This window comes from Glaciecola punicea, assembly GCF_001756615.1.
GTDB lineage: Bacteria > Pseudomonadota > Gammaproteobacteria > Enterobacterales > Alteromonadaceae > Glaciecola > Glaciecola punicea.
Map to the genome: position 1 here is coordinate 1 of NZ_LZXY01000005.1, position 115,343 is coordinate 115,343.

Genomic DNA, 115,343 nt, shown 5'->3' on the forward strand with positions numbered 1-115,343 from the left:
CTTTTTTGTTGTTATACTTTATTCGTATTGACGGGCGACAATTAACCCACATCTTTAAACATGCTGTAGTCCATGATAGTGGTATCGATTATGTTTTGTGCCATGTTTATGCAGCTTCCGCACTGTGAGCCCACGCCTAATGCGTTTTTCAGTTCACGCATATTGCCGACACCTTCAGCGCGCACAATGTTTTCAATTTGTGTGTCGGTAATTCCGTGGCATAAGCATACAAACATTTATATTTCTCGTGAAAAATGCACAACAGGCTGTGCGTCTAATACTGTTACAAATGATAATAGTTTCTATTCACAACAAAGGCAAGCGTTTTTTCCATGAATTTTGTATTCGTCTGTCTATGGCTTAATCGCATCAATGTTAATAGACCTTGCGGGCGTTTCATCTTTTGTCCAGTGGCGTTTTTTTAATAGCACAGCCAACGCTGTGGTGCACTGCGCCTGCGCCGTTAACCTGTTCTAATTGTTTTTCATTTAATTAAATCATTATAAGGTCCTTTTATTTGATTTAATTTCAGTAAACTTTTACTGTAATGACAAAAGCGTCATTACAGTAACGACAAGTAAGACGTGAGTATGCTGACAAAAAGTATGCACTTTGGACAATTACGAAGACACACGTAAAGACGCTCTTTGCGCATAGTTAATATCATAAGGAACACAAGCATACATGTGGATATATCTCGTAAGACATGCGCAAACCGACGGTAACGCAAAGCGCATAGTGCAATTACCTGATACTCCTTTGTCTGTTGACGGTGAGCGCCAAGCTAAGGAATTTGCACAAGCCTATTTACACTTACCCATATCCACTATACTCAGCAGTGATTATGCACGTGCAAGGGCAACTGCGTTAGCGCTACATCGGCATGAAAAGACTGTAATGTTAAGCAGTAAGCTACTGCGTGAAAGAAATTTTGGCGATTTGCGCGGCGTGGCCTACCGCGATATTCCCAACGATATTTTTGCGTTAAATTTTAAGCCACCATCAGGGGAGTCTCATCGAGACTTTGTTGTGCGAGTGGGTTTGGCCTGGCAGAATGTGATTAATGTAGCAAAAAGTAACGAAGGCGAACTGCTGGTGATGACGCATGGTTTAGTTGTTCGCTGTATTTTAACCGAAATACTCAAACTTCCGACTGGGGTTTTAAACAGCGCCGATATTCAAAACACCTGCGTCACAAAAATAAATAAACATAATATAGCAGACGTACCATTACTATGTGATGTTTCGCATTTATCAGCACAGGCTTCTGATAAGCGCGAATAAAGTCGTTTAAGCTAAAGTTTGAAGCGTAGCCCTAAGTTTCTTCACTAAGCGGCCAGCCACCTAGTGCTTGATACCGGTTTAGCACAAAGCAAAATAGCTCCGCTGTTTTTTGTGTATCATACAGCGCACTGTGTGCTTCTGACTGTTTAAATTCAATTTTTGCCGCCTCACAGGCCTTTATCAATACTGTTTGGCCAAGGGTAAGCGCCGCCAGCGTAGTAGTATCAAACGACACAAAAGGGTGAAAGGGAGTACGCTTAATATTTTGCCTAACAATGGCGGCATTTACGAAACTTTGATCAAACGTAGCGTTGTGAGCCACGATTACACTGCGCTGGCAGTCAGCCTCTTTTTGTGCTTTACGAATATGCTGACACAAATCTTTTATTACTTCGTTTTCGGGTTTGGCACCGCGTAAGGCACAAAAGGGATCAATGCCATTAAACTCGATGGCTGCTTTTTCGATATTGGCGTCTTCAAACGGAATTACATGCTCGTGAAAGCATGTGTTGGGGCTGAATATGCCGTTTTCATCCTGCTTAAGCGTGATTGCCGCAATTTCAAGTAGGGCATCGGTCTGAGCATTAAATCCGCCCGTTTCTACATCAATTATTACGGGGAAATACCCCCTAAAACGCTGTGCTAATGCTGTCATTTTACTCACTTACAAAAGATAAAAAGATGAAAGTATACGCTATGGTTTATAGTATAGAGCTTTTTGAGTTAAACAATACCCTCCGCACTTAGCAATAATGCGCAATAATGCGCAATAACACTTAATAACACTTAATAAGGCGTAATGCTAAATTAATGATGGCTAAACCTTTTATAAAAAAAGCCTATAATTAGCAACAGTATAGTACTCTTAGGCTAGTGGCTGCTTCGCAGGATGTTAAGGCTACTCTACTTTGTCTTTATACTCACACAAATCTTTAATAAGACATGAGCCGCAGCGAGGTTTGCGAGCAATGCAGGTGTAGCGGCCATGTAAAATAAGCCAGTGATGTACATCTATTTTAAATTCAGCGGGTATCACTTTAATGAGTTTATCTTCAACTTTCTCAACTGTTTTACCCATGGCCAACTTGGTGCGATTGCTAACCCGATATATATGCGTGTCTACGGCTATGGTAGGCCAGCCAAACGCAGTATTTAATACCACATTTGCGGTTTTGCGGCCAACGCCAGGAAGCGCCTCTAAGGCCTCACGATTTGCCGGTACAATACTATTGTGCTGATGCACTAATATGCGGCAAGTTTCAATCACATTTTTGGCTTTGGCATTGAAAAGCCCAATTGTTTTTATGTATTCTTTTAGACCCTCTAGGCCTAAGGCATAAATAGCCGCAGGCGTATTGGCAAGCGGGTAAAGTTTATCAGTGGCCTTATTCACGCCCACGTCTGTCGATTGCGCAGATAAAATAACGGCAATGAGCAGTTCAAACGGGCTAGAAAAATTGAGTTCGGTGGTGGGATGTGGATTGTCGTCGCGCAGACGCGTTAGTATTTCGTATCTTTTTGTCTTATTCATATTTTATATGTCGGTTCCAGTAACGCGAGCGCGCTGTACCACCTTTTTATCTTTAACTTGGGTTCTGTCCTTAATGACTTGGTCGATAATATTTTTCGCTGCAATAATAAATCCAAGGCCTAAAAAAGCACCAGGCGGTAAAATAGCTAACAGGAAGTTGGCATCGGTTTGGTAAACCACAATGGTTAAGTCGCTAGCCCAGTTGCCCAGTAACAATTCAGCGCCCGAGAATAAGGTGCCCAAGCCTAAAATTTCACGTATAGCGCCCAGCAGGACTAAAATCAAGGTAAATCCGGTGCCCATCATTAAGCCATCGTAAGCCGCAAATTTAACCGAATGTTTAGATGCATAAGCCTCAGCTCTGCCAATAATCGCGCAGTTGGTCACAATTAAAGGAATGAATATACCTAACACCTGATATAGGCCAAAGGTAAAAGCGTGCATGAGCAGCTCTATAACGGTCACAAAAGAGGCAATAACCATCACGAAAATTGGAATGCGTATTTCGTTGGGCACAATATTTCTGACCAGCGACACCGTTATGTTTGAACCTAGCAGCACAAGGGTGGTGGCTATTCCAAGGCCTAAGGCATTTACAACCGTTCCAGACACGGCCAATAAAGGACAAAGTCCTAAAAGCTGAACTATTGCGGGATTGTTTTTCCATAAGCCTTGTAAAGTAAGCTCTTTGTATTCGTTAGTCACTAGGCATGCCCTTAGCAGACGCCACTGCAATTATTTTCGATGAGTCTGTTTTGCAGTTAGCCGGCAAGGCAAACAGTGTTTGTATGTTATTTTGGCCATAAATAGCCGCGTTTTTAATTGCCTCTACAACCGCACGCGGCGTAATGGTGGCGCCGGTAAATTGATCAAACTGGCCACCGTCTTTTTTAACGCCCCAGCGATCGTCACGCTGCTCATCATAAACAACATTGGAAAAACTTAATATCCAATCGCTCACTCTTAGCTCTATTTTGTCGCCCAGCCCCGGAGTCTCTTTGTGGTTTACCACACGCGCTGCTAACACAGTATTTTGTAAGTCTATAGCCACGACTATATCTATCGCCCCGCTGTATCCGTTGGGCGCGGTAGTTTCAATTATTAGCGCGGTATTGGCATCGCCTTGACGAGATCGATACACTCGCTGCGGCTTGTTGCCAAGTAATTCGTTAGCTTGGACCTCAATGCAGTCGGTGTGTAACTCATTGTCGTGCATAGATGGCGCAACAACTTGGTTTAAAGTAGTCAATAACTGCCTTTCTTTTGCGGCTTCTATTCGCTGCGCAGTAAAGCTAAAGGTAAGCGCAATTATACTGGTGGTGACCAAAGCAAAGCCACCCAAAATAAGCCCGTTTCTTAGCACTGTATTGTTCATTTATCACCTTGCTGCGATTTTTTTGCGGGTGAAGGCTTCGCCATATTTCTTACTTTATTTTGGTGACCATAGGTGCGTGGTTTGGTGTAGTAGTCAATTAATGGCACCGCTAAATTCATTAGCACAACGGCAAACGCGATGGCATCAGGATACCCGCCCCAAGTGCGTATAACGATAATCCAAAAGCCTATAAGTGCGCCAAAAACTATTCTGCCGCGGTTAGTAGTAGAGGCTGAAACAGGGTCAGTTGCAATAAAGAATGCCCCTACAATTAAACTGCCATTGACTAAATGAAACCAAGGTGAGGCGTGCGTACTCATATCATAAATAGACAGCACTGCGCTAACGGCCATGGCCGCAATGATCATACTTGCGGGAATGTGCCAGTTAATAACTTTCGCTTTTATGAGCACCAAGCCGCCTATTAAATACGCAAAAGAAACGGGTGCCCAGCCTACGCCCATGCTGGCATTGAATATCTTGTTGTTTAAGCCTTCTGAGATAATGTAACCTTCACTAAGCGCTGTCTTTATATGGTCAAGCGGTGTGGCCATTGTGGCGCCATCAACGGTGGCTTGAAGCTGCGCAATACTGAAGCCGGTGGCTGTGTAACCGGTAAAAATAGTATGTATGGTGTCCCAAATCCCCACGTTTTGAATCGTTAGACTTACCGGTGGCAGCCAAGCTGTCATTTGTACGGGGAATGAAATAAGCAACATCACGTAGCCAGCCATAGCGGGATTGAACAAATTAAAGCCAAGGCCTCCATACAGCTGTTTTACGATGGCAATGGAGAAAAACGTGCCGATAACAATTATCCACCAAGGTGCCAGGGGTGGAATGCTAATGGCGAGCAAAAGACCGCACAGTAATGCGCTATAATCTTTAACTGCGCGTTCGGTGTTCTTTTTGCGGATCTCTAATATCACCACTTCGGTTACCACAGCTGTCACTACCGCCAATACAAGCTGTACTAGCACACCGTAGCCAAACATATAGGTTTGCACAGCAATACCCGGAATGGCGGCATACACGACTAAGCGCATAACGGCGCCAGTGTCTCGTTGATTGTGGTGATGAGGCGAGCTAGCAACCTGCAGCTTAGTCATTTTTTGCCTCCGCTTTAGTGGCCGAGGCTGTCTCGCTAGGCGACAATTTCACTTTATTTGCGTTTACTGATGCACCGTCGTTTACGCTATCTTCGCTAGGTTGCAGTTGGGCTGATTTTTTGGCTTTAGCCCTTGCCAGCGCTGCGGCAATTTTATCTTTAGCACCGCCGTTGCTGTTTAAGGCTTTGGTTCTGGCTTGGGCGGCCAAGCGATGTTTTTCTTCTCGCGCTTGTTTTTCACTTTCTAGGCGTTGCTGCCTCGCTTCAAACCGAATACGCGCTTTTTCTGCCTGTTCTTTTTCATGTAGCTGTGCGCGAATGTCGCCTTTAGCTTGACGGTAATAGTGTACTAGCGGTATTTCACTTGGGCACACATACGCGCAGGCGCCACACTCAATACAATCAAACAAGTCATATTCTTGGGCAACATCATAGTCTTTCGCTTTACTATACCAAAACAGCTGCTGTGGTAGCAACGATACTGGACAAGCATCTGCGCAAGCTGAGCAGCGAATGCAGCCTCGTTCATCTTCAACGCTAGGCAGTTCTTTGGCAGCAGGGGCCAAAATACAGTTAGTGATTTTTACAATGGGGATTTTAGCTGATGCAAGGGTAAAGCCCATCATTGGGCCGCCCATAATGATGCGAGGATACGCTTGCTTGTTTACGTCAAAGGCGCTGTTTTCTAATAAATGGCTGACCGGCGTGCCAATTTTTGCCCATACGTTTTGTGGCTTATCAATCGCTTTACCCGTTACAGTAACCACTCGCTGGGTGAGGGCTTTGCCCTCTATGATAGCGTCGGCAACGGCGAAGCAGGTACCAACATTGTACATTACGCAGCCAATGTCTATGGGTAAGCCATCGCTGGGTACCTCGCGAGATGTAAGTACTTGAATAAGCTGTCTTTCGCCGCCTGCTGGATACTTAGTAGGCACACTAACAACGTGGTATTCACTTTGTTGCTGGCAGGCAATAGACATCGTTTCCAAGGCTTCTGGTTTATTATCCTCTATGGCAATAATGACGCGTTTGGGTTTTATTAGGTGGTGAAGAATATCGATTCCTTGCCTAATTTGCCATGCATGCTCGCGCATTAAGCGGTCGTCGGCTGAAATATAAGGTTCACACTCTATTCCGTTAATAATCAAAAATTCTACCGGTTTGATGGTATTTGATTTTATGTGGGTAGGAAACCCTGCGCCGCCAAGGCCACTTATGCCTGCATTACAAATTGCACTAATAATATCGTGTTTACTGGCTTCTTTGTATTGGCTAATGCCTTGCGTGGCAATCGCATCGTCCTTACCGTCTAATGTAATTGTTACGGTCATCTCGGGTAAGCCTGACGGGTGTGCAGCAGGATGTTCACCAATCGCGGTAATCAGGCCTGAAGACGACGCGTGCACCGGCACGGCATATGGATTTTCGCTGGCCGTGAGCGCCTGTCCTTTAAGTACTTTGTCACCTAGAGTGACTAAAAGCTCACTGTCTACGCCTATGTGCTGCTTTATAGGGACGTAAACATACTCAGGCAGCGGAAGGTTTTTTATCACCTCTTTATTTGACAATGATTTTTCTTGAGCAGGGTGAACACCACCGGGAAAATCCCAAAGGCGGCCAACCGACAGTCTTTCTAATACGGTGTCAAAGCTAGCAAACCCCTTCATAGCGATTGTCTTACGGGTATATCACCCACTTGCGTTTGGCTGAAATCCCATTTCCAGTTGCTGGTACTTTCATGCAGCGGGATCATATCAATGCAGTCTACCGGACAGGGGTCTACGCATAGATCGCAGCCTGTGCATTCGTCTATAATAACGGTGTGCATTTGTTTAGCAGCGCCTACAATGGCGTCGACTGGACATGCTTGAATACATTTAGTGCAGCCAATGCATTCGTCTTCGCGGATAAACGCGACTTTTTTTATGGCTTCGACCCCATGAGCACCGTCTAAGGGTTTTACTTCAACCCCCATAAGCTCGGCTAGATTTTTTATGGTCGACTCGCCACCTGGCGGACATTTGTTTATTTCATCACCGTTGGCGATAGCCTCAGCGTATGGGCGACAGCCCGGATAACCACATTGCCCACATTGAGTTTGCGGCAGTATGCTGTCAATTTGTTCGACTAATGGATCGCTTTGTACTTTAAAGCGAATAGACGCATAGCCTAAGCCTGCGCCCAAAATAAGCGCTATAAATGCCACTATGGCTAATGCGATTAAGGTAGCTGTCATTTAACTAGCCCTGAAAAACCCATAAAGGCTAATGACATTAAGCCTGCGGTTATCATGGCGATTGAAGCTCCTTTGAATGGCACAGGGACATCTGCCGCCGCTAAACGTTCGCGCATGGCCGCAAATAGCACCAGCACGAATGAAAAGCCTGCAGCGGCGCCAAATCCGTACACGATAGATTCAAGAAAGTTGTGTTGCTTGGTTGTGTTTAGTAAGGCTACGCCTAACACCGCGCAATTTGTCGTAATAAGCGGTAAAAATATACCTAGCAATCGGTACAAAGTGGGGCTTGTTTTTCGCACCACCATTTCAGTGAATTGGACTACAACCGCTATCACTAAAATGAAACTAAGGGTACGCAAGTAGTCAATGCCTAATGGCACTAGAATGTAAGTTTCAACCAAATAGCTTGAAAGTGATGCCAGTGTAAGCACGAAAGTAGTTGCCATTGACATGCCTATGGCCGTCTCGAGCTTTCCAGACACACCCATAAAAGGGCACAACCCTAGAAATTGCACCAAAACAAAGTTGTTAACCAGTACGGTGCCAAGCAGCAGTAAAAGTAAGTCTGTCATATCAGAAATTTACTCGCCCAGTATAAATAAAATTGATCATAGCGATTGTTTAAAGAAGTCATCGAATATCGGTAAGTAGTAGGGTTTTGTATGTTTGCGAATGACAAAACGACACTATTACTAATATTGTATGTACTAGTTTCAATTATCGCCTGTTACAAGCGATTAAACAACACAGAAAAAGTAAGGATAAGCGATTTAAATGTGATTGATGTCAAAGTGTGTGTACGAAAGCGTATTTCGCATATTTGAAGTGGCTCCCCCTCCCCGGCTCGAACGGGGGACCTGCGGATTAACAGTCCGTCGCTCTACCAACTGAGCTAAGGGGGAATCATAAACGCTTGAGTCAAAAGAAAGATTTTCGTGATAATGATTAGCGCATTTTGTGCATTAAAAGTGGCTCCCCCTCCCCGGCTCGAACGGGGGACCTGCGGATTAACAGTCCGTCGCTCTACCAACTGAGCTAAGGGGGACCTGCCTTTTAACGGATGCGGATGTTAAAGACGATTGCCTTTGCTGTCAACAAAGTTTTTCAATTATTTTTGGAATAATAGAAATTTGTACTTTTAATCTGCTAAGCCAAAATATAGACAGTGTTGCTTGATTAATCAATCTGTTTGCCAATAAAACAGAAATTGTTGAAAATTAAAACTATTCCAAAAATGGCAGTCATGCACCAAGTTTATTCTAATAAAGCATAAAAAATTGTTTGGTAACTGATTTTATGTACAGTGGTTCGAGGCGGTATAACATGTTGAAATGGTGCGCAGGGTTAGTAACAACTAACATAATTTGGCGTAAAAAGGGATACATTAAGCGCCAGCATTCAGTCACAGCCAGTTATCAACATTTTCTGTGGATAAGTCTGTTGATACTTGTGAATCAATTTAATTTTGAAATAGCAAAAGTTGTCAATATAAACTTTAATATATTTCTTATTTTTCAGTAAAGTCTATATTAAACAGTAATCTATAATTCTAATAAGATGCGGCAAAACTTTTCTGTATGTCTAATATGAAAGAAAGTGATGGCCTGTGTGTTAATTTTATTGACAAGGAATTTATTTTAAGGTCGCCATGTTATTGACGCGCTAATTTCAGCCTGTTTGGTATTTTTCTAGCATATATTGCTGTGCTTTTAGTAAGCAGCGCCTGCTCGTTTAGTGAACATTAATGGAAGGCGAAAATATTTTAAAAAGATATTGCTATTTTTACGCGAATGAATGGGGCAAACTAAAGTGTCTTTATTAATACATATAAATGTTTTGTCCATTCAAAGAAGCTCAAAATCTAAAAATGACATGTTAAAAGGCGATATTAAGTCGACTTTAATTAACATGGCAATTCCCATGATATTTGGCATGATCATGCTAATGACGTTTGGTATTGTCGATACTTTCTTCGTGAGTCTTATCGGCACTAATGAGCTTGCGGCTATCAGCTTTACGTTTCCGATAACCTTTCTCATTATTAGTTTCAACATTGGTTTGGGAATTGGGACCTCTGCTGTAATTGGTAAGTATCTTGGCAGTGGCGACGACTCAAACGCGAAAGTCTTGGCAACAGGTTCTTTGATGCTAGTATTTATACTGGTGGGCATGCTCAGCATTGCCGGTTATTTCACAATAGACTTTACCTTCACCTTACTGGGTGCAAGTGCAACGCTTTTGCCATTAATATATGATTACATGTCAATTTGGTACATCGCGGGCGTATTGTTAGCCATTCCCATGGTCGGAAACGCAGTGCTAAGAGCCTCTGGAGATACCAAAACACCAAGCATTATAATGGCCGCAGGGGGCGGAATTAACGTCGTGCTTACGCCTGTGTTAATTTTTGGATATTTGGGTTTTCCTGCGCTTGGCATAAAAGGAGCCGCGATTGCTACCTGCATTGCTTGGACGGTGTGCGTAGTGTGGATTATCTATTTTCTGGCGGTAAAACGCGAGCTGATGGAGCCTAGACTACTAAGCTGGTCTGAATTTGTGCCGGCATCCAAAGGCGTACTAACAATAGGTTTGCCTGCTGCAGGTTCAAACATGCTGACGCCTATTTCAGCCGCTATTGTAACCTCTATTGTGGCAGGTTATGGCGCGCATGCCGTGGCGGCGTGGGGCGTGGGGAATCGAATTGAATCACTTGCTAGCATTGTGGTGCTTGCTTTGTCTATGTCATTGCCGCCTCTTATTAGTCAAAATTTTGGGGCTAATCAATTTAGTCGAATACACACGGCCTATCGAATGTGTATTAAGTTTATACTGGTGTGGCAGTTTCTAATGTTTGTAATTTTGGTAATACTGGCGCCTTACATCGCCTCTGTATTTGCCGCTGAAGAAAGTGTGGCCCAGCAAATTACGCTTTTCTTACTCATTGTGCCTATTGGCTATGGTTTTCAAGGGATTATTATTTTGACTAACAGCGCGTTTAACGCAATGCATAAACCCCTAGCCGCAATGTATTTAAGTTTAATCCGCTTATTCATTTGCTACGTACCCATCACCGCACTTGGCAGTTATTTATACGGTCTCCAGGGTCTCTTTTGGGCTTGTGTGGTGGCTAATGCTCTGGCGGCTGGGGTATCGTACTATTGGTTTAATCGAGAGATAGGGCTGCAAAAGCAGGCGGACAAAGAAAATTATACAAGGGTGAATGATGTCAAAAGGCTTTAAACTTGCCGCTAAATATTCTCCAGCCGGGGATCAGCCTAAAGCAATCGCTAGTTTAGTTGAGGGCCTTGAAAGCGGCGTAGCGGGACAAGTGTTGTTAGGGGTAACAGGCTCTGGTAAAACCTTTACCATGGCCAACGTGATTAGTGGTGTACAAAGACCCACCTTAATTATGGCGCATAACAAAACCTTAGCGGCCCAGCTGTATGGCGAAATGAAAGAGTTTTTCCCAGACAACGCAGTTGAATACTTTGTGTCTTACTATGATTATTATCAGCCTGAAGCATATGTTCCTAGCACCGACACCTTCATTGAAAAAGACTCTTCTATTAATGAACATATAGAACAAATGAGGCTATCTGCTACCAAAGCGTTGATGGAGCGCAGAGACGTTATCATCATTGCGTCAGTGTCGGCTATATATGGTCTGGGCGATCCGCAAAGCTACATGAAAATGCTCTTGCATCTGCGTGTTGGCGACACGATGGACCAGCGTGATATTTTGCGCCGTTTGGCTGAGCTACAGTATAAACGCAACGATATTGCTTTTGAGCGTGGCACTTTTCGTGTGCGCGGCGATGTTATTGATATTTTCCCCGCCGACTCTGAAAAGCAGGCGGTGAGAATAGAGCTTTTTGATGAAGAGATAGAAAAACTCAGTTTGTTTGACCCCTTAACCGGCTCGGTCGACAAAAATGTAATACGCACCACTGTATTTCCTAAGACCCATTATGTGACCCCACGTGAAAAAATCGTGAAGGCGGTTGATCACATAAAAGAGGAGTTAACACAAAGAAAAGCGTATTTACTTGAACACCACAAATTGCTAGAAGAGCAGCGTCTTTCACAGCGCACTCAGTTCGATATTGAAATGATGTTAGAGCTTGGCTATTGCTCGGGCATTGAAAATTATTCACGCTATTTGTCGGGTAGAGCGCCCGGCGAGCCGCCGCCCACGCTGCTTGATTATTTTCCAGCAGACGGTCTTTTGTTTATTGACGAGTCGCACGTAACGGTGTCGCAAATTGGCGCGATGTATAAAGGTGATAGGTCGCGTAAAGAAACACTGGTTGAATATGGCTTTAGAATGCCATCTGCCCTTGACAACCGTCCGCTGCGCTTTGAAGAATTTGAACACATTTCACCCCAAACCATCTACGTGTCTGCCACTCCGGGTAATTTTGAGCTTGAAAAATGTCAGGGAGACATTGTTGAGCAGGTAGTGCGGCCAACCGGCTTACTTGATCCTCAAATAGAAGTGAGGCCGGTAGCGACGCAAGTAGATGATGTGCTCAGTGAAATACACAAGCGCGTGGCGGTGAATGAGCGAGTACTCATTACGACACTCACCAAACGAATGTCGGAAGACTTAACCGAGTATTTGAGTGAACAAGGCGTGAGAGTGCGTTATTTGCATTCTGATATCGACACCGTAGAGAGAATCGAAATAATTAGAGATCTGCGCTTAGGCAAATTTGATGTGCTAGTGGGTATAAACTTGCTAAGGGAAGGGCTGGATATGCCCGAAGTTTCTTTAGTGGCTATACTTGATGCCGACAAAGAAGGCTTTTTGCGCGCTGAAAAGTCTTTAATTCAAACTATAGGCCGCGCGGCACGTCATTTGAACGGGCGCGCCATACTTTATGGCGATAAAATTACAAAGTCTATGCGCAAGGCAATCGATGAGACCGATAGGCGACGGGCGGTGCAAGAAGCTCATAATATTGCTAACGGTATTACACCACAGCAGGTGATTAAAGCCATTACTGACATTATGGATTTAGGCGACAGTAGCGCGCATCCCGCATCGGGCAAAGTCAAGTTGATGAAGGTAACAGACAAACAGTCTGCCAATAAACGACTAAGCCTGAAAGAAATGATGGGCAAAGTGGCTGATATGGAGAAAGAAATGTTTGGTTTTGCACGAGATTTAGAGTTTGAAAAAGCGGCTTCAATGCGTGATGATGTGGAAGCCTTAAGAAAAGAAATTGTGAGATTGTCTTAACATACTCACGGAGTCGTAAATACTTAAATGCGTATACGACTTTATTGAGGGGCAACCATGTTAAGTCGCTTATAAGGATCATTCATCAAATTGCTAAGAGTATTTTACGCAGTACTTATTAAAACCTTGCCGCCTCAATGTAGAAGGTAGATTTGCGTTTTACGGCCTATTCGTACTCTAAAGGATCGGTCATGTTATTGCCTGCAAAAGCTTCTAATCTCTCTTGGCATGCACCGCATTTTCCGCAGGCTTTTTCACGCCCGTTATAGCAGGTCCACGTGTCATTGTAGTCTAAGTTTAGTGCCAAGCCGCGGGCCAATATTTCTATTTTATCGCTTTTTAAAAAAGGTGCGCGCACTTCAACCGCCTCATAATTAGCAATTTTACACACTTCATTCATGGTACTTACAAATTCAGTGCGGCAGTCTGGGTATATAGCATGATCCCCCGAATGTGCGCCAAAATATACCGCTTCTGCTTTAATTGATACTGCATAGCCGACCGCCAATGATAATAAAATCATATTACGATTGGGCACGACCGTTTGCTTCATAGAGGCTTCTTCGTAATGGCCTTGAGGTACATCAATGTTAGAGGTTAATGATGAGCCTGCAATCAACTGGTTAATACTTGATATATCAACAATTTTATGTGGAATGTTAAATTTTCGAGTAACTTTTTCAGCGTAAAGCAGCTCTTTACTGTGGCGCTGACCATAATTAAATGACACCGCATGAACTTCATACCCTTCGTGCTTTGCTAAGTGCAGTACGGTATATGAATCCATTCCGCCTGAATAGATAATAACAACTTTTTTTGTGCTCATATTTTGACTCTTTAGTTTTTTCAGTGCAGATTTTATGTCATTGATGCTAAAATCTAAATGCATAATCGTATTTATTTTAATTACAGGAAATATTAATTAATGACCACATTGTTGGTAAACGAAATATTCGAAACCATCCAGGGTGAAGGTTCATTCACCGGCACGCCCTCTATTTTTGTGCGCTTGCAAGGCTGTCCTGTAGGCTGTCCATGGTGTGATACCAAACACACTTGGGAAACACTGCCACAGCACCAGGTAAATAGCGATATTATTTTCTTGAAAGCGGGCGACTCCCCCAGTTATTTTAGTGTGCAAAGTCATGATCTTTTGCCCTTATTAGAAAAGCAAGGCTACACCGCAAAGCATATAGTAATCACCGGCGGTGAACCGTGTTTGTTCGATCTTAATGAGTTTACAACACGTGCCCACGACAAAGGCTTTAGTACTCAAATTGAAACTAGCGGCACCTATGAGGTGCAGTGCCACAGTGACACATGGGTGACGGTGTCGCCAAAAATTAATATGAAAGCAGGCATGCCCATTTTATCACAGGCAATGCAGCGCGCTAACGAGATAAAACACCCCATTGCGATGCAAAAGCACATAGACGAATTAGACGCCTTACTGCATAAAGAAAACTTGGTAAATCCCCTTAAAGAACTTAATGACAAGTCGCAAATTAAGGCCACACCGTTTCAATCACCAATGGTGTACCTTCAGCCTATAAGCCAGCAGGAGCGAGCAACCGCGCTTGCCATAAAGACCTGTATTGAGCGTAACTGGCGATTAAGCGTGCAGCTGCATAAATATATCGGAGTAGAATAACCATGTGTAAAATATGCAAAGGATTTACGCGTGTAGCAGCAATACTGAGTGTGCTTTGCTACATCGGCATCTCTTTTCAAGCCGCTTCTGCGGTATGGAATATTACTTATCCGCAATCTGAAGTAGAAAGTGATATACGCGATATTTATTCATTGGCCTTATTAGAATTAGCTCTGCAAAAAACAGGGGTGAGGTATGAGCTAACACAATCACTACAGCCAATGAAACAGCCCCGTGCCTTAAAACGCTTAGAAGAGAACCTCGATATTAACCTAATATGGTCAATGACTGACACCGTTCGGGAACAGCAGCTGCGGCCTATTCGTATCCCCATTACACGAGGCTTAATTGGTTGGCGAGTATTTTTAAGCCACCAAAATAGCCCTTTTTTAGAAGCCCCGATTAATGACATAACAGACCTACTTGAGTTTTCTCCCGTGCAGGGTATCTCCTGGCCCGACACTAAAATTCTCCAAGCTAATGGGTTTAACGTCATTACCGCCAGAGACTATATTGAAAGTACGCAATTTATAAACACCCAGCAAGCAGACTTTTTCCCGCGCTCGGTCATTGAAGTTATGCAAGAGTTAGATAATCAATACTCAGTCAACATGCAGCGGCGAAAAGACCTTGTTTTTTACTACCCTTCAGCCTTATATTTCTTTACTAACAAACAAAATATTACGCTGTCACGACTCATCGAAACGGGCCTGAATAGGGCGATAGAAGACGGCAGTTTTGAAAAGTTGTTTAATGAGCACTTTGGGGAAACTTTGGAAATATTAGATATAAAAAACGCGCTCAACTTCCGTTTAGCCAATCCATTACTGCCACCACTTACGCCTATTGACGAGGCTCGCTATTGGTATTATCCTAATCAATAGTAGGACAGTATTTGAAAGGGCATCCACTTCTGGCTGCAGAAACCCCTTTTTCTGATGTCTTTACTTTCTTACTTTTCGTTGCTAGCCTTTAAATTCCCCAGAATGCACCGATTTCATTGAGCGACCAGAAGGGTCTGCCATGGCTTTGAAACTTGCATCCCACTCCAAAGCTTCTACCGTACTACATGCAATAGATTTTCCGCCGGGTATGCACTTTGCAGCGCTTTCTTGCGGGAAAAATTGCTCAAATACCGTACGGTAGTGATAGCCTTCTTTGGTGTCGGGTGTGTTTATGGGAAACCTGAAATGTGCCGTTGCAAGCTGCTGGTCTGACACTTTCTCGCCGACATATTCACGAATGGAGTCAATCCATGAGTAGCCTACACCGTCGCCAAACTGTTCTTTTTGACGCCACAATACTTCGGGTGGCAAGTAGGTGTTGTCATCAAATGCTTTGCGCAAAATCCATTTCTCCATGCGGCCGTTTATACACATTTTGTCTTGTGGGTTAAGGCGCATTGCTACATCCAGAAAGTTTTTATCTAAGAAGGGCACACGTGCTTCAACGCCCCACGCTGAGGTTGCCTTGTTGGCCCGAGCGCAGTCAAACATGTGTAGGCGGTCTAATTTACGCACGGTTTCTTCATGTAACTCTTTGGCGTTAGGCGCTTTATGAAAATACAGGTAGCCGCCGAAAATTTCGTCGGCGCCTTCTCCTGATAAGACCATTTTTATGCCCATGGCTTTAATTTTGCGGGTGAGCAAATACATGGGTGTGGCGGCCCGTATAGTGGTGGTATCGAAGGTTTCAAGATGATAAATAACGTCACGAATGGCGTCTAGGCCTTCTTGAATAGTAAAGTGCACTTCGTGGTGCACTGTACCAATCATGTCAGCAACTTTTTTCGCCGCAATTAAATCTGGTGCGCCCTCAAGGCCTACCGCAAAGCTGTGCAGTCGTGGCCACCAAGCATCGGTTTTATCCTCGTCTTCTATGCGCTTTGCCACATAGCGAGCGGCTACTGCCGACACCAATGAAGAGTCAAGGCCACCTGATAAAAGGACAGCGTAGGGCACATCTGACATTAAGTGAGATTTTACTGCCTTTTCAAAGGCATGCTTAAGATCTACCAGATTGGTGGTGTTGTCTTTGACATTTTCATAATCCATCCAGTCGCGCACATAGTACTTAACCAGCTTTCCGTTAAGCATGTAGTGCCCAGGAGGAAATTCTTGCACGGTTTTACACACGGGTACTAACGCTTTCATTTCTGAGGCAACGTAAAAGTTACCAAATTCGTCAAAGCCCGTGTATAACGGAATAATACCCATATGATCGCGCGCTATTAAATAGTCACCACTGGCTTTGTCATATAGTATGAAAGCAAACATACCTTCAAGTTTGTCAATAAAGTCAACGCCATAACGTTTGTATAAGGGCAGAATAATTTCGCAGTCTGAGCGAGTGGTAAATTCGTAGCCTTCACAGTGGGTTTGGGCTAGCTCTTTATGGTTGTAAATCTCGCCGTTTACCGCGAGTATTTGATTGCCGTCGTCACTTAAAAGCGGTTGAGCGCCTGTGTCAACATCTACAATTGCTAAGCGTTCATGGCATAAAATTGCGTGTTCGTCTTGCCATATACCCGACCAATCAGGGCCGCGATGGCGTAATAATTTTGCTAGCTCGAGCGCTTTTGGTCTTAGCTCACCAGCGTCTGTTTTGATATCTAAGATACCGAAAATACCACACATATAAATGCTTGCCTTTTGTTAGTTATTCAAAGAAGGTGTACAAAATCTCTGCCGTTTATTGTTAGATGCTGCTTTTTTAATCTACCTAAAAAAAGCCCACTGCTACAGGCAGGAACTAGGCCAAGGCCGAAGCGCATTACATTTATTATTATTGTTTGATTATTGATAATTGATAATTATTGATAATTATTTTGTGCAACACGAATTTGCCATGATACAAGAAAATTGCAAGTGTTTATTTGTTTTATAAGCCTAATACAAAAAACTGATGGGGTAAATTAACGATTTTTAAAGTTTAGTGTGCTTTTTTTCGTTCAGCCTGGCGCTAGATCTCGTTTATCTCGAGCCTCCAAATTATTTGTGTTAGCGTTTATACATTACATTTCTCGCTGTACCTTCTTCCTGCTTTATTTGTGTAGAAAAAAATATCGCGGTTTTATTCGTTGCTATACCCTTATCAGCCACATTAAAAGTCCACAAATATTTATTATAAAGGAGTGCATCAAAGTCCTATGAATATACGTCATTCTCAAGATGAAACGAGCGAAGAAGCATCAATTAATAGCCTTAAAACCTTGTTTCTGCTCTCTGACTTAGCGCCTTTTTACACTCTGGCTTCTTATGTTAAATCATCACTTGCTCAAGAAAACAGTGTAATCGGTAGCTTAGGCAGCCCCTCACAAATGAATACTACATTAGGCAACAATGCTAACTGCTTGAATATAATAATGGCTGCGAAGCACAAAACGCCATCCATAAGCTTTGCTGATGATAAAGAGTTTGAAAACGACAGTCGTTCTTATGAACAAATAATATACGAGTCGAAGAAAGTCCCAACAAGGAAAAACTGGCATGACTTTTTTAACGGCTTGATATGGTCTCAATTTCCTACCACAAAACAATATTTTAACGAACAGCATGTCGAACAAATACAGCTAAACCAGAGCGCTAAAAAACGCAGCCCTGTGCGAGACAAGTTAACACACTTTGATGAATGCGGGCTGGTGCTGTTTACTAATTGTAAAGAGGTGAACACCCAGCTAGAGCAGCACGAATGGTTACGCTTGTTTGTTGAGAATAAGTGTAAATGGCACTCCCAAATTATTCCCGTCATATTTGGGCACGCTTTATGGGAAATGTTGTTGAACCCATTTGTTGGCTTAACCGCCAAGGTAGTCGTAATAGAGGTGACTGACAGTGTGCTGGCACAAATACAGTCAAACAAGGACAGTGCGGATCGTCATGCAGTATGCGATAACTTGTTATTTGCACACATAAGCCAACGTAATTTGATCAGCGCAAAAAGACCCTTTTTGCCAATGCCGCTGTTGGGTATACCGCAGTGGTCGCCAATAGAACAAAACGATTCTTTTTATCGCAACGACAGCTATTTTATGCCGAAACGCAGATGACGACCCAAGTGTAGACAATCATAATTCTCGTACACCTATTTTTGCTTCATTTACGTGTGGGCTCCTAACGCGGTAATGACTAATATTATCCAAAAAACGTAGCGGGGAAAAAAGCCGTGATAAATGCACGTGTTTGGCTAAAGTTAATCCATGACCTTATGCAAATATTGACCAAAGTAATAGAGAGAATAAGGTGAATGGGAATCTCAATAGCAGTCTAAATCATGGTGAGCCCATGTCAATATTCAGCAGAAAACCAAGTGACAGAGGGCCAATAAAGACGCATTTATTTGCGCGCCTGCAGTATGAAATATTTTTTCCTTTTTTTCCTTTTTGCTTATTTTGGTGGGAAGTAATTATCTTCACAAGATTTAAGCATTGTTCAGTTCTTTAGAGGCAATTTTTTATGACATGCTTTTTATCAGATTTACCCTGAATGCAGGGCTTTTTTTAGGTCCAAAGTGCAGTTTTTTAGATAATTACTCGCTAAAATGAATTGCATCACATAATATTACGTGCCGACATTCATTAGTTGTATTTTCACTTGTGCGTATTTAGTTCACGCAGTCTTCACACACCATAAGAATTTGGAAAACTTGAATGATAGTTATTAAAGAACTCGCCAAGAAGTTTACAGTAGAAAATCCGAAAAAACTCAGTGAGCAAGACAAGAAAGACCCCCGCTTAGATGGACGTTATTTTCATTCCGTCAAAAATGTGAGTTTGCGCTGTAATAAGGGTCAAGTATTAGGTTTGCTAGGTCCTAATGGTGCAGGTAAAACGACCACCTTGCGCATGCTGTCTACTGCCCTGCAGCCCAACAGTGGATCCATTATGATCGGCGATATTGACGTGGTGGCAGACCCCGTCATGGCACGTAAAAAAATAGGTTTTTTATCCGGCTCTACAGGTTTATACGGCCGCTTAACGGGGCGTGAGAACATTGAGTATTTTGGTCGCCTCAACGGTATGAATGAAGCGTCGATTAAAGCAAAGATAAACGAAATTGCTGACCAGCTCGACATGCACACTTTTTTAGATCGCCGCAGCGAGAATTTTTCTACAGGCATGAAACAAAAAACCTCAATCGCACGAGCGGTTGTGCATTCTCCCGACGTGGTGGTACTTGATGAACCCACAACAGGGCTCGATATTATGGCGGCTAAAACCGTTATAGACTTTATACGAGATTTAAAGCACAAAGGTATCCCTGTTATTTTCTCTACTCATCACTTAGATGAAGTGACCGAACTATGTGACCACATATCGGTGATTGATCACGGTTTAACCAGCTTTGACGGGCCACTTGCCGATTTTGTAGCACTTTCTCCCAATAATTTACATGAGGCCTTTATGCGCGCTCTGCACAGGAGTGAAAGCTAATGTGGTTAATTTTTAAAAAAGAAATACTAGAATTATTGCGCGATCGCAAAACCTTGTTTTTTATGATCGCTTTGCCTTTGCTGGTCTTTCCGCTTATTTTCGGTGGTATGTTTTACTTTACCGGTAAAGCAATGACGACCTCACAAACCGAAAGTTTAACGTATGCGGTAAGCGGGGCGCAATATGCACCAGAATTAATGGCTGCGCTTGAAAGCGTCGATAGCCTAGCGCGCATAGACCTTAGCGGCAATTTGAGTGATAAAGACACTGTGGCAGGTATTATCAGCCGTAATGAAGTTGACTTTGTACTGCAAATTCCCAATAACTTCAGTAATGACGTTGGCCAAAGTGGTCAGATAACGTTGAAACTAGTCTTAAATGATGCCCAGCTCAACAGCGTGCAAGTGCGTATTCAAGAAGTTACCGACAAGATTGAAAGCATGAACCAACGAAATGCCTTTGCAAACCTTGGTGTGAGCGAGTCGATTCAAGCAGCGATGCTCGACCCAATCATTGTTCAAAAGGTCAATTTAGCTGATGCACGCGAGCAAACAGGAGCTATTTTTGGCGGCCTTATCCCTTACTTTATGTTTATTTTGTGCCTGCAGGGCGCTATGCTCCCAGCGGCCGATATAGGCGCGGGCGAAAAGGAAAGAGGTACCTTAGAAACACTGCTACTGTCGCCTATTGACCGCTATAAAATTGTGTTGGCAAAATTTTTAACTATTGCAACTGCGGGCCTAACATCGGCTCTGGTAACAGTCATCAGTATGGGTATCTGGGCGCTTGTGATAAGTGTGCAAATGCCAATGGGGCCGGTGGTTGAATTTATCTCGGCCATAGATGGGTTTGACTTTTTACTGGTGTTTTTAATGCTTATTCCGGTAGTGGCCACTTTTGCGTCTCTATTATTGGCTTTGTCTATTTATGCGCGTTCATTTAAGGAGGCCCAAGGTTACATGAGCCCGCTGATGATCGTGGTTTTCCTACCTATCATTGTCACTCTTATTCCGGGCATAGAATTAAAGGGCGTATGGGCATGGATCCCGCTAACAAATGTGGCACTGGCCATTAAAGAGTTAGTCAAAGGCACTATGGACTACGTGCAGTTGATTGCTATATTTGGCTCATCGGTAATATTAGCAGGTGCCTTATTAGGTTTTTGTGTGTATTGGTTTAAGCAAGAAAAAGTATTGTTTAGATAACAAGCAAGCGGCTAAGCTTATGGCTATAGCAGCTAACCACCTTTGTCATCATTGACGTTTTTAACATGTATAGAGATTTATTATTAGCCTTATGACGCCTGAACAATCATCCTCTGCTAAGCGTTCGCCCCAGCAGCAGCTATCCAACAAGGTGAGCGATTTTTTTGCCCAAGACGGTCCGTTAGCCGGTGTACTTAGGGATTATCAGGTTCGTCAGCAGCAGCTCGATTTATCGGTTGCCATAGAACAAGCGCTTGCAAGTAAAACCGCGCTTATTGCAGAAGCAGGCACAGGCACGGGAAAAACCTTCGCTTATTTAGTGCCGGCAATTCAAAGTCAGCAAAAAGTTATTATTTCCACCGGTACAAAAAATTTGCAAGAACAACTGTTTAAGCGAGACTTACCGCTGGTGAAAGAGCTCATTAACAAACAAAAAGACACGGCATTATTAAAAGGGCGCAGCAATTATTTATGCCTTCACCGCATAAAGCTTAACGAATTGTCTACTCGGGGTATTGAACAAGAAACCCTATTAGAATATAAAATGGTGCAAAAGTGGTCTGTGGGCACTCAAACCGGCGACATGAGCGACCTTAAAGGCCTCAAAGAAGACGCTCGTGTGCTGCCTATGGTGACTTCCACTATTGACAACTGCCTTGGTAAAGACTGCTCTTACTATGATGACTGTTTTTTAGTGAAAGCGCGCCAAAAAGCCATGCAGGCCGATGTGGTGATTGTTAACCATCATCTATTTTTTGCCGATTTGGCGCTAAAAGAGCAGGGCTTTGGTGAATTGATACCCGCCGCCGACTGCATTATTTTTGATGAGGCACACTTAGTGCCTGACATTGCCAGTGAATATTTTGGCGAAAATTTCTCGACGCGGCAGCTTAACGATCAGCTAAAAGATTTAATAAAGCTGCAGAAAGTGAGTGTCAAAGACGCTAACCAGTTGTCAGAGTTTGCCGAAAAATGCCAATATGCGGTGTCGGATCTGCGCATGCAGTTTCCCAGCGACAGCGAACGCGGGAATTGGCTAGGGGCAATGAAGCGAGTACCGGTTGTTGAGCAAATTACGCAGTTGTTAAATTACCTTGGAAATTTATTGGAAGTGGGCAAAATTCATGGCGGCCGCGATAAAGATTTAGACGCCTTGCTTGAAAAGATCAGCACCAATACTGAGCGCTTGCGTTTGTTTACTATTAGCACGCACAAAGATGTGAGCTTGTGGTTTGAAACAACAAAGTACCATCTTATGCTGCACCTCACGCCCTTGAGTATCGCCAAACAATTTTCAAAGGTAATGAATGAGCGAGAAGCTAGTTGGGTGTTTACTTCGGCTACTTTAGCCATAAACGGCGAGTTTACCCACTTTCAAAAACTCATGGGACTTCAAGACGCAGACAGCCTGTGTTTTGACAGCCCCTTCGACTACCAAAAGCAAGCTATATTGTGCGTGCCACGATACTTACCTGAGCCCAGCAGCAAGAATATAAAACAAGCCTTGGTCGACACGGCGATTACCCTGATACAAGCTGCAAAAGGCAGATGCTTTATTTTATTTACCAGTCACTACATGATGCGAGAAGTATCAAGTTTGGTAAAAGAACGCATTGACAATCCGATTTATGTGCAGGGCGAACGCTCAAAATCGGCTATTTTAGAAGATTATCTCGCCAATCCCGAAAGTGCGCTCTTTGCCACAGGGGCATTTTGGGAAGGCGTTGACGTTAAAGGTGATGATTTACTCTGCGTTATGATTGATAAATTACCGTTTGCATCGCCCGATGATCCGCTGCTAAAAGCGCGACTCGATGATTGTCAAAAGCAGGGTGGATCGCCATTTTTCGACATTCAAATACCCCAAGCGGTAATCGCTCTCAAACAAGGCGCAGGCAGGCTAATTCGAGATTTTCAAGACCGAGGCGTATTGGTCATATGCGATAACCGTCTTGTAACTAAGCCTTATGCAAGTACCTTTCTTGCCAGTTTGCCCGATATGCGCAAAACACGAGATTTAAAAACGGTGCAGGCTTTTTTATCCTCAATTAGCTAACGTTAGCCACAAGCAACCTTATTAATGGCATTATAAATCGAGATTATTACATGAATATACTAGCAATTGACACAGCAACCGAAGCTTGCAGTGTAGCCTTAATGGGCAGCACGGTGAGCAGCAACCCACAAAATCCAGCGTCACAAAATCATACAGCGGACCCAGTAGACAGTATTTTTGAAATATGTCCACAGCAGCATAGTCAGAAAATACTGCCAATGATTGATACTATTTTAACGCGTAGTTCTATGTTGCCAGCTAATTTATCAGCTATTGCCTATGGCTGTGGCCCCGGCAGTTTTACTGGCGTAAGAATAGCGGCAAGCACGGTTCAAGGCTTAGCCTTTGGCGCTGATTTACCTGTGGTGCAGGTGTCTACCCTCGCCACAATGGCGCAGCAAGTTTATGCACAAACGGGCCGCACTGAACATTTAATATTGATTGATGCGCGCATGCAAGAGGTGTACATGGGCCATTTTACAATAGTAGACGGGGTTGCCAGCGCGCAGATGAAAGAAGTGGTAGTGGCGCCACAAGACGCTCTTGATTATTGGCGCAGCCTACCACCAGATATTGGTCTAGCGGGCACAGGTTTTGTGACATATGCTTCACTTTTCAGTGAAGCTCTGCAGAGCTTCACACTAGACGTGCTTTATCCTAATGCCGCCTATATGCTTTCTTTTGCGCAACAAGCACTTAAAAAGAAAACAACGATTACGGTGAACGAAATAGAACCTGTGTACGTTAGAGATACAGTAACGTGGAAAAAATTACCGCATAAAATGTAGAAACGCGCTTGTTTAATACAACTCAACTTCGCTGAGGGCATTGAACTTGGTAGTTTAAAAATAGCCAAAATCTTGTGTATTTACCCATTAAGGTGTTAATAATGAGTGCAATAAAGAGTATAAAGTTAATAATGCTTGTCGCGGCGCTTAGCGCATTGGCGGGGTGTGCAACAGTACCAAACTCTATTACCGTAGCAGAAAATACGAAGCTAATATCTTTTGACGATGTTAGCAACGACATTGCGAATATACAGCCTGATGCTGCAATTTCATTATCGAGCATTGATGGAAAAGCGCGCTGGGGTGGTAAGATTGTTTCGGTTGTGAACAAGAAAGACGTGTCTGAAATTGAAGTAGTGTTTTTCCCTGAAGATCGTCAAGGCAAACCAAAGACAGGCCTGCCTAGCACTGGCCGCTTCAAAGCAATAGTGGCTGGTTTTGTTGATCCACTAGTGTTTGAAAAAGGTCGCTTAATTACGGTGGTTGGTGACGTCAGTGAAAATGTTGAGGGCATTATAGGTGAACAGAGATATATGTATCCGACCTTAGAAGCTAAAGGCTATTACATGTGGAAAGAAACGACGGATGTAAATGTAGAAATAGATTCCTTCGCTTTTTCTCCTTTCATCTATGGTGCAGGGTTTCATCGCGGCTTTTTCAACCCATGGTACAACCCGTGGATGCTACAGCGTCAAAGAGGACGGGCGAGAATTGAGCGCTTCAACGGGCATAGTCAAGGCTCTAAAGTCAGGCGTACTAAGCCCGCATCTTCAAGTGTCATTCAAAGTAAGCCTAGAAGAACAACAAGCACACTGCAGACTCGTCAAACGGACAGAAGGCCAAAGCCACAGCAGTAGAGCGCAATATGTTGTATGAAACGCAAATAAAGTTGCCACACTTATCGCTGGCCGCGCTTGCAAACAGTGAGGTAATTGATCCGAGAAAACCAACGTTAGTGTGTCTGCATGGTTTTCTAGATAACGCCAACAGTTTTGCCACTTTAATCCCCCTTCTGAACAATTACCAATGCGTGGCCATAGACATGGCAGGCCATGGTAAATCTGAGCACAGAAGCATAGACGCTTACTATCATTTAAGTGACTATGCTTATGATGTGTATCAGTTAATAGTGACATTACAACTGCGTAATTTTGCGCTGCTTGGCCATTCTCTAGGCGCTATCGTTAGCAGTTTATATGCATCTACGAGGCCTAAGGGCTTAAGAGGGTTTATTGCGATAGAGTCGTGCGGCCCATTGACGCAAAGCGCAGACACCACAGCGGCGCAGTTAAGAGAATGCTTCATAAGCAGGGCCAAAGCCAATAAGGCTATTATACACCCAAGAAACATTGAAGCGGTTGTAAAATCGCGCTGTGCGGTGAGTGACTTGAGCCCTAAGCATGCACAGCAAATCATGATCAGAAATCTAAAAACCGATGCTGTGGGCAATTTACAATGGCGCACCGATAAGCGCTTACGCACTAACTCGGCCATGAGAATGACGGAAGAACAAGCATCTTCGGTGCTTGCCAACATAGAATGCCCACGATTATTAATATTGGGTAATCAAGGATTTGAGAAGATTAAAGCGGCAATAGCGCTGCGCGATCCAGTTTTCTTTGATGTTCCCATTAGTACTTTCGAAGGCGGTCATCATGTTCACCTCGAATCGGTAACGCCCGTAGCCAATTGTATTGATAAATACTGCGCACATTTTTTTAAGTCTTAATTCATTTATCCTAAATTAGAATCACTGTTTCTTTTTACAGACAGGTACATTAGTATTAGCGCGTTATTAACCACCAAAAAGGTGCTAAGTGGAAAAGATTTGGATAGCGCAATACGATAAAAATGTCGATGCGGAAATAAGCGACAACATCGCTCCTTCATTGTTAGACATTTTTGAAGCATCATTTGCCGAGTTTAGTACCAAAACTGCTTTTATTAACATGGGCCATCAAATTACGTTCGCTGATTTAGACGGTTTGTCGGCGCAATTTGCCGCGTATTTACAAAATTCAGGCTTACAAAAGGGCGACTCAGTTGCAGTAATGATGCCTAACTTACTGCAATATCCTGTGGCTTTATTTGGTATATTGCGTGCGGGGATGACGGTGGTTAACGTTAACCCAATGTATACCCCAAGAGAATTGCAGCATCAGCTCAGCGATGCCAAAGTAAAAACCATAATTTTGCTTGAAAATTTTGCTGACACTCTATCTAAAGTTATCAGTAACACTGAGCTTGAAAATGTGGTGTTAACGTCGGTGGGCGACATGCTCCCGGCGCCGAAGAGATGGTTAGTCAATTTTGCGGTAAAATACATTAAAAAGATGGTACCCACGTACAATCTAAAAAGTGCGATACGTTTTAATGACGCCCTTTTACAGGGTAAATCTCCCTCTTATATCAGGCCGGAAGTAGGCGCTAATGATATTGCTTTTTTGCAATATACAGGCGGAACTACAGGCGTGTCGAAAGGCGCCATGCTGTCGCATAGGAATATGGTGTCTAATTTAGAGCAGGTAGCAGGCAATCTTAAAATAGCGGTGAGTCCAGGTGCTATGGTAGTAACAGCGCTGCCGCTGTATCACATTTTTGCGCTTACCAGCAATTGTCTAACGTTTTTTAAATCGGGGAGTCCGAACTTATTAATTACCGATCCGCGCGATATGCCGGGTTTTGTCGCCGAATTAAAGAAGTATCCTTTTGCGGTTATTACCGGTGTTAACACTCTGTTTAATGGCCTCTTGAACACCCCAGGTTTTGCTGGCTTAGATTTCAGCCATTTTATGTTTGGCCTAGGCGGCGGCATGGCAGTTCAACAGCCCGTCGCGAGCAAATGGCATAGCGTAACAGGCAAAGTGTTAATTGAAGGGTACGGTTTAACAGAGTGTTCACCTATTGTATCGGTAAACCCATTCAATTTAACCGAATATAAAGGTTCCATTGGACTTCCATTGCCCTCTACCGATATCAAGTTGATAGATGATGACGGCAACCAAGTGGCCATTGGTGAGTCTGGCGAACTTTATGTTAAAGGCCCGCAGGTAATGGTAGGCTATTTAGGACGGCCTCAAGAAACAAATGACATTTTGCGGGAAGGATGGCTAGCAACAGGCGATATTGCAAAAATGGATGAGCAAGGTTTTCTGTACATTGTTGATCGTAAAAAAGATATGATATTGGTATCTGGTTTTAATGTGTTTCCCAACGAAATAGAAGAAGTTGCGGCTATGCACGAAGGTGTATTTGAAGCTGCTGCGGTAGGCATTGCGCATGACGTGTCGGGAGAAGTGGTTAAATTATTTGTCGTGAAAAAAGACCCTAATTTAAGCAAAGAAGACGTTATTAAACACTGTAAGTCACTGCTCACAGGCTATAAAGTGCCCAAAATAGTGGAATTTATAGACGGGCTACCAAAGTCCAATGTGGGTAAAATACTGCGTCGTGAACTACGCGATAAGATCAGCGAATAGGGTTTTTAGAAGCTTATGTTAATCTTTCGATAGGCCTTATAATAACTAAAATAGTAACAAAATTTAATAGAATTAGAGAAAAATTGCATCCTTATAATAAAACATATGAATATTTATACGTTGATACACCTGCGCAACTTACCCAGTTATGCGCCCACTATTCTACCCAAGAAGTCCTAGCCATTGACACTGAGTTTGTGCGCACGCAAACCTTAACGCCAATATTAGGGCTTATTCAAGTGTTTGATAAGCATCAGGTTGCGCTTATTGATCCTGTTGCTATTAATGATTTATCTGAGTTTTCTTCAATTTTAACAAATCCGAATATTGTGAAAGTGGCGCATGCCTGCTCTGAAGACTTAGAAGCGCTGTGGCACCATTTACATATAATACCCACACCGCTTTTTGATACACAGTTTGCTGCGGCTATGTTAGGCCTTGGCGTATCGGTAGGCTATGCTAATTTGGTTGAGAATTTGTTTGAAATTACCGTGGACAAAGGCGAGTCTAGAACCGATTGGATCCAAAGGCCACTCAGCTCAGCCCAGTGCGCTTATGCCAGTGCCGATGTGACGCATTTAATGGCCCTGTATGAGCACATCTACAAAGAAACGCAAATTCTGCAGAAAACCGATTGGGTGCTTGATGAAATTCATCAGCTAGGCCTTAAAAAGTCAATACCGCTGCCAACTGAAATTGCGTATTACTCGCTTAAAAACAATTGGAAATTGAAAGGTAAGCAGCTAAGCGCCTTAAAGGAACTCGCTAAATGGCGTTTAGAGGTCGCTAGAAAAGAAAATATGGCCGTAAACTTTGTTATAAAAGAAATTGCACTGTTTGAGATTGCTAGCAAAGTACCTGAAACGCCACAGGCTTTATTTGACTGTCATAATTTATATTCAAAACAAGCGCGGCTTTATAAAGATGATCTGTTACGAATATGTCATGCCGCCAAAGAACAAAGTAATATACAAGCTGTGCCCAGAATACAGCGTTTGGTAGAATTTAACGGCTACAAAGCTTGCTTAAATGCGGTCAAAGACTTTGTGGACCATGTAGCCTTACAGCAAAATATACCCGCACCTGTTCTAGCCAGCAAAAAACAAATGAACCAGCTTTTAAAGTGGTGTTGGTTTGACTTTGACGAACTTGAATTACAAGGCTTCAAACCTGATATACTAACGGGGTGGCGTGGTGAGCTTTTTGCTGATTATATACAAGGTAAACAGCTACTCAATCAACATAACTTACATGTGGTAATAGCAGGTCATCATGAAATTAAGCGCAGTTTATAAGTCGCCTAAAAAAGTCGACACCTATTTGTATGTAGCAAAGCGTGACGATTTTACCCAAGTCCCTGCAGCGCTTATGGAAAAATTCGGCACGCCTTTATTCGTCATGTTGATACCCTTAAATAAGCGCGAGATCATTGCGGGTATGGATAGAAATAAGCTAGTGTTAAAACTTGAGTCAGAAGGTTTTTATTTACAGCTACCACCAAAGGTCACGAACTTATTGGAAGGGCATTTACACGGTCGTCAAATTGATAATATTCCTGATGCAAAATAACACTATTGGTAGCTCTTATGAGTAGCACAAAGCAAAAGTTTGTATATTCAAAGGACTTAATCGAGTCTGCTTTTTGGCGCGACACGCCCTTAAGTGAAATGTCGCGGCCACAGTGGGAAGCTATTTGTGATGGTTGCGCGCGCTGTTGTTTACATAAGTTTATTGATGATGAAGCACTAGAGCAAGAGTTTGCTCCCACTGATCACATAAATCAAGACGAAGAAATACTCTATACCAATATTGCTTGTTATTTGCTCAACGATAAAACCTGCGCATGTACTCAGTATGAAAAACGTGGGGAGCTTGTACCTGACTGCGTTACGCTGACTAAAGACAATCTTGCTGACGTATTTTTTATGCCGCCTTCGTGCAGTTACAGAAGACTGCAAGAGGGCAAAGGTTTGGCGCATTGGCACCCCTTGCTGAATAAGGGTAAAAAGACCAAAATGCATCAATTGGGGATTACCGTTCGCAATCGCGTGGTGAGCGAAGCTAATGTCGACATGGATAAGTTTGAAGATTATATTGTAACGTGGCCACTTGATTCTCTTGAATAGCCTTATCTTCTCATTTTATGCATTAACGTTTGAAAAAATTTAACGCGCTATTATCCGTTTCTTTTAACAAGGCCAAACCACACATTAGCAAGTAAGACAAGCGTTAAAATAGCCAGATAAACACCAAATATTATTTGCATCCAGCTCGCCATTCCTATGCCAGAAAATTGCCAGCTATTCTCATTACAATCACCTGTTGCTGCAAAAATTGCAGGAAACCATTCATGCAGAGGCAAAAGCGAGGGGAAATTAGGCACAATGTCACAGATATTGGCAAAAGGATTGCTCGCAAATATAATATCTAAATGTTCACGTGCCACCCTAATACCTTCAAAGCAGCTGTAGGCCCACACTGAATATGCTGCAAGGCGTGTATATGTATGATTGTATAACAGCGGAATAACGGCGGCCATAAGTACACCAATAACCGCCGTTCTTTGATAAATACACTTGATACACGGCAGTAAGTCCATGGCATATTGAAAGTACAATGCCGTTATTAACAAAGCAAACGCAGATATACTCAGCAGCGCCCAAGCGCGCTTTTGTTGACTAAACTCATATATCCACTGCATGGCGTTCCTCTACTGGTTATGTTGATGATTTGGCGTTATATCGCAAATACGCGTTGTATTATACTTAATTGGCGCATTATGAGCGACCGTTAATTATAAGTGTACTCAATTACCTATTTGCATTGAGCAAATGCATGCGCAAAACATAAAGCTTTTCTTGTGCCGTTCATCTGGTACAATCTGTGAATACATTTAACATTTTAGTTGTACGCATGATCTATAAGTCCCAAAGTCCAGCAGGCTTTGCTGAAGAATATATAGTAGAGTCCATATGGAGTGGCAGATTTCCTCCAGGAACGATTCTGCCTGCCGAGCGTGAGCTTTCTGAATTAATCGGGGTAACTCGCACTACCTTACGTGAAGTCCTGCAGCGCTTAGCGCGCGATGGCTGGTTGACGATTCAGCATGGCAAGCCGACGAAAATTAATAACTATTGGGAAACTTGTGGCCTAAATATTCTTGAAACATTGGCAAGACTCGACCAAGCAGGGCAACCTGAGTTACTTAATAAAATGCTGTCAGCGCGCACTAATCTAAGCGCTGTGTTTATTCGTGCGGCATTTCGTCAGTCACCAAAAATCAGTCGTGAAATCATTGAACGTTACCAGCACGTTGAGCAAGAAGGCAACGCTTTTTCTCAGCACGACTATCAAATGCATCATGATTTAGCTTTTGCATCAGACAACCCCGTCTATGTGCTTATGATGAATGGTTTTAAAGGCATTTACGCTCGTGTAGGCGGTTTTTTCTTTCATCATGAAAGTGCCCGCGACATAGCCACTAACTATTATAAGCAGCTGCTTGGGGTACTAGATGCAAATGAGCCTGATCGGGTTGTGGCGGTTGTGCGGAAATATGGCGTTGAGAGTGGAAAAATTTGGCTCAAACTGCGCGAAGATAAGCCTGAGAATTTAGTTGATTAATGTTGTTTATACATCCGTAACGAATAAACCAAACTATAAAATTCGGTGGCAAAAGCTGCCAGTCTATTATGCACGTTAGTGTAATCGTATTATTTTGAGGAACGAAAAAAAATGACAATAGCACTTGCTTCTTTAGAAGCAAAGACACCTTATCCGCACATCTTTCGTCCCTTAGACTTAGGTTTCACTCAGCTAAAAAACCGCATCGTGATGGGCTCTATGCACACCGGTCTTGAAGAGTTGCCTAACGGCCATGAACGCATGGCGGCATTTTTTGCTGAACGCGCTCGCGGCGGTGTAGGCCTCATAGTTACCGGCGGCATAGGGCCAAACGATGAAGGCGCAACACACGATGTTACGTGTAGATTAGATAGCGATGAAGCAGTAGAAAACCATAAAGTAGTCACTAAAGCGGTGCACGACGAGGGCGGTAAAATTTGTATGCAAATTTTGCACACAGGTCGTTACGCCTACAGTAAAAAGTTAGTAGCGCCATCTGCCATTCAAGCACCCATCAATCCATTTATGCCCAAAGCACTTGATGAAGAAGGTATTGCCAGACAGATCGACGACTTCGTATTTACCGCGCAGCAAGCTCAGCGCGCAGGTTATGACGGCGTCGAAATAATGGGCTCTGAAGGCTACTTTTTAAATCAGTTTATTGCCACGCGCACTAATCAGCGAAAAGACGAGTGGGGCGGTGAGTACAAAAATCGTATTAAGCTCCCCATTGAAGTGGTGCGCCGCGTGCGTGAAGCAGTGGGTGAAGAGTTTATTATTATATACCGTTTGTCTATGCTTGATTTAGTAGAGGGCGGATCAAACTATGATGAAGTGGTTGAACTCGGGCTAGCAATAGAAAAAGCCGGTGCAACCATCATAAACACGGGTATTGGTTGGCATGAGGCGCGTATCCCTACGATTGCGACCAAAGTACCAAGAGCTGCATTTACGTGGGTAACGGCTAAGTTTAGAAAAGCGTTGAATATTCCGGTAATTACCTCAAATAGAATTAACACCCCCGAAGTGGCTGAAGAAGTGCTCGCGCGCGGTGATGCCGACATGGTATCAATGGCAAGACCGTTTTTGGCAGACGCCGACTTTGTCCGTAAAGCAGAGCACAACCAAGCGAATCAAATTAATACCTGTATAGGGTGTAACCAGGCCTGTTTAGATCATGTCTTTGACGGTAAAATGACCAGTTGCTTAGTAAATCCACGAGCCTGCCATGAAACCGAACTAAATATTGTGCCAGCCACTGTGCTGAAAAATATTGCCGTTGTAGGCGCAGGGCCTGCTGGCCTTGCTGCTGCAAAAACCTGCGCCCAAAGAGGGCATAAAGTGACCTTATATGACGCTGATACTGAAATAGGCGGTCAGTTTAATATTGCCAAGCAAATACCGGGTAAAGAAGAGTTTTACGAGACTATCCGATATTTTGGCGTACAGTTGGCGCTGTTAGGTGTCGACATTGTGCTTAATACCAAAGTGGATGTCGATACTCTGCACAAAGGTGGCTTTGATGAAGTTATATTAGCCACGGGTATTATTCCGCGCCAGCTCGACATAGAAGGCATAAACCACTCTAAAGTACTGTCCTATGTAGATGTGCTAAAACATAAAAAGCCAGTGGGCAAAAAAGTCGCGGTGCTAGGCGCCGGCGGCATAGGCTTTGATACCAGCGAGTTTTTGTCGCACGCTGGGGTGTCTACTTCAACCAACATTCCTGCCTTTATGAAAGAATGGGGAATAGACATGACCTTCGAAAACAGAGGTGGGGTGGAAGGCATGCACGCGCAGCCCGAGCCATCGCCACGAGAAATCTATTTGCTACAGCGTAAAACCACAAAAGTGGGTGCTGGTTTAGGCAAAACAACTGGTTGGGCTCATCGGGCGGGCTTGATGATGAAGGGCGTGAAGCTAGTAGCCGGTGTAACATACAAACGAATTGACGATGAAGGTTTGCATATAGAAGTAAATGGTGAGTCAACAGTACTCGATGTCGACAATGTTATTATCTGCGCAGGTCAAATGCCTAAGCGAGAGTTAGTTGACGGACTAAGGTTGCCATATCACCTAATTGGCGGGGCTGACTTTGCCACCGAACTTGACGCAAAACGCGCAATTGATCAAGGTACGAGGCTTTGCGCATCACTCTAAGACATAAAATCACGCTGAGGCCTCATCGTTTCAGCGTTTTTTATACATACGCATAGTTTCACTCGCGGCATCATAGCTTAAATCAAATTGGCTTAGCACATTCATGCCTAGTAAACCGTCAAATTGGCCTAAGTTTTCACTTGGTAAAATCAACACGCTGGTGTTGGTAACTATGCGATGCCCTATGGTTATTTGTTTAACCTTGTATATAGGTGCTTCAATAAGACCGCCTGCTGTATTGACTTTAAACAGTCCTAAAAACTCCACATCACGACGCTCAATTTCATTAAACGTTTCATTACTTATGGCAGTGGTGGATGCGCCTGTATCGACTAATAATCTGGCGGGTGTATTATGTATAAGCGCGCGGGTCACAAATTGCCCCCGTTCTTGTTGCATTAAAACATCAGCTAGACGGGGATTATCTAAGGCGCTATCAACAATGTTGTCTGACAAACTAACGGCTTCATCTGTGCGGCTGGTTTGATTCAAGCGCGCGTTAACGTTTTGTCGCAGCCTAATGGCGCGAATATCGGTAGACTCAAAACTCGCCAGCACGTCTTCCATTAACGTCAACTGAGACTGCATGCCGTAGGCTCCTGCTAAGGCCATCAAATACTGCCTATTTCGTGGCGCAACTTGTACCAAAGGTTCTAAAAATTGGGCCAATAAATTCCATGCGCCGTCACCGCTAAACTGCTGAATAACGCGCGTGGTATTAACGGCAATAAGCTTTTCTATATCGCTGTGCTGTTTAGGCGTTAACGGCTTTGTTAAAAGTGCATGGTAGTGAACAAGTGCAACATTGAGGGGCTTGTTGTGATAATACGCCTGTGCTTCAAGGAGCATAGCGGCAGTGTCTTGCGGGTAAATGCGCAAATAGGCGCTTACTGCAAATTCAAGCTGCTGAAATTCTTGTGCTTCTGCCATTGATTTAAGCCACTGTAAATAGGTACTTTGAGAACGCATCCGTTCATCGGCAGTAGCAAGTGATTTTGTAAGCTTTGGGTTTCTCTGGGAGGCACTGCGGATAGAATCTTGTGAATATTGCTGCCATGCGTGAGAAGGCTCATCTGACGCTGAATTTTCAAGGCTGTTGATGCCGGTGACAAGAGCGTCTTTATGTGTCGCCCAATTGTAAATGAACCAAAAATTAGCGCCCAAGGATATGGACAATAATACACTTAGCCATTTTATTAACTGCATATCATGTTCCTTAGCTCAAGCGATATTAGAGTTTAATTGAGTTTTCGTGTAATGTGTACTTGTGTACTTCATACAGTTACGGCCGCATTTCCATAAATATTTTGAAAAATTTCGGGCATCTTTTTTGGCATACCTGTTCGCAAACTCACGCAAACAAAGTGAGTCTTTGCACTAAAAATAGTCCTGCCACTGACAGCATTAATATACTGGAATTGACGACTTAGTCGAAGTTTTTTATCACAATTCAGGATCCATGTTGCACACATGAGTTTGTCTCCCACATGAGACGCTAGATGATAATTAAGTTCATGCTGAGTAATAGCCATGGCGCGGTCAAGCTGTTGATAGTCTGTAAAGCATAGTCCTAGCGATGCAGAATGCTCCCACGCAAGCTTTTCTAGGCGTGTTAAATAGGCAATGTTATTGGTGTGCTGGTAATGATCGATATGTGTGCTCTGTATTTCCCATTCGCATACGAATGGCTTGGGGTGTAGCCAATTAAGCGTATGAAGATGTTCTTTGTAAAGTGTATTTTGTTTTATCATTTAAGTGTCAGCAAATAAAAGGTAACTTTTACATGTTGTTTATAATAGCATCGGCTATAATGCATGCGTTAATTTTCACCTAAAAAATTAAGCAGTACCCGCAAATGATCGAAATATGCGAAATAAGAGATTACCAGTATAGAGACTATGTCAGCAAATTTGCCTATAAAAAATCAACATCTTGCCAAGAGCGACATTGATTTACAGAGTCTGTTCTGCCAGTGTTTCGAGCAGCAGTTCAACACTCGTTTGCGAGGCAATGCGATTGAGCCTCTTTACAGCCCTAGTAGCGCCAAGCAAGCCCAACATGTAATATTTTATCGTGATGACTATTTTTCCAGTGCACTGCATGAAATAGCACACTGGTGTATTGCGGGAGACAAAAGACGTTTGCAAACTGACTACGGCTATTGGTATGCGCCAGATGGCAGAAGCGCGCAGCAGCAAAAGACGTTTGCATTAGCTGAGCAAAAACCACAGGCACTTGAGTGGGCTTTTTCAATTGCATGTAATATTCCATTTAGGGTGAGTATAGACAATTTAGCCGCGCAAGACACCGGCCTCGAGGATGTGCTGGTTAAGCTACGAGCGCAAGAGGAGCAATTTACACTGGCAGTAAATACACAGCTTAAGCAGTATATTGAAAGGGGATTTCCCACGCGCGCGCAACTTTTTTTGTCGCGTTTACATACTTTCTACTCAACTCAGTCCTTTTTTGCAAACGACGAACGCTTGATAATGATGCCATTGTCCGCAGATAGTACTATATGAATCGCATTGCTGATGCTTATATTTACCTACAAATAGGATCTTGCCACATGAAAACTGTGCATACTGTGTTACTAATTACTCAAGCCAACACACCCATTTATATGCGAAATAGTCGTAATAAGGCCGCTTCTACATGAGTGCGCCACGTTTAAGCAGGCGCTTTAAATTAGGCCTCATCATTAATCCATTTGCCGGCATTGGTGGAGCTTTAGCCTTAAAAGGCAGCGACGGCAGTGAAGTCAGAAAAACAGCCTTAGATAATGGCGGTGAACAATTAGCCATGCAAAAAGCGGCGATTGCGCTATCTCATTGTGTTGCGCTTAGAGATCAGTTAACAATAGTCACCGGCAGCGGAGATATGGGAGAAAACACTGCCCGCGATTTGAGCTTTGACTACGTTGTGTGTCATTATAATAACGGCCAAACCGAATCGAACGATACTCAAATATTAGCCACAAAGCTGCTAGCTGAAAACGTTGATTTAATCCTTTTTGCGGGCGGCGACGGTACTGCACGTAACATATGCAGTGTGGTTGGTATGCGCTTGCCTGTTTTAGGTATACCCGCGGGCTGCAAAATTCACAGCGGGGTATATGCCATTACGCCAAAATCGGCGGGCATTGTTTTGCAAAAAGTCATTAAAGGTGAGTTACTGTCGCTTCACAGCGGCGAAGTAAGAGATATCGACGAAGCCTTATTCAGGCAAGGCAAAGTGATGTCAAAGCACTACGGGGAAATGAAAGTGCCCAGCGAGCTCAGCTATATTCAAGCCGTAAAGATGGGCGGGAAAGAGTCGGATGAACTACTGTTAGACGCCATTAGTGACTACCTTATAGAAATAATGCAAGACGAACCCGACACGCTTTTCGTTATGGGCTCGGGCAGTACCGTTGACGCCATTATGCAGCAAGCTAGTTTGCCAAACACGCTGTTAGGTGTCGATGTTGTTAAAAATCTTGAAGTTGTTGCTAAAGACCTAAGCGCGCGTGAGCTGTTGTCTATTACCGCCGATAAGAAGACTAAATTGGTAGCCACTATTATTGGCGGGCAAGGCCATATTCTTGGGCGCGGTAACCAGCAGCTATCCCCTGCATTTATTAAACAAATTGGTAAAAGCAATATTATGCTCGTAGCGACTAAAGCCAAACTACATTTATTGGGCGATAAAGGCTTAATTTCAGATTCCTCAGACGCGGCCCTAGATCTTGAGCTTGCGGGTCCTATTTCAGTCATTACGGGATATAGAGATGAGGTGCTGTATTTTATTCGGGATTAATAATTTCGGGATTTGCAGCCATTATCACCATTCACAAGATTAGGAGGTATTAGTGTTGGGCAGTACACACGAACAAGTCATTGTTAACTTTACGGAGTATTTAGACCAAACTGAGGCATTACTCGACGCTTATATAGATTCTGGCAGTGATCATGAGCTTTTTATTGCCAGCTATATCCACGGTCATTATTCGGTAATAGCAGCTAACCTAGTACATGCTGTGCACTGTTCACAAAATCAAAATGCACGCTTAGCCCAGTGGCAAAAACAAACGCAACATATGCTTATGCAATCTATTGACGACGCTATTGCCAATAACGAACTCGCTGTTTGTGACGCGAAAGACGTGATCAAAATGCGCGATAGTCTGTTTGTAAACAACATAAATTAACGCACATTCCCTCTCTATAAAATAAATCATCTAAGCTGAACTCATTTTTGTTTAGCCTGAAAGTATTTTTTGTTCTTTCAGGCTAAGCCTATGAAAAATGTCATCAACGTTATTGGGTCTATACTGCGTCGTGTGCTGTGTGTGTTCATCATTATTAGCTTAGCGGGCTGCGCCAATATGCTGGCGCCGCAAGGCCCCGCGCTTCAGTCTACACAAATTACTACCTTAGGCAATTAAGAGCTCTTTACCTTTAGACTGGCGCAAGAACACTTCGTTAATATGCGGCCCAATCCACAAAAATGCGTTGCCTTGGCTGAATAAGCATTGCCAATTGATGCGCAGGGCCAAAGACTAATGTTTGAACAAACTTTGTAAAACACCACCGTGCTAGGCAAGCAAATGGCCGAGTATGTCAGCTATTGTGTGCAATAATATTGGTATGACCTAAGCTTGCCATGGCTCTCGCCTTATGAGTGAACGCACAATGAATCTGTTTGGGTTGAGTGTATCGAGCAGCGGTTTTGTCAGCGGCATGGGTTCTTCTAGCATTTGGCTGACTAAAACCTCTGCCATAAGCGGCGCTGTAGTAAGTCCTCTAGATCCTAAGCCGGTCATAATAAAAACATTTTTTTCATGACTTGGTACCTGATACTGATGCAAGGGCAGGGCTTTATACAAGTCTGCTAATTCAGTAAATTGCAAGCTATCAGGCATTGCGCCTACTACCGGCAAATGATCAGGCGTTGAGCATCTTATGGCAGCTCGTGAATAGTTGTTCGGGTTGAGCTGTGCTTGGCCTAGTGCTTTTTGCCACGCTTTGTGCTGTATGCTTTGTATATGCATATTAAAGTTGATATCGGTTTCTTGCGCGCGCACATCACACCTAGTATCCTCTTTTATATAGGTGGAGCCTAAGGCATGAAAACCATCGCTAGCGGGTGTAAAATAACCCTTGTGACACAGCAGAGTCTTAAGCTGCGCCATTACATTGTCGGGTTGCGAAAGCTGGCTATTTGAGACCATTTCAACTTGTCCGCGCGTTAGCCTAAGAGGAATAACATGTTTTGTTAAAGCCTTACTGCCGCTGCCCATTGCCAGTACTAAAGCTTGCGTATAACACTCTTTGACGGACCTTTGCTCGTTTGTTTTTAGCGCTAACTGAATGCTGCCGTCACCTATACATTTATAATTGATCAACTGTGAGTTATTTTGCAGTGTAAGCAAGCCACTCGCCTTAGCTTGCTCAAGGCAGGCGTTCACTACACTAGGCGGCTTTATCCAACCCGCTTTTACAATGTGCAAGCACGAGTAGGGCATCGGTATATTCGCAATCTCGCTTGCTTGCTTTGCATCAACTAAATGTGCTAATTCGCGCGGCCAAAAAGCGGCGCTATCTAACTTATTTAAGCGTGTGCGTGTGTTGTCATTAAACGCAATTTGTAAAGCGCCGCACCAATCATGGCTAAAGGGCTGTAAAGTATGCAGGGACTTATAAAATTCACTGGCATATAAAAAGCTATGCATTTGAATTTGACTCGCAGCATTATGCTGTGCGTTTAACTGCGGGTAAAAGCCGCCGATAGGATTACCCGAGGCGAAATCACTTGGTAATTCGCCCTGCCACAACAAAGTGACACGCTTGCCGCGCTGCGTTAGCTTCAAGGCCATAATTGCGCCGGCTAAACCATTACCCACAATGGTAACGTCATTACTTTGCTTTGCTAAATTCAAGCTTGGACGGCCGAAATAGGGGGCTTGATGTTGATCTAGCTTACCCTGTTGTTGAGATAGCTCTGGCGTTTGCAGGTGACTGCGTGTTTCGTTCGAATTTGCATTTGACGTTTTATTTAAATTTTGATGTGAATTACCAGAGTAAACGCCTAACAGCATTTCTCTCTTTCGTTCAAAGCCTTTTTGTTTATGTACCGAGAACCCCGCTATTTGCAAACCGCGTTTAACTTCGCTTGCCGCGGTAAAGGTGGCAAAGCTGCAGCCTATTTTACTCAAGCTTGCCATTTGCTCATAAAGTGCTGGCGTCCACATACTGCTGTTTTTACTCGGTGTAAAACCATCTAAAAACCACGCGTCAACCACGCCGTTTGGACTTTTTTGAATCTGTGCCAATGAGTCAGTGGCATCTCCATAGTGCAAGTCGAGTGTTATGTTTGCACTAAGATCTGTTTTGTTAATCGAAAAGTTTCGGCGGTGTATTCCAGCAACCGATATTGGATATTGCGCAAGCCATAAGTCACATAAGTCTAAATAGCCGCTTTGGCCATTTGAAGCGCTTAGCGTTTCATCAGCGCAGACATCGCCTAAAATGTTATCTTGTTTCCACTGCTGCATAATGTCTGCAGCATCTTTTTTAGATAGCGGATGCTTTTCTGTTGATATAAAAATAAGTGTTTCTAGAATATGGTTTGGGTGTACTTGACGAAAATGCTGAAAATGTTGGGAAACTCTGAAAAAGTTTAAACCGGTCCCAAAACCTGTTTCAGCAATACAAAAATGAGGATCGCTATGCTGTGACCATCTGCTGAGTAAATCATTGCCGCCTATAAAAACGTAGTCTGTTTCTTGCGCCCCGTTTTCCCCTGAAAAGTAAACGTCGTTGTAGCGTCGTGAAGCGGGCGTGTTGTTTTCATTAACGTAGACACTTGCTGGCGTTATCATTGTTGCTGTTTTATCATTTGTCACGATTTGAAAGACCATCATCTAGTGTATTTACGCTATTTTGGATGAAATGCGCGCAACAGTGCTATTTATGAAAACCTTAACACACAAAATATCTGTTAAAGGCTGTGAACTTATGACACATTATACATGAAAGAGCAGACCAGTTTTCAGTCTAAACTAGGTAGTATGTGCACAGCGCTCAGCAAGGGTGACGAACGTGGCTTTTGAGTACTTGGCTTAATGCAGTGCGCTAGCATAATAACAACATTGGTTTGATATAAACACTGTTTTGCAAACAACAATAAATAATTAAAAAGGTGACAAATGAAACGAGCCGTAATCACTGGTTTAGGCATAGTATCAAGCATTGGTAATAATGCAGAAGAAGTAAGAGAGTCGTTACGCCACGGCAAGTCGGGTATTACTTTTTCTCAACAGTTTGCTGACGCAGGTTTACGCAGCCACGTATGGGGCGATGTTAAAATTGACCTTAAAGAGAAAATAGACCGCAAAGTACTGCGTTTCATGGGTGACGCTGCAAGTTATGCGTACTTATCGATGCAGCAGGCAATAGCCGACGCGGGCTTAAGTGAAGAGCAATATTCAAATGAAGACGTCGGTATAATTGCGGGTTCGGGCGGGGCTAGCTCTGAAAATCAAGTTAATTCAGCCGACATTATGCGCAATAAAGGGGTGAAGCGAGTTGGGCCTTATATGGTAACGCGGTGTATGGGTAGCACTGTTTCTGCTTGCTTAGCCACACCGTTTAAGATTAAAGGTGTCAATTACTCAATATCCTCAGCCTGCGCCACCAGTGCACACTGTATAGGCAATGCTCTTGAAATGATTCAGCTTGGCAAGCAAAAAATGGTGTTTGCCGGCGGTGGAGAAGAGTTACATTGGGCGCTTTCAGGCCAGTTTGACGCCATGGGAGCTTTATCAACGAAGTATAACGACACGCCTGAACTAGCGTCACGCACTTACGATGCTAATCGCGATGGCTTTGTAAGCGCTGGCGGTGGCGGTATGGTAGTAGTTGAAGAGTTAGAACATGCCTTAGCACGAGGCGCTAAAATATATGCTGAAATAGTAGGCTATGGCGCCACTTCCGACGGCTACGACATGGTTGCGCCAAGCGGCGAAGGCGCTATTAGATGTATGCGCCAAGCACTAAAGGATGTTGCAGAGCCTTTAGATTATCTCAATACTCACGGCACATCCACGCCGGTGGGTGATGTAAAAGAACTCGAAGCTATTCAAGCCTTGTTTGGTGACAATTGCCCTGCTATTAGTGCAACAAAATCACTAACGGGACATTCACTCGGCGCTGCAGGCGTGCATGAGGCGATTTTTTCTTTGCTCATGATGGAAGGCGACTTTATTTGTCCATCAATTAACATTGATAATTTAGATGAAGCAGCCAGGGGTCTCAACATTATCACCAAGCCTACGCAGGCCCATTTAAATGTAGTTATGTCCAACAGTTTTGGCTTTGGCGGCACTAATGCAAGTTTGGTCTTTAAACGTTATAGTGTTTAATGATTTTAACAAGTGTGCCGTAAAGTAAAGGGTTGGCATTTGCCAACCCTTTGTGAATAAACGAGGGAACAATGTTATGAAAATTCAATCACAGGTGAGCGCAGATGAATGGCAAACCCGTGTCGATCTAGCTGCCTGCTACAGGATGGTCGCGCATTACGGTTGGGATGACCTGATTTTTACGCATATATCGGCAAGGGTGCCAGGGCCTGAACACCATTTTTTAATTAACCCCTACGGGTTATTATTTGAAGAAGTAAGTGCATCAAGCTTAGTGAAGGTTGATTTACAAGGCAATAAAGTAATGCCAAGCGAGCATGATATTAACCCTGCTGGTTTCACTATTCATAGCGCTATACACGAAGCTAGAGCAGACGCTAATTGTGTAATGCATTTGCATACCAACGAAGGTGTAGCGATATCTTCACTTGAAACAGGCTTGGGGCCATATAGCCAGCAGTCGCTGTTTGTCTTAGCGTCTTTGAGCTATCATGACTATGAGGGCGTTGCCTTAAACCATGAAGAAAAGACTAGGTTGGTCACTGATCTGGGCAACACTAATTTCATGATATTGCGTAATCACGGTTTACTTACCTGTGCGCCTAGTATTGCTGATACTTTTTTAGGCATGTTCATTTTGCAGCGAGCTTGTGAAATACAGCTTATGGCTCAGGCCACAGGCGAACCATTAATCTTTGTGAGTGCAAACATCGTGGCCGGCATGCAGTCGCAAGCGTCTGAGGTAACAAAAGCAGCAGGAGGTAAACTAGCATGGCCGGGCATATTACGAAAACTTGATCGAATGTGCCCTAACTATAAAAATTAAATTCGCTTTCGTGCAATTTAGACAATGATAATGATTTTTAAAAAGCTAAGGTGGATAAGCATCAAATGCCTATACAAATACTTGCCGATAGTGCAATGCCTTACTGGCAGGAATTTTTTCTTGAAGTAGGAGAGGTCAAGACCTTCAAAGCTGGCGAACTATCAGCTGAAATTCTAGCCTTGCCTTCGTCTGCGCAACTAAGAGCATATTTGCCTTGTGTAGAATGCTTATTAGTGCGTTCTACCACACAGGTCAATCAAGCACTGCTTGCGTTAATGCCTAATCTACAGTTCGTGGCGACGGCCACGGCAGGCTACGATCATTTTGATATTGAGGCACTACATGCAGGAGATATTGCGTGGTATGCGGCCGGTGGATGCAACGCTCAAGCCGTCGCGCAATATGTGGTGTGCGCTGCGCTGCAATTAGCAGTTGATGATCGCTTTTTACTGAAGGACAAAAGAGTAGCAATAGTGGGTCACGGTAATGTTGGTAGCCGTGTCGCTAATGCTTTGCATGCGCTTGGTGCGCAGGTGATTATTTATGATCCGCCTCAGCTAACTAAGGCGCAAAATACCACAGACTTACGGAGCAGTGGTTCTTTAAATTCACCTTGCTACGTTTCTTTTAGTGAGGTATTAAAAGCGGATGTTATCTGCATACATGCTCCGCTGAATAGTCACCCCGAGCATCCATCAAGACATTTGTTTGATGCTGATGCACTTAGCCAACTCACAGGCTCGCAATATTTGATAAATGCAGGAAGGGGCGAGATAATCGACAATCAAGCTTTGCTTAGCTACTTTGAAAATGCAGTAAAATCTGAAAAAGTGAAGCTTAATGTGGTGCTTGATGTGTGGGAAAATGAACCTACAATAACCACCGACCTAGTTGGCCATTTGCGCATAGCAAGTGCGCACATAGCAGGGCACACCCTAGAAGGCAAAGCAAACGGTACGTTCATGTTGTATCAACAGTTGTGCCATCGCTACAACATAGCGCAAAAGGTAAAACTTAGCGCAATGTTACCGCCTGATAACACGTCACTACCAAAGCATTTGCAAAATGAACTGCACTTAAATGAGATGTTCGATGGTGAAAGCGCCCAGCGTTTACTCAAAAATATTTGCCATTTAGTCTATGATATACAAAATGATGATAGAGTTTTTCGTGCTCACATGGCACAATTCAATACGTTTGCTAAATTACGGCAAGAATATCCAATTCGTAGAGAATTCAGTGCGTTAAGACTGAATGTCAAGAATACTAAAACCAGCCAAATGCTGCGAGGAATTGGCTTTGTCATTTCCAACGACGGTACAACATGACACTTAATAAAACAGGATAAAAACATGTCTCAAGCTTTTAATGTTGCTATACTCGGTGCAACAGGCCTAGTGGGCCAAGCAATAATGGATATACTGGCGCAGAGAAACTTTCCAGTAGATACTCTTTTTCCTTTAGCGAGCGAGCGTTCAGCTGGTGGCGAAGTAGAATTTAACGGCAAAACATTGACCGTCCTTAACGCTGATGAGTTTGATTGGTCACAGGTTCAAATTGCTTTTTTCTCAGCTGGCGGATCTGTGTCTGCAAAATATGCTCCTATCGCAGCTGGAGCGGGTTGTGTGGTTATCGACAATACCTCTCACTTTAGATACGAGCCAGACATTCCTCTTGTAGTACCTGAAGTGAATGCCCATGCTATAGCCGACTTCAGAAACAGAAATATAATTGCCAATCCGAATTGTTCTACCATTCAGATGGTAGTGGCGTTAAAGCCAATTTATGATGCTGTGGGGATTGATCGCATAAACGTGTGTACCTATCAGTCAGTGTCGGGCGCGGGTAAAAGTGCCATGGAGGGTTTAGCCAGACAAACAGCTGAACTGCTAAACGCAAAGCCTGTCACTGGAGAAGAGTTTTCACGACAAATCGCGTTTAACGTAATCCCACAAATTGATGAATTTATGGATAATGATTACACCAAAGAAGAAATGAAAATGGTATGGGAGACGCGTAAAATATTAGGTGATGACAATATTTTGGTAAACGCAACTGCGGTCCGAGTACCGGTTTTTTATGGTCACGGGGAGGCGATACATATTGAAACCCAGCAGCAAATAGACGCTGAGCACGTTAAGTCTTTATTAGCGGATGCGCCGGGTGTCACTCTTTATACCGACACAGCCGCCTTTCCTACTCAAGTAAGCAGTGCTAGTGGCAACGATGGCGTGCATGTAGGCAGGGTAAGAGACGATATATCTCATTCACACGGCATAAATATGTGGGTTGTGTCAGATAATATTCGAAAAGGTGCAGCCACTAACAGTATACAAATTGCTGAAGTATTAATAAGAGATTATTTGTAAGTCAAGCAGTAATTCGGTCGATAAACTTACGCTATACAACATTTTTAACGAGGTAATGGCAATTTGATATACGCGGACAATATTCAAAGCTTAAGCAAAAAAAACGTCATTAACGTTCAAGTATATATACTTTGCTTTGTGTTTTTGTTTGCAATAGCAAATGCGTTTATCAGTGGTGCTAGTGCTCAAACTAATCAAGTGCAGGACTCTCAGATACAGGGAGACCAAGACAATACGCAAGTATACTCGGGTGTAGTCTTTGGCCCTGTAGGTCAAAACGATACTTTATGGCGAATTGCTAGCCGCTATAAGCAGGACTCTCCTTTTTCGGTCTTTCAGACTATGCTCGCCATATTCGAGCTAAATCAGCAGGCTTTTGAAAATGGTAACTTTAATACTATGGTCAATGGTGCCACTTTGCGTCTTCCCAGTGATCTCTACATTGCCCGAATTGATCCACAGCGCGCAAGAGCAAAAGCCACTTCTGACGATAGAGCATTAGGCCCAAGATCCTCTGCTAACAGCAGACAAGCGCCTAGTACAGATGTTAAATCTGAAATCCTACCGCTCAATCAAGAGAATTTGTTTATAACATCATTGCAGTTACAATCTCAACTCGATGGTTTACGTCAGCAGCAGCAACGACAATTTGATCAACTCAAAAGGCAAGTTAGCACCTCTATCAGTGCGGTAGAATTACTGCTTGAGGAAAATAAGAAGCTAAGTAATCAGCTATTACAGTTAGATGAGAACAACCAAGCGTTGACGCAAAAAGTTGAATCAGAACTACAAAACCAAATAAACCAACAGCTTGAGCAATTAAGCCTATTAGCTACTCAAGTAACAGACGCAGAAAACAGAAGGATAGATCAGGAATCTGAGTCTATATTAAGCGTCCTTTCGTCACCGCTTGCGCTGATTATTATATTGTCTGTGGTGACACTGCTACTAATAGCTGGATTTGGCTTATTCTTGCTGCGAAAGCCCTCTCAAGCGGGCCAAAAAGGTGATGCAAAACCGGCGCAAGGCATTGTCAATGAAGATTTAGTCATAGGTGAGATTGACGATGAACTAGACAAAGACTCAAAAGATTTGATGGCGACATCGTCCAAAGAAGATACTTTTCCAGAAGACGATATTTTGTCTGATGCCATGGAAGATGACGACGTTTTAAATGCACTTCCAGATGTCGATATGGAAGACGTGCTAAATGACTTAGATGATCTGCTAGTACCGGATTCGCCATCACAAATATTTGACACTGAGTCTAAGAATGATAAAGGCAGTTCACAAGCTGTTCAGCTCGACAGCCAGAACTTTTTTGATGAGAATATTGAAAAATTGGGTCTGTCTGAGTCTCAAACGATTAGCCGTGATAACACGGCTAAAGATGCAGAAGACCCTAGCGACGAGCCTTACGCCTTACTTGGCTCCATCGGTGAGGATACTTTCGTTAGCAGGCGCCAGATCGATGACACGGTATCACAAGACTCAAATGAATCCTCAGATGAGTCATTGGATGTGAGTAATGCCGACAGTGACATGTTTGACACTGCACAAGAAAATGTTCAGGTCTCGAAACTTGCTGAAGAACTTTTAAATGATTTAGAAAATGATAATGATGACGGTCCTTTAAGCGGTGTCATCGACGATATTGATAAAACTACAGACAGCAACAGCAGCCTCAAAGAAAATCATATTAGTGATGAAAAAGCCAGCGTTTTAGCTCAGGCAAAATCAAACCCAACCCTCGATGCTAACGAGTTGCTAGACGACATCCCACGCTTTACCAGCGACATGTCATTCAACGATGGTAAAGTTGAAGACTTTATTGAAGAAGTAGTGGAGCCAGTAATAGTCAGCAAAAATTCTGAACAGTCCATACAGACTGAACAAGAAGATACGTCTGCATTATCTGAAATTAGAGACACTGATGATATCGGTTATAGTGGGATCAACAAGTCTGAAAATGAAAATGATAAATCTGATGCAAACAATCAAAAATCTATGGGTGCTAATCAAAACGATGAGGATGATCGCGACGATGGAACAGATGAAGGTCTATCCGCAGGATTTAAAGACCTACACAACTGTTTAGATGAAGGAGACAATGAAACCTGCAAGACGATAGGTGAACGAAAGAATATTGAAGTTGATTTAGCCGCGATGGCGCTAGATGATGAGTTTTATTCGCTAGACGAACGAAGCTTAACAGATGACGAGCTTGTTCAAGGTTTAGATGATGCCAACTTCGATAAAATGTTAGACGATTTAGCCAATGAGTCAGCGCAAGGTTCCGATAATAAAAACACAAGCCGATTAAGAAATGATCCGCTATCTACAGCCATCTTAGATATAGATGCATTAGCAAATGATGAGTCTATTGACCCTAGATCCAAGGGCGCTGCTAGTGAACTAGCCACTAAAGAAAAGAGCGTTGACTTAGACCTATCAAGTAAAAGCTTTGTAGACGTAGATGACCTAATTGAAGAGAGTGATGCTGCGGCTTTAATGAGTGATAGCGATAAAAGGCTGGATTTAAATAGCTCATTAGGCAGACTTAATACCAAGCAAAATGATGAATTTAATATACCTGATATAGGCATAGAGTCAGATCAGGCTAGTAACTTAGATTTGGCCCAAGTGTATATGGATATGGAAGACTTCGAAGCGGCGCAAGAACTATTAGATGAAGTAATTCGTTTGGGCACTATGGATCAGCAAGAAGAAGCAAAAGCCTTACTAGTGAATCTTAACAAGTAAGACTTTGTTGCTGATGAACCTATACTTTGTTTACCTAATTAGGCATCTAAGGGCGTAGAAAATTCTTCTGACTCCTCAAAATCACCTGTCATTGACGATAACTTACCATCTACAAATTTTAAAATAAGTTCTTTACGCACGTCTTCACCGCGTTTGCTCATTCCCCTTTTCATGTTGTAGATGTAGTACCAAGTGTCAGACGAAAAACTATCTTCGACTATTGCGTTGCCCAGAACAAACTCAACCTGTTCTTTGGTCATTTCAATTCGTAATCTATCAACGTCTTTTTGGTCAAGGAAATTGCCCTGTGGAACATCAATACGGAATATCCAGTCTGAACACGCCGTAGTGAACAAGGTGGTGACTAAGATGATGATAATGTAAGCTGATTTCATATTATACCTATTATAAATTTGCGCAGGCATCCTACCCTACCTGCGTATGACCATTCAAGCGGTAAATGGTTCGAATTTAAAATAGTCCTCACATTTTAAGCAAATCTTTCGCATTTGCAATGGCAGTATCGGTAAGTTCATCGCCTGCAAGCAATCTAGCGATTTCGTTAATACGCTCTTCTTTGCTTAACTTAAGCAAGGTGGTTTCGGTTGTTTTACCGTCAGTTACTTTGCTGACAAATAGCTGGTTATGAGCTTGTGCTGCTACTTGTGGCAGATGAGTAACGCACATTACCTGCGCCTTTTCGCCTAAACGTCTTAGTAACCTTCCAACAAGTGACGCGGTCGGTCCACTTATGCCTGTGTCTACTTCATCAAACACCATTGTGGGAATAAGAGTGTCTTTGGCACTGATAACCTGCAGCGCTAGTCCAATGCGCGACAGCTCACCGCCTGATACAACTTTATCCATGAGATCTGAAGCTTGACCCGGATTAACGGACAAGTATATTTGTACAATATCGTTGCCTAGGGCAGTTGGTGTTGGTTCAAGCTCCTGTTTTACTCTAACGTCAACGCTTGCGTGAGGCAGGTTCATTTCACGAATAGACTGTTGTATTTCAGTCGATAACAGCTTAGCCGCTTTAGTGCGAGAAGCAGAAAGTTTTTTACTGGCGGCTAAATAATGTTGATAGTTGGTCTGCACTTCATCTGTTAGCACCGTTAAGCTATCCTCTTGTGCCATCAATGATTGATATTCTTGTGCAAGCGCTAAATGTGTCTCGTAAAGTGCCTCTGGTCTTACCTGATGCTTTCTGGCTAAATCCATGGCGCTACTATATCTAGTTTCAATATAGGCAAGTTGTTCGGGATCTGCTTCAATTCGCTCTTGGTAATGCTCAAGTTCATTGCACGCATCTTCAGCTTGAATAAGTGCGTTTTGTAAACTCTCGATTATACCGTTAACGCCCTCATCAAAATGAGCAACGTTGTTAAGTGATTTAATGCTCTTTTGTAGCAATGATAAAGCATTGGCGTCATCACTCGTTTTTAAGGTGTGAACTGCAAACTCAGTATTATCGATAAGCTCTTGGGTGTTACTTAACTTTTTAAAGTCGTTTTCAAGGGTAGCAAATTCATCTTCTGCAATACTAAATTCGTCCAGCTCTTTAACTTGATAGCTGAGCAGTTGACAACGATCGAGCCTTTGCTGTTGCTGCGCTTCTAGCTGCTTTAGCTGCTTATAGGTGTGACTATAAGTTTTGTGGCTTTGTGCGACCTGAAGCAATATAGACGAATGCTGTGCATATTGGTCAAGCACCTTGCGCTGAAATTCAGGTTTTAAAAATTGATAATGCGCATGCTGGGAGTGAATAAAAGCCAGTTTACTGCCAAGTGCTTTAAGCTGACTTAAATTAACCGGAATGCCGTTTACAAAAGCTTTTGAACGCCCTTCTGGGCTAATTACGCGGCGAATAAAACACTCGTCAAGGTTGTCGTCTTGCTGGAGTTCGTGCTCGCTTAAAAATTCACGTGCACTTTTGACTTTTGCAATATCGAAATGCGCGACAACTTCAGCCTTGTCGGCGCCATCTCTTACCATGTTGGATTCTGCACGCTCCCCCAGGCATAAACCAAGTGCGTCAAGCGCGATAGATTTACCGGCACCCGTTTCTCCTGTGATAGCGGTTAAACCTAAACCTAGCGTTAACTCGACCTTTTTAACAATAGCTAAATTTTTAATGGCAATGTGTACTAGCATAGCGTTATCAGCCTATAGAATGTAAACAAGATAGCAAAATAAGATAGTTCAAGCCTAAATTTGAACAACTCTTAAACTACTGATAATATATACAGTAGTTGCGCATCTGTAAAGATCAGTTTTGTACTAAAACAGCTTGCTTCCCCAATTTAATTTAGTGCGCAGCACATTGAAATAAGAATATTCTGGAGGATGAACTAAACTCAATAAATTAGGGCTTTTCTTTATATGTACCTCATCACCTGGTGCTAAACTGATAACAAGGTGAGAGTCACAGCTTATTTGGACGTTGTCGGAATTTTTATGAGAGACTTTCAAAGTAAGTGGTGAATTCGCATCAACCACGATGGGTCTGCTTGTTAAACTATGCGGAAACATAGGCACTAAGGTTATAGCGTCTAATTGAGGTACTAAAATTGGACCACCACCGGAAAGAGAATAGGCAGTAGAGCCGGTAGGCGTGGCGATAATTAAACCATCTGAACGCTGACTAAACACAAAATCTTGGCCTACATAAAGTTCAAACTCCATCATGTGAGCCACTTTGCTATGGTGCAATACTATTTCGTTTACTGCGACATGCGTACTAATCAATTTGTTTTTACTGCGCACTTGCGCTTCAAGTAAAAAGCGTTCCTCGCGATGCAGTTCGTTGGCAAATATTCTGTCAAGCTGGCGCGAAATATCTTCGGGGTTAATATCGGTCAAAAAACCAAGATTTCCACGATTCACGCCCACCACATCTATAGGGTGACCTGCTAATACTCTAGCAGCGCCTAACATGTAGCCATCGCCACCCACCACAATGGCTAATTCAGCCTGTTTGCCAATTTCCTCCATGGAGCACACGGTTAGAGACTTATCATCAATGGAGTCGGTAATACGTGTTTCGATTAATATATTACAGCCACGTTGTGTTAACTCTTTTACTAATACCGTTAAGCTGGCATGAGTCCCAGAGTGACTAGGTTTTCCTATTAATCCAACGGTTTTGTAATGCATATAATTAGTTAGCCTAAATCCTTCGTGCCACAAAGGTATACGTAAGGCTATTGCTGTTGCAAGTACAATTTGCAGAATTTACTAAAGATTGGAAAAGTGTATGCAAATCTGCTGTACAAAGGACGCTGCCTATTTTGTCTAAAAAACCACAATAAAATAACCTTTAATAGCTTGAAGCACTAAATTCTGTCCCCATACTACCCAATACAATGCATTGTATGTGATGTTAATCACTTACCTGACTAATTAAACGAAAGTGGAGCACCCAATGACGCACGAAAATGCTTCTAACAAAGAGACGCAACAGCCCCAAAATGAAGCGGATAGTTCATCGCAGCCAGAAGCTTCAGAACCTTTGGAGGGAACAGTTGTTGGCCCTGAATCTGACGAAGTGCTAGAAGAGCAAGGTTTTGATTGGAAAATATACGCTAATGAGCTTGAGCTAAAATTGGCGGCGGCTGAAGCTAAAATTGAAGATCAAAAAGACAGCGTACTGCGCTCTATCGCCAATAGTGAAAACGCTAGACGCCGTGCTGACCAAGAGGTTGACAAAGCCCGAAAATTTGCGCTTGAAAAGTTTGCTGGTGAGCTACTGGCAGTGGTTGACAACTTAGAGCGCGCTACACAAGCAGCCGATGCTGAAAATGAATCTGTAAAACCGCTTTTAGAAGGCATTGCCTTAACGCACAAATTGTTCATGTCTACATTTGAAAAATTCGGCATAGAACTAATTGATCCACAAGGTGAGATATTTAACCCAGAGCAGCATCAAGCAATGTCGTTGCAAGAAAACGAAGAGTTTAGCCCCAACACGGTTATGGCTGTCATGCAAAAAGGCTATTCGTTGAAAGGAAGACTGCTTAGACCGGCAATGGTGATGGTATCTCGCGGTGGAACTACCAAAGCGGATACACAAGTTTAATATTTTGATAAATACAGGGGCTTAACAATAATATTAGGCCATAAAAGATCAAAATAAATAAAAATTATTGATTCACCTATTGAAAATAGGGTTACTAGCCCCACTTTATAATCATCGAAAGTGAGGCATTTAAAAAGAATTTTGGAGATATAAAAATGGGTAAAATTATTGGTATAGACCTCGGTACAACTAACTCATGCTTAGCGGTACTTGACGGCAAAACGGCAAAAGTAATCGAAAATGGTGAAGGCGAACGCACTACACCGTCGGTTATTGCTTATACACAAGACGGTGAGATATTAGTAGGCCAACCGGCAAAACGCCAGGCTGTCACAAACCCTACTAATACTTTATACGCTATTAAGCGTCTAATCGGCCGTAGATTTGAAGACAAAGAAGTACAGCGTGACATCGGTATAATGCCATATAAAATAGTCAAGGCTGACAATGGCGACGCATGGGTAGAGGCGAATGGCGAGAAAATGGCGCCTCCGCAAATATCTGCTGAAGTCTTGAAAAAGATGAAAAAGACCGCCGAAGACTATTTAGGTGAAGAAGTAACGGGTGCAGTTATTACTGTACCAGCTTACTTTAACGATTCTCAGCGTCAAGCCACTAAAGACGCAGGCCGAATTGCTGGCTTAGAAGTGAAGCGTATTATTAATGAACCGACCGCTGCAGCGCTTGCTTACGGCATGGATAAAAATAAAGGCAATAATACTATCGCGGTATATGACCTTGGCGGCGGTACCTTCGATATTTCAATCATTGAAATAGACGTAGTAGACGGCGAGCACACCTTTGAAGTACTTTCTACAAATGGTGATACGCATTTAGGCGGAGAAGATTTTGATAGCCGCATGATTAACTACTTGGTAGATGAATTTAAGAAAGATCAAGGGTTTGATTTACGTAAAGATCCGTTGGCGATGCAGCGCCTTAAAGAAGCCGGTGAAAAAGCGAAAATTGAGTTATCTTCAGCTCAACAAACGGAAGTTAACTTACCGTATATTACCGCTGATGCATCAGGCCCCAAGCACTTAGTGATTAAGGTCACTCGTGCAAAACTTGAATCGTTGGTTGAAGACTTAGTCAAGCAGTCGCTAGGACCACTTAAGCAAGCATTAACTGATGCTGACCTTAGTGTCGGTGAAATTAATGACATTATTTTAGTGGGTGGCCAAACGCGCATGCCACTAGTGCAAAAATATGTCACTGAATTTTTCGGTAAAGAGCCCCGCAAAGACGTAAACCCTGATGAAGCAGTTGCAGTAGGCGCAGCCATTCAAGGCGGTGTATTAGCAGGCGAAGTTACAGATGTATTGTTATTAGATGTAACGCCTTTGTCACTTGGTATTGAAACTATGGGCGGCGTAATGACCGCGCTTATTGAGAAAAATACGACTATTCCAACGAAGAAAGGCCAAACTTTCTCTACGGCTGAAGACAACCAGTCAGCGGTAACGGTTCATGTATTACAAGGTGAGCGTAAGCAAGCTCAAGGCAACAAGTCCTTAGGCCAGTTCAACTTAGAAGGTATCCGTCCAGCATCGCGCGGCGCCCCTCAAATTGAAGTGACCTTTGATATTGATGCAAATGGTATTTTACATGTGTCTGCAAAAGATAAAGACACCGGTAAAGAGCAGAAGATTACGATTAAATCATCTTCTGGCCTGAGTGAAGACGAAATTAATCAAATGGTGCAAGACGCTGAAGCAAATAAAGACGCCGACGCTAAATTTGAAGAGTTAGTGCAAGCGCGTAACCAAGCAGACGGCATGATCCACGGCACGCGCACTCAGGTTGAAGAAGCTGGGGAAGCATTAAGCGCTGACGACAAGGCTAAAATTGAAACGGCGCTTGATGCTTTAGAGGCTGCCCGTAAAGGTGAAGATAAAGAGTCGATTGAATCCAAAACTCAGGCCTTAATTGAAGCTTCTGCGCCATTGATGGAAATTGCACAAGCAAAAGCACAGGCTGAAGGAGCACAAGCTGAAGGTTCAGAAGCGCCAAAGCAAAATGCAAAAGACGCCGGTGATGACGTAGTTGACGCTGAGTTTGAAGAAGTAAAAGACGACAAGAAGTAATGCTTGGAAGTCTAGAGAAGCTACCGTTTTTTATAGCTAAAAGTCAGTAGTGTTTATTAGGCGCAACCTTTAACGAGTGTTGCGCCTTTATTACGAAAGCAGTTTGTACTTTTACTTTGTGCAAATATGCTCCTTATCGGCACGCTAATGCGTGCACAATAAACGAATTAACAATAATTTTGGCAGTACTAGCTGCAGCATACAGTGCTTGCGGTTTTGAAATAGTAAATGCTGTCGAATATTAACAAGTTCCAATGGGTGGTTTATGTCTAAAAGAGACTATTATGAAGTGCTGGGGGTGGGCAAAAACACCGAAGCACGTGATATCAAAAAAGCCTACAAAAAGTTGGCAATGAAGTATCACCCAGATCGTACACAAGGTGATAAAGCGCTTGAAGAGAAGTTTAAAGAAATTCAAGAAGCTTATGAAATATTAACCGACGCTCAGAAACGAGCGGCCTACGATCAATACGGTCATGCCGGTGTTGATCCCAACCGCGGCGGTGGCGGTGGTGGTGGTGCTGAATTCGGTGATATTTTTGGAGATGTGTTTGGCGATATCTTCGGCGGTGGTCGCGGGGGCGGTCGCTCAAGAGCACGTCAAGGCTCCGATTTACGATATAATCTAGAAATGTCGCTAGAAGATGCGGTACGCGGTAAAGAAGTTGAAATTCGTGTACCCACCTTGGTGGAGTGCGATACTTGCGACGGCTCAGGCGCTAAAAAAGGCTCAACGCCCACTACGTGCCCTACCTGTAAAGGAAACGGTCAAGTGCAGATGCGCCAAGGCTTTTTTGCGGTGCAGCAAACGTGTCCAAGCTGTTCGGGTAAAGGAAAGATCATTTCAGATCCGTGCTCACCGTGTCGAGGACAAGGCCGAGTAGAAAAGACTAAAACCTTATCTGTTAAAGTGCCTGCAGGGGTTGATACAGGCGACCGTATACGTCTTTCATCAGAAGGTGAAGCAGGTGAAGCGGGTGCACCAGCAGGTGACTTATACGTTCAGGTAAACGTACGCGACCATGAGATTTTCACACGTGACGCAAACAACCTATTTTGTGAGGTGCCTTTAGGTTTCACTACTGCAGCATTAGGCGGCGAAATACAAGTGCCAACGCTTGACGGTAAAGTAAAGCTAAAGATTACCCCCGAAACACAAACAGGTAAAATGTTTAGACTGCGCGGTAAAGGTGTCAAATCGGTGAGAAGTGGCAGTGTTGGCGACCTGATCTGTAAGGTCGTCATTGAGACGCCTGTGAATCTTTCTTCAAAACAAAGAGACTTGCTGCAAGAGTTTGAAGTGTCAATTAATGGTCAAGCTGCTAAACACAGGCCTAAAGAGAAAGGTTTTTTTGATGGCGTAAAAAAGTTCTTTGACGATTTGACAAAATAAAAGCTCGGCTATTAATGTAGGTTATTAAAACCTCAGCACCTTGTGTTGGGGTTTTTTGTTTCTATATAGTTAAAAGTCTTCGTAAATATGTTAATTTATAAAAAGTAGTCAAACAATGCTTGGCTATTTCCTAATTAATAATAACATTTATAGGTTTACAGTAGTATTGTCAGTTAAAGTTCACAGTCGTGAGTTAGCTGTTTTGACTACGCATCATCACACTATAGGATATTTTATGAAAACATCATCGTTACTTTTATTAGCTGCAGGCTGTTCTTTGGTGCTGGGCAGTGTTTGTCTTGCACCTCAAGCATTAGCTAGCGAAGTTAGACAAGCTTCAAGTGAAAAACAAGCAGAAACAGCGGTTACTTTTAGGCAGTCATTATTGCAATTAGTGCGCAGTAATATGGGCCCTCTTGGCGCAATGGCAAAGGGCAATATTCCAATGGACGCCGAAGTAATAGGCACAAACTCAAAAAGAATAGAGTTTTTAGCTGATATGATGCACGATTATTTTTCCCTTGATACAAGCGCTTTTCCAGTAGAAACGGGTGCAAAAGACGAAATATGGCAAAATCACGCTGACTTTACTCGCAAAGTGAACGATATGGTAAGTGCGGCGGCCGACTTACAAACACTGGTCGCAAATAACCAAGAAGGCGATTTTAGAAAAGGCATTGGCGCACTAGGGGCAACGTGTAAAGCTTGTCACGACGATTACAAAAAAGATTAGTAATTACGATTAATAATAAAAAAAGGACAGTATTTATATGTACGCATATGCTGTACAAAAAGCAGGGCAAGCCTTGTCAAAAATTGAGCTTGAGTTACCACCATTAGGCGCAGACGAAGTAAAAATAAAAGTCAGCTATTGTGGAATTTGTCACTCAGACCTTTCGATGCTCAACAACGAATGGGGAGCATCGACGTTCCCACTAGTGGCGGGGCATGAAGTATCGGGAGAGGTTGTTGAAGTTGGTAGCAGTGTAAGTAAACACAAGGTGGGTGATGTCGTTGGCTTGGGCTGGCATGCAGCTTACTGTGACACTTGTCGCACCTGCGATACCGGTGATCAGAACCTATGTGCTTCAGCTCAGCCTACTATAATCGGCCGCCACGGCGGTTTTGCCGAGTTTGTACAGGCGTCACAAACAAGCGTAGTGGCCCTGCCGAAGGGGATCGATGTTAAATCAGCAGGTCCTATGTTTTGCGGTGGTATTACGGTGTTTAATCCTCTTGTACAGTTTGATATTAAACCAACAAGCAAGGTTGCAGTTATTGGTATTGGTGGTTTAGGTCATTTAGCGCTGCAGTTTTTAAACGCTTGGGGCTGTGAAGTTACTGCGTTCACCTCTAGCGAAAGCAAATTCGATGAAGCAAAATCGATGGGGGCGCATCACGTGATTAATTCAATCGATGCCAAACAGATAGAGGCCGCTAACAGCAGGTTTGACCTGATTATTTCAACCGTAAACGTAAAGTTAGATTGGAACTTGTATTTGACCACCCTAACACCAAAAGGCCGCTTGCATTTTGTGGGGGCTACCTTAGAGCCTCTTAATGTTGGTGTTTTTTCGCTGATAGGCGGACAAAAAAGTATTTCAGGTTCACCGGTAGGCAGTCCTGATACTATTAAAACGATGCTCGATTTTGCCAACCAGCATAGCATTGAGCCATTAGTTGAAGAGTTTCCTATGAGTCAGGTCAACGAAGCTATTGCTCATTTGGAATCGGGTAAGGCGCGCTATAGAATTGTGTTAAAAGCCGACTTTTAAAGCAAATCTTTACCCTTAGCCTGAATAAATATTAGTGGCATCACACTGCATTATGTGATGCCGCTAATATCATTTACTATGTAGATATTGACATAAGCTAAAACTATTGACGCCCTGCTGAATATGTCAATACATAAAAAAGTCATCAGATGGGGGCGGCGGCAGTACTTCAAGGATTAAATACATAGCGATTGCCGTTATTAATAAACTGATAAGCAAACCTGCCCAAGGAAATATCGCACTTGAGTAAGGCGATACTGCAACATCCGTGCGGCTGACTTTCTTCTTGCCCGTAATCATGGCTTTCGTTAAACCCTCCTTCAACACAATTTTGTGATATGAGATGGCGAGAATATGCAGTGCAATAAAACCGAGCAAAAGTGTAAATACGTTATGATGAAGAAAATTGGCAATATCTTGAGCGCGATTACCTAATACACCATAGTACAGTCCATCACTAAATACTTCATCGCTTATAAATAAACCGCTTAACGCCTGCGTTAAAATTAACGTGAGCAGCACAATGATTGAATATGCACCCGCTGGATTGTGCCCTAAAAATTGACTAAATGACCGCTTGTTACGCAAATATTGAAACGTGGTAATGGGGGACGTGACAAACTGGCTGAATTGTGAATAGTAGGTACCGAAAATACCCCAGCAAAGCCTAAATATGACCAGCGCTATACAGGTGTATCCTGCATAAAAATGCCACTGCATGGTATTTGGCAGTATATTATCATCTAAAATTTCGCCGCTTAAATATTGAAAAATAATAATCAAAACGAAGCCCCAATGGCAGACCCTAACAGGAATATCCCAGACCTTTTGTGTGTGCATTAGCATCCTTTAGCGAGGCAAAGTGTTTCTTAACCTCTATTGTACAAGTTATTTTCATTTTCGACAGTATACAAGGGCGATAAGTTTTTTAAAGTTGCAAGGTGTTGATGCGGTAACGCCTCGCTACTCATAAGGTATGTTAGCCCAAAGTCTTATTGCTGTGTTAAGCTTTGACTGATAATTTTTTATGCGTATCCACAAAATGTTTGCGAGCCCATAAATGTACCGCACCTGCCTATCCCAAACGAGTATCCACTTATGCTAATATTTTTCATATGCCTCACCATTCTAATATTAGGTTACAAGTTTTATAGCCCTTTTGTTGAAAAACAAGCGGGTATGGACCCAACGGCAATGACGCCGCAGAAGCGTTTTAGTGAAGGTGTAGATTATGTACCTATTCATCCTGTACGCGCATTTTTGATCCAATTTTTGAACATAGCCGGTGTAGGCCCAATTTTTGGTCCAATTTTAGGTGCTTTGTATGGCCCAATAGCCTTAGTCTGGATTGTGCTTGGTAACGTTTTAGGCGGTGCCGTTCACGACTTTTTCTCTGGCGTAATGAGCATAAAAGAAGACGGTAAAAGCCTGCCTGAAATAGCAGGCAAATACTATAACGTAGTATTTAAAGGTTTTATGCTCTTGTTCACCGCCATGCTGCTGTTTTTTGTTGGGGTGGTATTTATTATGAGTCCGGCTGGCCTACTCAGTAATCTTGATATTTTTAAAGACACTATTTTTGCCAATAATACTTTTTGGGTGCTGGTAATATTAGCCTATTACTTTTTAGCTACCATGCTGCCGATAGACAAGATTATTACTAAGCTTTACCCGCTGTTTGGTTTGTTAATGATTGTGATGACCACGCTCATTGGTGTTGCGCTATTAATAAAGGCGCCACATTTACCAGTAACAGGTGACTTATTTGCTTACTTTGAAACCGATCATGCACATGATTTTTTGAGCCCTAATTCAGACGGTTTGCCCATATGGCCGCTGCTGTTTATTACAATTACCTGTGGCGCTATCAGTGGTTTTCATTCAACTCAAGCACCGATTATTGCACGGTGCTTAACGAATGAAAAATATGTGCGGCCGGTTTATTACGGCGCTATGATGTGTGAAGGGATTGTAGCTTGTGTATGGGCTTTGGCTGGTATCGCGGCATTTCCTGAAGGCTACGACGGTTTGAAAGCAATGTTAGACCAAGGTGGTCCAGGACTAGTGGTGAACTATGTTGCTAGCAGTTACTTAGGTGTTCTTGGCGGCATAATGGCGATTATTGCCGTGGCGATTTTCCCCATTACTTCAGGCGATACTGCTTTTCGCTCGCTGCGCCTAACCATGGTTGACGCTTTTAATATTCCGCAAAGTTTACGTAACCGTATACTACTTGCTATTCCTATTTTAACCATCGCTTTTTTTATGACGAAGCTCGACTTCACCGTTATTTGGCGTTATTTTGCTTTTTCAAATATGCTGCTTTCAACCAGCGTGCTGTGGTTAGCTACTAAATACTTGTTTGACCGTGGTACTTTTCATTGGGTGGCAAGTGTACCAGCGGTTATTACTACCGCAATCACTTTGTCTTATATTGCAACGGCTAAAATTGGACTCAATTTACCAAGTGACTTATCAAAACCCATTGGTGTCGCGGTAGCAGTAGTCGTCTTTATTGGGCTTGTGTTAATACATAATAAGCATAAGGTAAAAACAAACATGTAGGCTTTTACCTTATTTTACGAAGCGAAACAAACCCGCTTTGCTAGCGTCTTTACTTTAGTGCAAAATAGCGCTAAATGTTGTGCCAAAATACTAGAAGCGATATTAAAACGTCTCTAGCTTTCTAATAGAGAGGATTAGCAGTGATAAGAGTAGGTGTGTTTGGTGCCAATGGCAGAATGGGCAGGATATTAATAGAGGCGGCTTGCCAGCATCGACAGGTAAGTCTTGGTTTTGCTAGTGTTCGTAATGGCTCTGCTTTTGAGGGGATAGATGCAGGTGAGTTGGCCGGCATACATAAGCAAAATGTGGCTGTTGCCGTCATCAACGATACGCTAGCGATTAGCGCCGATATTCTCATCGATTTCACCTTACCTGATGCTTTAGCGTATAACCTTGCATATGCATGTAAACACAACAAACCTATTGTTATTGGTACGACTGGCTTAAATAAAGCACAGCTCGCGCTAATTGATCAAGCCGCATTAAGCGTTCCCATTGTGTTTGCCGCAAATTATAGTGTAGGCGTCAATGTTATGCTAGATTTGGTAGAGACTGCGGCGGCCGTAATGGGTGACCAAGCCGATATAGAGATTATTGAGGCGCACCACCGTTTCAAAAAAGATGCACCTTCAGGCACTGCTATGGCCATTGGTGAGCGTATCGCTAATACGCTCAATCGAGATTTAGCCACATGCGCAGTGTACGGACGTGAAGGTGATACAGGCGAGCGTACCCGCGACACAATTGGCTTTGCTACCATAAGAGCGGGCGACATAGTGGGTGAGCATACAGTGCTTTTTGCGACCTTAGGCGAGCGCCTTGAAATTACCCATAAAGCCAGTAATCGATTAACCTTTGGCAATGGTGCCATAACTGCTGCTGTTTGGATAAAGGCGCAAAAACCTGGCTTATACTCTATGCGGCAAGTATTAAATTTAGCAAAGTAGATTAGGGCGTGTTGATCTTTGCTGTAGAAGAAATAAATGGCATGAAGATAGGGTATAATCGAAAAAATGCGCGCTCATTTACCTAAAAAAACGAATGGTTAGTTTGACGTTTGACAAACACCGTTAGCAGTGATACGTTTTAAGAAAGGGATTTATACTCACGAAGTACATTAAGAAGTTATAGCGATGACGACTCAAAATGAACAAGGATTGTTCAGACCACAGGATGTGGCGAACCAATCTGTAAAATTAGATGGTGACGTAGTCATCGCACAGCCCTCAGCAGCAAGGATATTGCTACTAGCATTGGTTGCCATTAGTCTCGTATATCTAGCTAACGCGTCTTTTCATCGCAAAGAGACCTTCATGGCTTATCTACAACCTGCTTCTGGCTTAGCCAAAATTAGTGTCAAACGTGCCGGTGTGGTCAATACGCTTTACGCTAAAAATGGCGATACCGTTGTCGCCGGCGACCCAATAGCCCTTATTCATATTCCTGAACTTTTATCAGACGGTCAAAATGTCACTGCATTACTGACCAACACGCTTAATCAACAGCTGAGCTTTACCGATATTCGTGCGAATGAGGTAACTAGCCAGCATAATCAACAAACACAAACCTTAGCTCAGCGTATTTACGTTAACAAACAGTCATTCATCGAAGCGCAAGCGCAACTTACCTTACTCAATGAACGCCTCGCTATTATACAACAGGTGTCTGAGTTGACCTCCTCGTATCAAACCCAGAGGCGCCAAATAGAGCAGTTAACCACCCAGTTAAATCGAATCCCATCAAAGCATGCCCAGCAACTGGCCATGCTTAACACTGAAAAAACTAGGATAAACCAGCAATTAGCCGAGGCCAGCGCACGTGGGCAGGTATTACTGATTGTGCCCATTGCTGGAAAGGTCACTAACTTGGTGGCTGAGCCGGGAACTTCAATACCTGAACAATTGCCGCTGGCGATCATCATGCCAACAAACGATGTGCTAAAAAGCCATATTGCTGGTGCTCACTCGCGCTTTCGGTTTTGTCGAAGCAGGGCAACATACACGTATACGATTCGACGCTTTCCCCTACCAACGTTTTGGTTTGTTTGAAGGCGAAGTGACCCATGCGGCAAATTCAATATTGTTGCCGGGTGAAGTAGACATGCCAATTAGTATCCAAGAGCCTGTATACCGCGTAGAGGTGGCCTTGGGTAAGCAAGAAATCCGCGCTTATGGAAAGGAAGTCCCGTTGCAACCGGGTATGACCTTAAGCGCAGATGTCGTGCTTGAACAACACAGCTTAATAAGCTGGTTGCTTGAGCCAATTTTAAGCCTGAAAGGGCGTATATAAAACCTAAACTTAAAATAATCTCTAGGAGAGATGATATGCAAGAATTGAAGTTTGATCAAGTAGGAGATGTGAATGGTGGATTCGGACCAGGTGGCGCTATTTTGGGAGGAGCTATTGGTGGTGTTAGTAGTGCCTTAAATGGCGGAGGTTTTGGCAATATCGCAGGTGCAATAGCGTTTGGTGCTGCATCTGGCTTCTTTGGGGGTTTTGTGGGCCACACTGGCTCAAGGTTTGCCAATGCAATGTTTGGAGGAAAATCGTTTATGCTAGGTGTAGGTGCTTCTAAATTCTAGAAAATTAAAGGGGCTGAACATTTGGCCCCTTTATTAAATTGGAGAAAAAAATGTTTTTTAACGCATTTATATTACCATTGGTCGTTGTTTTGGTTCTGCCAAGGGTACTAGATAAAAGAAATAGGACGTTGACCTGCAGTGCAGTAAGCGTTATTTTTATTCTAATATTTTTACACGAATATATTTTTATGAGTGAAAACTGGCTGTTTACAACAATTGGGAAGTGTATAGCGGTATTAATACTGGGATTGACATCCTATAAGTATTGCAATTTCGATGGTACTTTTAAGGAAAAACATCTGCGAGGGAAATTATGGTAGGGCTCATAGTCATGCGTCTCGTTGGGCCGGTCGAGATCATTCGGCAAGCAATCCATATTTTTTATCGGGGTTATAACGGCGCTAGTGTTAAGTCGCTTTGTGGCGGTAACGTTTTGGATTGAATTTACCCAGGTGGGCTGATTGATTTATGTACAGAAAAGATCAACACGTTCTAGTACGATGCTAGGGTAGCAATACAAAAGACGCACTTTTGAGGCTTTGCTAGTGAATTTAGAGTGTTCCGGTTGTTTTAATCATTTATTTAAAACCTATAGACCTGAATGGTTTAGTTCGATATACTACTTAGAATTTGCCAAAGGGAAGCGATTTTACTAATTTGAAATCCTTCTAACAATAACGGCAGGTGCTAACAGTCAAGGCTTTATGTTAGTTATTGCTCGTTTTGTAGTCTCTATTTTGGCAGAGATACTAAACCATTTTTTATATCAAAATATGGTTTAACGACAGGTTTGCTTCATTCTAATGACGAACCCTAGCTATCTCTACTTTTTAGGAGATTTAAGTGGCTGTTTCTGCCCTGTTAGTACTCGCCGACGGATCCGTGTTTAAAGGAACCGCCATTGGTGCGACCGGTAGCAGCGTTGGTGAGGTTGTATTCAACACCTCAATGACCGGCTATCAAGAAATTCTTACCGACCCTTCATACGCTGAACAAATTATTACCTTAACTTATCCCCATATCGGCAACACTGGCATTAACAGTGAAGATGTTGAATCTGACCAAGTGTGGGCTAAAGGCTTAGTAATAAGAGATTTGCCATTAGTCGCCAGTAACTTTAGAAGTCAGCGAAGCTTAAGTGACTATTTACTAGCCAATAATGTAATAGGCATAGCTGATATTGACACGCGCAGGCTGACCCGCATTTTACGTGATAAAGGCGCTCAAAACGGCTGCATTTTAAGTCTTGAAAATCTTAGCGACATAGACAGCGTGATTGAAAAGGCCTTAGCACAAGCAAAAGGCTTTGCGGGTCTAAAAGGAATGGATTTAGCCAAGGTTGCTAGCTGTGAAAAGCATTATGAGTTTACACACGGCATATGGCACTTAGAAAGTGGTTACGATACCCAAATCACTAATTTACCCTATCATGTGGTTGCTTACGATTTTGGCGCTAAGCGCAACATCCTGCGCATGCTTGTTGACCGCGGCTGCCGGCTAACGGTGGTGCCCGCGCAGACATCGGCAAAAGACGTATTAGCGCTGAAGCCCGACGGAATATTTTTATCTAATGGACCCGGTGATCCGCAGCCATGCGACTATGCAATAAGCGCCATTAAAACCTTTATTGACGAACAAATCCCCATGTTCGGTATTTGTTTGGGACATCAACTCTTGGCCTTAGCCGCAGGTGCGAGCACGCAAAAAATGAAGTTTGGCCACCACGGCGCAAACCATCCGGTCAAAGATCTTGCCACAAACCGCGTTATGATCACCAGTCAAAACCATGGTTTTGCAGTAGATGAAAACAGTTTGCCTAGTACTATTAAGATTACCCATGTATCCTTGTTTGACCATTCTCTGCAGGGAATAGCGCTAACAAATGCACCAGCCATCGGTTTTCAAGGCCACCCAGAAGCAAGCCCTGGTCCGGTAGACGCCGCTGCATTATTTGACCACTTTATAGACCTGATTAAACAAGTAAAACAATAGGAAGCTTTACCATGCCAAAACGTACCGACATCAAAAGCATTTTGATTCTTGGCGCCGGTCCTATTGTAATAGGACAGGCCTGCGAATTCGATTATTCAGGCGCCCAGGCTTGCAAAGCACTACGCGAAGAAGGCTATAGAGTTATTTTGGTTAACTCCAATCCTGCCACCATAATGACCGATCCCGATATGGCCGATGCGACCTACATTGAACCCATTCAATGGGAAGTGGTGCGAAATATTATTATCAAAGAACGCCCTGACGCTATTTTACCCACGATGGGCGGACAGACGGCCCTTAATTGCGCGCTGGACTTGAATAAACACGGCGTACTAGACGAATTTAATATTGAGCTTATTGGCGCAAATGCCGACGCTATAGACAAAGCAGAAGATCGCGAACGCTTTGACAAGGCCATGAAGTCTATCAACCTTGAATGCCCGCGTGCGGAAATTGCACATAGCTTAGAGCAAGCCCAAGATGTGGTAACGCGCATCGGCTTTCCATGCATTATTCGCCCCTCTTTTACCATGGGCGGCAGCGGCGGCGGTATTGCCTATAACATGGACGAATTTAACGAAATTTGCTCCCGGGGCTTAGATTTATCTCCCACCTCAGAGCTGCTGATTGACGAGTCGCTTATTGGCTGGAAAGAATATGAAATGGAAGTGGTGCGCGATAGCGCAGACAACTGCATTATTATTTGCACTATTGAGAACTTCGACCCGATGGGCGTGCACACCGGTGACTCTATTACGGTTGCACCCGCGCAAACCTTAACCGACAAAGAATTTCAAATAATGCGCAACGCCGCTATTGCGGTGCTGCGTGAAATTGGTGTGGAAACCGGAGGTTCGAACGTGCAGTTTGGTATCGATCCTAAAACAGGCCGTATGGTCATCATAGAGATGAACCCAAGAGTGTCGCGTTCATCTGCGCTGGCCTCAAAAGCGACTGGTTTCCCGATTGCTAAAATTGCCGCTAAACTTGCCGTTGGCTTCACCCTTGACGAACTAGAAAACGATATAACGGGCGGTAAAACACCTGCCTCATTCGAGCCTGCAATAGACTATGTTGTAACCAAGATCCCGCGCTTTAATTTTGAAAAGTTTGCCGGTGCAAACGATCGCCTAACCACCCAAATGAAGTCGGTGGGTGAGGTGATGGCCATTGGCCGCAATCAGCAAGAGTCCTTGCAAAAAGCGCTGCGAGGCTTAGAAGTAGGCGCCACAGGCTTAAGCCCTATTGTGGATTTAAACGACCCCGAAGCTAGAACTAAAATAGTATATGAACTACGCGAGCCAGGCGCTGAGCGTATTTGGTATATTGGCGATGCGTTTAGAATGGGCATGTCGGTTGAAGAAGTGTTTTTATTAACTAATGTAGACCCTTGGTATTTAGTACAAATTGAAGATATTGTTACACAAGAAGCGATTATAAAAGAGCGTGGCCTAGCCGGTATGGATGAAGAGTTGATGCGCGGCCTTAAGCGCAAAGGCTTTGCTGATGCGCGTATTGCTGAACTAACTGGTATAGTCGAAGATGAAGTGCGTGCCAAACGCGTAGAAATGGGGGTGTTACCTGTTTATAAGCGTGTTGACACCTGCGCTGCAGAGTTTTCCACTTCTACCGCTTATTTGTATTCTACTTATGATGAAGAGTGCGAGGCACTGCCGTCTTCAAAACCCAAAATAATGATTCTAGGCGGTGGCCCTAACCGGATAGGTCAAGGTATTGAGTTTGACTACTGCTGTGTACACGCTGCGCTTGCACTGCGTGAAGACGGCTACGAGACCATAATGGTGAATTGTAACCCAGAAACAGTGTCAACCGATTACGATATCTCAGACAGGCTTTATTTTGAGCCTGTCACCCTTGAAGACGTATTGGAAATCTGCAGAGTTGAGAAGCCTGATGGTGTGATTGTGCAATATGGCGGTCAGACTCCTTTGAAGCTTGCGCGTGCTTTGAAAAAGAATGGGGTTAATATTATCGGTACCTCCCCCGATGCTATAGACAGAGCAGAAGATCGCGAACGGTTTCAGCAAATGGTAACCAAGTTAGGCTTGAAACAGCCGGCTAATGCGACCGTGAGTAATATGGAACAGGCGATTGAACATGCTCAAATAATTGGCTTTCCATTAGTTGTTCGGCCCTCTTATGTATTAGGCGGCCGCGCCATGGAAATTGTGTATGACCTAAAAGATTTGAAACGTTATTTAACCGAAGCAGTAAAGGTTTCTAACGACTCTCCTGTGTTGCTAGACAGATTCTTAGACGACGCCATTGAAGTTGATATAGACGCAATTTGCGACGGCACTGACGTTGTGATTGGCGGCATAATGGAGCATATTGAACAAGCGGGCGTGCACTCAGGCGATTCAGCCTGCAGTTTACCTCCTTATTCTTTATCCAAAGAAATTCAAGATGTTATGCGTACGCAAGTTGCGCAAATGGCGCTAGAGTTAGGCGTAGTGGGCTTAATGAACACACAGTTTGCTGTTAAAGACAACGAAGTATACTTAATAGAAGTTAACCCGCGCGCCGCTCGCACGGTGCCTTTTGTGTCAAAGGCAACAGGCGTACCCTTAGCTAAAATAGCCGCGCGCGTAATGGCCGGTAAGTCACTCGCCAGCCAAGGCATTACCAAAGAAACAATACCCCCATTTTTCTCGGTAAAAGAAGTGGTGTTGCCGTTTGCTAAGTTTCAGGGCGTTGATCCATTATTAGGTCCAGAAATGCGTTCTACAGGTGAGGTAATGGGAATAGGGGTGAATTTTGAAGAAGCTTACGCTAAAGCAGGACTAGGCGCGAGTTCTCCGTTACCTAAAAAGGGCAAAGTACTGGTGTCTGTGCGTAATAATGATAAACACAGGGTGCTCAATCTAGCCAAGGTTATTATTGAAAATGGCTTTAGTTTAGAAGCGACTAGCGGCACTGCGAAATTTATTAATGACGGTGGCTATGAGTGCTCGGTGGTCAATAAGTTATTAGAGGGGCGCCCTAATATTGTTGATTCTATTAAAAACGGTGCTTACACCTACATTGTAAATACCACTGAAGGTCGTCAAGCTATTACCGACTCGGTGTATATTCGAAGTGAAGCGCTGTTAAATAAAGTGGCCTATACCACCACCTTAAATGCAGCATTTGCAACGATGCAGTCAAAAACCGCTGATGCGTATAAAAATGTGAATTCTTTGCAAGAGCTACACAAACAAATCGACGCCTAAAAGCCTACCCACAATAGCCCGATTGTTTTATACTATTATGCTATTAATTATATAAATTGAACGCGTTTAGCGTTCTTTTTTTATTTCACGGTTGAATCTATAGCGTCTAATATGTGATGAGCTAGTGGTTATTGCGCCCTAGCACATATTTTGCATCGCGGTTTATCACTATATTGGCAAATCAACACATCATGATAAGAGAATAATAATGGCAACTACTTACCCAATGACACTGCAAGGCGCGCAAAAGTTGCGTGAGGAATTAAATGTACTAAAGTCTAAAACTAGACCTACGATTATTAAGTCTATTGCTGAAGCCAGAGAACACGGCGATTTAAAAGAAAATGCTGAGTATCATGCTGCACGAGATCAGCAAAGCTTTTGTGAAGGACGTATTCAAGACATTGAAGGTAAGCTGGCGGGTGCACAAATAATTGACGTGACCAAAATCGTCAATAATGGCAAAGTCATATTTGGCTCTACCGTAAAATTACTTAATGTTGGCACCGACGAAGAAATTCAATACCATATTGTGGGTGATGACGAAGCCGACTTAAAGAACAGCCGGATTTCGGTGAATTCGCCTATTGCGCGCGGGTTAATTGGTAAAGAAGTTGACGATGTTTCTGCTATTAAAACGCCCTCTGGTGTGGTTGAGTATGAAATTATCCAAGTGGATTATATTTAGCGTTCTGATGAGAAGGAGCGCTATTTAATTGTTTATATTATACTGAAAAAAGATATAGCTCCTGTGAAAAACTGATAGATTGAAATGTGTAAATTAGGCTTCACTTCTCAGCCAATTCAATACTAAAATCGGCGCATTAATTCTAATTAAGCGGAGTTCTTTGTGACCGCTGATAAATAGCGGCACCAAATCCGAACAGTGCAAGTATCCAAATAGGCCCGTTCCCGAAGCTTCGGTAGGGTGTGTCTCCTATGACTAAGCTAATGGTGTCGTTAAGCACCGCAGCTTCAAACTGCGGCAATCGGCTTTGGATATGGCCGGTGTGATCAACAATGGCAGTAACACCGTTGTTGGTGGCACGCAAAACAGGCAAGCCAAACTCCTTTGCGCGCACTTGTGCTATTTGCATATGTTGATGTGGACCGTGAGAGTTGCCAAACCAAGCGTCGTTGCTAACCGTTATAATGGCGTTAGATTTGCTGGTTAAATTGGCTGCTATTTGTGAAGGAAAAGCAATTTCAAAGCATATAGCCGGCGCAAAATAGGTGCTTCCCGCCACCAAATTAGGCTGCACGTAATCACCACGGCTAAAAGAAGACATAGGTAAGTCAAAAATAGGTGCTAAAGGCCTAAGTAAATTCTCAAAAGGCACAAACTCCCCTATGGGTAATAAATGATGTTTAGCAAAGCGCTTACTGTGGTTTGGCGCATACGCCTCGGTGTTAGTGCCACTATCTATCCCAAGTGCTACAAGCGAATTGTAGGCAATATTGGTGCGTAAATCGTAGTTAATAAGTCCCGTTATCAGGCCTGTATTTGTTTTAGTTGCTTGATTGTCTAAGGACTTTAAAAATGTCTGCACCAGTGGTTCTATTCGTGACACCGCGGCCTCAGGCCATATAATAATATCTGAGTTCCAATACGGCGATGTCATTTCCAGATATTTGTCCATAGCCAACAGGTCTTTTTCTGGCTCAAAGCGCATCGATTGCGCAATGTTTCCTTGTACCAGCGCCACGGTTTTGATTATCCCTGTTGGCGTACTGAACTGCACGCTGGTCAGGATGTAAGCGCTGACAGTAAACACAAGAACAGGAATAAGCGCATGCAGCCACTGTTTTTGTGCAATGCCAACTGCGGCGGCGGCGCTAACCAATACGATTAGCGCGCTTAAGCCTATTTCACCCACCAAGGGATAATACGCACTAAATAGGCTATTGCTTTGCGAATAACCTATTGACAGCCACGGAAAACCGGTTAACACCCAAGCGCGCAGCCATTCCATTAAAAGCCATGCAAACGGTAAACAAAGAGGCCATAGGGCAGGCTTAAAAAAACGAGACACTGCATAAAACAGCAGTGCAGGAAACAAAGCTAAATACCCGCAAAGCATCACCATTAGGCCAACTGATGCCATAAGCGGCAAGCCACCAAATTCATATATGCTGACGTGTATCCATGAAATACCTGCACCGAAATAGCCGAAGCCAAAGCACCAGGCACTTTTAAAAGGGCTTTGCGTTTTATAGGCAAGAAGATAAATGCAAATGGGTAGAACAGCAAAAACAATCAGCCATAGATTAAATGGCGCGAACGCAAAGGTAAGGCTAGCGCCTAAACAAAAAAGAAGAACGTTCACCAAGAGTGTAGACAGCCTAACTCTCCAATTCGGGTAAATACACCTTAAGTTGCAATAGGCGTCGTTTATCAGAGTTAGTGACTTCGAACTGTACGTTATCTACATTTACTTTTTCGCCTGTTTCGGGCATGTGGCCGAAGGCGCGCAGCACTACGCCACCAATAGTATCTGATTCATCGGAATTAAAAGATGATTCAAAAAACTTATTAAAATCGTCAACGGGGGTGAGGGCTTTTACAGAATAGGTTGACTTATTAAGCGGGCGGATATTGCCACTATCCGTAATTTCATCATCAAACTCATCTTCAATTTCACCCACAATGAGTTCAAGTATGTCTTCAATGGTAACCAAGCCCGAAACACCACCGTACTCGTCAACCACTATTGCCATATGGTAGCGCTGCTGCCTAAATTCTTTTAGTAACACGTCAACCCGTTTGCTTTCAGGCACAATAACTGCTTCTCTAATAACGTTTCTAAGCACAAAGTTCTTTTCGTCATTAAACGCATAGGGCAGAAGATCTTTCGCTAGCAGTATACCTTCAATGTGATCTTTGTCTTCACTAATAACCGGAAATCGTGAGTGAGCAGACTCTAATACTAAGGGTAAAAACTGATCAACCGTTTGTTCAATATCAATGGTAATCATTTGTGCCCGCGGGATCATAATTTCGCGGACTTTAATCTCGCTGACACCCATAACACCTTCGATCATTTCTTTTGTTTGAGGGTCAATGACATCTCTGAACTCGGCATTAGAAATTAAGTTTGATAACTCTTCTTTATTTTGCGGCTCCCCTTTAAAGTTGGTCATAAATTTACCTAACCAGCTTTTGTTAGAAGAACCGTTGGGTGAAGGGGGGTTGTCATCGCTCATTATTTAATTCGCATCTTATATAGTAAAGTTAAAAGTGTGTGAAGTTGGTATAGGCGACGGTTATGTTAAATGCGCAGGCCAACTGAATTCACGTTGATATCGTTATGGCTATGTTTAACTAATTTGATATGGGTCGTCAATACCTAATTTAGCTAATATTGTTATTTCGAGGCTTTCCATTTCATGTGCATCAGCATCTTGTATGTGGTCAAGGCCCATTAAATGAAGCATACCGTGTATGCACATATGCGCCCAGTGATGTTCAAGGGTTTTTTGCTGCTCAAGGGCTTCATTTGCCACTATTTGAGCACATATAACCAAGTCGCCTAAAAAAGCGCTGGGAACAAAGTCAGGTAAGTCACTCTCAAAAGACAGCACATTAGTGGGCTCATCTTTACCTCTGTATTGGGCGTTTAAAGACTGGGATTCTTCAATTGATACTATGCGAATGCTAAGTTCAGGGAGCAAGTCATTACTTTTTTGTTGCTCAAGGGCTAACGAATCATTTGCTAATGAATAGGCCAGCTTCAACCATTGGCTAATGGTGTCTTGTGTAGGCAGGCTCTTTGAAACAGTGTCAGCCAAATCGTCGGCAAACTGAACATCAATTAATAAATTATCACTCATGTCACTCTACGTCCTTGTAGGTGCTACTGACGGAATTATCTATTTGCCGTTTGATGACGTGTTATCCCTGTTAAATTGGTCTTGCTTTTCTTGTCTTTTCTTAGCTTGAAGGGCGTCTTGAACTGACTCGTAGTTTTCGTAGGCTTGCACAATTCTTGCCACCACAGGATGACGTACAACGTCGGTCGCGGTGAAGAAATTGAAACTAATGTCGTCAACATCGGCAAGTACATCAATCGCTTGGCGAAGACCCGAGCGCGTGCCGCGGGGTAAATCAACTTGCGTAATATCACCCGTAATGACCGCTTTTGAATTAAAGCCAATGCGGGTTAAGAACATTTTCATTTGTTCTACTGTGGTGTTTTGTGATTCATCAAGAATAATAAAAGCATCGTTTAAGGTGCGCCCTCGCATATATGCTAATGGAGCTACTTCAATCACATTACGTTCAATTAGCTTTTCAACTTTCTCAAAACCCAGCATCTCAAATAGTGCATCGTATAGCGGCCGTAAGTAAGGGTCGACTTTTTGGGATAGATCACCCGGCAAGAAACCTAGCTTTTCACCGGCTTCAACCGCGGGTCGTGTTAGCAATATGCGTCTAATCTCTTGTCTTTCTAAGGCGTCTACCGCACAGGCTACTGCCAGATACGTTTTGCCTGTACCTGCAGGGCCTACGCCAAAGGTAATATCATGGGTAAGCACGTTGTTTACATATTTAGATTGATTTGGGTTGCGAGGTTTAACAATGCCGCGCTTTGTTTTTATACTTATTTCTTTAGCGTGAGTATCTGCCTCAGCGTGCTCTAGGCATTTTGCTTCTTGAATCGCTAAATGAACTTGTTTAGGTTCTAAAACAGGTACACTACCACGCACTGGCTGCGTTTCTATATATAGTAGCTTCAGTAATTCACTTGCGCCGTTAGCCTGCTGAGGTTCACCGTGCACACTAAACTCGTTATTACGGTAGATAATCTCTACCCCTAAACGACGCTCTATTTGCTTTAGATTTTCATCGAACGGGCCACAAAGGCTAGATAAACGTTTAGTGTCTTGTGGATCTAGTATCACTTTATTGCTGACTATTTTACTCAAGTAGTTTCCCTATCTTCGTTTTTTCAAAGTGTGTGTTGGCACATTATAAAATCGCTATTTTCGCTTACGCAGGCATTATTTGAATAACGCCAAGCTGGTTAGGCGTAGGCTTTTTGGCCAAAATGCTTTGTGGAGATACGGCAACGCGCAGGCCCATATCGGCTTCACGACGGATCACGTCGCCGCGCAGTGAGTTGCTATAAACCGATGTAACAGTAACATCAACGAACTCACCAATCATGTCGGGCGTACCTACAAAGTTAACTACGCGATTGTTCTCAGTTCGACCGGTTAGCTCCTTGGGATCTTTCTTCGAAGGTCCTTCAACTAGCAATCGCTGCTGGGTATCTAGCATATTGCGCGCAATTTGCTGGGCGTTTTGATTGATACGCTGCTGGAGTATTTGTAATCTTTTCTTTTTCTCGCTTTCGGGCACGTCGTCTACCGCATCTGCTGCGGGTGTGCCGGGTCTGGCGCTGTAAATAAAGCTAAAGCTCATGTCGTAACCCACAAAATTAATAAGGTCCATGGTGGCTTCAAAGTCTTCATTCGTTTCACCCGGAAAGCCTATAATAAAGTCAGAAGACATAGCCAAATTTGGGCGTACTTTCTTTAATTTGCGAATAATCGACTTATATTCAATAGCGGTGTGGCCGCGTTTCATCAGGTTCAAAATACGGTCGCAGCCCGACTGTACGGGTAAGTGTAAGTGGTCAACTAATTCAGGAATATGCGCGTAAGCTTGAATAATATCGTCTGTAAATTCAACGGGGTGAGAGGTGGTGTAGCGAATTCTGTCGATGCCATCTATGCTGGCAACGAGCTCTAGCAGTTCAGCAAAACGACACACCTCGCCGTCAAAATGATCACCTCTAAAGGCGTTCACGTTTTGGCCTAATAAATTGACCTCACGCACGCCTTGGGCTGCTAATTGCGCAATTTCGAGCAAAACGTCGTCCACAGGCCGGCTAACTTCTTCGCCGCGTGTATAGGGTACCACACAAAAACTGCAGTATTTTGAGCAACCTTCCATAATAGACACGAACGCGGTAGGTCCGTCGGCGCGCGGCTCTGGCAAACGGTCAAACTTTTCAATTTCGGGAAAGCTAACGTCGACCACTGAGCGTTCGCCGCCTTTTATTTGGCCAATCATTTCGGGCAAGCGATGCAGTGTTTGCGGCCCAAAAACGATATCGACAAATGGCGCGCGTTTACGAATTTCGTCGCCTTCTTGCGACGCCACACATCCGCCAACGCCAATGATCAGCTCTGGTTTGTCTTTCTTGAGATTTTTCCAGCGACCCAACTGATGAAACACCTTCTCTTGTGCTTTTTCACGAATAGAACAAGTGTTGAGTAAAATAAGGTCGGCGTCAGCGGCTTCTTCCGCCATTGTATAACCGTGAGTTACGTCTAAAAGGTGCGCCATTTTTTCCGAGTCGTACTCGTTCATTTGGCAACCCCAGGTTTTTATAAATAATTTTTTGCTCATTTCACTTCATCAAATTTTGGTTAGTGGGTAGATGTGCCGATAACGTAGCACCTAAATTATTCTGCCACATTATTACTATACGCAGTGGCGTCAATAAAGACTTTAATAATACTCGATAGTATTTTTTACCACCGTTCAAATTGGCCGATATGTTACCTGTAATTTAGGCACAAGGCTAGTGCTAAAGGGTATAGGAAAGGTCGTGTGAATTAATTCTTTCACTAAATGTAAGGTGTTGTTTACTATATCTATTTTATCAATGAGACAATATTTACCTATAGAAGTAGATAAACTTCATAATCGCGCTGTGGATTATGAAGTTTTATCAGCGGTAAGTAGTAACTTACTCGTCCCTTATTTGAGTAATTCAATATCCGTAGGTGTTCACTATCCGTTCTAAACCCCTTCTTTACAATAGAAGTTATATTACAATTGTACGAAGATTCAATTACTGGCAGTGCTATGGCATACTCTGTACATGAAGCGAGTATGTGAATGTAGAAGTGACAATTTATGCTTGAAACAAAGTTTGACTGCTGCGTAGTTGGCGGAGGAATGGTGGGGGCTGCGTTGGCCTTAGGACTTGCAAAGCAATTTCATAAGGTTGCTTTAATAGAAAAGAAGCCCTTAGCGGGATTTGATAAAGCACAGGCCCCTGATATCCGTGTATCTGCCCTTAATATGCACTCTATCAACTTGCTTAAGTCCTTAGGCGCCTGGCAGCATGTGCAAAAAATGCGTTATCGGGCTTACGATACCCTGAGCGTATGGGATGGTGAAAGTAGCCGCAAGCACTTGTTCGATAAAAGTCAAACAACGCAGTTTAAAGCTTCTGAGATTGATCGCGAGTTGCTTGGCTATTTTGTTGAAAATAGACTGCTTCAGCTTGCCCTATACGACGAGATAAAAGCCAACTGGACGAATGAAATAACCTGCATTCATGAGCAAACCATTAGTAGTATTGATGTTGAGCAGGGTAGTCTTATCCTTAGCAGCGGCCAGCTTATTGAGGCGCGTATTTTGCTTGGTGCTGATGGCGCAAACTCGCAAATTCGTCAATCTGCTGGTATTCCCACAAGCGGTTGGCAGTATGCACAAAAAGCTAACGCTGTGCTGATTAAAACCAAAGAAAAAGTGCCAGATGAAACATGGCAAGCATTTTATGCCACGGGTCCGCGTGCTCTTTTACCGATGCATGACCATTATGCCTGCCTAATTTGGTATCACAACGCTACAAAAAGTAAATGGATCCAGAAGGCGTCTAAAGAGGATTTGAAAGCCGCTGTCATTAATGATTTTCCTGATGTGTTGGGTGAGTTTGAGATTGTAAAAGTAGCTGGGTTTCCCATTACGCGAATGCATGCCCATCGTTACGGGCAAGGCAAGGCTATTATTGTTGGCGACGCCGCACACACTATCAACCCTTTAGCTGGGCAAGGCGTTAATTTAGGCTTTAAAGATGTAGACGCTCTCTTAAGCATTATTCAGCACGAGGGCTTAGATAAGCCGAAAAGACTAATTGCGCTATACGAAAACAAGCGCCGCGTACCTAATTTGCTGATGATGTCGCTAATGGACGTGATTTATCATGGTTTTTCAAACACTTTCATGCCCATGCAAATTGCGCGCGAGATTGGTCTTAAAGTGGCTGATAAAGCGGGTCCACTTAAAAAAATGGCGCTAAAGTATGCGATGGGCTTGGTCTAACAGTAAAGTAATGTGTGTAGACAATGGCCTGTTTGTCTATGCTTTGTGTACTTACTCTATATTGGTCATTTTTGAAACTATATTAAAGAGGAGTTTATGTCAGTTTTTGCTATTTTAGGGGTCTTATTACTAACCTTAGTCATCTTGATCCCACTGTTGGAAAAGTTTGGCAAACCTATGAGTGATGAACATACAGCAAAGATCTCTCGTTGGATATTCCCGCTTTTACTCGTGGCGATACTGGCCGGTCTGTTGACGACATTTTTATAGCGCGCTCAACAGCAGCCCACTAAACGAAAATATTGCCAACAAAGCCTTCGAACGCATTTATTTGCTATGTCTTCGACTGCCAAATTTCCTTCTCTTCTAGTTCTCCCTGAATCAAGCAGTCATCTTGCGCAAAGGTAATTTTCTTATTCAGCTTGCGTTTCTCACGATAGTCATTGGTTACCGCCACAATAGTGGGCGTTAAAATAAATATGGCAATAATGTTAACTAAGGTCATCATACCTAAGGCCATATCTGCCATTGCCCACACCATGGGCAAAGAGGCGACCGAACCCCATAAAATCATGAGTAAGTAGCCGGTAGTATAAAAGCCTCGGCCAAACTTATTATCGAGCTTAAACATGTGCAGGTTACTTTCGCCGTAGGCATAGTTAGCCACCACCGAGGTGAACGCGAATAGGCAGATAGCGGCTGCTACAAAGTCGCCTCCTACGCCGCCTAAGTGCGCTTCCATTGCGGTTTGCGTGAGCCTTATTCCTTCCATTTCACCAATACCTGTTTGTGTGCCAAGTAAAATAATGAAGGCGGTGCAGGTACACAGCACCATGGTGTCAATAAACACGCCAAGCATTTGAACGTAGCCCTGTGAAGCAGGGTGGTTAGGCTCGGGTGATGCAGCTGCGGCGGCATGAGGAACACTGCCTGATCCGGCTTCGTTTGAATAAAGGCCACGCTGAATACCGTTTTTAATGGCAGCTGCTAATGCGCCTGCCCCAGCCTCTTGAAGGCCAAAGGCGCTGGTAATAATGTCGTATAATACGCCCGGCAGTAATTGAATATTAATAATTGTTATTACTAAGGCAACGGTAACGTAGGTAAGGCCCATAAACGGTACCACGTACTCGGCAAAGCGTGCAATGGCTCTTAGTCCGCCTACCACTATTAAAGCGGCTAACACCACAATACCCAAGCCAGAATAAATAGTATCTAGCTCATAGGTATTGTTAAGTGCATCGGCAATGGTGTTTGCCTGCACGGCGCTAAATACGAAGCCGTAGCCAAAGAATAAACACAGCGCAAACAACCATGCAAAGGCTTTATTTTGAATGCCTTGCTGAATATAATAGGCTGGACCACCGCGGAATTGCCCTCTGGAATCTTTAATTTTATAAACTTGTCCAAGCACACTTTCCGCATAGCCTGTGGCCATTCCCAGCAGAGCAATGACCCACATCCAAAAAATAGCACCCGCACCGCCTAATGATATTGCTACCGCTACGCCCGCTAAGTTACCTGTGCCAACGCGCGCTGACAAGCTTGTACACAGCGCCTGAAAAGAACTGATACCGGCGTCGTCCGATTTTGTGCTTTTGCGCATAAGCGAAAACATATGCTTGAAATCAAGTATTTGAATAAACTTTAAACGCCAGCTAAACCAGCTGCCTGCGATCACTAATAGAAATATTAGAATGCCGTAGGTGGTCTGGTCGCCCCAGAGCCAATAATTGGCGATGCCTACTACATAGGTAGCGGCGTTTTGAACAGGAGTTAGAATATCTTGAAGTAGCCAGGTGATAATGTCATTCATAGGGGAAAAGGTTAATTACTGTTTCTACAACTTGTGTGTATTGTGCAAGATTTTTAGTCGTTTAACCACGTCAAATCAAAAAACAATAAAAAAAAGTGCTTATGAGAAACATGATATCGATAATGAAGGCATATGCTGAGCTTTAAAGGCATAAATAAAAAGCGCCGACTGCTAAATATCGACGCTTTATATATGGCTGGGGTAGCAGGACTCGAACCTACGAATGACGGGATCAAAACCCGTTGCCTTACCAACTTGGCTATACCCCAAAAAAGCTAGCCTTGGAGGCTATCTTTATTGGAAAAAAATGGCTGGGGTAGCAGGACTCGAACCTACGAATGACGGGATCAAAACCCGTTGCCTTACCAACTTGGCTATACCCCAGCAATGGTGCGGAAGGAGAGACTTGAACTCTCACGCCGTGAAGCACTGGAACCTAAATCCAGCGTGTCTACCAATTCCACCACTCCCGCACGGAGTTACTCAGGCAAAGTAAAATGGTGGCTACGGCGGGACTCGAACCTGCGACCCCATCATTATGAGTGATGTGCTCTAACCAGCTGAGCTACGTAGCCTGTATTCACTGTGCTTCTAAGTGGCGCGTATTATGCTTAGTTGAACACAAAGCGTCAACCGTTTTTTGTCAAAAATATATCAAAAAAGGATGGTTGACTATAATCTAAGCAGCAACGTCCCTATTTACAACTTTTACGCAACTCTTCGGCTAAATATAAAGTAGATAACAGTTATACATTAAAACGAAAATGAATTACGTCACCGTCTTTTACGACATACTCTTTACCTTCTAAACGCCATTTACCAGCTTCCTTCGCGCCAGACTCACCTCTGTTTCCAACATAGTCGTTAAAGGCAACAATTTCTGCACGAATAAAGCCTTTTTCAAAGTCAGTATGTATTTTACCCGCCGCTTGAGGCGCTGTAGAGCCCTCGGGAAAAGTCCACGCGCGGACTTCTTTAACCCCAGCTGTAAAATAGGTTTGTAGATTGAGCAAATCATAGCCTGCACGAATAACTCGGTTTAAACCAGGCTCTGTTAAGCCGAGCTCATCCATAAATTCTTGTTTTTCTTCTTCGTCAAGCTCAGCAATGTCTGATTCTACAGCGGCGCAAATACTCACTACTACCGCATTTTCTTTTTTGGCAATCGCTGTTACTTGGTCAAGATAAGGATTGTTTTCAAAGCCTTCTTCATTCACGTTGGCAATATACATGGTTGGCTTAAGGGTCAAAAAGTTCATGTAAGATATTGCTGCACGTTCTTCTTTGCTTAATTCAAGCGCTCTTAATAAGCCGCCATCGTTTAGGTGCGGCGTTATTTTCTCAAGTACTTTTAGCTCAAATTTAGCCTCGCTGTCACCACTTTTGGCGCGCTTACCTACTCGTAAAATAGCTTTTTCAGTGGTTTCTAAATCGGCAAGGCCCAACTCGGTATTAATAACGTCAATATCTTCTTGTGGATTCACTTTTCCGGCAACATGAACAATGTTGTCGTCATCAAAGCATCGTACTACATGACCTATAGCATCGGTTTCGCGTATGTTGGCTAAAAACTTATTGCCTAAACCTTCTCCTTTAGATGCACCTGCGACTAAACCGGCTATATCCACAAACTCCATAGTGGTAGGAATAACACGCTTGGGATTAACAATTTCTGCAAGCTGATCTAAGCGTGTATCGGGCACCGGCACTACGCCTGTGTTTGGCTCTATTGTGCAAAAGGGAAAGTTTGCTGCTTCTATTCCTGCTTTTGTTAATGCATTAAATAGGGTCGATTTACCGACGTTTGGCAAACCTACTATGCCACATTTGAAACCCATAATTACCTCTGTTTATTGTGTGTGAACTGCCTAAACACTTAAGCGCTAAGGTTATAGCGCTTTAAAGCTGTGCAGCCGGTGTTGTGCTTTTGTTAGGTTTTGTTCATATAAAATTGGGATACAGCGCATTGCTTCATCAATGGCATCTTCAATGCGGGCGTATTCTTCAGGTGGCGCTTTTGACAATACATAGCCTGTTACTTTACTCGCATGGCCCGGGTGGCCTATGCCAATGCGCAAGCGCAAAAATTCTCGCTGATTCCCCATGCTGCTAACAATGTCCTTTATGCCGTTTTGGCTAGAGCTTCCGCCGCGCTTGAATTTGGCAATGCCGGGGTCAAAATCCAATTCGTCGTAGGCGACTAATATTTCATCAATGTCAATTTTATAGAACTGACAAACAGCAGCAACAGACTTGCCGCTTAAATTCATAAACGTAGTGGGAATAAGAAGACGGACGTCTTCATCGGCAATAATGCCGCGTCCCGAAAAACCAAAAAACTTAGGGTCGAGTTTTAGGTTTATAGCAAACCTTGACGCTAAGCTTTCTAAAAATTGTGCACCGGCGTTGTGCCGTGTTTGATGGTATTGTGGGCCTGGATTACCTAGGCCCACAATTAGCCGTATAGCGGACACCAATTAATCCTTGGCGTCTCCTGCTGCGTTTGGAGCATTAGGGGCAACTGGTGCGCCTTCCTCTTCGTCATCAGCAACTGCAGCGCCTCTAGCTTGTTTAATACTAACAACCGCTAAATCGTGCTCTTCGCCTCTTGTTAATTCAACAGACTCGACGCCTTTTGGGAAGGTAACATCAGATAAGTGAAGTGTCTCATCTAGCTTAACGTTAGCTACGTCTATCTCAATGAACTCAGGCAGATCTTTTGGTAAGCAGGTTATTTCTATTTCATTCATGTGGTGCTCAGCGTGGCCGCCTTCAAGTTTAATAGAGTCTGCTTTGTCTTCATTCATAAAATGAATAGGTACGTTTGTAGTAAGTAACTCACCAGCAACGATACGAATAAAATCAATGTGCGTTACTTTTGGCTTAAATGGGTGGCGCTGCATATCTTTAACCAACGCTTCTTCTTTCTTACCGTCTATATTGATAGTCAGCACGTGTGAGTAGAAGGCTTCAAAATCTTGCGCTTGATTCACTTTGTTGTGATCAAGCGAAAGTGATACTGGCTCTTTGCCGGCACCGTAAATAATAGCGGGTACTTTTCCAGCGTGACGTAGGCGGCGGCTCGCACCTTTCCCTAAGTCAGTGCGCACGGTAGCATCCAGAGTAAATATTGCATCAGACATTATATGTCTCCAAGGTTTGTATTATTACGATTGCGTAAATAATACGATTAAGTGAGTAGCTTTTTGCGACCAAAAACTACGTGATATACAGTTGTTGTGTTCGTTAACGACAGTGCAGTATCTTATTGATAATAATGTCTATGTAAACGTATAAAAACACCTTAAAATATATATGCCGCTTGTTCGAAAACGGCGGCATATTTTAGCACTTATATTGCATAGCTTACAATCTGAAATTGTCTAAAAGCAGTTTATATTTACATGCTCTGATTTATATCGCTTACTTTTGAGTCGTCAATGATTTTTATCTCGAGTACTTTAACTAAGGTGCCAAACTGCTGTGTGGTCATTCTATCGGTTATGGGCTGCACCTTCATCTCAACAATTAAGCCATTTTTACGATGCTCTTCTTTCAAGCCAGAAGGCATATATTTTTTGCCATCATTAGCAATGAAACTGTAAAACCCGCCTTCAAAGCTTTGATACCGAATTTGACCGGTAAGAATCATTGTTTTGTCTTCTTTTAATTGCGGATCTACCGTTTTCACCACTGCCATTTGAGATTGATAAATGGGGCTTTGAGCTGTGCTTGCTGTGCTTTTTTCTGTAATCTTGTTACTGCCGCAGGCCGATACACTCACCATCATTATTGCGGCAACGAAGTATTTTGGTAAATTAACATGATTTTGTGTCAATACGTTTAACATTTGTTGTTCTGTACTTTATGTAAAGTGACGCGGCTAAAGCTGAGGTGTGTCAAAGTCAGTAGTTTGTATAAAAGGCGATCAGACATTATTTCCCTCAATATTTGGCAAGGATAGTGGCCTTTAGTTCCCTCATACCCGTTGCAGCAACATAAAAAAGGCCTACCAAAAGATAAGCCTCAACTATTAAATATGCAAGTGTAATTTAATATTCAAACATGGCCGATATAGACTCTTCGTTGCTAATACGACGGATAGTTTCTGCTAGCATCTCAGATAAGCTCAACTGCTTCACTTTTTTGATTTTTTTCATTTCAGCGGAAAGCGGAATACTGTCTGTTACAATAATTTCATCAATTAATGAGTCTTCTAGGTTTCTCGCGGCATTACCAGAAAATATTGCATGCGTGGCGTAAGCATATACGCGTTTTGCGCCGTGGGCTTTTAAAGCCTCGGCTGCTTTTGCTAAGGTGCCACCGGTGTCAATCATGTCATCTACAATGATGCAGTCTCGGTTTCGCACATCACCAATAATATTCATTACTTGCGCAACGTTTGCTTTTGGACGGCGTTTGTCGATAATCGCCAAATCGGTGTCGTTGAGTAGCTTTGCTGTGGCTCTTGCTCTAACCACGCCGCCAATATCGGGTGATACTACCACGGGCGAGTCAAAATCTCGTTGGAACATGTCATCAAGCAATATGGGGGTACCAAACGCGTTGTCTACAGGCACATCAAAGAAACCTTGAATTTGCTCTGCGTGTAAATCGACGGTGAGAACCCGATCTACGCCCACGTTAGACAAAAAGTCGGCGACTACCTTAGCGGTAATGGGCACTCTGGCAGAACGCACGCGGCGGTCTTGTCGAGCGTATCCAAAGTAAGGGATAACCGCAGTAATACGACCTGCAGATGCGCGCCTAAAGGCGTCAATCATAACGATAAGTTCCATTAGATTGTCGTTGGTAGGAGCACAGGTTGATTGGATAATAAAAACGTCGGAACCGCGTACGTTTTCATGGATTTCTACGCTGATTTCACCGTCACTAAAGCGACCGCAAGTAAGATTTCCTAATTTTGTGTACAAACGTTCGGCGACTTTCTGGGCAAGTTCAGGAATGGCATTTCCTGTGAAGAGCTTCATATCAGGCACAAGTTATTCCTCGGTGCGTATTAACTATATTGGCTGGGATGGCAGAGATTGAACCTTTTAATGGCGGGATCAAAAGACGCTGCTTTACCAACTTGGCAGTACCCCAAATGCATGTTCAGGGGCAGTGATACTTTACGATTACGTACATTGTGCAAGCTTTACATGCAGTGGAGATACATCAAGGCCTTTAGCAACGAACGCTGTGACCCTATCAGGTAAATACTGCATGACGTCTTTTGCTCGTTCTAATGTAGTAAATTTGGCAAAAACACTGGCACCTGTGCCCGTCATTCTCGACGGTGCGTAGTGTAGCAATCTGTTGAGTAAATTTGCAACCTCAGGTTGCAAATTACAGACTAATTTCTCACAATCATTTCGTGTTAATGCAAATTTATACTCATTAATATCTAGTTTATGAGAATTTCTGGGTAAATCAGGATGCGTAAAAATTGCCTGCGTAGAAATATGCGCATCGGGTGTCGCGATTAAATAGTAAGCGGGTTCAATATGAGTATTACTTAGTTTATCGCCAATGCCATGGGCAAATGCACTGTGACCATTAACGAAAACGGGTACGTCTGCACCCAACGACTTGCCCAGCAAGAGCAGCTCGCTTTGACGTAAATTGCACTGCCACAAGTAATTTAACGCCACCAACACAGTGGCTGCGTTAGACGAACCACCGCCTAATCCAGCGCCCATTGGAATTTTTTTACGTACATAAATATTAGCGCCTAAAGATGGATTTGACCGATAAGGCAGCAGCAAACAAGCCGCTTTATAAATTAAATTATCTTGTGTTTTTACGCCGTCAATATTATCGCTAAGTGTGACGTTGGATAATGCGTTAAGCTCTATGCCTATTTTGTCGCCGTAATCGAGCAGTTGAAACAGCGTCTGTAGCTCATGATAGCCATTCTCATGACGGCCACAAATATGCAAAAATAGATTAATTTTTGCGGGGCTGGGCCACCATTCAAGCGTAGGTTTTATTGCGGGGCTTACTGGCTCCATTCACTAATTCTCATTTTAATGGTGGCTTGGTTACCTGAGTTGTACATATTTATTTGTGTGGGTAATTGGTATTGAATGTTGTTTATGGTCACATTAGCATAGCTTGTATAGTCAATTGTCCATTGGTCGCAGCGAGATTTTTCGCTGCCTTCATTGGCGCAAACTGGTTTTATTTGCTTGATGAGTCCATTCTCATAGCGCGTAATTTGCTGGGTGTTTTGCGCCATCACTACCGTTGTATACGAATCGTTAGCTGTGAGCTTATTATTTAAGCGTCCGCCTGGTGAAGCTGCACCTTTTACCCAAGTGCTTAACTGCTCCAAGGGGACCTGCCATCCCGTTGTTTGATAAATTAGCGCGGACGGCGAAGGGTCTTGATAAGTTTTGCCATCGGCTTGCAGTATGGCCAGTTGTCCGTCAAACGACAGCGACGCGACATTAATGCCTAGAACACTGCTTAGATCAAACTGCATGCTACGATTATTTTGCTGCCAGTTCATGTAAGCACTTTTTCGCTGGGAAGGGCTTATAAATGCAATTTTACCTTTTAATTTCCACTGCTGAAGCTGCGCTAAATTATTATTTAAATTAATCACGGCTTGGCTTTCTAAAGCCGGTTTGCCTGAACAAGCTGCTAAGCAACATACTACCAAAACACAGGCAAGGCGTTTTATATGACGATCTTTCAATAAGCCGCCTATTACTGTCCGTTTTCTTGAACAAAGTGTGCTTAAAAAAAGATTGCTCAAACAAGTATCTCTAAAAAGTTTATAAATTGAAGCGCTATGTTGCCCAAAGCTAAGCTGTAAATGTGGGCGATTAACGCACTTATAACAAGACATGTATGAAACTTCATGTTAATTCGTTTTTGAACACTCAAGTTGATACTAATCTACGCTTAAACATACGGCAATATCATGTTTTTTTCTAACCTTAATTTGTATTTCTTTAAATCTAAGCCACTTTTGACTACAATGCGCTGTCAATGAATAACCTTACTAGAAATCATAATACATGAGTTTTATCGCCATTGGCATAAATCACCAAACCGCGCCTGTTAACATACGTGAAAAGGTGGCATTTACGCCCACGACACTTGCAGGTGCGCTAAAAGATTATGCACAGCGAAAAAAAAATGCTGAGCTGGTTATCTTATCGACTTGCAATAGAACCGAGATATTTGCCAATAGTGAGCAAATAAGCCCTGCGGATTTGTCGACGTGGTTAGCCGAAATTCATCAGTTAGACTTAAGTGAATTAGGGCAATACTTGTACACTTACGAAAATGCGCCAGCCATAAGACACCTGATGCAGGTAGCCTGTGGCTTAGACTCTCTTATTTTGGGTGAGCCGCAAATACTGGGGCAGGTAAAACAAGCGTTTTCGGAAGCAAAACACGTTGGCACAGTGAACGGTCACTTTGAAAAAATTTTCCAAAATACCTTTGCCGTAGCCAAAAAAGTCCGCACCCAGACCGACATTGGGGCGAACGCTGTGTCTGTAGCCTACGCAGCAGTGCAGCTTGCGAAACAAATATTTTCAGACTTATCCAATAGTCATGTCATGCTAATAGGCGCGGGGGAAACTATAGAGCTTGTGGCCAAACACTTAGCCCAGTTTGACTTAAAAAAGATAACCGTTGCAAATCGCACGCTAGCCAACGCGCAAGCACTGGCCGACGCCTTACAAACTGAGTCCGAAGCCATTACCATTAGTGAGATCCCAGGCCGCCTAGCAAAAGCTGACATTGTGATCAGTTCTACTGCTAGTCCTTTACCAATACTAGGCCAAGGCGCAGTGACTAGCGCACTAAAAGAACGCAAATACAAACCCATGCTAATGATCGATTTAGCCGTGCCGCGCGATATTGAAGAGCAGGTAAGCGAGATAGATGATGTATACTTATACACGGTTGACGATTTACAGCATATTGTGCAGCAAAATGTAGCGAACCGCGAGCAAGCGGCCAGTCAAGCCAATGAAATTATTCAAAACAGTGTGTTAGAACTGCTGCTTTGGATAAAACAGCACAAAAAAATTGATTTAATAAAAACCTATAGAGATAAATCCGAAGCTACCCGCCAAGCACTAGCAGAAAAAGCGCTGGCAAAACTTGCGCAAGGTGAAGCGCCCGAAAAAATATTACAAGAATTCAGCTATAAGCTATCTCAAGCAATGATGCATAGTCCTACAAAAGCGATGCAAAAAGCCATTGTTGATCCTAAAACAGGCGCGCTAGATTTGCTTGAAGATATATTTGGCCGAGATAATAAGTAGGCGTAGCTGATGAAATGAAGATTGCGTGAACACACACTGTTTTTTGTAACAGTGTTACTACATTCACATGGCGGTGCTTTTACTAAGAGAGCTAGCCGCACTAAGGAAATACATGAAAGACTCGGTAATACAAAAATTAGAATCGTTGGTTGAACGCTTTGAAGAGGTTCAAGCACTCTTGGGCGATCCAAGTATCATCGGCAACCAAGATAAATTTAGAGGATTGTCAAAAGAATACTCACAGTTAGAAGAAGTAGTTAAGCAGTTTGGCGAATTTCAAGGCGCACAACGTGATATAGCCTCTGCGCTTGAAATGATCCAAGAAGAAGATGCGGAAATGCGCGAAATGGCGCAGGAAGAGCTTAAAAACGCAAAGAAGAACAGCGAGCAAATAGAAACAGATTTACAAATACTACTGTTGCCACGCGATCCTGACGACGACAACGACTGCTTTTTAGAAATAAGAGCTGGCGCGGGCGGCGACGAAGCGGCAATTTTTGCCGGTGACATGTTCAGAATGTATTCTCGCTACGCTGAAACGCAAGGCTGGCGCTTAGAAGTGATGAGTGCGAGTGAAGGCGATCACGGCGGATATAAAGAAATAATCGCGCAAATTAGCGGCAACGGCCCCTACGGTATATTAAAATTCGAGTCTGGCGGACATCGCGTGCAGCGGGTTCCTGACACAGAATCTCAGGGCCGCATTCACACCTCGGCTTGTACCGTTGCCGTATTGCCGGTAGTGCCTGAATCTCAAGCCATTGAAATTAACCCTTCCGATTTACGAGTAGATACTTATCGCGCCTCGGGTGCGGGTGGGCAGCACGTTAACAAAACCGACTCGGCCATACGTCTTACGCACATCCCTTCGGGTGTGGTGGTAGAGTGTCAAGATGAGCGTTCACAGCATAAAAACCGCGCTAGAGCAATGTCGGTATTGCAAGCAAGACTTAACAATATCGAAAAAGAAAAGCGTGACGCTGAAGAAGCCAGTACTCGCAAGTCACTCGTTGGCAGTGGCGATCGTTCAGAGCGTATTCGTACTTATAACTTCCCCCAAGGGCGTGTTTCTGATCATCGTATCAACCTTACCTTGTATAAGCTAGATGACGTAATAGCCGGTGACTTAGGGGCACTGTTAGGCCCTATTAGACAAGAGCATCAGGCCGATTTATTAGCAGCGCTAGCGAGTGATTAATACCTTGTTGCGCGCAGTGATCGTGAAGGGCAATTTGGATTGAAAGTCGGATTCAATGCTGAATTAAAGGCCACTGCACGTACTATTCATGGAGCGTGCTAAACCATGCATAAATGCGAAAATATAGATGAGATTAGCATTTCAGGTTTGCTGGATTGGGCAAAACATCTTATTCAAGCGCAACATGATCTAATGTTTCAAGCGCCACCGCTTGAGGCTAGGTTATTGTTTACTTTTGCCACGAAGGAAAACCACACATGGCAGATAACATATGGCAACCAAGCGGCTACTCAGCATTTGAGTAAGGAGCAAATAGCGCTTTATGTAAAGGTGGTAAATCAAAGACTCTGTGGCACCCCCATTGCGTTTATTTTGGGTACACAAGAATTTTGGTCACTCACTTTAAAGGTATCAAAATGCACCTTAATTCCGCGTCAAGACACTGAAATCTTAGTTGAAACGGCGCTGTCTTTGCCACTTCCTTACAGTGCTTGTGCGCTCGATTTAGGCACAGGCACGGGCGCAATTGCGCTTGCACTAGCGAAAGAGCGAAAGCAGTGGCAAGTACTTGGTATCGATAAAGTAGCGCAGGCCGTTGAACTTGCCCGCGAAAACGCTTTGTTGAATAATGTGCAGGCTGTTTTTTTGCAAAGCGATTGGTTTAGTGCGCTTGATACTCACGAAGGACGCAAAACCTTTGACATTATTGTGACGAACCCCCCCTATGTGGAAGAAGATAGCAACTGTGTTGCGCAAGGTGATTTGCGTTTTGAGCCCTTAAGCGCCTTAGTTTCTGGCAAAGACGGTCTAGACGATATTAGGCACATTATTCGCCAAGCCAAGCCATACTTAAATGAGGACGGTTATTTATTGATTGAGCATGGCGCAGGGCAATACAAAAATGTGCAGTCATTACTTAAACATGCAGGTTTTGTTGATATAAGGTCGGTGGCAGATATTAACCAAATTCAGCGAATTACGCTGGGTAAATCGATCATAACGACATCTTAGTATGTAAATGACCCACAAGCGTAAATAAATAGGGACAATTGCAAGTAACGAGTAATATCGACGGTTTATCATCTAAATACGACAAGCAGCCAAAATAACCAAGCGCCACAATTTTTTAAATAAAAAAGAGAACTAACTATGTATACAATAATAAAACACCTGCACCTGACTATTATAGTGCTGACCTTCGTATTTTTTTTGATTAACTTGGTGTTAACCATGAAAAACTCTGAACTCGTCAGAAATAAATTTTTGAAAATTAGCCCGCATATTTTGTATACCTTGTTTGTGCTTACCTTCATTTACCTAAGCTACACAAATCCCTTAGAACTCTATCCCTTTGTTAACGGCTGGGCATCTTCAAAACTAGCTGGCTTTGTATTTTATGTGCTATCTATTACCTTGGCGCTGAAGTGGGCGAAAAACAATATGTGGCGTGTTGCCGGCGCTATTAGTGCAGTATTTTGGCTAGTGGTCACTGCACGCTTAGGCTTTGCCGATCACATAAAAGTGAAAGGCATCAGTGAAAATGTAAGCACATATTTGCCGTTGTTAGGTGATACGCTGCGCGCGATTGTATAAGTCTATCGCTTGTTCATGAGTGCGTGTTCAAGACACGAGTTTTCATGATCAGGCTACCAACATTTCTATATGAAAAGGGAGCGTTATGCGTCCAATTGAACAAGTAAAGGTAGGCAATTTAACGGTGGCTAACAATAAGCCATTTGTGCTTTTTGGCGGCATGAATGTGCTTGAGTCAGAAGATCTTGCTATGAAAATCGCCGAAACCTACAAAGAAGTCACTACCAAGCTGGGTATTCCTTACGTGTTTAAAGCCTCGTTTGACAAAGCAAACCGTTCGTCGGTTAATGCCTACCGAGGCCCCGGAATGGAAGAGGGCATGCGAATATTTGAGCGTATTAAAAAAGAATTCGACGTGCCCATCATTACTGATGTGCACGAGCCTGCTCAAGCGGCGCCGGTAGCTGAGGTAGTTGATGTTATTCAGCTTCCGGCTTTTCTAGCGCGCCAAACCGACTTAGTCGTAGCCATGGCCAAAACAGGCGCTGTTATCAATGTAAAAAAACCCCAGTTCTTAGCGCCCCACGAAATGGCGCACATTATCAATAAATTCGATGAAGCCGGTAATCAAAATATCATACTGTGCGAACGCGGCAGCTGTTATGGCTACAATAACCTAGTGGTAGACATGTTGGGAATGGACCTTATGAAACCGATGGCGCCAGTCATTTTCGATGCCACACACGCACTGCAAATGCCCGGCAAAAGGAGCGACTCCGCAGGCGGCAGACGCCAGCAGGCCGCGCAGCTAGCTAAAAGCGGCATGGCCTTGGGCATTGCCGGTCTGTTTATTGAGTCACACCCCGACCCCGACAATGCGAAATGTGACGGACCGTGCGCGTTGCCGCTTAGCCAATTAAGCGCATATTTGACACAAATCAAAGCGGTGGATGATTTAGTGAAGTCGTTTGACGACTTGCATATAGATTAAAGCTAAGCACAATAGCTAAGCTTTTGTGCATTAATCTTAGTGATAGTTTCATTTACTAAAAGTCATCATTGTATTTATAGCATTCACTTTATCAGACAATGAAACGGTTTCCATAACCCAAACTAATGGGCAATAAAAAAAGCTAAGTAATTTCTCACTTAGCTTTTTGTAAACGAGCTACCATATTAAGGTTTGAACAAACGCAGATTAAATCTTGCTTAGTAACGCATTTAGCGTTGCGCTTGGGCGCATTGCTTGTGCTGCTAGGGCGTCGTCGGCAAAGTAGTAGCCGTTAACATCCATTGTCTTTCCTTGCGCGCTGTTGAGCTCGTTTACAATAAGCGACTCATTTTCTTGCATAGCTTTTGCAACTGACGCAAATTGCATCTGCAGCTGAGCGTCGACGCTTTGCTTAGCAAGTGCTTGAGCCCAGTAAAGGCCGAGGTAAAAGTGAGAGCCTCTGTTATCAAGCTCGTTTACGCGCCGTGAAGGTGACTTGTTCTCTTGCAAAAACATTGCGGTGGCTTCATCAAGCGTGTCAGCCAATACTTTAGCTTTTGGATTACCGGTGCTAACACTTAAATGCTCAAGGGAAGCAGCAAGGGCTAAAAATTCACCCAAAGAATCCCAACGTAAGTGATTTTCTTTTTCAAACTGCTGAACGTGTTTAGGCGCAGAACCGCCTGCGCCGGTTTCAAACAAACCACCGCCGTTCATAAGCGGTACAATTGAGAGCATTTTTGCACTGGTGCCTAACTCTAAAATTGGGAAGAGGTCGGTTAGGTAGTCACGCAATACGTTACCGGTCACCGAAATAGTATCTTCACCTTTAGCGCAGCGAGCGAGCGTATACTCAGTGGCTTCTACGGGGGCCATTATTTGAATATCTAAGCCTTCAGTGTCGTGGTCTTTTAAGTAGGTATTCACCTTTTTAATCATTTGTGCATCGTGAGCACGGTTTTCATCTAGCCAAAAGACGGCAGGGGTGTCTGAAGCGCGAGCGCGTGTTACGGCTAATTTAACCCAGTCTTGAATAGGCGCATCTTTAGCTTGACACATTCTCCATATATCGCCTTGTTCAACAGTGTGCTGCAATAATGTGACACCTGCACTGTTAATTACGCGCATGGTTCCAGGCGCAGACATTATGAAGGTTTTGTCGTGTGAGCCGTATTCTTCTGCTTTTTGCGCCATCAGGCCAACGTTAGGGACGGTGCCCATTGTGGTGGGATCAAACGCGCCATTCTTCTTACAAAACTCAATAACCGAGGAAAATACGCCGGCGTAGTTACGATCGGGGATCATAAATTTGGTGTCTTTTTGATGACCGTCAGGCCCCCACATTTGCCCCGAAGCTCTTATAGCCGCAGGCATAGAGGCGTCAATAATAACGTCGCTTGGCACGTGCAGGTTAGTAATGCCGCGATCAGAATCAACCATGGCCATGTCGGGACGTGTTGCGTATACCGCTTGAATGTCGGCTTCAATTTCAGCTTTTTTGTCGGCAGGCAGTTTCGCAATTTTTGCATAAACATCACCCAAGCCGTTTCTTACATCTACCCCAAGTTCGGCAAATGTGCTGGCGTGTTTAGCAAATACATCTTTATAGAATACTTCAACTGCTTGACCGAATATAACCGGGTCAGACACTTTCATCATGGTGGCTTTCATATGAAGAGAGAGCAAAACGTCCTGTTCTTTGGCTAAATTGATTTCTCTTTCAAAAAAGCTGTTTAGCGCTGCGCTGCTCATTAACGAGGCATCAATGATTTCTTTGTCGATTAATGACACTTTTTCTCTTAACACAGAGACTAGGTTGTTTGCATCAATAAATTCAATGCGCACATCTTGCGCGTCACCTATGGTGGTGGAAAGTTCGCTGCCGTAAAAGTCGCCGCTGTCCATATGTGATACATGTGATTTAGAGTCTGTAGACCAGGCGCCCATTGAATGCGGGTTAGTGCGAGCATATTGCTTTACTGAGCTTGGCGCACGCCGATCTGAGTTACCTTCGCGCAAAACAGGGTTTACCGCAGAGCCAAGTACTTTCGCATAGCTTGCCTGTATTGCTTTTTCTTCGTCGGTGTTGGCTTTTTCTGGAAAATCAGGTAAAGCATAGCCCTTGGCCTGAAGCTCTTTTATAGCGGCTTGAAGCTGTGGCACCGAGGCACTAATGTTGGGTAATTTAATGATGTTCGCCTGCGGCGTTTTGGCAAGTTCGCCAAGCTCGGCTAAATCGTCGCCTATGCGCTGTTCTTCTTTCAAATAACTAGGGAAACTCGCAATGATACGACCCGCTAATGAAATGTCGCGTGTCTCAATACCAATCTCGGATGAAGCGGTAAATGCTTTTATGATGGGCAACAGCGACTGTGTTGCTAAAGCGGGCGCTTCGTCGGTAATGGTATATATGATTTTGGATGGTTCAGTAGTCATTAAAAGTCCTGTAGTTGATTGAATATTAGCGTTCATTTTGCTGTTCACACTTATTCGCGACATATTATCGCGATAAATAGGGCTGTCTGTATTACTTGTCGCGCAATGACACAATATGAAGCGCGTAAAGTGGGGCGATATTTTATACGAAAACACAGCGTTTTTACAGTCCGCAATGACAATAGAAATATCTTTTAAATAAAACTAGGCCGTTTAAGCACTTCTTCAGATTTTAGGAAAATTTATTATCTACTTTATTGCATAAGAGATTAGTTTCAATATTAAAGATTTGTGTTTATTTATTGGCAAGTATGAACAAGCCTCACGGCGAGCCCGGGGATGCTAAGCTACTTAAGTCGTATAGCCAAAGCTATTGCGTACTTATATGATATTAGACTATTCTAGGTGAATGCAGTAATTTACATATTTGCTTATGCGCTTGCCAATATACGCCTCTCAAATATCACTATGCATGATGCGTACACACCACAGTAACAACTGAACTAGAGTTAGATGCTGATTTTTTTACAGCATTTATTTATGCTTTTACTCAAACAAGGAACCACTTCATATGTCAGATAATAAACAAAAAATTATTTATACTCATACCGATGAAGCGCCATTGTTAGCGACCGCCTCGCTATTACCGATTATTCGCAAGTTTACCGCTGCGGCGGATATAGAAGTAGCGCTTAGCGATATATCAGTGGCAGCCCGCGTGCTTGCAGAATTTCCTGAATACTTGAGTCAAGACCAACAAGTGCCTGATAACCTAGCCGAACTTGGGCGACTAACCCAAGAGTCCTCCACCAATATTATTAAACTACCCAATATCAGTGCTTCTGTTGGGCAGCTAAAAGCCTGTATAAAAGAGCTACAGCAAAAAGGCTTTGCTATTCCTAACTTTCCTGACGATCCTAAAACGGATGAAGAAAAAGCACTGCGCAATCGTTACGGTAAAAGCTTAGGCAGTTCGGTAAACCCCGTGTTGCGCGAAGGTAATTCTGATCGTCGTGCACCAAACGCGGTGAAAAACTTTGCGCGTAAGCACCCACATTCTATGGGCGAATGGAAGCAATGGTCGCGTACTCATGTTTCACACATGCATAAAGGCGATTTCTACGACGGTGAACAATCTATCACGCTAGACCAAGCACGCACCGTTCGCATGGAACTACTTGGGGACAATGGCAATACCACCGTATTAAAATCTGAGCTTTTTTTGCAAGACAAAGAAGTTATTGATTTAATGTTCATGAGTAAAAAGGCACTCTGTGATTTTTACGAAGAAGAAATGGAAGACTGCCGAGAGTCAGGTGTTTTGTTTTCGCTGCATGTTAAAGCGACTATGATGAAAGTGTCTCACCCAATTGTGTTCGGCCACGCGGTTAAAATCTATTATAAAGATGCATTTGAAAAACACGGCGCATTTTTTGACGAACTAGGTATTAACGTGAATAACGGCATGGCCAGTTTGTATGAAAAAATAGCTGATTTGCCGGCGAGTAAACGTGAAGAAATTGAGCGTGACCTGCACGCTTGCCAAGAAAATCGGCCGCGCCTAGCCATGGTCGATTCTGCCAAAGGTATTACTAACTTCCATTCACCAAGCGATGTTATTGTTGATGCCTCTATGCCTGCAATGATCCGCTCAGGCGGTAAAATGTGGGGCGCCGATGGTAAGAATTATGACTGTAAAGCGGTAATGCCTGAATCTACTTTTGCGCGTATTTATCAAGAAATGATAAATTTTTGTAAGTGGCATGGTAATTTTGACCCAATGACCATGGGCACTGTCCCTAACGTTGGTTTAATGGCTCAAAAAGCCGAAGAATACGGTTCACACGACAAAACATTTGAATCGTCTGATGCCGGTATTGCCCGTGTTGTTGACGTGAAAAGCGGTGAAGTACTGTTAGAGCAGCGCGTTGAAAAAGGCGATATTTGGCGTATTTGCCAAACCAAAGACCTGCCTATTCAGGACTGGGTGAAGCTGGCAGTAAACCGTGCGCGCGACGCGAAAACTCCGGTTGTATTTTGGCTTGACCCGTATAGACCGCATGAAAATGAGCTAATCAAAAAAGTAAGAAGCTATCTTAAGGATCACGACACAAGCGGGCTTGATATTCAAATTATGTCCCAAGTTCGGGCAATGCGCTATACACTTGAGCGGGTGGCGCGAGGCCTTGACACTATTTCGGCAACGGGCAATATTTTACGTGATTATTTAACCGACCTATTCCCCATTTTAGAGTTAGGCACCAGTGCAAAAATGCTCTCGGTAGTGCCGCTAATGAAAGGCGGCGGCTTGTTTGAAACAGGTGCCGGTGGTTCAGCCCCTAAGCATGTGCAGCAGTTGCTAGAAGAGAATCATTTGCGTTGGGATTCACTGGGTGAATTTTTAGCACTGGCCGTTTCTATCAAAGACTTGGGTCAAAAGCATAACAATACAAAAGCTAAAATTTTAGCGCAGACACTCGATACTGCCACTGAACGCTTACTGGATAATGATAAATCACCGTCGCGCAAAGTGGGTGAAATTGACAACCGAGGCAGTCATTTTTACCTAAGTTTGTTCTGGGCAGACGAATTAGCGAAGCAAGTTGAAGACGCCGACCTAGCTGCACATTTCAAACTATTGCATACGCAATTAAGCGATAATGAACATATTATAATGCAAGAGTTAAATGACGTGCAGGGTAAGTCTGTAGATGTAGGCGGATACTTCTTAGTTGACCCTGAACTGTGTAGCAAAATAATGCGCCCTAGCGGCATATTTAACAGCATAATCGATAAAACTAGCTAGCATTCTAGGCTTGTAAATAGCCGTTTGAGCCCAGGATACCTTGTTTGACCAATGTATCTTGGACCTTCAAAGGGTAAACATTCTGCACGCCCAAACCCTTCAAATCTTGTTTGTCTACTGGGCCATAATAAAACTCTATTGCGTTATCGTATTTGCTGAATAAGCCATAGATAGCTTGCCAAGTCAGCGGGGCTGTTTTGCTAGGTTTTGCGCTGTGCTTGGTGAGTCTAGTATCGCTTGGCATATGTAGCCACTGTTAAGCAACTCATCAAACTGACAGTTTACCCTTGCTGCTGGTTATCTTGCGCGAGTAGTTCATCTACAAGTCTTACTGCATCGCCAATGTAGTTTGCTGGAGTCATTTTTTTCATTGACTGCTTAGCCTCCTCGGGCAGATCTAATTGGTCAATAAAATGCGCCATTGCGTTGGCGTCTACTTTTTTACCCCGGGTAAGCTCTTTTAGCTTCTCATAAGGTTTTTCTATCCCGTAGCGGCGCATTACGGTTTGAATAGGTTCTGCTAAAAGCTCCCAGTTGTTATCAAGCTCTGCGGCTAAACTAGCCTCGTTCACTTTTAACTTGCTAATGCCTTTTAAGGTGGATTGATACGCGATAATCGCATAGCCAAACCCTACGCCTAAGTTGCGCAGTACCGTTGAGTCGGTTAAGTCACGTTGCCACCTGCTAATGGGCAACTTGGCCGCAAGGTGAGCAAATATGGCATTGGCTAAACCCAAGTTGCCTTCAGAGTTTTCAAAATCGATGGGGTTCACTTTATGCGGCATAGTGGACGAACCAATTTCGCCTGCAATGGTGCGCTGTTTGAAGTGACCTAAGGCAATATAACCCCATATATCGCGGTCAAAATCAATGAGTATGGTGTTGAACCTTGCAAATGCGTCGTATAGCTCGGCAATGTAATCATGCGGTTCAATTTGGGTGGTAAATGGGTTATGAGTCAAGCCTAATGACCTTACAAACTCTGCGCTTAATTCATGCCAGTCGATATCTGGATAGGCGCTTAAATGCGCATTGTAATTTCCTACGGCGCCATTTAGCTTGCCTAACATAGGTACTGCTTTTATTTGTGCATATTGACGTTCTAGGCGCACTGCAACGTTCGCCATTTCTTTGCCCATCGTGGTGGGAGAGGCGGGTTGTCCGTGGGTTCTGGCCATCATGGGAATGCTGCGATATTCCTTTGCTAAGGTTTTTAGCGCGTTTATCAGTTCAAGGCAATAGGGCAGCACCACATCAGCTAAGCCGCTTTTCAGCATAAGCGCATGTGACAAGTTATTAATATCTTCCGAGGTACATGCAAAGTGAATAAACTCGTTGATAGCATTCAGTTCTGCAAGGCTACTTACTTGCTCTTTTAAAAAATACTCAACGGCTTTGACGTCGTGATTAGTGGTACTTTCAATATCTTTTATTCGCTGTGCATGGTGTGGTGAAAAATTATCCACAATATCATTTAGTAAGGCATTTGCGCTTTGTGAGAAAGCTGGTACTTCGCTAATGGCGCCGCACTTAGAAAGTGCTTGTAGCCAGCGAACTTCTACTGTCACTCTGTGTTTAATGAGGCCAAATTCACTGAAGTAGGGTCTCAATGCTTGGCTTTTACTGCCGTATCGGCCGTCAACGGGGGAAAGTGCTGAAAGTGCAGATAAATCCATTTTATTACCTATTTATGTAAATGTTGCTGTGATGAAACTGGTGTGAATATGCCTAAATAAAATGCCGACCATTACGCTGCGAAAACAGCTGTATTGTTGCTTATATCGCTGACTACATTGCTCTAACTGCGCTTTGTGCACTTTCTAAAAGCGCTTTTCTATTTAATAAAATATGTCGGCGCTTTCCACCTAACTGACGCCACAGTACAGCCGCTCTCACGCCGGCTAACAGAAGGGCTCTTATCTTTTTTTGATTATTCTCAACGCTTAAATATTGAGGATTACCCGCTATTTGAATTTTAGGCGCAAGCGAGCTTACGACATCGGTGTAAATAGAGGCTAAATTGGTGATGATTTGATAATTTTCAAAATCGACATGATCAAGCTGACGTTGCACATGAGATACTCTCTGGCTCAGGTCATCCATGGCCTTTGTCTGACGGCTCAGTTTACGTTCTAAACTCAAAATAGAGGCAATATAGCGAGTTAGTTCTGCGTCTTTGAGTTTATTATTAGAGTCTATTTGTTTTACCAGCGTGGTAAAGCCTAATCGTAAATTTGGCAATGCGCCAAATACTTGCTGGGTATTGTCAGGAGAAGTAACTAAAATACTCGACAAACTGGCTTCTACCGCGCTCTTGTCGGCTTCGCCTTTACGCGCAATGCTTTGCACTAAACTCGCGCTTTGGCAAACTCCCGCAAGGGCTAATTGTTGCTCTTCAAATTGTGTAGTCATATAGGATTAGGCGCGCTTTAGTTGTTCTTGGTTTTTGTCATCTGTTTTGAAGTAGCCATCAATAATGCCGCCTCCTAAACACACATCGTTTTTATAAAATACAGCAGACTGACCTGGCGTAACCGCCTTTTGTGGTGTCGCAAACATGACCTTCGCGGTGCCATCGCCATTTGGAATATACTCGCAGGGAATATCGCTTTGCCGATACCTAGTTTTTACCGTTATGTGCATGGCTTTGCTAGGCTGCACTTGTTCTACAAAGTGCAGTTGTGTGGCAATCAGGCCATTTGAATATAAGCTTTCATGATCACTGCCTTGCGCCACAATAAGCACATTGCGGGAAATATCTTTTTCAACTACGTACCATGGCTCTTCACCGTGCTCTTTTTTGCCCCCAATCAGTAGCCCTTTACGCTGGCCTAGCGTGTGATACATGAGGCCGTTGTGCTTACCAATCTCTTCACCGTCGATGGTTTCAATAAGGCCGGGGGTTGCGGGTAAATACTGTGACAAAAAGTCGTTGAATTTACGCTCACCTATAAAACATATGCCGGTGCTGTCTTTTTTATTGTGGGTCAGTAAGTCGTGTTTTTTGGCTATTTCTCTTACTTCTGGTTTAGGTAAGTGTCCAATAGGAAATAAGGTTTTGGCAATATGTTCGTGGCTTAATGTGTATAGAAAATAGCTTTGGTCTTTATTGTCGTCAGCGCCGCGTACCATTTGCCATTTGTCGTCTACAAGTCTGCGCTGGGTATAGTGGCCGGTAGCAATATAGTCAGCGCCTAAATCTTCAGCGGCAAATTCTAAAAAGGCTTTGAATTTAATTTCTTTATTACACATTATATCGGGATTGGGGGTTCTGCCTGCTTTATATTCTTCTAAAAAATATTCAAACACGCGGTCCCAATATTCAGCCGCAAAATTAATGGTATGTAAATAAATGCCAAGCTTGTCGGCTACTGCCTGTGCATCGGCTAAGTCTTGGGCGGCGGCGCAGTATTCTTCATTGTCATCTTCTTCCCAATTTTTCATAAACAAACCTTCTACTATGAAGCCTTGCTGCTGCAATAATAAGGCAGATACCGACGAGTCGACCCCGCCAGACATGCCGACAATTACTTTAGTTTCACCAGCAGGTTTTGATAAATGATGATTGATTTTTTGCATAATTTACGAGTATAAGCTCAATGGTAGATTAGACGGTGTTAGCCGATAAAACGACATAGCTGTATGTAGCTTTAGGCAATACGTAGTTATCACACAAGTATAGCAAATCTCTTACCTTTAGCCATCCCCTGAAATTGTTAAATACTCACCGTTGTCAACTCCGTCTAAAGTCCACTTTCCTATGGCGTAGCGAATTAGCCGTAGCGTTGGGTGTCCAATGTGAGCTGTCATTCGTCTTACCTGCCGGTTTCTGCCTTCACTAATGGTGATTGATAGCCATGCTGTAGGAATGTGCTTGCGTTGTCGAATAGGTGGATTTCGATCCCAGATATTTGGTGCACGCATAATGTTGATTTTTGCTGGTGCCGTTATACCATCTTTTAGCTGCACACCTTTCGCTAAGCGATGTATATCTTCCTTGCTAGGGACCCCTTCTACTTGTGCCCAGTACGTTTTATTGGTTTTATGCTTGGGTGACGTGATTTTATTAGCAAGTGCGCCGTCATTTGTGAGCAATAATAAGCCTTCGCTGTCAAAGTCAAGCCGGCCTGCGGCGTATATGTTAGGTATATCAATAAAATCTTTAAGGGTGGCTCGGTCATTTTCGTCGGTAAATTGACACAGCACGTTAAAAGGTTTGTTGAATAGAACCGTTGTAAAAGATTTACAGTCAGCTGCTATTTTGCTGCGTGCAGGATGATTACTCTTTTCGCGCGAGGATGCTTTTTGAGGCGCGGTCGCTGACATTTTGTAAAAAGGCTTTTTGCTCTTTTGCTCAGGGTTCATTAGATTAATATAACATAATTAAGTAGACTATATTCTATATATAGCGACCATAAAAAAAGCAGGGTTAAACTTGCTTTTCAAAGTAAGCTATCACTTTGCATAAGGTAAGAGTCTTGCTGGACTTGTAAGCTATCTTATTCCACAGTTCAAGCTCAGATGTACACAGATGGGTGAGGCTAACTCTTATTCGTTATCTCTCAGGCTCTTGGTCGCTATCGGGCAAGCCAATGTTTTCAGCGTGCAAACCTTTAGGACCTTCTTGTACTTCATAGCTAACTTCCTGTCCGGCTTTCAGTGATCGATAACCGTCCATCTGAATAGTTGAATAATGCGCAAAGATATCGTCTCCTCCATCTTCTGGGACTATAAAGCCGAAACCCTTCGCATTATTGAACCACTTTACTTTACCAACTGCCATCGTCGTACTTCCTATTCCTTGAAATATTTACTGTTCGTCTCCATAACCATTCTAGCTAAGAAGAATGAGTGATAAAGTGATGTATGGTACGCAACTAAGTTATCACTTATAAACTAGAGTAGTAATTTAAAGCGGATTTTGTCAAGTAAATATCGAGCTTATCATTGAATAAACTCATAAGAATCCAAATGAATAGCTAAATCTGAATAAATAACTAAATCTGTGGTCCTAAGCTACAGTTTTCTATTATAAGTAATTATGAGTAAAGATATTATAAATATAGAGCGTGAGAAGCAGCTCGACAAGCAACGCCAGAAAACATCGCCTCCACCAATGTACAAAGTCATGCTAAATAACGATGACTATACGCCAATGGATTTTGTTGTGGAAATACTAGCGACCTTTTTTGCTATGGACATCGAAAAAGCAAATCAGATAATGTTAACCATACATTATCAAGGAAAAGCAGTCTGTGGCATATACAGTGCAGAGATTGCAGAAACGAAAGTCATGCAAGTGAATCAATATGCTCGAAAACATCAACATCCATTGATGTGCTCGATGGAACCAGCGCAATAGGGGTACATATGTTAAATAAAGATTTAGAGCAAACGCTTAACGAAGCATTTGTTTTTGCGCGCCAACAACGTCACGAGTTTATGACGGTAGAACATCTTCTACTGTTGCTACTTGACAATGTCGCGGCGAGCGAGGCCTTAAAGGCTTGTGGTGCGAAAATAGATTTATTACGCACAGAGCTGAGCGTCTTTGTAAATGAAACCACGCCCTTGTTAGGCGAAAACGACGCTGCTGATCGCGAAACACAGCCGACATTAGGCTTTCAGCGCGTTTTACAACGGGCAGTGTTTCATGTTCAATCTTCGGGTAAGGGCGAAGTTACAGGTGCGAACGTGCTCGTAGCCATTTTTAGTGAGCAAGAATCGCAGGCTGTCTACATACTTAAAAAAGCCGACGTGACTCGATTAGACGTAGTTAACTTCATTTCTCACGGTGTGAGTAAAAACCCAGATGAAGATACGCCTTCTCAAAAAATGAATGAAGAGGCGGGTAGCGAGAGCGAAGAGAATCAATCAATGCTGTCAAAATATGCAAGCAATCTGAACATTGCCGCTAAAGAAGGCAAGATTGATCCTCTCATTGGCCGAGATATGGAAGTTGAACGCAGTATTCAAATTTTGTGCAGACGCCGAAAAAACAATCCTTTACTAGTGGGTGAAGCAGGTGTTGGTAAAACAGCCATTGCAGAAGGACTAGCGTTTAGGATAGTAAACGACGATGTGCCTGAGGTTATTGCTCAAAGCACTATTTATTCACTAGACTTAGGTGCGCTGTTGGCAGGTACTAAATACCGCGGTGATTTCGAGAAACGTCTTAAGGGTATTTTAAACGAGCTAAGTAAAGACCGTGATGCCATTTTGTTTATCGATGAAATTCACACTATTATTGGAGCGGGTGCAGCCTCTGGCGGTGTTATGGACGCCTCGAACTTACTCAAGCCGAAATTAAGTAGTGGTGAGTTGCGCTGCATGGGTTCTACCACTTACAAAGAATATCAAGGCATTTTTGAAAAAGACAGAGCACTTGCTAGACGATTCCAAAAAATTGATGTGGCAGAGCCTAGTGTTAGCGACACCACTAAAATATTAATGGGGCTTAAGTCACGTTATGAAGAGCATCATAGTGTGCGCTTTACGCAAAAAGCGTTGCAAGCGGCCGCAGAACTATCTGCGAAATATATTAATGAGCGTAAATTGCCAGATAAAGCAATAGATGTAATTGACGAAGCGGGTGCTAGCCAGCGTTTGTTGCCACCATCGAAGCGTAAAAAGACCATTAATGTGTCAGACATAGAGCTGATAATATCTAAAATAGCGCGCATACCTGAAAAATCAGTGTCGGCATCAGATAAGTCGGTACTTAAGAACTTAAGTCGTAATTTGAAGATGGTGGTGTTTGGTCAAGACGAAGCCATTGAGCAAATGTCCTCCGCCATTCAACTATCGCGCTCTGGTTTAGGCAATGAAACAAAACCAATTGGTAACTTTCTATTTGCAGGTCCAACAGGTGTAGGTAAAACCGAAGTGACGCAGCAGTTGGCCAAAATAATGGGGGTTGAGCTAGTGCGCTTTGATATGTCAGAGTATATGGAGCGTCATGCTGTTAGCCGCTTAATAGGCGCGCCTCCTGGTTATGTTGGTTATGAGCAAGGCGGAATGCTAACTGACGCGGTTATTAAAAACCCATACTGTGTGGTGTTGTTAGACGAAATGGAGAAAGCGCACAGCGATATTTACAATATACTGCTACAGGTGATGGACCATGGCACACTAACCGACAACAATGGCCGTAAGGTAGATTTTAGAAATGTTGTGCTGGTAATGACCACTAATGCCGGTGTACAGGCCACAGTACGCAAGTCTATGGGCTTCAAGCAGCAGGACCACAGCAGTGATGCAATGGTTGAAATAAACAAAACGTTTACGCCTGAGTTTAGAAACCGACTTGATAGTATTGTGTGGTTTAATCACTTAGATGAACAAGTCATTATGCAGGTTGTTGACAAGTTTATTATTGAACTCCAAGCGCAGTTAGACGCTAAAGGCGTTTCCTTAGAAGTGACTGACCAAGCACGCGAGTATATGGCTGAGAAAGGTTATGATAAATCGATGGGTGCAAGACCTATGGCGCGTTTAATTCAAGAAGAGTTAAAGCGTGAACTGGCATCGCAGCTTCTGTTTGGTACTCTAGCTAACGGTGGTGAAGTTGAAGTAGGACTTAAAGATAAAAAGTTGACTTTTACCTATAATAAGGTCGAAAGCGCTAAGAGTGAAGAAGTGTAAACAATTTGAAGGCTAAAACAAAAAACGCTGTCAATATGACAGCGTTTTTTTTGAGTAATTTGTAGGCCTTGATGACCACTAAGCCTAATCCACCTAATTAGCCCTACTGGCTACGCATTTACGTATTAGCGAGCACGATATATTATGCGGCCTTTGCTAAGGTCGTAAGGCGTCATTTCGACGGTTACCTTGTCACCGGTAAGTATACGGATGTAGTTTTTGCGCATCTTTCCAGAGATGTGCGCAGTAACGACGTGTCCATTTTCTAACTCTACGCGAAACATGGTGTTAGGAAGTGTGTCTTGCACGGTACCTTCCATTTCAATACAATCTTCTTTTGCCATCTAAGTGGGTAACCTCGGTTTATTATAAATAATGTTGCTAGTGATATGCTTAAGTAGTTTTGCTATGTGTTCATAATCCGTTCACACACTTTGCCTATATACCGAGGTATATCAATGGCGCAAAATACAGACGCGCGAACGATACGCGAAAAACGGGTAATAGTAAAGATAATCCTGTTATAGTTATTATCTAAAATAAGCATTAAACGAGCATCAGGATTGCTGTAAAGTTCCATGCCTATTCACTTATGGGGTATTTACTATCGTATTTAAGCCACTTATTTTGCTGGTGACGTTCATGGGGATAGAACTTGTTCTTGTAATTCATTTTATTGCATTCGTCTATTTGATAGCCAAGATATAAGTACTGCAACTCAAGTTCTTGACACAGCTTTATTTGCTGTAAAATAAAATAGGTGCCTAGCGATTGCTTGCCCATGTTAGGGTCAAAAAAAGTATATAGAGCTGATAAACCCGACGTTAACTTGTCGGTAACCGCCACCCCTACCAATTTGCCGTCTATTCTACCTTCTATAAAAATAGGAGATTGCCAATGGCAGTGGACAAAACTGCGATACTGCTCATAAGAAGGAGGGAACATTGCACCATCTTTATGGGCAATATTAATATATTTTTCATACAGTGAATAATAATCGTCACGTTCACCCTCGAGAACTTTTATTACTACATTTTTGTTTTTGTTTACCACGCGTTTTTGGCTTCTACTGGCCGTAAAATCTGCTACTGGTACTCTTAGCGATTCGCACGCAGTGCATGTTTTGCAATTGGGTCTATATAGCTGCTCGCCACTGCGCCTGAATCCAGCTTGTATCAGCAGCGGATAATTGTGGTAAAGATCGGTGGGATCTTCCATACAAACAAGCAGCTGTTCCTGTCTATTGGCAATATAACTGCATTCAAAAGATTGGGTTACACCAAACTTCATATTAATAACTTCACCGTTAGAAACTCACTTTATATATGTATTTTGTGCTGATTACGATCGCCACTATCATAACCTTAAGGATTGAACTTGCCAACAGTCTACAGTTTGTTGATGCTGGCATAATAAATCTATAAATTCACTGCGGTCAATAGCGACACAGCCAAGCTTTTCTAAATGCGGATTAACTAATTGGCAGTCTATTATAAGCAAATTATGCATCTTCATATGCGTACAAAGTGCTAAAAAAGCTGCTTTGCTAGCATCTGTTTGCAAATGAAACATTGACTCACCGCAAAAAATACCGCTTACCACTACACCATATAATCCGCCTACCAGCTCACCGCTGCCGTTTGTTATTTCAACAGAATGGGCATAACCCTTTTGATGCAGTGCTTTGTAGGCATTTAGCATGTCTGGGCTTATCCAGGTGTTGCTTGAAATAGAATCTTCAGACGCTTGAATATTATTAAGATCGTGGCGCTGTACGCTTGAGCAATGCTCAATAACGTCATTAAAGCGCGTGTTTAAACTCGCGGTATAGCGATGTTTACGTATGCTTTTACGTAAGCTTTTATTGGCTTTAAAATGTTCTGTTCGAATAATTGCTCGTGGTGAAGGCGACCACCATAAAATCGGCTCATGTGCATTATACCAAGGAAAGATTCCTCGTTTGTATGCAGCAATTAACCTAGCCGGCGATAAGTCACCACCAAAGGCAAGCAGACCGTTGGGCTCATCAAGCGCAAACTCTAACGCTGGAAAAGAAAGCGTATGGTTGAGCTTAAATAACGCTATCATACGCTTAATTTCAAAGCACTTGCGCCTTGTGGTTTATTTTTCAAGCGCGTCCAAGTATTTCTCAGCGTCAAGCGCGGCCATACAGCCTGTACCAGCGGACGTTATGGCCTGACGGTATATATGATCACTTACATCACCTGCGGCAAATACGCCGGGTACGCTGGTTTGTGTTGCGTTACCGTGTAAACCACTGTTAACAATTATGTAGCCGCCTTTCATGTCTAATTCGCCTGTAAAAATGTCGGTGTTAGGTGAATGCCCAATGGCTATAAACACGCCCATTGCGTCAATATTGGTCACATCGCTGTTTTGTGTATCTTTAATGATAACGCCAGTTACACCGGCATTATCACCCACAATTTCTTCTAAAGTTTTATTCAAATGTAAGGTTACGTTGCCGTTTTTTACTTTTTCGAGTAAGCGCGCTATGAGTATTTTTTCACTGCGGAAGGTTTCGCGTCTGTGAATGACGTGTACTTCACTGGCTATGTTAGATAGATACAAGGCTTCTTCAACCGCCGTATTACCGCCGCCTACCACCACTACCTTTTGATTGCGATAGAAAAAGCCGTCGCAGGTTGCACAAGCACTTACGCCACGACCCATGAAGGCTTCTTCGCTGGGCAAGCCTAAATATTTTGCTGATGCACCTGTGCAAATAATAAGTGCATCGCAGGTATACTCGGCGTTTTCGCCAATAAGCCTGTATGGACGCTTGCTCAAGTCTGTTTTAACGATGTGATCGTAAATAAATTCAGTATCGAATTTTTCGGCGTGTTTTTGCATACGTATCATTAAATCAGGACCGGTTAAATCGTCAGGGTCTCCTGGCCAGTTTTCTACTTCGGTGGTAGTGGTTAACTGTCCGCCTTGCTGACTGCCGGTGATTAATACGGGTTTAAGGTTAGCGCGCGCTGCGTAAACCGCAGCGGTGTATCCGGCTGGACCTGAGCCCAAAATAAGTAGGGGCACGTGTCTGATTATAGCCATTTATCTCTCCAATGTGTGTCACTCTAATACGAGTTTTTATATGCGGGCGATGACGATTATTTCAATGCGGTTTGTTATTCCTAATTCTACTATATTACGCAATTAATGTGTTTTTTAATTGGGCTGTTTGCATTTAATCGCTACGTTTATGGATGAGTCAGGCCCCCACACATATGACTGTGTCAATGATAGATTGCAGCGTTAAATGAAGGTCTAGTCTGTCAAATAGTATTATTTACACATTAGCAAGCATTAATTTTTTTTGTTTATCGTAAAGCCTTGCTTTTATGCTAATATTAATTTTGTGGATTTCCAACGATATTGGCTTTTTAGCGATGAAAAAAATGGTTACATATTTAAAATCGGGCCAAGAGTACATGCGTATTTGGCCTATGCAAAAACAGCTTTATGCGTTATTCCCTGACTGCAGAATTATTGCCGCTACCAAGTTTGGTATGAAGGTGATGCCAGCAATTGCGGTTATTGTTGTCGCCATGCAGCTTCAATACTTGGGCTTAGAGGCATTGGTACAGGCGATCACTTTGGGTATTTTCTTTTTGAGCTTACCTCTTCAAGGTATTTTGTGGTTAGGCCACAGAAGCGAGCAGGTTTTACCTCCTCAAATAAGCAATTGGTACAAAGATCTTTATGCCAAAATGCAGCAGCAGGGCTGTCAACTTCAGCGTCAAAGCGCAAAGCCTACGTTCAAAGAACTCGCCGTGTTGCTTCGCACCGCGTTTAAAGAGCTTGATAAAGCGTTCACTAAAAACTTGTTCTAGTGTAATTGTGTTAAAACGGTTTTGCACTTTCTGCACACATATGATTGTTTTCCTCTTACTACTTTGTTGTGCCTAATAAGCGATAGCGGTATTACCTTGCATACACATTTATAGATTACTTCGCGCATAGCCACGGCGCTTACATCTAGTGTATGCGTCACTTTAGGCGGCACGTCAAATATCTCCAGCATGATTTTTTGCCACTGTAGACCGTGAGGTTTTGCGGTTAATCCGTATAGCTGATAAACCATAATATGGGCTAACTCGTGCGCAATAGTATGCGATATAAAATAGTTTGTGTTTTGCGCATATAGAATTGGATTGATTTTTATAATATTTTTTTGAAGGAGGGCACTTGCTGCTATTTTACCTCTTTGCGTAAACATCAAGCTTGGCTGTGTAAATAAGTCTGCAGTATGGCGCACAGCGATTTTCTTTACAGCAGTATTAAATAGCTCGTTTAGTCTAGCCTGTGCGGTGTGTTGTAAGGTAATTGCTAGCATTTTTTAGATAACAGACTTTAGGTAAAAAAGAATAGTCAGTACTTATTAAAAAAAGAGCCTGTAAAATAGGCTCTTTTCAAGTTTTATTTAGAGGCGTATTTATTCAACCATCGTACATTCGATACAAATCGCATATGTAGCCATTGGGTCGTTTAATTTGCTCATAAACGCAGTTTGCGCTTCGACTTGTTTGGCTAACTGCATCAGTGGACTTGGCTTATAATTAATCTTTAAACCCGACATAAGGGCGCTGGCATTATTCAGCAAATTAGCCCACATTTTTTCGTCATCGCTTAGCTCGCGTTGAAGATAAATTTGTGAAAAGTCTTCCAGTTCAGCCAGTTGAGCAGCATATGCTACGGCTTCTTCAAGACCGCCAAGCTCATCAACCAGGCCAAGCTCGAGTGCTTGAGTGCCTAACCATACGCGGCCTTGCGCAACATTGTCGACCTCTTCAAGGGTCATACCGCGTTCTTGTGCTACGAGTGTAATAAAGCGCTCATATCCACGTTCTATGTTCATTTGTAGTAATGCTTTATAACCTTCAGCCAAGGGACGGTTAACCGACATACCAACAAGTTCGTTAGTTGAGACTCCATCGCTATTCACGCCTAAGTAGTTGAAGGAGTTTTCAAATGTGGCGAGTAGTCCAAAAATGCCAATTGAGCCCGTAATCGTGCTAGGTTCGGCAAATATTCTATTTGCACTTACTGAAATCCAGTATCCGCCTGATGCAGCCACGCTGCTCATAGAGGCTACAACTGGTTTACCGGCGGCTTTCAATAACTCAACTTCTTGGCGAATTACCTCAGATGCAAAAGCGCTACCCCCGCCCGAGTCTACCTGCAGTACAACCGCTTTAACACTGTCGTTGTTGCGCGCTTTACGCAGCAACTGTGCTGTGCTATCGCCGCCTATAGCACCAGGGTCTTGTTTGCCGTCCATAATATTGCCTTTTGCAACAATCACTGCGACTTTGTCACCGCCGCTGTGATTAGACCTAGGAAAAGCAGGTTTAAGTAGCTTTGAATATGCCTTGTAGCTCACTTGATTAAACGTTTCGCCCTCTTTAGCTGCGCCTAATAGCTCGACTAACTCACTGCGAAACTGTGCCCGTGTTCTCAATCCATCGACCCAATTGTTAGCCAGTGCATATTGTGCAAAGTCACCGTTGACGGCGCTAAATTTGGTCAGTAATTCATCAAATGTTTCATCAAAGTTTTGCTCGTCAAAGCCGCGTGAGGCCGCAACATCTGCCTTGAACATGCTCCACATTTCATTTAACCATGCCTCGTTTGCAAGCTTTGCTTCAGGCGACATAGTGTTGCGCAAATAAGGTTCAACCGCAGACTTGAATTTACCTACTTTAAAAACGTGAGTCGACACTTTAAGTTTTTCTAAAGCTTCAGCGAAGTAGGTTCCGTAACGTGTATAGCCTTCCATTAGCAAAGCTCCCATTGGGTGCACGTATACATTGTCTGCATGACTAGCTAAATAATACTGCGCCCGTCCAAAGTAGTCACCAATGGCATAAATAGGTTTGCCTGAGGTTTTAAAAGCCTGCAAAGCCTCACCTACTTGCTTAAGCTTGTCCATGCCGCCGCCGCCAAAACCATCAAGATCTAACACAATAGCGCCAATACGTTCATCTTTAGCTGCATTTTCAATCACGTTGATAAGGTCTCGAAGTAGAATCTCTTGCTCGTCTTGACCTTGTCCCGTTATTTGTGAAATGAACAATTCAGCTGGATCTACCCATGTTTTTTGAATCACTAGATTGCCAGAAAGATTCAACATAAGCGCACTATTTTTGGCGACCACCGGTTTTTGTGAACCGGAGGTAGAAATACCCACTACTATCGCAATAATGATAATTAAAAACAAAATATTCAACAGCAAGCGGCGGCCGAAGTTAAGTCCATTCCAAATCCCTACAAACAACGACTTGGTGAAACTACTTTTTCCTGACATTAACGTTACCTTTTATTTTCTTTAGATGTGTAGTCTACTAAAAACAGGGAATAGATACACAATGTTAATTTGTAATAAGTTGTTATTACTTGTATGAATTAGATGCCATTACACCTAATTTTTATGTTGCTAGTATTTTTTATTTTTTTAAACTCAAGGGTGCTTTATCATTGGGACTTGTGTTCATGGGATGGAGCCACACTTTTAAGACATATGCTATTATACTATGATCGTTGTTAGCCAAAGTCATCAACAAAGCCGCTTTATGCTTATAATACCGCACTTTAGGCCGATGTTTTCGCATTATATTTTGCAACGCTCGTGCCATTGTATACCCACACTTTTTTTGTACTGATCATGGCTTATCGGCATTCTATGTAAAGTTTGTTGTCATGTTTTACTTTGACTGATGTCCTGATCGTAGAATCTATTTTAAAAAAATTTTCGTATAGGTTTTACCGCCGTTGTATTAAATATACAATCAAACGATAATATTAGCGTTGAATGTTTATTGTTAGCGTTTTACGCTTACAACGACAGCAACGATCATCCTTCTAGATTTTCAAGGACAGCTTATGCAAGCACTAGAACTGTTACTTAACAGAACTTCACAGCCTCGACTTCAAGCACCCGCACCAAGCGGTGAAGCCCTTAATAATATTTTACAAGCCGGGCTGTGTGCGCCTGATCACAAATTATTGTCGCCATGGCGCTTTATTGTGTGCGCTGACGAAGGCTTGCGTAAATTGGGCAGTATTTTTGAACAAGCGGCGATAAAGAAAAATTCAAGCCCCGAGTCTATCGAGCGCGCACCTGCTTTGCCGATGCGTGCGCCCATGGTAATCGTGGCAATTTGCAACTATACGCAAGATGAAAGCGTGCCAAGAGTAGAGCAGATTGCCTCCACTGCTTGCGCTGTTCAAGCGATGCAGATGGCTGCTATAGCGCAAGGCTTTCAGGGTATTTGGCGTACAGGTTGGTACGCACAAAACCACGATGTTAAAGTCGCAATGGATTGCAAACAAGAAGATGAAATTTTAGGCTTCTTATATTTAGGCACTACACCGTTAAAAGCAATGCCGCGTAAACCACGAGACACGGCTAAGTTTGTTGAGACATGGACTTAGATTAGTCGTCGTTCTATTCCCGGGCTTTGAAACAATATAGGTGTTTAAGCACTCTCAATTTTAAAAACCAGCCCAGCATATTTTTCTAAGCGTTCGATTAGCGCATTTCCTAGTGCAGAGGCGCTGGTGTAAAACCCTCCTGCTAGGCCGTCTTGAAGTTGCCCAAGGCAAATTGCGCTTTCGCTAATCATGCGTGAGGTTGAGCCATATCCAGGATCTAAATAACCAGCAACGCTTGCGCTGTAAGTTTCACCATTTTCATGGTCACCTATAAATAAAATATCATAGAAGCCATTTTCTCGCTCATCGGCGCTTGGTCCTTCACCTGGTTTAGGACCATCTTTACCGCCTAGTGATTTATCATTTGCAACATGATTAGCAATCGCTTCACCTTTATCACCGGATCCTGTTAGCATCATTTCATCGTACTTAAACATTTTACCATAGGCATAGTCGAGTAAATAGTTTGAGCGATGCACGTTTTTGGTGTTAATAGCGGCCATAATAAAAGGCGCTGCCCATGACTGCAGTGACTCATCAAAATAAGGTTTATCGCCGCGCGGCTGCTCTACTAATACTTCAGACGTGGCTAAAGAGTAGGGATTAATCAGCGCCTGCATTATGCTTTTATCTTGCTTAGCGGCCACAATAGTAGCTTTTAAACTTGCTGCTGTGCCGCCCGAAAATGTCCCCTGCATTTTTCTAACGCGGCCTTTGACGTAGTTTAAGGTGCTGCCGGCAACTTGTTCTACATGGCCTTGAAGGTGGTACACACCTAGGTCAAATGGGACTGAATCGAAGCCACAAGAAAACACAATAACAGCGCCTGTTTCTTTTGCAGCGCTTTGATATTTAGCAATCATCTGATGCATCCAAGCAGGTTCGCCGCACAAATCGACGTAGCCGGTGCCGGCATCTACACATGCTTTTAATAGTTTTTCACCATATATTTGATAAGGTCCAACGGTGGTTAAAACGACTTTCGTTCGTTTAACCAAAGACTGCATGCTTTGTTCATTATTGCTGTCTGCGATAATGAGGTCTATGTCTTTGCTTATGTGCATTTCGTCTCGCACACTTTCAAGTTTTTCTTGGCTGCGCCCCGCCATTGCCCACTTTATTTCATTGTTTTTATTTATGCTGTAGGTCTTTTGCAAATATTGTGCGACTAAGCGCCCGGTAAAGCCGGTGCTGCCAAAAACAATTATGTCGTATTGAGGATGTTCACTCATTGTATTTTCCTTAAGGTAATGTGTAAATTAAGCGCTACATAAAAGGTACACGAACACGCTATAAAAAAGATAATTACTTTATTTGATACATGCATATCAACCATTGATCAACATTCGTAGCTAAGGCATATTTTGAATATTTCAATCCTTTTTTAGCCTGTAACGACGGCTATGACTTTACGATACGGTGACTATTTTACACACGTTAGTTGCACCAACGGTTTCCATTTGATCGCCATAGGTCAAAATAAACTTATCACCTACATTTAAAATATTATTTTCTCTCAAGACTTCCACCACTTCGCGGGTTAAAAAACCAGGTAGGCAGTCTGTAGAATCAAAATAAATCGGCGTGACGCCGCGATATAAAGACATCACATTTAGAATGCGAATATGACGAGACATGGCAATAATGGGTAGGCCTGTGGTAAGTCTCGACATGAGCTTTGGCGTAGTGCCGCTTTCGGTTAAGCCAACAATGGCTTTAATACTGGGCAAGTGGTTTGCCGCATACACTGCCGACATTGCCAATGTTTCACTTACATCCTGAAAGTTTTCAGCCATCCTATGCTTTGATATTTTTACGCTTGAGTGAGTCTCAGCGCCTAAACACACTCGTGCCATGGCGGCAACGGTTTCTACGGGGAATTTGCCTGCGGCGGTTTCAGCCGATAGCATTACCGCATCGGTACCGTCTAAAACTGCGTTTGCTACATCCATAACTTCAGCCCTTGTGGGCATTGGGCTTTCAATCATCGATTCCATCATTTGTGTCGCGGTAATCACTATTTTATTAAGCTGACGAGAACGTGAAATTAGTTTTTTCTGTACCCCAACTAGCTCAGCGTCACCAATTTCAACGCCTAAGTCACCGCGAGCAACCATCACCGCGTCTGAAGCGCTGATGATATCGTCAATCGCTTCGTCGGACGCAACTGTTTCAGCCCGCTCAACCTTTGCGCATATTTTAGCAAAGCAGCCAGCAGCTTCTGCCAAGCTTCGAGCGTAGTCAAGGTCTGCGCCTGAACGTGGAAATGAAATCGCTAAATAGTCGACATCCATCAACGCTGCGGTTTTTATATCTTCTTTGTCTTTTTCGGTAAGCGCTTGCGCTGACAGTCCGCCGCCGAGTCTGTTAATACCTTTGTTATTTGACAGCTTGCCGGGCACTGTAACTTCGGTGTGGACTTTTCGACCATCAATCGAGATGACTTTAAGCTGAATACGGCCGTCGTCGAGCAATAAGATATCGTCTTTTTTTACATCATCAGGAAGGGCCTTATAATCTATACCAACGGAGGTTTCGGTGCCGTCAAATTTGCCGAGTTCAGCATCTAATACAAATTTTTGGCCCATCATCAATACCACGGAGTCATTTATAAAGCGTGACACGCGTATTTTGGGACCTTGTAAATCACCTAATATTCCCACATAAACGCCTAATTTTTTAGCTACCTCGCGAACCCGCTTCGCGCGCTCTATATGATCTTGCGCGCTGCCGTGAGAAAAGTTCATGCGCACAACGTTAGCCCCAGCTTTCACTATGGCTTCTATCATTTGACTTGAGTCGGTTGCGGGTCCTAACGTAGCCAATATTTTTGTTCTTCTAGACATTGCTTTTGCTCTACTAGACATTGCTTTTGCTCTCTTTTAATATGATTTAATGTGATTTAATGGAGACAAATTGTATTACGTATCTTTTTACAGCACTTTGCAGCTTGCCTTTTCTACAGGTTATCTTTCACGTATCTAGAACTTCGCAAAGTGTCTTTTAGGCGTTTCAGATTTTCTCTAAATTTATTGCCTCTGCGCAAAGTAAACCCTGTGGCTAGCACGTCAATTAGCGTCAACTGTGCTATTCGCGAGGCCATCGGCATATACAGATCAGTGTCTTCTGGCACTTCTAAAGATAAAACATAGTTACATTCTTTGGCTAAGGGTGTGTCGGCGCTGGTAATACCGATAACCATGGCGTCGTTTGCGCGCGCTATTTGCGCTACATCGACCAAACTTTTTGTGCGCCCGGTATGCGAAATAAAAATTACTACGTCGCCTTCTGTACTATTCATACAGCTCATTCGCTGCATTAGAATGTCTTCAAAATAAACAACTGGCACATTGAAGCGAAAAAACTTATTGACGGCGTCATGGGCAACCGAAGAAGATGCGCCGAGCCCAAAAAAAGAAATCTTTTTGGCTTGGGTGAGCAAATCAACCACCCGGTTTACCATTGCAATATCTATTGACTGGCGCGCTACTTCAAGCGATGCCATAGTAGATTCAAAAATTTTATTGGTGTATTCCGCAGGGCCGTCAAATTCATCTACGTGCCTATTTACATAAGGTGTGCCGTTTGCGAGACTTTGCGCTAAGTGCAGTTTAAAGTCGGGATAGCCCTTGGTATCTAAGCGTCTGCAAAAGCGATTCACGGTAGGCTCACTTACATTGGACAACTTCGCTAAAGTCGCAATGCTAGAATGAATAGCCGACTGTGGGTTAGCTAAAATAACTTCTGCTACTTTTTTCTCAGACTTACTGAACTCAGACATATCACTTGATATTTTTTCTAGTACATTCATCATTTTGCTACATGTAATAAATGGATAATGAGCGCTATGATAAAGCTAATTTTTGCTTTTGTCATATTTGTTGTAATTTTTTGACGAAAATACTGAAAGTTTACAGAAGTGCTAACATCCAGTTAGGTTGTTATTTGGCTAGTTAACACTATTTAAAAATCCTGCGATAAATATTCAAAATATTGATAAACATGAGTTTTATTTATTTTTTTTTGTGGGTATTTGCCTGTTTTATGCGGTGGTATAGGCAAATGTCATTGACGCCTAAATAACGAAATTAATTTGTAATTTTACTACATTTGTAGTTTACTACACCTACAATTACTAATTATGATGGCGTTGTTACATCTTTCACAGCGCTTACCTTATTTGAGGCGAACAATGGTTGTAGAAAAAAAGTACGAACCGATAGACTTTGTCTTGTTTGGTACGCTAGGCGACCTAGCGAGGCGTAAGCTTCTGCCTTCTTTATATCAATTAGACAAAGCAAACTTACTGCATGCAGGCACCACCATAACGGGCGTGGCTAGGCAGACATTGTCTAACACAAAGTTTGTTAAAACAGTGCGTGAAAACATCGTCAAATTTTTAGGCGAAGAAATATGCGAAGACACGTGGAAGCGTTTTGCAAAAAGGCTCGACTTCGCCATGATTAATATGGTGAATCACGAAGATTATAAAAAATTGTGCGAGCACGTCGATTCGCAAAGATTGATGGTATGTTATTTTGCTACACCACCGTCTTTGTTTGGTGATATTTGTAAAGGAATGGATGCAGCCGGTATTATTGACGAAACGGTACGCGTGGTGCTGGAAAAACCCATTGGGCATGACTTTAAATCGTCTGAGGTTATCAATGATCAAGTGGCTGAGTTTTTTAAAGAGCGTCAAATTTATCGAATTGATCACTACCTAGGCAAAGAAACCGTTCTTAATCTAATTGCACTGCGATTTGCTAACTCTATTTTCGCCACGAACTGGGATCATAACTGTATCGATCATGTTCAAATTAGTGTCTCAGAGTCGGTCGGAATTGAAGGCCGTTGGGGTTATTTTGACAGCGCAGGTCAAATGCGCGATATGGTGCAAAACCATTTACTACAAATCCTGTCGCTTATTGCGATGGAGCCACCTACCACCCTAGACGCAGACAGTATTCGTGACGAAAAACTAAAAGTATTGAAAGCGCTGCGCACAATAGATGCAAGTAACGTTGCTCAAAAAACCGTACGCGGTCAGTACGGCTTAGGCTTTGTTGCTGGTAAAGAAGTGCCAGGGTATTTAGAAGAGCCCGATGCCATTGAAACAAGTAAAACCGAAACGTTCGTGGCCATTAAGGCTGAAATAGACAACTGGCGCTGGTCTGGTGTGCCGTTCTATTTACGCACTGGTAAACGTCTGCCGGCCAAAGTAAGCGAAATCGTCATTTATTTTAAGCGTCAGCCGCATAATTTATTCAGCGATAGTTTTGCCTCATTACCTGCCAATAAACTGGTAATTAGGCTGCAGCCCGAAGAAGGCGTTGAGGTCACGGTGATGAATAAAGTGCCGGGCTTAACTAGTTCAGGATCGATGGACTTGCAAAAAAGCAAGCTTGATTTGAGTTTTTCAGAAGAGTTTGGCGATCGCAGAATTGCCGACGCCTACGAAAAGCTTTTGCTCGAGGTAATGATAGGCAATCAAGCATTATTTGTAAGACGCGATGAAGTAGAGCAGGCATGGAAATGGGTCGACTCTATTATGACAGCCTGGAACAAGACCAATGAACCGCCAGAACCATATCAGGCTGGAACGTGGGGGCCTGTTTCTTCTATCGCTTTACTAGCGCGTGAAGAACGTAACTGGTATGAAAGTAAAATCAAGAGAAAGAAGTAAGACTATTTATGGCACTGATATTAAATGAATTTGACTCAGCACATGATTTAACGAAAGCATTTGCTAAAAGAATCATTGAGGCGCTAGCTAAGGCCATTGTTGAAAAAGGCAGA

At 43.1% G+C, this 115,343-nt stretch carries 102 protein-coding genes and 6 tRNA genes (1 of these 108 running past the window's edge); 54 read left to right on the forward strand and 54 right to left on the reverse strand.

Annotated elements, in window-relative coordinates; all coding sequences use genetic code 11:
* Positions 1-41: 41 nt before the first annotated feature.
* Complete coding sequence (locus tag BAE46_RS07655; RefSeq protein ID WP_006003114.1) at positions 42-236, reverse strand: bacterioferritin-associated ferredoxin; 195 nt, start codon at positions 234-236, stop codon at positions 42-44.
* Between the two features lie 448 nt (positions 237-684).
* On the opposite strand from BAE46_RS07655, the gene BAE46_RS07660 reads away from it, so the two are divergent.
* Positions 685-1,284 (forward strand): histidine phosphatase family protein, encoded by a 600-nt coding sequence (locus tag BAE46_RS07660; RefSeq protein ID WP_006003120.1) that lies wholly within the window; start codon positions 685-687, stop codon positions 1,282-1,284.
* Between the two features lie 31 nt (positions 1,285-1,315).
* Here the strand turns inward: BAE46_RS07660 and rnt are convergent, their stop codons facing one another.
* From rnt to BAE46_RS07710, 10 genes are all read right to left on the reverse strand, one after another.
* Entirely contained in the window at positions 1,316-1,939 is a 624-nt protein-coding gene (rnt, locus tag BAE46_RS07665) for a ribonuclease T (protein ID WP_070112264.1), read from the reverse strand.
* Positions 1,940-2,182: 243 nt separating this feature from the next.
* The gene (gene nth, locus BAE46_RS07670; protein ID WP_070112266.1) at positions 2,183-2,815 is read right to left on the reverse strand and encodes an endonuclease III; all 633 of its coding nucleotides are present in this window, start codon (positions 2,813-2,815) and stop codon (positions 2,183-2,185) included.
* 3 nt (positions 2,816-2,818) lie between these two features.
* Entirely contained in the window at positions 2,819-3,520 is a 702-nt protein-coding gene (locus tag BAE46_RS07675; RefSeq protein WP_070112268.1) for an electron transport complex subunit E, read from the reverse strand.
* Positions 3,513-4,190, reverse strand: a complete 678-nt coding sequence (gene rsxG, locus BAE46_RS07680; protein ID WP_006003126.1) for an electron transport complex subunit RsxG — start codon at positions 4,188-4,190, stop codon at positions 3,513-3,515. Before rsxG ends, BAE46_RS07675 begins: the two co-directional genes overlap by 8 nt.
* Positions 4,187-5,299 (reverse strand): electron transport complex subunit RsxD, encoded by a 1,113-nt coding sequence (gene rsxD, locus BAE46_RS07685; RefSeq protein WP_070112269.1) that lies wholly within the window; start codon positions 5,297-5,299, stop codon positions 4,187-4,189. The genes rsxG and rsxD overlap by 4 nt, the downstream gene beginning before the upstream one ends.
* Positions 5,292-6,968, reverse strand: coding sequence for an electron transport complex subunit RsxC (gene rsxC / locus BAE46_RS07690; protein ID WP_070112271.1), 1,677 nt, complete (start codon positions 6,966-6,968; stop codon positions 5,292-5,294). Before rsxC ends, rsxD begins: the two co-directional genes overlap by 8 nt.
* The gene (gene rsxB, locus BAE46_RS07695; RefSeq protein ID WP_070112272.1) at positions 6,965-7,537 is read right to left on the reverse strand and encodes an electron transport complex subunit RsxB; all 573 of its coding nucleotides are present in this window, start codon (positions 7,535-7,537) and stop codon (positions 6,965-6,967) included. The genes rsxC and rsxB overlap by 4 nt, the downstream gene beginning before the upstream one ends.
* Positions 7,534-8,112 (reverse strand): electron transport complex subunit RsxA, encoded by a 579-nt coding sequence (gene rsxA / locus BAE46_RS07700; protein ID WP_070112274.1) that lies wholly within the window; start codon positions 8,110-8,112, stop codon positions 7,534-7,536. The genes rsxB and rsxA overlap by 4 nt, the downstream gene beginning before the upstream one ends.
* A 254-nt stretch (positions 8,113-8,366) precedes the next feature.
* Positions 8,367-8,442: transfer RNA gene (locus BAE46_RS07705), tRNA-Asn, on the reverse strand.
* A 67-nt stretch (positions 8,443-8,509) separates the two neighbouring features.
* Positions 8,510-8,585: transfer RNA gene (locus BAE46_RS07710), tRNA-Asn, on the reverse strand.
* Between the two features lie 791 nt (positions 8,586-9,376).
* Between BAE46_RS07710 and BAE46_RS07720 the strand changes: the two genes are divergently transcribed.
* Complete coding sequence (locus tag BAE46_RS07720) at positions 9,377-10,780, forward strand: MATE family efflux transporter (RefSeq protein WP_483299609.1); 1,404 nt, start codon at positions 9,377-9,379, stop codon at positions 10,778-10,780.
* On the forward strand, positions 10,764-12,782 hold the full coding sequence (uvrB, locus tag BAE46_RS07725) for an excinuclease ABC subunit UvrB (protein WP_070112357.1): 2,019 nt from the start codon (positions 10,764-10,766) through the stop codon (positions 12,780-12,782). Before BAE46_RS07720 ends, uvrB begins: the two co-directional genes overlap by 17 nt.
* A gap of 166 nt (positions 12,783-12,948) precedes the next feature.
* Here uvrB and queC read toward each other — a convergent pair whose 3' ends face one another.
* Complete coding sequence (gene queC, locus BAE46_RS07730; protein WP_141567197.1) at positions 12,949-13,671, reverse strand: 7-cyano-7-deazaguanine synthase QueC; 723 nt, start codon at positions 13,669-13,671, stop codon at positions 12,949-12,951.
* 36 nt (positions 13,672-13,707) lie between these two features.
* Here queC and queE point away from each other — a divergent pair, with 36 nt between their 5' ends.
* Both queE and BAE46_RS07740 read left to right on the forward strand, forming a co-directional pair.
* The gene (gene queE, locus BAE46_RS07735; protein ID WP_006003141.1) at positions 13,708-14,433 is read left to right on the forward strand and encodes a 7-carboxy-7-deazaguanine synthase QueE; all 726 of its coding nucleotides are present in this window, start codon (positions 13,708-13,710) and stop codon (positions 14,431-14,433) included.
* 2 nt (positions 14,434-14,435) lie between these two features.
* On the forward strand, positions 14,436-15,317 hold the full coding sequence (locus BAE46_RS07740; protein ID WP_006003143.1) for a hypothetical protein: 882 nt from the start codon (positions 14,436-14,438) through the stop codon (positions 15,315-15,317).
* Positions 15,318-15,398: 81 nt separating this feature from the next.
* Here the strand turns inward: BAE46_RS07740 and asnB are convergent, their stop codons facing one another.
* Positions 15,399-17,069, reverse strand: a complete 1,671-nt coding sequence (asnB, locus tag BAE46_RS07745) for an asparagine synthase B (protein ID WP_006003144.1) — start codon at positions 17,067-17,069, stop codon at positions 15,399-15,401.
* Positions 17,070-17,581: 512 nt separating this feature from the next.
* Between asnB and BAE46_RS07750 the strand changes: the two genes are divergently transcribed.
* The 11 genes from BAE46_RS07750 (at position 17,582) to BAE46_RS07800 (ending at position 29,518) form a co-directional block, all read left to right on the forward strand.
* On the forward strand, positions 17,582-18,481 hold the full coding sequence (locus tag BAE46_RS07750) for a DUF3025 domain-containing protein (RefSeq protein ID WP_070112278.1): 900 nt from the start codon (positions 17,582-17,584) through the stop codon (positions 18,479-18,481).
* A gap of 600 nt (positions 18,482-19,081) precedes the next feature.
* The gene (locus BAE46_RS07755) at positions 19,082-19,864 is read left to right on the forward strand and encodes an ABC transporter ATP-binding protein (protein ID WP_006003151.1); all 783 of its coding nucleotides are present in this window, start codon (positions 19,082-19,084) and stop codon (positions 19,862-19,864) included.
* Positions 19,864-21,069, forward strand: coding sequence for an ABC transporter permease (locus BAE46_RS07760; RefSeq protein ID WP_006003153.1), 1,206 nt, complete (start codon positions 19,864-19,866; stop codon positions 21,067-21,069). Before BAE46_RS07755 ends, BAE46_RS07760 begins: the two co-directional genes overlap by 1 nt.
* A gap of 91 nt (positions 21,070-21,160) precedes the next feature.
* Positions 21,161-23,125, forward strand: a complete 1,965-nt coding sequence (gene yoaA / locus BAE46_RS07765) for a DNA repair helicase YoaA (RefSeq protein ID WP_006003155.1) — start codon at positions 21,161-21,163, stop codon at positions 23,123-23,125.
* 50 nt (positions 23,126-23,175) lie between these two features.
* The gene (gene tsaB, locus BAE46_RS07770) at positions 23,176-23,913 is read left to right on the forward strand and encodes a tRNA (adenosine(37)-N6)-threonylcarbamoyltransferase complex dimerization subunit type 1 TsaB (protein WP_006003156.1); all 738 of its coding nucleotides are present in this window, start codon (positions 23,176-23,178) and stop codon (positions 23,911-23,913) included.
* 101 nt (positions 23,914-24,014) lie between these two features.
* Positions 24,015-24,770: a Slp family lipoprotein gene (locus BAE46_RS07775; protein ID WP_006003158.1), complete on the forward strand. Its 756-nt coding sequence runs from the start codon at positions 24,015-24,017 to the stop codon at positions 24,768-24,770.
* A gap of 8 nt (positions 24,771-24,778) precedes the next feature.
* Entirely contained in the window at positions 24,779-25,642 is an 864-nt protein-coding gene (locus BAE46_RS07780; RefSeq protein WP_070112280.1) for an alpha/beta hydrolase, read from the forward strand.
* Positions 25,643-25,730: 88 nt separating this feature from the next.
* Positions 25,731-27,392, forward strand: a complete 1,662-nt coding sequence (locus BAE46_RS07785) for an AMP-binding protein (protein WP_070112282.1) — start codon at positions 25,731-25,733, stop codon at positions 27,390-27,392.
* Positions 27,393-27,475: 83 nt separating this feature from the next.
* On the forward strand, positions 27,476-28,687 hold the full coding sequence (gene rnd, locus BAE46_RS07790; RefSeq protein ID WP_070112284.1) for a ribonuclease D: 1,212 nt from the start codon (positions 27,476-27,478) through the stop codon (positions 28,685-28,687).
* Entirely contained in the window at positions 28,665-28,961 is a 297-nt protein-coding gene (locus tag BAE46_RS07795) for a YcgL domain-containing protein (RefSeq protein WP_070112286.1), read from the forward strand. The genes rnd and BAE46_RS07795 overlap by 23 nt, the downstream gene beginning before the upstream one ends.
* Before the next feature lie 17 nt (positions 28,962-28,978).
* Positions 28,979-29,518: a YcgN family cysteine cluster protein gene (locus tag BAE46_RS07800; protein ID WP_070112287.1), complete on the forward strand. Its 540-nt coding sequence runs from the start codon at positions 28,979-28,981 to the stop codon at positions 29,516-29,518.
* A gap of 50 nt (positions 29,519-29,568) precedes the next feature.
* Here BAE46_RS07800 and dsbB read toward each other — a convergent pair whose 3' ends face one another.
* Positions 29,569-30,093, reverse strand: coding sequence for a disulfide bond formation protein DsbB (dsbB, locus tag BAE46_RS07805; protein WP_006003167.1), 525 nt, complete (start codon positions 30,091-30,093; stop codon positions 29,569-29,571).
* A gap of 212 nt (positions 30,094-30,305) precedes the next feature.
* Between dsbB and fadR the strand changes: the two genes are divergently transcribed.
* Positions 30,306-31,016, forward strand: a complete 711-nt coding sequence (gene fadR / locus BAE46_RS07810) for a fatty acid metabolism transcriptional regulator FadR (protein ID WP_040520181.1) — start codon at positions 30,306-30,308, stop codon at positions 31,014-31,016.
* A gap of 111 nt (positions 31,017-31,127) precedes the next feature.
* Positions 31,128-33,176 (forward strand): NADPH-dependent 2,4-dienoyl-CoA reductase, encoded by a 2,049-nt coding sequence (locus BAE46_RS07815; protein ID WP_006003169.1) that lies wholly within the window; start codon positions 31,128-31,130, stop codon positions 33,174-33,176.
* Between the two features lie 30 nt (positions 33,177-33,206).
* Here the strand turns inward: BAE46_RS07815 and BAE46_RS07820 are convergent, their stop codons facing one another.
* Positions 33,207-34,382, reverse strand: a complete 1,176-nt coding sequence (locus BAE46_RS07820) for a retropepsin-like aspartic protease family protein (RefSeq protein WP_070112290.1) — start codon at positions 34,380-34,382, stop codon at positions 33,207-33,209.
* 68 nt (positions 34,383-34,450) lie between these two features.
* Positions 34,451-34,927, reverse strand: coding sequence for an acyl-CoA thioesterase (locus tag BAE46_RS07825; protein ID WP_006003172.1), 477 nt, complete (start codon positions 34,925-34,927; stop codon positions 34,451-34,453).
* 147 nt (positions 34,928-35,074) lie between these two features.
* Between BAE46_RS07825 and BAE46_RS07830 the strand changes: the two genes are divergently transcribed.
* The 4 genes from BAE46_RS07830 (at position 35,075) to BAE46_RS14780 (ending at position 37,602) form a co-directional block, all read left to right on the forward strand.
* Positions 35,075-35,698, forward strand: coding sequence for an elongation factor P hydroxylase (locus BAE46_RS07830; protein WP_070112292.1), 624 nt, complete (start codon positions 35,075-35,077; stop codon positions 35,696-35,698).
* A gap of 133 nt (positions 35,699-35,831) precedes the next feature.
* Positions 35,832-36,974, forward strand: a complete 1,143-nt coding sequence (locus BAE46_RS07835) for an ATP-NAD kinase family protein (RefSeq protein ID WP_070112294.1) — start codon at positions 35,832-35,834, stop codon at positions 36,972-36,974.
* Between the two features lie 52 nt (positions 36,975-37,026).
* A complete protein-coding gene (locus tag BAE46_RS07840; protein WP_006003180.1) occupies positions 37,027-37,365 on the forward strand; it encodes a YfcL family protein in 339 nt (112 codons plus the stop codon).
* A 90-nt stretch (positions 37,366-37,455) separates the two neighbouring features.
* Positions 37,456-37,602 (forward strand): hypothetical protein, encoded by a 147-nt coding sequence (locus tag BAE46_RS14780; RefSeq protein WP_006003182.1) that lies wholly within the window; start codon positions 37,456-37,458, stop codon positions 37,600-37,602.
* A 207-nt stretch (positions 37,603-37,809) separates the two neighbouring features.
* On the opposite strand, the gene mnmC1 is transcribed toward BAE46_RS14780, so the two are convergent.
* On the reverse strand, positions 37,810-40,062 hold the full coding sequence (gene mnmC1, locus BAE46_RS07845) for an FAD-dependent 5-carboxymethylaminomethyl-2-thiouridine(34) oxidoreductase MnmC1 (RefSeq protein ID WP_171901015.1): 2,253 nt from the start codon (positions 40,060-40,062) through the stop codon (positions 37,810-37,812).
* Between the two features lie 303 nt (positions 40,063-40,365).
* Here mnmC1 and fabB point away from each other — a divergent pair, with 303 nt between their 5' ends.
* The 5 genes from fabB (at position 40,366) to BAE46_RS07870 (ending at position 47,538) form a co-directional block, all read left to right on the forward strand.
* On the forward strand, positions 40,366-41,580 hold the full coding sequence (gene fabB / locus BAE46_RS07850; protein ID WP_006003189.1) for a beta-ketoacyl-ACP synthase I: 1,215 nt from the start codon (positions 40,366-40,368) through the stop codon (positions 41,578-41,580).
* 76 nt (positions 41,581-41,656) lie between these two features.
* Positions 41,657-42,406, forward strand: a complete 750-nt coding sequence (locus BAE46_RS07855) for a class II aldolase/adducin family protein (RefSeq protein WP_006003191.1) — start codon at positions 41,657-41,659, stop codon at positions 42,404-42,406.
* A gap of 65 nt (positions 42,407-42,471) precedes the next feature.
* On the forward strand, positions 42,472-43,734 hold the full coding sequence (locus BAE46_RS07860) for a 4-phosphoerythronate dehydrogenase (protein ID WP_083256833.1): 1,263 nt from the start codon (positions 42,472-42,474) through the stop codon (positions 43,732-43,734).
* Between the two features lie 24 nt (positions 43,735-43,758).
* On the forward strand, positions 43,759-44,775 hold the full coding sequence (locus BAE46_RS07865) for an aspartate-semialdehyde dehydrogenase (protein ID WP_006003193.1): 1,017 nt from the start codon (positions 43,759-43,761) through the stop codon (positions 44,773-44,775).
* 63 nt (positions 44,776-44,838) lie between these two features.
* Complete coding sequence (locus tag BAE46_RS07870; RefSeq protein ID WP_070112296.1) at positions 44,839-47,538, forward strand: FimV/HubP family polar landmark protein; 2,700 nt, start codon at positions 44,839-44,841, stop codon at positions 47,536-47,538.
* A 38-nt stretch (positions 47,539-47,576) separates the two neighbouring features.
* On the opposite strand, the gene BAE46_RS07875 is transcribed toward BAE46_RS07870, so the two are convergent.
* The 3 genes from BAE46_RS07875 to nadK form a co-directional block, all read right to left on the reverse strand.
* Positions 47,577-47,933, reverse strand: a complete 357-nt coding sequence (locus BAE46_RS07875; protein ID WP_040520189.1) for an outer membrane protein assembly factor BamE — start codon at positions 47,931-47,933, stop codon at positions 47,577-47,579.
* An 88-nt stretch (positions 47,934-48,021) separates the two neighbouring features.
* Positions 48,022-49,695, reverse strand: a complete 1,674-nt coding sequence (gene recN / locus BAE46_RS07880) for a DNA repair protein RecN (RefSeq protein WP_070112298.1) — start codon at positions 49,693-49,695, stop codon at positions 48,022-48,024.
* A gap of 126 nt (positions 49,696-49,821) precedes the next feature.
* The gene (gene nadK, locus BAE46_RS07885; protein WP_006003197.1) at positions 49,822-50,697 is read right to left on the reverse strand and encodes an NAD(+) kinase; all 876 of its coding nucleotides are present in this window, start codon (positions 50,695-50,697) and stop codon (positions 49,822-49,824) included.
* 268 nt (positions 50,698-50,965) lie between these two features.
* On the opposite strand from nadK, the gene grpE reads away from it, so the two are divergent.
* From grpE to ahr, 5 genes are all read left to right on the forward strand, one after another.
* Positions 50,966-51,619: a nucleotide exchange factor GrpE gene (gene grpE / locus BAE46_RS07890; protein WP_070112300.1), complete on the forward strand. Its 654-nt coding sequence runs from the start codon at positions 50,966-50,968 to the stop codon at positions 51,617-51,619.
* Positions 51,620-51,774: 155 nt separating this feature from the next.
* On the forward strand, positions 51,775-53,706 hold the full coding sequence (gene dnaK / locus BAE46_RS07895; RefSeq protein ID WP_070112302.1) for a molecular chaperone DnaK: 1,932 nt from the start codon (positions 51,775-51,777) through the stop codon (positions 53,704-53,706).
* 265 nt (positions 53,707-53,971) lie between these two features.
* On the forward strand, positions 53,972-55,099 hold the full coding sequence (gene dnaJ, locus BAE46_RS07900; protein ID WP_006003200.1) for a molecular chaperone DnaJ: 1,128 nt from the start codon (positions 53,972-53,974) through the stop codon (positions 55,097-55,099).
* A 235-nt stretch (positions 55,100-55,334) separates the two neighbouring features.
* Entirely contained in the window at positions 55,335-55,832 is a 498-nt protein-coding gene (locus BAE46_RS07905; RefSeq protein WP_006003201.1) for a c-type cytochrome, read from the forward strand.
* A gap of 37 nt (positions 55,833-55,869) precedes the next feature.
* On the forward strand, positions 55,870-56,874 hold the full coding sequence (ahr, locus tag BAE46_RS07910) for an NADPH-dependent aldehyde reductase Ahr (protein ID WP_070112304.1): 1,005 nt from the start codon (positions 55,870-55,872) through the stop codon (positions 56,872-56,874).
* Positions 56,875-57,000: 126 nt separating this feature from the next.
* Here ahr and BAE46_RS07915 read toward each other — a convergent pair whose 3' ends face one another.
* Complete coding sequence (locus BAE46_RS07915) at positions 57,001-57,714, reverse strand: cytochrome b/b6 domain-containing protein (RefSeq protein WP_006003205.1); 714 nt, start codon at positions 57,712-57,714, stop codon at positions 57,001-57,003.
* A 258-nt stretch (positions 57,715-57,972) separates the two neighbouring features.
* Here BAE46_RS07915 and BAE46_RS07920 point away from each other — a divergent pair, with 258 nt between their 5' ends.
* The 8 genes from BAE46_RS07920 (at position 57,973) to greA (ending at position 67,934) form a co-directional block, all read left to right on the forward strand.
* Positions 57,973-59,439 carry a carbon starvation CstA family protein gene (locus BAE46_RS07920; protein WP_006003207.1) on the forward strand — a complete coding sequence of 489 codons (1,467 nt, stop codon included), beginning with the start codon at positions 57,973-57,975 and terminating at the stop codon, positions 59,437-59,439.
* Between the two features lie 140 nt (positions 59,440-59,579).
* A complete protein-coding gene (gene dapB, locus BAE46_RS07925) occupies positions 59,580-60,386 on the forward strand; it encodes a 4-hydroxy-tetrahydrodipicolinate reductase (protein WP_006003209.1) in 807 nt (268 codons plus the stop codon).
* Positions 60,387-60,572: 186 nt separating this feature from the next.
* A complete protein-coding gene (locus tag BAE46_RS14600; protein WP_244884996.1) occupies positions 60,573-61,487 on the forward strand; it encodes an HlyD family secretion protein in 915 nt (304 codons plus the stop codon).
* Positions 61,396-61,728 (forward strand): beta-barrel domain-containing protein, encoded by a 333-nt coding sequence (locus tag BAE46_RS15005; protein WP_238528934.1) that lies wholly within the window; start codon positions 61,396-61,398, stop codon positions 61,726-61,728. The genes BAE46_RS14600 and BAE46_RS15005 overlap by 92 nt, the downstream gene beginning before the upstream one ends.
* A gap of 35 nt (positions 61,729-61,763) precedes the next feature.
* Positions 61,764-62,021: a hypothetical protein gene (locus BAE46_RS07935; RefSeq protein WP_006003213.1), complete on the forward strand. Its 258-nt coding sequence runs from the start codon at positions 61,764-61,766 to the stop codon at positions 62,019-62,021.
* 843 nt (positions 62,022-62,864) lie between these two features.
* Positions 62,865-64,013 carry a glutamine-hydrolyzing carbamoyl-phosphate synthase small subunit gene (gene carA / locus BAE46_RS07945; RefSeq protein ID WP_070112306.1) on the forward strand — a complete coding sequence of 383 codons (1,149 nt, stop codon included), beginning with the start codon at positions 62,865-62,867 and terminating at the stop codon, positions 64,011-64,013.
* Positions 64,014-64,024: 11 nt separating this feature from the next.
* Positions 64,025-67,246 (forward strand): carbamoyl-phosphate synthase large subunit, encoded by a 3,222-nt coding sequence (gene carB / locus BAE46_RS07950; RefSeq protein WP_070112308.1) that lies wholly within the window; start codon positions 64,025-64,027, stop codon positions 67,244-67,246.
* A gap of 208 nt (positions 67,247-67,454) precedes the next feature.
* Positions 67,455-67,934, forward strand: a complete 480-nt coding sequence (gene greA / locus BAE46_RS07955; RefSeq protein WP_006003217.1) for a transcription elongation factor GreA — start codon at positions 67,455-67,457, stop codon at positions 67,932-67,934.
* 142 nt (positions 67,935-68,076) lie between these two features.
* On the opposite strand, the gene lnt is transcribed toward greA, so the two are convergent.
* From lnt to miaB, 5 genes are all read right to left on the reverse strand, one after another.
* The gene (lnt, locus tag BAE46_RS07960) at positions 68,077-69,576 is read right to left on the reverse strand and encodes an apolipoprotein N-acyltransferase (RefSeq protein WP_006003218.1); all 1,500 of its coding nucleotides are present in this window, start codon (positions 69,574-69,576) and stop codon (positions 68,077-68,079) included.
* A 13-nt stretch (positions 69,577-69,589) separates the two neighbouring features.
* Positions 69,590-70,450 (reverse strand): CNNM family magnesium/cobalt transport protein CorC, encoded by an 861-nt coding sequence (corC, locus tag BAE46_RS07965; protein WP_006003219.1) that lies wholly within the window; start codon positions 70,448-70,450, stop codon positions 69,590-69,592.
* 114 nt (positions 70,451-70,564) lie between these two features.
* Positions 70,565-71,077, reverse strand: coding sequence for an rRNA maturation RNase YbeY (gene ybeY, locus BAE46_RS07970; RefSeq protein ID WP_006003220.1), 513 nt, complete (start codon positions 71,075-71,077; stop codon positions 70,565-70,567).
* A gap of 39 nt (positions 71,078-71,116) precedes the next feature.
* Positions 71,117-72,172, reverse strand: coding sequence for a PhoH family protein (locus tag BAE46_RS07975; RefSeq protein ID WP_006003221.1), 1,056 nt, complete (start codon positions 72,170-72,172; stop codon positions 71,117-71,119).
* A gap of 64 nt (positions 72,173-72,236) precedes the next feature.
* Positions 72,237-73,664 carry a tRNA (N6-isopentenyl adenosine(37)-C2)-methylthiotransferase MiaB gene (gene miaB / locus BAE46_RS07980; protein WP_070112310.1) on the reverse strand — a complete coding sequence of 476 codons (1,428 nt, stop codon included), beginning with the start codon at positions 73,662-73,664 and terminating at the stop codon, positions 72,237-72,239.
* Positions 73,665-74,177: 513 nt separating this feature from the next.
* On the opposite strand from miaB, the gene BAE46_RS07985 reads away from it, so the two are divergent.
* On the forward strand, positions 74,178-75,371 hold the full coding sequence (locus tag BAE46_RS07985) for an FAD-dependent oxidoreductase (protein ID WP_006003223.1): 1,194 nt from the start codon (positions 74,178-74,180) through the stop codon (positions 75,369-75,371).
* A 96-nt stretch (positions 75,372-75,467) separates the two neighbouring features.
* On the forward strand, positions 75,468-75,641 hold the full coding sequence (locus BAE46_RS14785; RefSeq protein WP_006003225.1) for a hypothetical protein: 174 nt from the start codon (positions 75,468-75,470) through the stop codon (positions 75,639-75,641).
* A 64-nt stretch (positions 75,642-75,705) separates the two neighbouring features.
* Here the strand turns inward: BAE46_RS14785 and BAE46_RS07990 are convergent, their stop codons facing one another.
* From BAE46_RS07990 to lolB, 12 genes are all read right to left on the reverse strand, one after another.
* Positions 75,706-77,187 (reverse strand): alanine/glycine:cation symporter family protein, encoded by a 1,482-nt coding sequence (locus BAE46_RS07990; RefSeq protein WP_070112312.1) that lies wholly within the window; start codon positions 77,185-77,187, stop codon positions 75,706-75,708.
* A gap of 193 nt (positions 77,188-77,380) precedes the next feature.
* Positions 77,381-77,456 (reverse strand) — tRNA-Gln (locus BAE46_RS07995).
* Positions 77,457-77,495: 39 nt separating this feature from the next.
* Positions 77,496-77,571, reverse strand: a tRNA-Gln gene (locus BAE46_RS08000).
* Between the two features lie 4 nt (positions 77,572-77,575).
* Positions 77,576-77,660: transfer RNA gene (locus tag BAE46_RS08005), tRNA-Leu, on the reverse strand.
* Between the two features lie 25 nt (positions 77,661-77,685).
* Positions 77,686-77,762 (reverse strand) — tRNA-Met (locus BAE46_RS08010).
* Between the two features lie 171 nt (positions 77,763-77,933).
* Positions 77,934-79,025 carry a redox-regulated ATPase YchF gene (gene ychF / locus BAE46_RS08015; RefSeq protein ID WP_070112314.1) on the reverse strand — a complete coding sequence of 364 codons (1,092 nt, stop codon included), beginning with the start codon at positions 79,023-79,025 and terminating at the stop codon, positions 77,934-77,936.
* 51 nt (positions 79,026-79,076) lie between these two features.
* Positions 79,077-79,661, reverse strand: a complete 585-nt coding sequence (gene pth / locus BAE46_RS08020; protein WP_006003234.1) for an aminoacyl-tRNA hydrolase — start codon at positions 79,659-79,661, stop codon at positions 79,077-79,079.
* A gap of 3 nt (positions 79,662-79,664) precedes the next feature.
* A complete protein-coding gene (locus BAE46_RS08025; RefSeq protein ID WP_006003237.1) occupies positions 79,665-80,330 on the reverse strand; it encodes a 50S ribosomal protein L25/general stress protein Ctc in 666 nt (221 codons plus the stop codon).
* Between the two features lie 257 nt (positions 80,331-80,587).
* On the reverse strand, positions 80,588-81,037 hold the full coding sequence (locus BAE46_RS08030) for a hypothetical protein (RefSeq protein ID WP_006003239.1): 450 nt from the start codon (positions 81,035-81,037) through the stop codon (positions 80,588-80,590).
* Between the two features lie 202 nt (positions 81,038-81,239).
* Positions 81,240-82,187, reverse strand: a complete 948-nt coding sequence (locus tag BAE46_RS08035; RefSeq protein WP_006003241.1) for a ribose-phosphate pyrophosphokinase — start codon at positions 82,185-82,187, stop codon at positions 81,240-81,242.
* Between the two features lie 138 nt (positions 82,188-82,325).
* A complete protein-coding gene (ispE, locus tag BAE46_RS08040) occupies positions 82,326-83,201 on the reverse strand; it encodes a 4-(cytidine 5'-diphospho)-2-C-methyl-D-erythritol kinase (protein WP_006003242.1) in 876 nt (291 codons plus the stop codon).
* Entirely contained in the window at positions 83,189-83,890 is a 702-nt protein-coding gene (lolB, locus tag BAE46_RS08045; RefSeq protein ID WP_070112316.1) for a lipoprotein insertase outer membrane protein LolB, read from the reverse strand. The genes ispE and lolB overlap by 13 nt, the downstream gene beginning before the upstream one ends.
* A 325-nt stretch (positions 83,891-84,215) precedes the next feature.
* Here lolB and hemA point away from each other — a divergent pair, with 325 nt between their 5' ends.
* From hemA to kdsA, 5 genes are all read left to right on the forward strand, one after another.
* Positions 84,216-85,478 carry a glutamyl-tRNA reductase gene (gene hemA / locus BAE46_RS08050; protein WP_070112318.1) on the forward strand — a complete coding sequence of 421 codons (1,263 nt, stop codon included), beginning with the start codon at positions 84,216-84,218 and terminating at the stop codon, positions 85,476-85,478.
* A gap of 112 nt (positions 85,479-85,590) precedes the next feature.
* Positions 85,591-86,676, forward strand: a complete 1,086-nt coding sequence (prfA, locus tag BAE46_RS08055) for a peptide chain release factor 1 (RefSeq protein ID WP_006003245.1) — start codon at positions 85,591-85,593, stop codon at positions 86,674-86,676.
* Between the two features lie 105 nt (positions 86,677-86,781).
* Positions 86,782-87,687 carry a peptide chain release factor N(5)-glutamine methyltransferase gene (prmC, locus tag BAE46_RS08060; RefSeq protein WP_070112320.1) on the forward strand — a complete coding sequence of 302 codons (906 nt, stop codon included), beginning with the start codon at positions 86,782-86,784 and terminating at the stop codon, positions 87,685-87,687.
* Between the two features lie 138 nt (positions 87,688-87,825).
* Entirely contained in the window at positions 87,826-88,269 is a 444-nt protein-coding gene (locus BAE46_RS08065) for a SirB2 family protein (RefSeq protein WP_070112322.1), read from the forward strand.
* Between the two features lie 85 nt (positions 88,270-88,354).
* Complete coding sequence (gene kdsA, locus BAE46_RS08070; protein ID WP_006003248.1) at positions 88,355-89,200, forward strand: 3-deoxy-8-phosphooctulonate synthase; 846 nt, start codon at positions 88,355-88,357, stop codon at positions 89,198-89,200.
* Between the two features lie 207 nt (positions 89,201-89,407).
* On the opposite strand, the gene BAE46_RS08075 is transcribed toward kdsA, so the two are convergent.
* Entirely contained in the window at positions 89,408-91,636 is a 2,229-nt protein-coding gene (locus tag BAE46_RS08075) for an NADP-dependent isocitrate dehydrogenase (protein WP_040520096.1), read from the reverse strand.
* 571 nt (positions 91,637-92,207) lie between these two features.
* Here BAE46_RS08075 and BAE46_RS08080 point away from each other — a divergent pair.
* Positions 92,208-94,442 (forward strand): NADP-dependent isocitrate dehydrogenase, encoded by a 2,235-nt coding sequence (locus tag BAE46_RS08080; RefSeq protein ID WP_006003250.1) that lies wholly within the window; start codon positions 92,208-92,210, stop codon positions 94,440-94,442.
* Positions 94,443-94,446: 4 nt separating this feature from the next.
* Here BAE46_RS08080 and BAE46_RS08085 read toward each other — a convergent pair whose 3' ends face one another.
* From BAE46_RS08085 to cspD, 6 genes are all read right to left on the reverse strand, one after another.
* The gene (locus tag BAE46_RS08085; RefSeq protein WP_006003252.1) at positions 94,447-94,686 is read right to left on the reverse strand and encodes a hypothetical protein; all 240 of its coding nucleotides are present in this window, start codon (positions 94,684-94,686) and stop codon (positions 94,447-94,449) included.
* Between the two features lie 37 nt (positions 94,687-94,723).
* Complete coding sequence (gene purB / locus BAE46_RS08090) at positions 94,724-96,118, reverse strand: adenylosuccinate lyase (RefSeq protein ID WP_006003254.1); 1,395 nt, start codon at positions 96,116-96,118, stop codon at positions 94,724-94,726.
* A gap of 112 nt (positions 96,119-96,230) precedes the next feature.
* Positions 96,231-96,854 (reverse strand): high frequency lysogenization protein HflD, encoded by a 624-nt coding sequence (hflD, locus tag BAE46_RS08095; RefSeq protein ID WP_006003257.1) that lies wholly within the window; start codon positions 96,852-96,854, stop codon positions 96,231-96,233.
* 6 nt (positions 96,855-96,860) lie between these two features.
* Positions 96,861-98,021: a tRNA 2-thiouridine(34) synthase MnmA gene (mnmA, locus tag BAE46_RS08100; protein WP_006003258.1), complete on the reverse strand. Its 1,161-nt coding sequence runs from the start codon at positions 98,019-98,021 to the stop codon at positions 96,861-96,863.
* A gap of 117 nt (positions 98,022-98,138) precedes the next feature.
* Positions 98,139-98,807, reverse strand: a complete 669-nt coding sequence (locus BAE46_RS08105; protein ID WP_171901016.1) for a pseudouridine synthase — start codon at positions 98,805-98,807, stop codon at positions 98,139-98,141.
* 190 nt (positions 98,808-98,997) lie between these two features.
* Entirely contained in the window at positions 98,998-99,225 is a 228-nt protein-coding gene (gene cspD / locus BAE46_RS08110; protein WP_006003262.1) for a cold shock domain-containing protein CspD, read from the reverse strand.
* Positions 99,226-99,483: 258 nt separating this feature from the next.
* On the opposite strand from cspD, the gene clpS reads away from it, so the two are divergent.
* Positions 99,484-99,804 (forward strand): ATP-dependent Clp protease adapter ClpS, encoded by a 321-nt coding sequence (gene clpS, locus BAE46_RS08115; RefSeq protein WP_006003264.1) that lies wholly within the window; start codon positions 99,484-99,486, stop codon positions 99,802-99,804.
* A gap of 8 nt (positions 99,805-99,812) precedes the next feature.
* A complete protein-coding gene (clpA, locus tag BAE46_RS08120; protein ID WP_006003265.1) occupies positions 99,813-102,086 on the forward strand; it encodes an ATP-dependent Clp protease ATP-binding subunit ClpA in 2,274 nt (757 codons plus the stop codon).
* A 125-nt stretch (positions 102,087-102,211) separates the two neighbouring features.
* On the opposite strand, the gene infA is transcribed toward clpA, so the two are convergent.
* The 4 genes from infA to trxB all read right to left on the reverse strand — a co-directional run bounded on the left by infA (position 102,212) and on the right by trxB (position 105,164).
* On the reverse strand, positions 102,212-102,430 hold the full coding sequence (infA, locus tag BAE46_RS08125) for a translation initiation factor IF-1 (RefSeq protein WP_006003271.1): 219 nt from the start codon (positions 102,428-102,430) through the stop codon (positions 102,212-102,214).
* Between the two features lie 238 nt (positions 102,431-102,668).
* Positions 102,669-103,376 (reverse strand): arginyltransferase, encoded by a 708-nt coding sequence (locus tag BAE46_RS08130; RefSeq protein ID WP_070112324.1) that lies wholly within the window; start codon positions 103,374-103,376, stop codon positions 102,669-102,671.
* 66 nt (positions 103,377-103,442) lie between these two features.
* Positions 103,443-104,174 carry a leucyl/phenylalanyl-tRNA--protein transferase gene (gene aat, locus BAE46_RS08135; protein ID WP_070112325.1) on the reverse strand — a complete coding sequence of 244 codons (732 nt, stop codon included), beginning with the start codon at positions 104,172-104,174 and terminating at the stop codon, positions 103,443-103,445.
* A gap of 33 nt (positions 104,175-104,207) precedes the next feature.
* Positions 104,208-105,164 (reverse strand): thioredoxin-disulfide reductase, encoded by a 957-nt coding sequence (gene trxB, locus BAE46_RS08140; protein ID WP_006003276.1) that lies wholly within the window; start codon positions 105,162-105,164, stop codon positions 104,208-104,210.
* A gap of 287 nt (positions 105,165-105,451) precedes the next feature.
* Here trxB and yfbV point away from each other — a divergent pair, with 287 nt between their 5' ends.
* Positions 105,452-105,943: a terminus macrodomain insulation protein YfbV gene (yfbV, locus tag BAE46_RS08145; RefSeq protein WP_083256835.1), complete on the forward strand. Its 492-nt coding sequence runs from the start codon at positions 105,452-105,454 to the stop codon at positions 105,941-105,943.
* On the opposite strand, the gene BAE46_RS08150 is transcribed toward yfbV, so the two are convergent.
* Complete coding sequence (locus BAE46_RS08150; protein ID WP_006003278.1) at positions 105,940-106,446, reverse strand: SprT-like domain-containing protein; 507 nt, start codon at positions 106,444-106,446, stop codon at positions 105,940-105,942. The genes yfbV and BAE46_RS08150 overlap by 4 nt on opposite strands.
* A gap of 99 nt (positions 106,447-106,545) precedes the next feature.
* Complete coding sequence (gene sppA, locus BAE46_RS08155; RefSeq protein ID WP_006003279.1) at positions 106,546-108,417, reverse strand: signal peptide peptidase SppA; 1,872 nt, start codon at positions 108,415-108,417, stop codon at positions 106,546-106,548.
* A gap of 575 nt (positions 108,418-108,992) precedes the next feature.
* On the opposite strand from sppA, the gene BAE46_RS08165 reads away from it, so the two are divergent.
* Positions 108,993-109,544: an NAD(P)H nitroreductase gene (locus tag BAE46_RS08165; RefSeq protein WP_006003280.1), complete on the forward strand. Its 552-nt coding sequence runs from the start codon at positions 108,993-108,995 to the stop codon at positions 109,542-109,544.
* A gap of 44 nt (positions 109,545-109,588) precedes the next feature.
* Here BAE46_RS08165 and BAE46_RS08170 read toward each other — a convergent pair whose 3' ends face one another.
* The 3 genes from BAE46_RS08170 to BAE46_RS08180 form a co-directional block, all read right to left on the reverse strand.
* Positions 109,589-110,776 (reverse strand): saccharopine dehydrogenase family protein, encoded by a 1,188-nt coding sequence (locus BAE46_RS08170; RefSeq protein WP_006003281.1) that lies wholly within the window; start codon positions 110,774-110,776, stop codon positions 109,589-109,591.
* A gap of 177 nt (positions 110,777-110,953) precedes the next feature.
* Positions 110,954-112,390 carry a pyruvate kinase gene (gene pyk, locus BAE46_RS08175; RefSeq protein ID WP_040520206.1) on the reverse strand — a complete coding sequence of 479 codons (1,437 nt, stop codon included), beginning with the start codon at positions 112,388-112,390 and terminating at the stop codon, positions 110,954-110,956.
* Positions 112,391-112,503: 113 nt separating this feature from the next.
* Positions 112,504-113,355 (reverse strand): MurR/RpiR family transcriptional regulator, encoded by an 852-nt coding sequence (locus tag BAE46_RS08180; RefSeq protein ID WP_006003285.1) that lies wholly within the window; start codon positions 113,353-113,355, stop codon positions 112,504-112,506.
* Between the two features lie 381 nt (positions 113,356-113,736).
* On the opposite strand from BAE46_RS08180, the gene zwf reads away from it, so the two are divergent.
* Both zwf and pgl read left to right on the forward strand, forming a co-directional pair.
* A complete protein-coding gene (gene zwf, locus BAE46_RS08185) occupies positions 113,737-115,230 on the forward strand; it encodes a glucose-6-phosphate dehydrogenase (protein WP_006003287.1) in 1,494 nt (497 codons plus the stop codon).
* Between the two features lie 8 nt (positions 115,231-115,238).
* Positions 115,239-115,343, forward strand: partial view of a 6-phosphogluconolactonase gene (gene pgl, locus BAE46_RS08190; protein ID WP_006003289.1) — the 5' portion only. The gene runs 588 nt beyond the window's last position; the window shows 105 of its 693 coding nt (coding positions 1-105); the start codon lies at positions 115,239-115,241; the stop codon falls past the right edge of the window.

What these genes read in the sequence shown, in the direction of transcription:
- asnB (WP_006003144.1), bottom strand. Translation starts at nt 17,069, where the DNA reads ATGTGTGGTATTTTCGGTATCTTAGATATCAAAACAGACGCTGGTGAG.
- BAE46_RS07875 (WP_040520189.1), bottom strand. Translation starts at nt 47,933, where the DNA reads ATGAAATCAGCTTACATTATCATCATCTTAGTCACCACCTTGTTCACT.
- BAE46_RS07905 (WP_006003201.1), top strand. Translation starts at nt 55,335, where the DNA reads ATGAAAACATCATCGTTACTTTTATTAGCTGCAGGCTGTTCTTTGGTG.
- tsaB (WP_006003156.1), top strand. Translation starts at nt 23,176, where the DNA reads ATGAATATACTAGCAATTGACACAGCAACCGAAGCTTGCAGTGTAGCC.
- BAE46_RS08170 (WP_006003281.1), bottom strand. Translation starts at nt 110,776, where the DNA reads ATGAGTGAACATCCTCAATACGACATAATTGTTTTTGGCAGCACCGGC.
- clpA (WP_006003265.1), top strand. Translation starts at nt 99,813, where the DNA reads ATGTTAAATAAAGATTTAGAGCAAACGCTTAACGAAGCATTTGTTTTT.
- BAE46_RS07755 (WP_006003151.1), top strand. Translation starts at nt 19,082, where the DNA reads ATGATAGTTATTAAAGAACTCGCCAAGAAGTTTACAGTAGAAAATCCG.
- dnaJ (WP_006003200.1), top strand. Translation starts at nt 53,972, where the DNA reads ATGTCTAAAAGAGACTATTATGAAGTGCTGGGGGTGGGCAAAAACACC.
- ychF (WP_070112314.1), bottom strand. Translation starts at nt 79,025, where the DNA reads ATGGGTTTCAAATGTGGCATAGTAGGTTTGCCAAACGTCGGTAAATCG.
- yoaA (WP_006003155.1), top strand. Translation starts at nt 21,161, where the DNA reads ATGACGCCTGAACAATCATCCTCTGCTAAGCGTTCGCCCCAGCAGCAG.
- infA (WP_006003271.1), bottom strand. Translation starts at nt 102,430, where the DNA reads ATGGCAAAAGAAGATTGTATTGAAATGGAAGGTACCGTGCAAGACACA.
- BAE46_RS08085 (WP_006003252.1), bottom strand. Translation starts at nt 94,686, where the DNA reads ATGCCAAGCGATACTAGACTCACCAAGCACAGCGCAAAACCTAGCAAA.
- miaB (WP_070112310.1), bottom strand. Translation starts at nt 73,664, where the DNA reads ATGAGCAAAAAATTATTTATAAAAACCTGGGGTTGCCAAATGAACGAG.
- BAE46_RS07935 (WP_006003213.1), top strand. Translation starts at nt 61,764, where the DNA reads ATGCAAGAATTGAAGTTTGATCAAGTAGGAGATGTGAATGGTGGATTC.
- mnmA (WP_006003258.1), bottom strand. Translation starts at nt 98,021, where the DNA reads ATGCAAAAAATCAATCATCATTTATCAAAACCTGCTGGTGAAACTAAA.
- BAE46_RS08150 (WP_006003278.1), bottom strand. Translation starts at nt 106,446, where the DNA reads ATGCTAGCAATTACCTTACAACACACCGCACAGGCTAGACTAAACGAG.
- BAE46_RS07780 (WP_070112280.1), top strand. Translation starts at nt 24,779, where the DNA reads ATGTTGTATGAAACGCAAATAAAGTTGCCACACTTATCGCTGGCCGCG.
- corC (WP_006003219.1), bottom strand. Translation starts at nt 70,450, where the DNA reads ATGAGCGATGACAACCCCCCTTCACCCAACGGTTCTTCTAACAAAAGC.
- queC (WP_141567197.1), bottom strand. Translation starts at nt 13,671, where the DNA reads ATGCATTTAGATTTTAGCATCAATGACATAAAATCTGCACTGAAAAAA.
- rsxD (WP_070112269.1), bottom strand. Translation starts at nt 5,299, where the DNA reads ATGACTAAGCTGCAGGTTGCTAGCTCGCCTCATCACCACAATCAACGA.
- BAE46_RS08075 (WP_040520096.1), bottom strand. Translation starts at nt 91,636, where the DNA reads ATGACTACTGAACCATCCAAAATCATATATACCATTACCGACGAAGCG.
- rsxG (WP_006003126.1), bottom strand. Translation starts at nt 4,190, where the DNA reads ATGAACAATACAGTGCTAAGAAACGGGCTTATTTTGGGTGGCTTTGCT.
- BAE46_RS07915 (WP_006003205.1), bottom strand. Translation starts at nt 57,714, where the DNA reads ATGCACACACAAAAGGTCTGGGATATTCCTGTTAGGGTCTGCCATTGG.
- cspD (WP_006003262.1), bottom strand. Translation starts at nt 99,225, where the DNA reads ATGGCAGTTGGTAAAGTAAAGTGGTTCAATAATGCGAAGGGTTTCGGC.
- pyk (WP_040520206.1), bottom strand. Translation starts at nt 112,390, where the DNA reads ATGTCTAGAAGAACAAAAATATTGGCTACGTTAGGACCCGCAACCGAC.
- dnaK (WP_070112302.1), top strand. Translation starts at nt 51,775, where the DNA reads ATGGGTAAAATTATTGGTATAGACCTCGGTACAACTAACTCATGCTTA.
- BAE46_RS07815 (WP_006003169.1), top strand. Translation starts at nt 31,128, where the DNA reads ATGACAATAGCACTTGCTTCTTTAGAAGCAAAGACACCTTATCCGCAC.
- BAE46_RS07795 (WP_070112286.1), top strand. Translation starts at nt 28,665, where the DNA reads ATGAAATTAAGCGCAGTTTATAAGTCGCCTAAAAAAGTCGACACCTAT.
- BAE46_RS07760 (WP_006003153.1), top strand. Translation starts at nt 19,864, where the DNA reads ATGTGGTTAATTTTTAAAAAAGAAATACTAGAATTATTGCGCGATCGC.
- BAE46_RS08065 (WP_070112322.1), top strand. Translation starts at nt 87,826, where the DNA reads ATGTATACAATAATAAAACACCTGCACCTGACTATTATAGTGCTGACC.
- aat (WP_070112325.1), bottom strand. Translation starts at nt 104,174, where the DNA reads ATGATAGCGTTATTTAAGCTCAACCATACGCTTTCTTTTCCAGCGTTA.
- nadK (WP_006003197.1), bottom strand. Translation starts at nt 50,697, where the DNA reads ATGCATTACAAAACCGTTGGATTAATAGGAAAACCTAGTCACTCTGGG.
- BAE46_RS07800 (WP_070112287.1), top strand. Translation starts at nt 28,979, where the DNA reads ATGAGTAGCACAAAGCAAAAGTTTGTATATTCAAAGGACTTAATCGAG.
- BAE46_RS07830 (WP_070112292.1), top strand. Translation starts at nt 35,075, where the DNA reads ATGTCAGCAAATTTGCCTATAAAAAATCAACATCTTGCCAAGAGCGAC.
- BAE46_RS14780 (WP_006003182.1), top strand. Translation starts at nt 37,456, where the DNA reads ATGAAAAATGTCATCAACGTTATTGGGTCTATACTGCGTCGTGTGCTG.
- queE (WP_006003141.1), top strand. Translation starts at nt 13,708, where the DNA reads ATGACCACATTGTTGGTAAACGAAATATTCGAAACCATCCAGGGTGAA.
- BAE46_RS07775 (WP_006003158.1), top strand. Translation starts at nt 24,015, where the DNA reads ATGAGTGCAATAAAGAGTATAAAGTTAATAATGCTTGTCGCGGCGCTT.
- BAE46_RS08025 (WP_006003237.1), bottom strand. Translation starts at nt 80,330, where the DNA reads ATGTCTGATGCAATATTTACTCTGGATGCTACCGTGCGCACTGACTTA.
- fabB (WP_006003189.1), top strand. Translation starts at nt 40,366, where the DNA reads ATGAAACGAGCCGTAATCACTGGTTTAGGCATAGTATCAAGCATTGGT.
- uvrB (WP_070112357.1), top strand. Translation starts at nt 10,764, where the DNA reads ATGTCAAAAGGCTTTAAACTTGCCGCTAAATATTCTCCAGCCGGGGAT.
- sppA (WP_006003279.1), bottom strand. Translation starts at nt 108,417, where the DNA reads ATGTCAGGAAAAAGTAGTTTCACCAAGTCGTTGTTTGTAGGGATTTGG.
- BAE46_RS08080 (WP_006003250.1), top strand. Translation starts at nt 92,208, where the DNA reads ATGTCAGATAATAAACAAAAAATTATTTATACTCATACCGATGAAGCG.
- prmC (WP_070112320.1), top strand. Translation starts at nt 86,782, where the DNA reads ATGCATAAATGCGAAAATATAGATGAGATTAGCATTTCAGGTTTGCTG.
- BAE46_RS08180 (WP_006003285.1), bottom strand. Translation starts at nt 113,355, where the DNA reads ATGAATGTACTAGAAAAAATATCAAGTGATATGTCTGAGTTCAGTAAG.
- clpS (WP_006003264.1), top strand. Translation starts at nt 99,484, where the DNA reads ATGAGTAAAGATATTATAAATATAGAGCGTGAGAAGCAGCTCGACAAG.
- BAE46_RS08130 (WP_070112324.1), bottom strand. Translation starts at nt 103,376, where the DNA reads ATGAAGTTTGGTGTAACCCAATCTTTTGAATGCAGTTATATTGCCAAT.
- recN (WP_070112298.1), bottom strand. Translation starts at nt 49,695, where the DNA reads ATGCTAGTACACATTGCCATTAAAAATTTAGCTATTGTTAAAAAGGTC.
- ybeY (WP_006003220.1), bottom strand. Translation starts at nt 71,077, where the DNA reads ATGAGTGATAATTTATTAATTGATGTTCAGTTTGCCGACGATTTGGCT.
- BAE46_RS07825 (WP_006003172.1), bottom strand. Translation starts at nt 34,927, where the DNA reads ATGATAAAACAAAATACACTTTACAAAGAACATCTTCATACGCTTAAT.
- BAE46_RS08105 (WP_171901016.1), bottom strand. Translation starts at nt 98,807, where the DNA reads ATGAACCCTGAGCAAAAGAGCAAAAAGCCTTTTTACAAAATGTCAGCG.
- BAE46_RS07985 (WP_006003223.1), top strand. Translation starts at nt 74,178, where the DNA reads ATGCTTGAAACAAAGTTTGACTGCTGCGTAGTTGGCGGAGGAATGGTG.
- BAE46_RS07860 (WP_083256833.1), top strand. Translation starts at nt 42,472, where the DNA reads ATGCCTATACAAATACTTGCCGATAGTGCAATGCCTTACTGGCAGGAA.
- yfbV (WP_083256835.1), top strand. Translation starts at nt 105,452, where the DNA reads ATGCTAATATTAATTTTGTGGATTTCCAACGATATTGGCTTTTTAGCG.
- greA (WP_006003217.1), top strand. Translation starts at nt 67,455, where the DNA reads ATGGCAACTACTTACCCAATGACACTGCAAGGCGCGCAAAAGTTGCGT.
- BAE46_RS07855 (WP_006003191.1), top strand. Translation starts at nt 41,657, where the DNA reads ATGAAAATTCAATCACAGGTGAGCGCAGATGAATGGCAAACCCGTGTC.
- BAE46_RS08165 (WP_006003280.1), top strand. Translation starts at nt 108,993, where the DNA reads ATGCAAGCACTAGAACTGTTACTTAACAGAACTTCACAGCCTCGACTT.
- BAE46_RS07750 (WP_070112278.1), top strand. Translation starts at nt 17,582, where the DNA reads ATGAATATACGTCATTCTCAAGATGAAACGAGCGAAGAAGCATCAATT.
- BAE46_RS07660 (WP_006003120.1), top strand. Translation starts at nt 685, where the DNA reads ATGTGGATATATCTCGTAAGACATGCGCAAACCGACGGTAACGCAAAG.
- BAE46_RS08030 (WP_006003239.1), bottom strand. Translation starts at nt 81,037, where the DNA reads ATGTTAAACGTATTGACACAAAATCATGTTAATTTACCAAAATACTTC.
- BAE46_RS07740 (WP_006003143.1), top strand. Translation starts at nt 14,436, where the DNA reads ATGTGTAAAATATGCAAAGGATTTACGCGTGTAGCAGCAATACTGAGT.
- hemA (WP_070112318.1), top strand. Translation starts at nt 84,216, where the DNA reads ATGAGTTTTATCGCCATTGGCATAAATCACCAAACCGCGCCTGTTAAC.
- dsbB (WP_006003167.1), bottom strand. Translation starts at nt 30,093, where the DNA reads ATGCAGTGGATATATGAGTTTAGTCAACAAAAGCGCGCTTGGGCGCTG.
- BAE46_RS14600 (WP_244884996.1), top strand. Translation starts at nt 60,573, where the DNA reads ATGACGACTCAAAATGAACAAGGATTGTTCAGACCACAGGATGTGGCG.
- BAE46_RS07655 (WP_006003114.1), bottom strand. Translation starts at nt 236, where the DNA reads ATGTTTGTATGCTTATGCCACGGAATTACCGACACACAAATTGAAAAC.
- trxB (WP_006003276.1), bottom strand. Translation starts at nt 105,164, where the DNA reads ATGGCTATAATCAGACACGTGCCCCTACTTATTTTGGGCTCAGGTCCA.
- BAE46_RS07990 (WP_070112312.1), bottom strand. Translation starts at nt 77,187, where the DNA reads ATGAATGACATTATCACCTGGCTACTTCAAGATATTCTAACTCCTGTT.
- rsxB (WP_070112272.1), bottom strand. Translation starts at nt 7,537, where the DNA reads ATGACAGCTACCTTAATCGCATTAGCCATAGTGGCATTTATAGCGCTT.
- BAE46_RS07835 (WP_070112294.1), top strand. Translation starts at nt 35,832, where the DNA reads ATGAGTGCGCCACGTTTAAGCAGGCGCTTTAAATTAGGCCTCATCATT.
- BAE46_RS07865 (WP_006003193.1), top strand. Translation starts at nt 43,759, where the DNA reads ATGTCTCAAGCTTTTAATGTTGCTATACTCGGTGCAACAGGCCTAGTG.
- purB (WP_006003254.1), bottom strand. Translation starts at nt 96,118, where the DNA reads ATGGATTTATCTGCACTTTCAGCACTTTCCCCCGTTGACGGCCGATAC.
- rsxA (WP_070112274.1), bottom strand. Translation starts at nt 8,112, where the DNA reads ATGACAGACTTACTTTTACTGCTGCTTGGCACCGTACTGGTTAACAAC.
- BAE46_RS14785 (WP_006003225.1), top strand. Translation starts at nt 75,468, where the DNA reads ATGTCAGTTTTTGCTATTTTAGGGGTCTTATTACTAACCTTAGTCATC.
- ispE (WP_006003242.1), bottom strand. Translation starts at nt 83,201, where the DNA reads ATGGAGCCAGTAAGCCCCGCAATAAAACCTACGCTTGAATGGTGGCCC.
- rnt (WP_070112264.1), bottom strand. Translation starts at nt 1,939, where the DNA reads ATGACAGCATTAGCACAGCGTTTTAGGGGGTATTTCCCCGTAATAATT.
- rsxC (WP_070112271.1), bottom strand. Translation starts at nt 6,968, where the DNA reads ATGAAGGGGTTTGCTAGCTTTGACACCGTATTAGAAAGACTGTCGGTT.
- kdsA (WP_006003248.1), top strand. Translation starts at nt 88,355, where the DNA reads ATGCGTCCAATTGAACAAGTAAAGGTAGGCAATTTAACGGTGGCTAAC.
- ahr (WP_070112304.1), top strand. Translation starts at nt 55,870, where the DNA reads ATGTACGCATATGCTGTACAAAAAGCAGGGCAAGCCTTGTCAAAAATT.
- BAE46_RS07820 (WP_070112290.1), bottom strand. Translation starts at nt 34,382, where the DNA reads ATGCAGTTAATAAAATGGCTAAGTGTATTATTGTCCATATCCTTGGGC.
- carB (WP_070112308.1), top strand. Translation starts at nt 64,025, where the DNA reads ATGCCAAAACGTACCGACATCAAAAGCATTTTGATTCTTGGCGCCGGT.
- hflD (WP_006003257.1), bottom strand. Translation starts at nt 96,854, where the DNA reads ATGACTACACAATTTGAAGAGCAACAATTAGCCCTTGCGGGAGTTTGC.
- BAE46_RS07920 (WP_006003207.1), top strand. Translation starts at nt 57,973, where the DNA reads ATGCTAATATTTTTCATATGCCTCACCATTCTAATATTAGGTTACAAG.
- nth (WP_070112266.1), bottom strand. Translation starts at nt 2,815, where the DNA reads ATGAATAAGACAAAAAGATACGAAATACTAACGCGTCTGCGCGACGAC.
- fadR (WP_040520181.1), top strand. Translation starts at nt 30,306, where the DNA reads ATGATCTATAAGTCCCAAAGTCCAGCAGGCTTTGCTGAAGAATATATA.
- grpE (WP_070112300.1), top strand. Translation starts at nt 50,966, where the DNA reads ATGACGCACGAAAATGCTTCTAACAAAGAGACGCAACAGCCCCAAAAT.
- prfA (WP_006003245.1), top strand. Translation starts at nt 85,591, where the DNA reads ATGAAAGACTCGGTAATACAAAAATTAGAATCGTTGGTTGAACGCTTT.
- zwf (WP_006003287.1), top strand. Translation starts at nt 113,737, where the DNA reads ATGGTTGTAGAAAAAAAGTACGAACCGATAGACTTTGTCTTGTTTGGT.